Source organism: Bacillus cereus group sp. MYBK195-1 (assembly GCF_051916605.1).
GTDB classification, from domain to species: domain Bacteria; phylum Bacillota; class Bacilli; order Bacillales; family Bacillaceae_G; genus Bacillus_A; species Bacillus_A cereus.
On record NZ_JBQAGZ010000001.1, the window covers coordinates 1 to 114225 of the forward strand.

Here is a 114225-nt window from a genome sequence, read left to right on the forward strand (position 1 = left end):
TCAAATCCTGTCTTCCCGATATTCCCAAAAAACATGGGGCCTTAGCTCAGCTGGGAGAGCGCCTGCCTTGCACGCAGGAGGTCAGCGGTTCGATCCCGCTAGGCTCCACTTATATTAATATCATTTATGGCGGTGTAGCTCAGCTGGCTAGAGCGTACGGTTCATACCCGTGAGGTCGGGGGTTCGATCCCCTCCGCCGCTACCATAAAGGACCTTTAGCTCAGCTGGTTAGAGCAGACGGCTCATAACCGTCCGGTCGTAGGTTCGAGTCCTACAAGGTCCACCATTAGACGTATATATCTCGGAGGTATACCCAAGTTCGGCTGAAGGGATCGGTCTTGAAAACCGACAGGCGGCGAGAGTCGCGCGGGGGTTCGAATCCCTCTACCTCCTCCATTTTTTCTAAAGTGAATATTTTATCATCGCGGGGTGGAGCAGCACGGTAGCTCGTCGGGCTCATAACCCGAAGGTCGCAGGTTCAAATCCTGTCCCCGCAACCAAATGGTCCCGTGGTGTAGTGGTTAACATGCCTGCCTGTCACGCAGGAGATCGCCGGTTCGACCCCGGTCGGGACCGCCATTTTTTACATAAAGGCTCGGTAGCTCAGTCGGTAGAGCAGAGGACTGAAAATCCTCGTGTCGGCGGTTCGATTCCGTCCCGAGCCACCATTTTGAAATCACGAGCCGACTTAGCTCAATTGGTAGAGCAACTGACTTGTAATCAGTAGGTTGGGGGTTCAAGTCCTCTAGTCGGCACCACTTTCAAAATGAGCCATTAGCTCAGTTGGTAGAGCATCTGACTTTTAATCAGAGGGTCGAAGGTTCGAGTCCTTCATGGCTCACCATTTACAATTTAATGCGGGTGTAGTTTAGTGGTAAAACAAGAGCCTTCCAAGCTCTGGTCGAGAGTTCGATTCTCTTCACCCGCTTTTCAATTATGGGCCTATAGCTCAGCTGGTTAGAGCGCACGCCTGATAAGCGTGAGGTCGATGGTTCGAGTCCATTTAGGCCCACCATAATTGTTCCGCAGTAGCTCAGTGGTAGAGCTATCGGCTGTTAACCGATCGGTCGTAGGTTCGAGTCCTACCTGCGGAGCCATATTTATAGAGAAGTACCCAAGTGGCTCAAGGGGCTCCCCTGCTAAGGGAGTAGATCGCGAACGCGGTGCGAGGGTTCGAATCCCTTCTTCTCTGCCAGAATTGGCCCGTTGGTCAAGTGGTTAAGACACCGCCCTTTCACGGCGGTAACACGGGTTCGAATCCCGTACGGGTCATACTAAAAGAGATAGCATAATCTGCTATCTCTTTTTTGTTGTATAAAGGTGGACTTTGGATAGTCTGCATCTTTTATGCAATAGAAGAAATATGAAGTATGGGCTGTTGCAGTTGGGTATATAGAGCCGTAAATACAATCATGTTGTTTATTTGGGCCTGTATGAATATGAAGGAACTATCTATCTAATAAATGATACCTCAAGTTGAACTTTTACCCCAGCTGTATGGCTATAGCCTCCTACACTTGGAGAAACCGATGAAAATAAATAATATATAGAAGAAGCTGCTTTCTCTCAACAGGTGTGATCTACTGAAGACAGCTTTTTTATGTTGTCAGTATTGTCGAGTTTTGTCGGTAAGTCGATATATTGCAAAAATCGCTGATATAATTTGAGTTACGATCGATAAATTTTAATAATCGCTGATATATTTGGAGTTACGGTCGATATATTCTAAAAATCGCCGATATAATTTCACTTACCGACGAAAAACACAAGAAAAACCCTTTCACAATCTAAAGAAAACGCCTCCATTGAAATGGATTCCACACCTGTTCCAATAACTTTACACTCTATGTGAAAAAGTTCACAAATAGGTCATAATTTGTGAAGTGATTCACAATAATACGTGCTACAATATGAATGTAAAGAAGTTAAACAACATTAAATTAGTATTTTAATTAATTACTTAAACAATCATAAAAAAATATATGTGAACAATAGAGAGGGGAAATTACCATGAAAAAAGGTATCAATCGTGTAGTATTAGTAGGAACAGGAGCTGTAGGTTGTAGTTACGCTTACTCAATGATCAACCAAGGTGTAGCTGAAGAATTCGTATTAGTAGATGTTAATGAAGCAAAAGCAGAAGGGGAAGCAATGGACTTAAGCCATGCGGTACCATTCTCTCCATCACCAACAAAAGTTTGGAGCGGTAGCTATGCAGATTGTAAAGATGCAGATTTAGTAGTTATCACTGCTGGATTACCACAAAAGCCAGGTGAAACTCGTTTAGACTTAGTTGAGAAAAATACAAAGATCTTTAAACAAATCGTTCGCGGCATTATGGATAGCGGATTCGATGGAATCTTCTTAATCGCAACTAACCCAGTTGATATTTTAACTTACGTAACTTGGAAAGAATCTGGTCTACCAAAAGAGCGCGTAATTGGTTCTGGTACTACTTTAGACTCTGCTCGTTTCCGTTACATGTTAGGTGACTACTTAGATGTAGATCCACGTAACGTTCATGCTTACATCGTTGGTGAACACGGTGACACTGAACTTCCAGTATGGAGCCACGCTACTATCGGTGTACAAAAATTAGAAACAATCTTAGCTAACAACGAACAGTACAAACAAGAAGACTTAGACAAAATCTTCGAAAACGTACGTGATGCAGCTTACCATATCATCGAGCGTAAAGGTGCAACTTACTACGGAATCGGTATGTCACTACTTCGTGTAACTAAAGCAATCTTAAACAACGAGAACAGCGTATTAACTGTATCTGCATACCTTGAAGGTCAATACGGCGAGAAAGATGCTTACGTAGGTGTTCCAGCTGTAATTAACCGCGAAGGTGTACGTGAAATCGTAGAACTTGAGCTAAATGAAGAGGAAAAAGCGAAATTCGCTCATTCTGTAAAAGTATTAAAAGAAACAATGGCACCAGTACTATAATAATTACTAAATAATTCAGAGGTGGGAAACTGCTTCTTACCTCTGAACTTATATAATTTGATATAAATTCCTTTTCCGGTTTCCCTTGTATATCCCCAATATACCCCTTTTGCTGGATAAGGGTCGTTTATAGAAAAGAGCACTCTATTTTACGTAGAGTGCTCTTTATTATTCCGCTATTTGTCGGGCAGTAAAAACCCACTGATTAAAGTTTCATTTTATTATTTTTTAGGTGTTAATCCTAATTTCTTTAAAATATCTGCCAGTGTACCGCTTTGGGATTTTCCTACAGGTGTTTGTGATTTAGATGCATCTGGACCTTTTTTCAAGAAGTTCCTTTCAACGAAGCGAATATCTTTTTCGTCGACAATACCATCTTTATTAAGGTCTCCGTCTTTTACAGTTATTCCTTTTTTACCATAGTTGCTAGCGATAATTTCAGCATCTTTAATATCGATTACTTTATCACCATTTACATCGCCGGCAATGTTTTCTTCAGGTCTTGCATAATAATATTGGCCAAGCAGCTTACCGTCTTTTTCAGTACCAAGTTTCGTTGTTAGGCGGCTTGTTAAATGTCCTGGCACCTCTACATATAAGTTATAGTCGCGTTTATTAACTGGAAGTCCATTTAGTTTGAAGTATCCGTATTTATCTAGTGAGCCTTCAAACTTATGACGGTAAGAATCAGTCGCATATACTTTTACGCCAAGCTTTGTATAATCGAACTTTTCATCTAAATATCCGTGTTCATTTAAGAACGCACCAGGTTTAATATTTCCTTCTACTAGTGAGTTTAAGGACATAACTGAGAATGTTTGATCTTGAAGTACACGCATTCTATTTGGTTCTGATTCACCTTGTTTCCAGTAAACAAAAATTGGTGACTCTAATTGAGCGTTTGCTTCATAAAATTCATCATTTTCTACTTTGAAAGTTACATCAATGAACGGGAAATCACCATCTAATCCAGCAAAGTTTTTGTCATCGATAACGCCGCCAACTGTAACAGAACCTGCCTCTAGTTTCGGTTCATTTACTTTTGCGCTTACTTCTTTTTCTGAAAGTAGCTTTTCAAAAGCAGGATTAAATTTCGCATTTCAATAAAATTGTGACAAAAAATATTGAGAAACATTTTTTTATGACAGATTATTTTGTTTTGATTTTGAGTGGAAAATAGCATGAAAAATAGGATAAACATAATAAAATAAAGGTTGAGAAAAAAATAATAGGTGGAAATATAGAAGTAGAATGAAGCGTTTACAATGAATATTCGTCAAAATTCGATATTTTACACGGAAATGTGAAGAAAAACTAACATTTTTAAGAAAAAAACGAATGTTTTTTATAAATTAACAAGGATATTGCAGTTTTTCGCAGAAATAGTTAAAGTATAAAAAATTCTGTCATCTAAGTGAGGTGAGCATATTGAGTGTAATAAATTGTGAAGAAGTGAAACGAGATGAGTTTCATACAGAAAAGTACTATGAAAGTTATAACATCTTTGGCGCACATGTTGTGACGGAAGATGAGATTCAAGGGGTACGATTTACAGTGTGGGCTCCTCATGCGAAAGCAATGAGTGTTGTTGGAGATTTTAATGAGTGGGATTATGAGCAACATAAGATGCTACAAGTGACAGAAGAAGGCATTTGGTCCTTATTTATACCGCATATTGAAGAAGGAGAAATATATAAATATGCGATTGAAACGTTGGCTGGTGACGTCATTTTAAAGGCAGATCCGTATGCTATATATGCAGAAGTAAGACCGAATACGGCATCTGTAGTTTTTGATATAAAAGGATATGAATGGAATGATAAAAACTGGAATCGTAAGAAAAAGAAAAAACCGATTTATAAAGAAGCGATGACAGTTTATGAATTACATTTTGGTTCTTGGAAAAAGAAAGAAGACGGAACACTGTATTCTTACAGGGAAATGGCGGAAGAACTCATTCCGTATGTGGTGGAACATCAATTTACACATATTGAAATTATGCCGCTTGTTGAGCATCCATATGATCGTTCTTGGGGATACCAAGGGACGGGATATTATGCAGCGACGAGTAGATTTGGTACACCGCATGATTTAATGTATTTTGTCGACGAATGTCATAAATATGGAATCGGTGTCATTTTAGATTGGGTACCGGGGCATTTTTGTAAAGATGCTCACGGTTTATATTTGTTTGATGGCACACCGACCTATGAATATAAAGATAAAGATGTACAAGAAAATCTAGTATGGGGAACTGTCAATTTTGATTTAGGAAAGAGAGAGGTACGTAATTTCTTAATTTCAAATGCGTTATTTTGGATGAGATATTTCCATATTGATGGTTTCAGAGTAGATGCAGTTGCGAACATGTTGTACTGGAATAAAGAAGGACAAGAGCAAAGTAATGAGTACGCTGTGTCATTTTTACGGGAGTTAAATGAAGCGGTATTTGCAGAGGATGAAGATTTTCTTATGACGGCAGAGGATTCAACAGCTTGGCCACTTGTAACAGCACCAACGTATGAAGGTGGGCTTGGATTCAATTACAAATGGAATATGGGTTGGATGAATGACGTGCTGAAATATATGGAGTGTGCGCCAGAGTACAGAAAATATATTCATGAGAAAATGACGTTCTCTTTACTATATGCTTACTCTGAAAACTTCATATTACCCCTTTCTCATGATGAAGTCGTTCATGGAAAAAAGTCATTATTAAATAAAATGCCAGGTGATTACTGGGATAAGTTTGCTCAGCTTCGTTTATTATATGGATATTTCTTTACTCACCCAGGAAAGAAATTACTTTTCATGGGAGGAGAATTCGGGCAGTTTGATGAGTGGAAAGACCTTGAAGATTTAGATTGGAATTTACATGATTTTGAAATGCATCGTTATATGCATGATTACTTTAAAGAGCTCATAGCATTGTATAAGCGCTCAAAACCACTTTGGCAGCTTGATCATTCGCCTGAAGGTTTTCAGTGGATTGATGCTAATAATAACGAGCAAAGTATTTTCTCATTTATCCGCCAAGGGGATAAACAAGAAGATGCATTAGTTATCGTATGTAATTTTACGAAAGCTACATATGAAAACTATAAAGTAGGTGTACCAGATTTCGAGTATTATAACGAGATTTTAAATAGTGATGCTGAGCAATATGGCGGGTCAGGGCAAGTAAATAAGAAACGTCTGAAGGCGATTCAAGAACCGTTTCATAATCAAGCAGCACATGTAGAAATTACAATTCCACCATTTGGCGTATCCATATTACGACCAGTGAAGACGAGAAAGGGGAGCAAAAAACAAGATGGCTCAAAAACAAAAGTGCGTAGCAATGTTACTAGCAGGGGGAAAAGGTAGTCGTTTAAGTGCATTAACAAAGAATTTAGCCAAGCCAGCTGTTCCATTTGGTGGTAAATATCGCATTATTGATTTTACGCTAAGTAACTGTGCGAATTCTGGTATTGAAACGGTTGGGATTTTAACGCAATATCAACCACTCGAACTTCATAATTATATCGGAATCGGAAATGCGTGGGATTTAGACCGAGTAAACGGTGGGGTCACAGTCTTACCTCCTTATGCGGAGTCTTCAGGGGTTAAGTGGTATACAGGTACGGCAAGTGCCATTTATCAAAACTTAAACTATTTAAGTCAGTATGAACCGGAGTATGTTCTCATTTTATCAGGCGACCATATTTATAAAATGGATTACAGTAAGATGCTAGATTACCATATTGAGAAAGAATCGGACGTATCCATTTCTGTTATTGAAGTACCTTGGGATGAAGCAAGTCGCTTTGGCATTATGAATACAAATGAAGAAATGGAGATTGTTGAGTTTGAAGAGAAACCGCAATTTCCAAGAAGTAATCTTGCATCAATGGGAATCTATATTTTTAATTGGTCAATTTTGAAAGAGTATTTAGAGATGGATGCAAGAAACCCTGAATCTAGTAACGATTTCGGAAAAGACGTACTTCCGCTTTTATTGGATGAAGGGAAGAAGCTAATGGCGTATCCGTTTGAAGGATATTGGAAAGATGTTGGAACGGTGAAGAGCTTATGGGAAGCGAATATGGATTTGCTTCGCGATGAAACATCACTGAATTTAAATGATCGTAATTGGCGTATTTACTCTGTCAATCCAAACGAACCGCCTCAATATATTGCTGAAAAGGCGAAAGTAGAAGAATCGCTTATTAACGAAGGGTGCGTCATTGAAGGGGACGTGAAGCATTCTGTGTTATTCCAAGGAGTGACGGTGGAAGAAGGAAGTATGGTGATTGATTCTGTCGTTATGCCAGGGGCTAAGATTGGTAAAAATGTTGTGATTGAAAGAGCGATTGTTGGATCAGAAATGGTTATCGAAGATGGAACAATCATTCGTCCAGAAAAGAATGTTGACGATGTAGTATTAATTGCTGAAGGGAAATAGAAAAGGGGGATGAAATGAATGGGAGAAAAAATGTTAGGAATTATTAATGCAACGGGAAGTTTTCCTTCCTTAAAGAAAGTAACAGGGCATCGTTCACTAGCGGCGTTACCGTTTGGGGGCCGTTATCGACTCATTGATTTCATGCTTTCAAATATGGTGAATTCTAGTATTCATAGTGTGGCAGTTTTTACAAGCCATAAAAATCGTTCGTTAATGGACCATGTTGGTTCAGGAAAACAGTGGGATTTAGATAGAAAACGAGACGGACTATTTTTATTCCCGCCAAACTGCCAATGTGACCAAGATGAATTTGGGTCTTTTGCACACTTTAGAAGACATATTGATTATTTTCTAAGAAGCAGAGAAGAGTACGTTGTTATTACGAATAGCCATCTCGTAACAGCATTAAATTTTCAAGCGGTGTTAGAGCGACATATACATACGGCAGCTGATATTACGGAAGTTTGCCATGAAGGGGTTTCGCTTCAAACATATGTGTTAAAGAAACAATTATTGTTAGACTTATTTGAGTCATATAAAGATGTGGAACAATACAGTTTATTTGATGTAGTGAGAGAAAAGCGCGGGAAATCATTACACATTGCTACATATGAACATACTGGATATGTAGCAATTATTGACTCGATTGAAAGTTACTATAAACATAGCTTAGAAATTTTGCAACCTGCTATTTGGAAGCAATTATTTAAGAAAGAAGCACCGATCTTTACGAAAGTAAAAGATGAGCCACCAACTCGTTATCTAAAGGGTGCAGTCGTGAAAAATACAATGATTGCAAACGGTAGTATTATTGAAGGGGAAGTCGAAAACAGTGTTGTTTCCCGTTCAGTTAAAATTGGAAAAGGTTCAATTATTCGTAACAGTATTATTATGCAAAAGAGCCAAATTGGAGATAACTGTATAATAGACGGTGTTATTATTGATAAAGACGTGAAAATTGGTGACGGTGTTGTACTAAAAGGAAACGCCGATGAGCCATACGTTGTAGAAAAAGGAAGCGTTCAAAACAGTACGATTAATAGTTATTCTTAAAAGAATCAGTGGGGGTCTTCCTCCACTGATTAAAGTTTTAATTCAAATGAAAACTCGAAGGGAGGAAGCTGCAAGAGGAGTAATAAAAACTTTTCGCGCAGTGGGACAACAAGTGAATATTTTATTTGCAGTATCAGAATGTGTACCGTTTGTGAAATCGGGAGGATTAGCTGATGTAGCGGGTGCGCTCCCAAAAGAGCTGAAAAAATTAGGAGTGGACGTTCGTATTATACTTCCGAATTATAGTCTCATTCCGCAAAAGTTAAGAGATGGATGTACGTTACATAAAGTAATTAACGTCCCGCTTGGGTGGAGAAATCAATATTGTGGAATTTTAAAAGGTGAGCAAGACGGGATTACGTATTACTTAATAGATAATGAGTATTATTTTAAGAGGGATTCTCTGTATGGTCATTATGATGATGGAGAGCGTTTTTCTTATTTTTCGAAAGCAGTTTTAGAGTGTATTCCGCATCTTGATTTCGAAGTGGATGTTCTTCATAGCCACGATTGGCATACAGCTATGGTTAATTTTTTACTACGTGAAAAGTATCAAGATAACCCATTATATGAGCATATTAAAACGGTATATACAATTCATAACTTGCAGTTCCAAGGTGTATTTCCTCCTGAAGTGATGTACGACTTGTTAGAACTTGGTGATGAATATTTCCATAGTGAGCAGTTAGAGTTTTATGGAAATGTGAACTTTATGAAGGGCGGTATTATCGCTTCTGATCAAATTACAGCGGTTAGCCCGACATATAAAGAAGAAATTCAATATGAATTTTTCGGTGAGAAGTTAGATGGGTTGTTACGAAAATATAATGATAAGCTTAGCGGCATTGTAAATGGAATTGATACGAGCGTATATAATCCAGAAACGGATTCGTATATTACTGCTCAGTACGATGCAGAGTCATTAGAGGAAAAGAATGAAAATAAACGCGCCTTGCAGCGTTATTTCGGTTTGCCAGAAAAAGAAGATACGCCGATTATTTCAATGGTAACGAGATTAACGAAGCAAAAAGGTCTTGATTTAGTACGTACTGTATTCCGTGAAATAATGGAGGAAGATGTACAATGCATTATTTTAGGATCAGGTGATTCGGAATATGAGCAATTCTTTGAGTGGATGGCATACGAGTATCCTGAGAAGGTAAAAGTGTATATCGGCTTTAATGAAGAATTAGCTCACCAAGTATATGCGGGAAGTGATTTATTTTTAATGCCATCACTGTTTGAACCGTGTGGACTTGGACAACTTATCGCATTAGCTTACGGTACGATTCCAATTGTAAGAGAAACAGGCGGATTAAATGATACGGTACAATCTTATGATGAAGAAACTGGAGAAGGAAATGGTTTCAGTTTCACGAACTTTAATGCACATGACATGTTGCACACAGTTCTTCGTGCAATTGAATTTTATCATGATAAACCGGTATGGGAGCAGCTTGTAAAGCAAGCGATGACGGAAGATTATAGCTGGGAGAAGTCAGCTCTTGCTTATAAGAAATTGTATAAAAGTCTCATGGAATAACATGTAGGTGGTGAAGAAATGTTTACTCATGTTGAAAGTTTCAAATCAGCTTTTCTAGAAAAGTTAGAGACGATGTATGGTAAAAGTTTCAAAGACTCTACAACTCGTGATCAATATAATACACTCGGCCATATGGTACGTGAGTATATGAATGGTCAATGGATTGCAACGAACGAGAGTTATCGATCCGGAGAGCAAAAGCAAATGTATTACTTGTCTATTGAGTTTTTGCTTGGACGTTTGCTTGGAAGTAACATCTTGAATTTAGGTATTCGAGATGTATGCGAGCAGGGGTTATCTGAACTAGGGGTTTCGTTACAAGAGTTAGAAGAAGTGGAAGCAGATGCAGGTCTTGGAAATGGTGGACTTGGACGATTAGCAGCCTGTTTCCTTGACTCACTTGCATCGTTAAACTTACCAGGTCATGGTTGTGGCATTCGTTACAAACACGGCTTATTTGATCAAAAGATCGTTGATGGTTACCAAGTTGAATTTCCAGAACAATGGCTTCTTCATGAAAACGTATGGGAAGTAAGAAGGCATGATCAAGCTGTAGAAGTAAGTTATTTCGGCAATGTTGAACCGCTATACATTGATGGACGTTTAGAGTTTAGGCATACGAATGCAGAAGTGATTATGGCAGTACCATATGACGTTCCGGTAGTAGGTTATGAGACGAGTACTGTAAATACACTTAGACTTTGGAATGCTGAACCAGTTCCTTTCCCGCAAAATTGCAAAGATATTTTGAAATATAAGCGTGAAACAGAGGCGGTATCGGAGTTTTTATATCCAGATGATACGCATGATGAGGGGAAAATACTTCGTTTGAAACAACAGTATTTCCTCGTATCAGCAAGTTTGCAAAATATCGTTCGTATGCATAGAGAAAGATATGGTGATCTTCGTCAATTACATGAGAAAATTGCGATTCATATTAATGATACACATCCAGTTTTGGCGATTCCAGAATTGATGCGTATTTTATTAGATGAAGAAAAACTAGCATGGGAAGAAGCTTGGCACATAACGACGCAAACGATTTCTTATACAAATCATACGACGTTATCAGAAGCGCTTGAGAAGTGGCCAATTCACATTTTTAAACCGTTATTACCGAGAATTTATATGATTATTGAAGAGATTAATGAACGTTTCTGTCATGAGCTTTGGGAACGTTATCCGTATGAATGGCATCGTATTGAAGAGATGGCGATTATTGCACATGATCTTGTGAAAATGGCTCATTTAGCGATTGTCGGTAGCCATAGCGTAAACGGTGTAGCAAAAATTCATACGGAAATTTTAAAGCAACGTGAAATGCGATTGTTTTATGAGTTTTATCCAGATAAGTTTAATAATAAAACGAATGGGATCGCTCATAGACGCTGGTTAATGAAGGCGAATCCACAGCTGACAAACCTTATTTCAGAGGCGATTGGAACAGAGTGGAAGAAAGAACCGATTAAGCTTCAAGAGCTACAATTAGTTCAATACGATGCGAGTTTCCAAGAGAAATTTGCAGAGGTAAAACAAGAGCGTAAAGAAATTTTAGCGGCGCGCATTCATAATAAAATGGGGATTACAATTGATCCTAATTCTATTTTTGATGTGCAAGTAAAAAGACTGCATGCTTACAAACGACAATTACTAAATGTTCTTCATATTTTATATTTGTATAACCGTCTGAAAGAGGATGCTAGTTTTACATTTTATCCGCGTACTTTTATTTTTGGAGCGAAAGCATCACCTGGCTATTATTACGCGAAAAAAATTATTAAATTAATAAATGAACTCGCAAGAAAAGTGAATAATGATTCGTACGTAAGCCAATATATGAAAGTTATCTTTCTAGAAAACTATCGAGTTTCTTTAGCGGAAGATATATTCCCAGCGGCCGATGTAAGTGAACAAATTTCAACTGCGAGTAAAGAAGCATCGGGAACAGGGAATATGAAATTTATGATGAATGGTGCGATTACACTCGGCACGTTAGACGGAGCGAATATTGAAATAAAAGACAGGGTCGGTGATGATAACTGTTTCATTTTCGGTTTAACAGCAGAAGAGGTTCTTCATTACTATCAAAATGGTGGATATCGTGCAAGTGATTATTATCACCACAATGGGCACATTAAAAAGGTAGTAGATCAGTTAACGAATGGTTTCTTTGCACAGTCGGGAGCCGAATTTGAAGCAATTTACGATTCTCTCGTTATTCAAAATGATGAATATTTCGTTCTGCGAGATTTTGGTCCATATGCTGAAAGACAAGAAGCTGTCGGTAGAGCTTATGAGAACCGAACGAAGTGGCTAGAAATGTCGATTTTAAATATTGCACAGTCTGGTCATTTTGCGAGCGATCGAACGATTTTGCAGTACAGTAATGAAATTTGGGGTATTGGTAATGCTGTTAAACAGTTTTAAAGAGGTTGCTATATTGGGAGATATATTATCGATTTACCAACAGAAATGGATATTAATAAATAAAACGGGCTTAATAAAATTAAGCTCGTTTTATTTATTTTGCTTAAGAAAGAAATGGAACAGTGGTATATATGATACCTGCCCCATCATACTCTCCTGTCGCAAAGTATGAAAATGTAAAGAAACCTGTAACCGTAAAAATTACAATAAGGAAAAATGCGAAGATAAATTTTAACATGTAAGGTCCCCTCATCCAAAAATAACTTCATAGATTATTATAGTATACGAATATTTTATTTCCAATTGTTTACTGGTTAAAAATGAGAAGTCAGACATGTTTTGTATGTTGTAATGGAATGATTATTTGTAATGGATTTTGTGTTTTTTGTAAATGTCATGTTGTGATGGACGTGTGCATACTCCCAGTCATGATCATTAAAATTTATGTTTCGGGGAGGGAGAAGTGGAACGACATCGAATAAGTTGACGAAACGAAAGCTACTAGCTACTTGTAGTTTATAATAATTTCGAAAAGCGATATCTCCTACTTTTGGAGAAGCGAATGTATAAAGTCCATACTGTGCGAAGGCAGTATTTATACGTGCATCTAATATGTGTAATGTGGCAAGCGCGCCACCTAGACTATGCCCAGTAGCTAGCAGTTTTTTATGTGCTGGCAATGATACGAGCATATCCATAATAGAATCACGACAAGACTCATAAATAGAGAGAAAACCGTTATGGACATTTCCGCCATTTAAAGCATAAGGATAAGGTTTTTGATTGACGAGAGAATCAATAATCCAATCTGGATCTGTTTGAGTGCCTCTGAAGGCAACGATAATTGTATCCTCAGATTCTAATATAAATCCGAACCATTCTGTTGTTTGAATGGCCTTTCCTTGAAAACCTTGTACATATTGAAAACCATCTGGTATTTCGAAAATACCATTTTGTTTATATTGTTCATACGTTAACTCACAACAAGAAGCTAACAGTATGGCAGTTTCTTTATCAAAGGATAAAGGAGTACGCATTAAGGTAGCCCTCCTTAAGAAAAGGTATAGTTTAATATATGCGGTGAGGAACTTGATTCATTCTTTTGGAGGTGGGGAATAGCTTGTATCGCTTACCTAAATCAGTGGAGGAAATTATAATGTCAAAATAAAACAGTGCCTGATAAGGGCACTGTTTACTCTTTTTCATCTCAAGGAATCGACTTTTTTAGTTATTCTTAATGAACTGACGCATGCGTTAGTTGCATAAGTAAGAGGTTTGAAAAAATAGCCTGTATATATTTGAATGATGAATAACTTACCTATTTTCTTGTGTTTGTTTGCGTTACATACAGAAAAAATTCGGAAAATAAAACATATTATTTATCTGTTTGTTTTTGCTTCTTTTTCAAATACTCCATACGCAATTTTTCAAGTTGCTGCTTTTTATCAAATTTGGCAGGCTTCTGTTTTTCATGGAACTTTGCCACAGCTACCTGACTTTTGGAATCCAATTGATATTTTCCCACTTTGTTCACCTACTTTTCTTGTCTCTAAAGAGAATCTACTCAACAAATATAATATACCTTATTTTCCTGAAGTAAACCTTATTACTTTATTTTAACTGCTTTTTCTCGTTTGTAGACGTAAATTAAAACACCCTTTCACTTTATTACTGCAAGCAAGGGTGTTTTAATTTTATTATTTTATTAGTTGATGGCCATGCCCACATAAGGGCACAGTTTACTCTTTCCCATCTAATAAACGACCAAGGCCACCTAATACACTACCTTCGCCAGTACTTTGCGCTGCTGGGCTTGTAAGGCGTGCTGCTAATCGGCTAAGTGTTAAGGACTGAATCCAAACTGTTCCAGGTCCTTCTAACGTTGCGAAGAATAAACCTTCGCCGCCAAATAGAGCTGTTTTTACTTTTCCAACGAACTCGACATCATAGTTAATGTCTTTTGTCATAGCAACAAGACAACCTGTATCAATGCGAAGTTTCTCACCAGGTTTTAATTCACGTTTATATACAGTTCCACCTGCGTGCATGAAAGCAAGACCGTCACCTTCAAGTTTCTGCATGATGAAACCTTCACCACCGAAGAAACCAGTTCCTATTTTTTTCGTAAATTCAATTCCGATAGAAACACCTTTTGCGGCACAAAGAAAGGCATCTTTTTGACAAACTACTTTTCCTTGATATTCTGTTAAATCTACAGGAATAATTTTACCAGGATAAGGAGCAGCAAATGAGACGTGGCGTTTGCCGTGACCTGTATTTGTAAATACAGTCATAAACATACTTTCGCCTGTAACGAGACGCTTACCAGCGCCCATTAATTTTCCGAATAAACCTCCAGATGGGCCAGAACCATCACCGAAGATTGTTTCCATTTCTATGTAATCTTCCATCATCATCATTGCGCCAGCTTCTGCGATCACGCTTTCTTCTGGATCTAACTCAATTTCAACAAACTGCATATCATCTCCGTATAACTTATACTCGATTTCATGTGCTCTCATTTTTTTCACCTCGTATGTAATAGATACTTATATTGTACAGAATTTAATAGGATTAGAATACTTTAGTTTTGTTAATTTTCAAATAAAATGGGGCCAACCCAAACGGATTAGCAGCTCCCGCCAATCAAATTATCCACAAATACCGGGCTAAAATATGAATATGGAAATTCAACATTATATTAAAATTATAAAAAAATGGTGGAATGAAAGTGTTCTCATTTGACGTTTTGGATATAGCGTGATATAGTGAAATCACTATTGAGCTACATAATGTGGTACGGAAATAAAGCACGTTGAATTAAAGGCTGTAAGCTTGTTATACATTCATGTCCTTTATATCCACCTTTTCATGTGGATTCATAGTTTCATTTTTATTTAGGAGGTACATGACATGCAAACAGGTAAAGTTAAATGGTTCAACAGCGAAAAAGGTTTCGGTTTCATCGAAGTTGAAGGTGGAGACGATGTATTCGTTCACTTCTCAGCTATCCAAGGTGACGGATTCAAAACTTTAGAAGAAGGTCAAGAAGTTTCTTTCGAAATCGTTGAAGGTAACCGTGGACCACAAGCTGCTAACGTTACAAAAAACTAATTAGCTAGCGATAAAAAGCATTCCGATTTTCGGAATGCTTTTTTTTTATTCTTTGGAACTCGACTCATTTGAAGATAGTTCGCCCTTAAACGTACGCTCTTCAAAGTCATCAAGCATTTGTTCATATTCTTCATGCTCTTCTGTAGCGAAAACTTGCGGATTTTTTCCATACATATCTGTACCGATAAAGTTTTCGAAATCCTCTACGTAGCCTACGTTTTCTTCACTATTTACGTACATGCCATTATAGTTTTTCGAATCTTGTCTTTCTAAATCAGATGGTGTTTCAGATGTTCCGTAATTAGCAACATCTTGCCATGCATCTTCTGCATCGTACTCAACAGAGCGATCCTCATCGTGTTTATGGAAAGAGGGAGACAATACTTCTTCTTCGACTGGTCGTGTATTCATATTTAGCTTATTTGTCGCGTGCTGGATGCATGTTGTAGCAGTCGGCATTGCCTCTAATCTTTCAAACGGAATTTCTTCACTAGACACTTCGCAAATGCCGTACGTACCCGCTTCTATTTTTTGCAGGGCATGTTTCGTATCCTCTAGCTGTTTATGCCAAAGTTCAATAAGTCCGAAGTCTTTTTCGCGTTCATATAGCTCTGTAGCCATATCAGCTGGATGGTTATCATAGCTAGATAATTCTCCAACAGACTCACGTTCAGATGCACGATCTTCATTTTCATGTGTTTGTATCGTTTGCTCTAGTTCTTGTTTTTGTTTTTCTAAAACGGATTTAAATTGATTTATTTGTTGTGGAGTTAACATAGTCGTCCACCTTCCTACAATTCAGTTTCTTTACATAGTATGAGCGTTGCGAGTAGGAATTATGAGCTGAAATTGGTATATGAAAAAGGAGCCGCATTAGCAGCTCCTTTTAAAGGAAATATCCAAGTAATAATCCCATTCCCATTAGGAAACCGAAGATTGTATTTGTTTTTGCTGTTGCAATCATCGCAGGTACCATTTCCATTGGAATGCTTTTGCCGATAAAGCCTTTCGTCGCTTTAAATGCTTTCGGTGCACTTAAAAATACGATAAGCATCCATGGTGATACGATGCCCACGATAATTAAAGCAATTGTCCAAATGTAGGAAACGATGAACATCGAAGCAAGTACACCAACCGCTCTTTCACGTCCAACGAGAATTGCTAACGTTTTACGACCGTTTTCTTTATCGCCATCTAAGTCACGAATATTATTAGCTAGTAAAATGGCACCAATTAAAATGGAGCTTGGAATAGATAGTAAAATGACTTCTGATGTTACAGTTCCAGTTTGAATAAAGAATGAAATTCCAATAATGATAACACCCATAAATAATCCGGCTGTTAACTCTCCAAATGGTGTATAGGCAATGGGAAGTGGGCCACCCGTGTAAAGGTAAGCAACGGCCATACAAACAAGACCGATTGCAGCAAGCCACCAGCTAGAATTCATACAAATATAAACACCTAATAGTATTGCGATGCCGAAAAATCCAAATGCTAAGTTAAGCACTGTTTTTGGCTGAATGCCATCGCGAACGATAGCGCCGCCGATACCAACTGAACCTTCGTGATCGAGTCCTCTTTTATAATCAAAGTATTCATTAAACATGTTTGTTGCTGCCTGAATGAGAAGACAAGCAAGAAGCATTATAAGGAAAAGAGGGAGATGTATTTGATTTATACCTCCGACCTGCATTGCATAGGCTGTTCCGATGAAAACAGGAACGAAAGCTGCTGTTAATGTATGGGGACGTAGTAAACTCCACCAAATGCGCCAGCCTGTTTGCTTGCTTGGTTTTGGCGCCGTAGGAGAGGAATTCGTTTCGACGTTCATTTCCATGTTGAATCCTCCTTTGGTCACATATTGTACACAACTAAGTGTAGAAAAAGCATCATTTAGTGTCAACGTTTATTTTCTAGGAAGAGAAGGTGAATTTCTCAGAAATGCTAAACGTTGACAGGCCTTTCGTTTGAGGTGTATCTTAAAATCAAGCGTAATTATGACTATTTTTCGCCCATAGGGGGGAGACAATTGTGATTCAAACGAAACAAAAAGGCTTGCAAGAAGTTCTTAGTGCAGCCATTAAGCATGCAACTGATGAAAAAATATTGGTTAGTTTTGTAAAACAAATAGACTGGATGGATCCGCTTCTGTTTTATGCAGCAGGAAAAAGGATTGCATTGGAAAATAGATGTTATTTTGCAGATCCAGCTCAGCATGTAATATTTGCTGGAATTGGCTCTGTTTTCACTATAGCAAATTCTTCTCACAAACGCTTTCAAGCGGCTCGTGACGAGTGGGATAAAGTAAAAGAGAAAGCATTTGTACAAAGAGAAAAATATGAATTTGGAACAGGTCCTCTTTTATTTGGTGGATTTTCATTTGACCAAGAAAAAGAGAAAACGGACTTATGGAAAGAATTCGATGATACGACATTTTCACTACCAGCATTTTTATTAACTGTAAAAAATGAAAAAGCATGGTTAACAATGAATACATTCGTTTCAGCAACAGATTGTGCAGAAACTCTTTATAACGAAATTGTTTCTTTAGAAGAGAAAATTTTTGGGGAGAGTAAATGTGCATTAGAAGGATCGAAATTAACAGTTACTTCTAAAGTGGAAGTAGATCCAAAAAGCTGGATGAATGCCATTGAGAAAGTGCAAGATGAGATGAAGCAGGGGAACGTGCAGAAGGTTGTATTAGCGAGGGAGCTAAAAGTAGAAATGGATCATCATATTGATTCTGCTCTCGTTTTAGAAGCACTTCGCATTGGGCAACCGGATTGTTACGTATTTTCTTTTGATTATAAAGGAGCATGCTTCTTAGGAGCGACGCCAGAGAGGTTAATTCGCAAAGAAGATGAGAAGTTTACTTCGATGTGTCTTGCTGGTTCAACTGGTCATGGTCAATCTATAGAAGAAAGTAAGCGAAATAGTAATGCGCTTCTTCATGATGAAAAGAATTTAGCTGAACACGGTTATGTTGTAAACATGATTCGAGGAGTATTAAATGAGCACTGCGAATCTGTTAATATTCCGGAAAGTCCGGGCTTATTAACAACGAAAAACTTAATTCATTTATATACGCCTGTAGAGGCAAAGGGCGATGCGAGTCTTTTAACAATGGTAGAAGAATTACATCCAACACCAGCTCTTGGCGGGACACCTCGTTTGGAAGCGATGAAACTGATTCGTGATGTTGAATTGTTAGACAGAGGATTATATGGCGCACCGATTGGCTGGATAGATGATGAAGGAAATGGTGAGTTTGCGGTTGCACTCCGCTGCGGGTTATTAAATGGCGAGAAAGCATCATTATTTGCTGGTTGCGGGATTGTAATTGATTCTGTACCGCAACTTGAATATGAAGAAACAAGTTTGAAGTTTAGACCGATGCTTGGTGCTTTGGAGGAATTAATGAAATGAACAATCATATAGAAGCATTATCATATTATTTAGGCGCGTTCGTGGATGAACTGACGCGTCTAAATGTATGTGATGTTGTCATTAGTCCAGGCTCACGGTCAACGCCGATTGCTCTACTAATGGAACAACATGAAGGAATGAACACTTATTTACATGTAGATGAAAGATCTGCAGGATTTTTTGCGCTCGGTATTGCGAAAGCAAAAAAACGCCCAGTAGCATTATTATGTACGTCAGGAACAGCAGCAGCGAACTATTATCCAGCTGTATGTGAAGCTTTTCATTCAAGGGTCCCGCTTATCGTCTTAACAGCGGATAGACCGCATGAATTAAGAGATGTGGGTGCACCACAAGCAATGAATCAATTTAATTTATACGGTACTTTTGTGAAACAATTTACAGAGATGGCACTGCCAGAAGCAAGTGAGGCGATGTATCATTACGCTCGTATGACGACGCAGCGTATAGTAGCAAATGCTTGTTTAGCGCCGCAGGGTCCTGTTCATCTTAATTTTCCAGTTCGCGAGCCGCTTATCCCTGATTTCTCACTAGAAAGCTTATGGGATAAAGGACGTAGTGAATATACAGGAGTAGTTCAGCAAGGAAACGCGGTGATGCCGAGTGAATATGTAGATTCTCTTGTAGGGCGCCTTTCACATATGGAAAAGGGGCTTATTATTTGTGGAGATGATAGTCATGCAGAAATTGCAATGTTTGCAACGCAATTAGCTGAGAAAACTGGCTATCCTATATTAGCAGACCCACTTTCTAATATTCGTAGCGGACACCACGATAAAACGATGGTAATTGACTGTTACGATACATTTTTACGAAATGAACAGTTAAAAGAAACATGGAAACCGGACGTTTTAATTCGCTTTGGTGGTATGCCTATTTCTAAATCATTAACGCAGTTCATAAAAAAACAAACAAAAGCAGTTCATATCGTTGTCGATGAATCAGGACAATGGAGAGATCCAGCTCTTGTTGCGACAGAAGTTGTGCAAGCAAGTGACATTGAATTCTGCAAGGCATTAATAGAAAAAATGCCAGTTATGAAAAAGAATGATTGGTTCAGTATGTGGCAACATATAAACGAAAAAACGAAGGAAACGCTTCGTGAAATGGAAACATATGAAACTGCATTTGAAGGAAAGGTTATTACAGATATTGTGCGCGTATTACCAGAAGACGCAACGTTATTTGCGAGCAATAGTATGCCAATTCGTGATACAGACTCATTCTTCTTCACATCGGATAAAAATATCCATGTGATGGCAAATCGTGGTGTAAATGGTATTGATGGAATCATTTCGACAGCTCTAGGAGCGAGCGTTATTTGCGACCCACTTGTATTAGTGATTGGTGATTTATCATTTTATCACGATTTAAATGGACTGTTAGCAGCGAAATTACATGAATTAAACATAACAATTGTCGTTGTAAATAATGATGGCGGGGGTATTTTCTCATTCTTACCACAGTATGAGAAAAAGGAACATTTTGAATCATTATTTGGAACACCAATTGGACTTGATTATGAGCACGTTGTCAAAATGTACGGTGGTTCATTTAGCCGTGTAAACGGTTGGGAGCAATTCCGAGAAGAGGTACAAAAGGGAACAAGGGCGGAAGGTTTAAACGTTGTGGAAATTTGTACGAATCGTGATGAGAACTTAACATTGCACCGTACATTATGGACAAAAACGATGGACGTAATTACTACATCTTTACAAGGTGAATCAAAATGAAAGTAACGCTGCAAGGTGTATCGTATGAATATGAAGTAGTCGGAAGCGGGGAACCACTTCTACTTCTTCATGGTTTTACGGGAAGCATGGAAACGTGGCGTTCTTTTATCTCTTCATGGAGTGAGCAGTTTCAAGTTATTGGAGTGGATCTTGTTGGACATGGAAAGACCGAGAGTCCTGAAGATGTTGCGCATTATGACATTCGAAATGTGGCATTGCAAATGAAAGAACTATTAGATTATCTTCATATTGAAAAAGCACATATACTTGGCTATTCAATGGGCGGTAGATTGGCGATTACGATGGCATGTCTATATCCAGATTATGTACATTCTCTTTTATTAGAAAATTGTACAGCTGGGCTCGAAAACGAAGCAGATAGAAAAGAACGTCGTGAAAAAGATGATCGACTTGCCGATAAAATTGAGCGAGAAGGCATAGAAAGTTTTGTATCGATGTGGGAAAATATTCCGCTTTTTGAAACGCAAAGACGTTTAGCAAAAAACGTACAAGAAGCGGTGCGAAAAGAACGACTTGCTAACAACCCAAAAGGGCTCGCAAATAGCTTGCGAGGCATGGGAACTGGGGCTCAGCCTTCATGGTGGGATGAGCTGAAAAACTTAAAAATACCTGTTCTTTTAATGAACGGAGAGCATGATGAAAAGTTCTTTCGCATATTAAAAAACATCGAAAAATGCGTCTCTGACGCGAAATTTGTCAAAATTGATGGTGCTGGCCATGCAATTCATGTGGAACAACCGGAAAAGTTTGATACAATAGTAAAGGGATTTCTAAAAACTATGCAGTGATGCTTTTTTCAGTTAAGAATGAAGTTACACTTATAGAGGAAATCAGAAATATACAAGGAGGTAGTTGTAATGGCTATTGAATGGATAAAAGAAGGCAATTACGAAGATATTATTTATTCAACATACAATGGTATCGCAAAAATTTCGATTAACCGTCCTGAAGTACATAACGCATTCCGTCCAAAAACGGTAATGGAGTTAATCGACGCTTTTGCACAAGCTCGTGATGATGCAAATGTTGGCGTTATCATTTTAACAGGTGAAGGTGGACGTGCATTCTGTTCGGGCGGCGACCAAAAAGTTCGTGGTCATGGTGGATATGTAGGTGACGACCAAATCCCACGTCTAAACGTATTAGACTTACAACGTCTAATTCGCGCAATTCCTAAACCAGTTATCGCAATGGTAGCAGGTTATGCAATCGGTGGAGGACACGTGCTTCATATCGTATGTGACTTAACAATCGCTGCAGACAACGCTGTATTCGGACAAACAGGTCCTAAAGTAGGAAGCTTTGACGGTGGATACGGAGCTGGTTACTTAGCTCGTATGGTAGGCCACAAGAAAGCTCGCGAAATTTGGTACCTATGCCGTCAATACAGTGCTGGGGAAGCGCTTGATATGGGCTTAGTAAACACAGTAGTACCATTAGAACAACTTGAAGCAGAAACAGTACAATGGGCACAAGAGATCTTAGCAAACAGCCCAATGGCACTTCGTTTCCTAAAAGCTGCATTCAACGCAGACACAGACGGTCTAGCTGGTATTCAACAATTAGCTGGAGATGCAACGTTATTGTACTACACAACTGACGAAGCAAAAGAAGGTCGCGACGCGTTCAAAGAAAAACGCAGTCCGGACTTCGGTCAATTCCCTCGTTTCCCTTGATCAAATCAAAAGCGGAAGCGGCTCGCTTAGAATGTGAGGGGGATGGAGCTTCTGACGTAGAGGCGTTTTTTGCCTCGTAGGAAGAAGTGAAGCCACCGAACATTCTAGCTGCTGTAGCTGGATGAAACCAAAAGCGGAGCCGACTGTTTAGCCTCGTTGGCAAAGGTTCTGAGACGGAAGCGGCTCGCCCACAAAGTGAGTCGCAACCAAATGATCAAACCGGAAACAAAACAACTAAGAGACTTGATGTCATATCAAGTCTCTTTCTTTCATGAAAGGAGAATGTATGATGGAAACTATGCCAAATTGGTTAATGCAACGTGCGTTTTTAACACCAGATCGAACTGCAATTGAAATAGAGGAAGAGAAAGTTACTTTTATGCAGCTGCATGAAACAGTAGTATCTGTTTGTGAACGTCTCACGCATGTTGGAGTGAAGCGAGGGCAAAAGGTGGCTGTTCTGATGAAAAATGGTATGGAGATGATTACAGTTATTCACGCCCTATCGTACGTAGGGGCAGTAGCTGTGCTTTTAAATACGCGTCTTTCAAGAGAAGAGCTACTTTGGCAAATGGATGATGCTGAAGTTATTTGTTTAGTGACCGATCAAGAATTTGATGCTAAAGATGTTCCTGTCTATTCATTCGCCGAAGTGATGAATGGACCAAAAGAGGAAGCCTCTATACAAGAAGAATTCTCTTTAGAAGAAGCGATGACGATTATTTATACGTCAGGGACGACAGGAAAACCGAAAGGTGTTATTTTAACGTACGGCAATCACTGGGCAAGCGCGGTTGGCTCTTCGCTTAATTTAGGACTTCGTGATGATGATTGCTGGTTAGCGTGTATGCCGATGTTCCATGTTGGCGGGTTATCTCTTCTAATGAAAAATATTATGTACGGCATGCGCATTTTACTCGTTCCGAAATATGATGCTGATTTTATTCATACAGCACTTCAAACGAGAGGCGTAACGATTATTTCAGTCGTATCAAAAATGTTAACTGATTTATTAGAGAGACTTGGAGAAGAAACATATCCATCTTCTTTACGATGTATGTTACTTGGCGGAGGACCAGCGCCGAAGCCGTTATTAGAAACGTGTGTAGATAAAGGAATTCCTGTGTATCAAACGTACGGTATGACAGAAACGTCTTCGCAAATTTGTACGTTGTCCGCAGATTACATGTTAACGAAAGTAGGATCAGCTGGAAAGCCACTATTTCAGTGCCAACTTCGTATTGAAAAAGATGGCGTAGTAGTGCCGCCACATGCGGAAGGTGAAATCGTAGTAAAAGGACCGAACGTAACAGGTGGTTACTTTAACCGTGAAGATGCGACGCGTGAGACTATTCAAAACGGATGGCTTCATACTGGCGACCTCGGTTATTTAGATGAAGAAGGATTTTTATACGTATTAGATCGCCGCAGTGATTTAATTATTTCTGGCGGAGAGAATATATATCCGGCTCAAATTGAAGAAGTGTTGCTGTCCCATCCAGCGATAGCGGAAGCTGGTGTTGTAGGTATGACTGATGATAAATGGGGACAAGTACCCGCTGCTTTTGTTGTGAAAAGCGGGGCGGTAACAGAAGAAGAAATTCTTCACTTTTGCGAGGAGAAATTAGCGAAATATAAAGTGCCGAAGAAAGCATGTTTCTTAGAGGAATTACCACGTAACGCTTCGAAAAAATTGTTAAGACGAGAGTTAAGAGAATTAGTGGAGGAGAAAGAAACAGTAAACAAAAACATAGACAAAAGTAGGCATATATAATAAAAAGTAATTATGAAACAATATAAACCAAAAGAATTTTCAGAAATGCTTAATGTCTCTGTTAAGACATTGCAAAGGTGGGACAATCAAGGTGTTTTAACTGCTTACCGAAACCAAAAAGGAAGATGATACTATACAGAAGAACAGTATAAGGAATATATGGGTATTCAAGAAGAAAATAAAGTAGGCAAAGTAGTTATTTACACAAGAGTATCAAATCCAGGTCAGAAAGATGATTTAGAAAATCAGGTTGAGTTTTTTAAAACATTCGCAAATGCACGAGGGATGATTGTAGATGAAGTTATCAAAGATATTGGTAGCGGATTAAACTACAAAAGAAAACAGTGGAATAACCTGATTGACAGTTGTATGGAAAGAAATATTTCGACTATCATCATTGCACACAAAGATAGATTTGTACGTTTTGGATATGAGTGGTTTGAAAAGTTTCTTCGTAAAATGGGAGTGGAAATTATGATTGTTAACAATGAAAAACTATCTCCTCAAGAAGAACTTGTGCAGGATTTAACATCTATCATTCATGTATTTAGCGGTAGAATATATGGGTTGAGAAAATACAAAAAGAAAATGTCGGAGGATGAAGATTTATGAAAAGAGCATATTTAATAGAAATCAAACCGACAACTGAACAAGTTAGTAAAATCCGTCAAACTATTGGGGTGTGTCGATATGTATATAACCTGTATATCTCTAAAAATAAAGAGGCATATGAGTCGGATGGGAAATTTCTTAGTGGCTATGACTTTTCTAAATGGTTAAACAACATTCATACAAAAGAGTGTGACCAGTGGATTAAAGAAGTGTCGAGCAAAGCGGTAAAACAAGCGATTATGAATGGAGATAAAGCTTTTAAGCGATTTTTTAAAGGTTTATCTAAGTTTCCACGATATAAAAAAAAGAAGAAGCAAGATGTGAAGTGCTACTTTCCGAAAAACAACAAAACAGATTGGACAGTAGAAAGACATAGAGTAAAAGTCCCTACAATTGGTTGGATAAGGTTAAAAGAGTATGGATATATTTCAAAAAATACAACTGTAAAAAGTGGTACAGTATATCAAAGAGCAGGAAGATACTATGTGTCTATACTCTGTGAAGTGAAAGAGGTAAAACCAAATTCAATTCTCAATGCAGTAGGTATAGGAATTGATTTGGGAATTAAAGACTTCGCTGTACGTAGCGATGGAAAAACTCACAAAAATATAAATAAAACAGTACAAGTAAAAAAGATAGAAAAACGGTTAAAACGTGAACAACGCTCTTTATCACGCAAATTTGAAAATATAAGAAAGAGAGGTGAACAACCTGTTACTAATAAAAGAGCGAATATAAACAAAAATATTCTTAGGGTGCAACAGCTACATGCTAGGCTAGCAAATATTCGATTAGCGTATGTAAAGTCTATTGTAAATGATGTGGTGAAAACCAAGCCAATGTTTATTACAGTAGAAGATTTGAATGTGAAAGGTATGATGAAGAACAAACATCTATCTAAAGCTGTAGCGCAACAATGTTTTTATGCTTTTAAAACATGGTTATCAACGAAATGTAGGGAATATGGAATTGAACTACGGCAAGTGGACAGATTCTATCCATCTTCTAAAATATGTTCATGTTGCGGTCAAAAAAAGTCGGATTTAAAGCTGTCTGACCGAGTATATACATGTGATTGTGGAAATGTAATGGATAGAGATTTAAATGCATCTATCAACCTTTTACAAGCAAAAAAATATACAATACTAACGTAAATAGATTGTATATATGTACGGTGGGCTACATCGGAATTTACGCCTGTGGAGTGTCACAGCAAACTGTAGTAGCAAGTGATTAGCGAGGCAGGGCACGTAGAAGCAGGAATACTCTAAGAATATACATTTGTCTATATTTTTAGTAGCAGATGTAGGTGGAAATAAAAAAAGCGACACTTCATATAACAGAAATGCCACTCGTAATCCCGTTTGCTGCAAGCTACGGAACGTATGAGAAGCGTGAGAGCATCGTTATTAAATTAGAGGATACGGACGGATACATTGGATTTGGCGAAGTCGTCGCCTTCTCTGAACCGTGGTATACGGAAGAAACAGTGAAGACAGCATTGCATGTACTGCAAGATTTTTTATTACCTGATTTATTAAAGGCTGAAATTTCTCATCCGAATGAAGTGCCAAGTTTGTTCCAGCATATAAAAAGAAACCGAATGGCAAAAGCAGGAATAGAAGGAGCTGTTTGGGATTTATATGCGAAGCGACAAAAGAAGTCATTAGCGACATTACTAGGCGGGACTAGACCTGAAATTGAGGTCGGTGTTGTAATTGGTATCAATACAATTCCGGTTATGTTAAAACAAATCGAAAAGTACGCAGAAGAAGGGTACGAGCGTTTTAAAGTGAAAATAAAGCCAGAGCATGATTACGAATTATTGAAAGAGATTCGAAAAGAGTTTCCGCATATCCCGCTAATGGCAGATGCAAATTCAGCATATACATTAGGGGATACGGAGAGGCTGAAACGACTAGATGAATTCCAATTAATGATGATTGAACAACCGTTAGCCGATTATGATTTTCTTGATCACGCGGAGTTGCAAAAGAAAATTGAAACGCCGATTTGTTTAGATGAAAGTATTCATAGTTTAGAAGATGCACGCGTTGCGATTACCCTTGGTAGCTGCCAAATTGTGAACATTAAACCAGGGCGAGTGGGCGGATTAACAGAATCGGTTCAAATCCATAATTATTGCATGGAGCACAACATACCCGTTTGGTGCGGCGGTATGGTGGAGATGGGGATTTCAAGAGCACAAAATGTTGCGCTTGCCTCATTGCCGAACTTTACGATTCCAGGCGATATATCTGCTTCTAGCAGACATTGGGAGCAGGATATTATTTCGCCGGAAGTGACGCTTAAGGGCGGAAAAGTTATGGTGCCGCAAAGTGTTGAAGCTGAGTATGAAGTAGACCGCGGAAGGTTGGCGGAGATCACGAAACAGCGAATTGTTTTGGAGCGGTAGGTTGAGTCTTTCAAATAGCGGGCGAATTTCGTCGGTAATTGTCGGTAAGTCGATATAACTGAAAAATCGCTGATATAATTCGAGTTACGGTTGATATAATTGGAAAATCGCCGATATAATTCAAGTTGTGGTCGATATATTTGAAAAATCGCCGATATAAATTTCATTTACTAAGGTTACTCCCGCGAGTAACCTTTTCGTATTGTACAAATTGGATAGACTAGTTTACAATCGAGCGTATAAAGGGGGAGTAATATGAAGCGCATTTCAATTTTAATAGCGGATGATGAGGCAGAAATTGCCGATTTAATTGAGATACATTTAGAAAAAGAAGGTTACCACGTCGTGAAGGCAGCGGACGGGGAAGAGGCTGTTCATATTATTGAAACGCAGCCAATCGACTTAGTGGTTTTAGATATTATGATGCCGAAAATGGATGGGTATGAAGTGACGCGTCAAATTCGCGCGAAGCACCATATGCCAATCATTTTCTTAAGTGCGAAAACTTCGGACTTTGATAAGGTGACAGGTCTTGTATTAGGCGCAGATGATTATATGACGAAACCTTTTACACCGATTGAATTAGTTGCACGTGTAAATGCACAATTACGTAGGTTTCTTACATTAAATCAGCCGAAAGTAGCGGAGAATAAATCTGCTTTAGAGATAGGCGGAGTTATTATTGATCCTGAGCGAAGAACAGTGAACGTCTATGGAGAGCAAATTGAGTTAACACCGAAAGAGTTTGATATTTTATATTTATTAGCGAGCCATCCGAAGAAAGTGTATAATGTGGAAAATATTTTTCAGCAAGTATGGGCAGATGATTATTATGAAGGCGGAAATACAGTTATGGTACATATTCGTACGTTGCGGAAAAAGCTTGGGGAAGATAAAAGAAAGGATAAATTAATAAAAACAGTGTGGGGAGTAGGTTATACTTTCAATGGCTAATATGATGAAAAGTTTTCGATTTAAAATGATTGCCTTATTTGCGTTAAGTATGGTGCTTGCAGCAACTGTAACTTATATAATTTATAAAGGATTGCAGCTGTATTATAAAACGATGGTTCGCTACGAAGAGCCTTTAGCGCAATTTAGGTCAGTGGTAAGGGAATTTGGAGACATTAACTTCTTTTTAATTTTCTTTATTCCGTTATCTATTATCTTTTTCTTCTTTTTGACAAAACCATATTTAAAGTATTTTAGTGAGATTTCTAACGGGATTCATCATCTTGCGAACGGTAACTTTACGAATAAAGTTCAAGTTTCATCAAACGATGAGTTTGGAGATATCGCACGTGAAATAAATGTTGCGAGTGAAAAGTTAAAAGAAGCGGTGGAAAGAGGAGACTTTGCTGAAAGTAGTAAAGATCAGCTCGTTGTAAACTTAGCTCATGATTTAAGAACTCCATTAACATCCGTGTTAGGGTATTTAGATTTAATTCTTAAAGATGAGAATTTAACAAAAGAACAAATTAAACATTTCTCCACAATTGCATATACGAAATCGCAAAGGCTCGAAAGTTTAATTGATGAGTTATTTGAAATTACACGTATGAATTATGGCATGCTAAAGCTGGATAAAAAGCCGATTGATATAAGTGAACTACTTATACAGTTAGATGAGGAATTGTATCCTTTATTAGAGAAACATCATTTACAAGCTAGGTTGAATATTGATCCTCATTTGCCAATTAACGGTGATGGAAAATTGTTAGCTAGAGTATTTGAAAACTTGTTAACAAATGCCGTTCGATACGGATATGATGGGCAATTTGTTGATCTGAATGGGTATATCGATAATGAAGAAGTTGTCGTACAAGTTATAAATTATGGAGATAGTATTCCAGAAGAAGATTTACCGTATCTTTTTGATATGTTTTATACAGGTGATAAATCGAGAACTGAGAACCGTGGCGGGACAGGCCTTGGACTGTTTATTGCGAAAAATATTGTTGAGCAGCATAACGGTACAATTTCTGCTGAAAGTAATGTAGTTAGAACAATGTTTGAAGTGCGATTGCCAAAAGACGAGAACTTAACAATTTAATAAAAATTTAAACTTTACCCCACTTTTTATTTTAATAGTTTTTTCTATTCTATACGTAAGTTACGTTAAGGAGGAACTAGAAATGAAAAAGTGGGTATTTATTTCTTTTTTTATAGCATGCACAGTATGTGTAGGCTTTTATATATCACCGTTATTTCAAAAGGAAATCGATGTTAAAATTGTCGGAAAAGATGAGCTAGTAAAGGCGGCAAATACCGAGAGGAAAGAGATTACGAAGGAACAAATTTATAAGGGTGATTTATTATTAGTTAATAGGGATTATCCAGTAAAAAAAGATAGTATTAGGTCTGATATTATAAATGTAAATCATAATAGTGAATTAGTGAGAGGCTACGTAATATTTGATAGAAATCTTCGTTTATCAAAGTATGTTGTAAAAAAGTTTTTGAACGTTGTCGATGCGGCTGGAAAAGATGGCGTACAGCATTTCTTAATGAGTAGTGGGTATCGAGATTTTAAAGAACAAAGTAAATTATATAAAGAAATGGGATCTGATTACGCGCTTCCAGCAGGATATAGTGAACATAATTTAGGATTATCACTAGACGTTGGATCAACGCAAAAGAAGATGGAGAAAGCGCCTGAAGGAAAATGGATCGAAGAGAACGTATGGAAGCATGGCTTTGTATTACGTTATCCGAAAAATAAAAGTAACATTACTGGAATTCAATATGAGCCATGGCATATCCGTTATGTTGGCCTACCTCATAGCGCAATTATGCAAAAAAAGAATTTCACACTAGAGGAATATTTAGAGTTTTTAAAAGAGGAAAAAGAGATTTCAACTGAAGTAGAAGGTAAGAAATATACTGTTTCTTATTATAAAGTTTCTGAGAATATGAAAGTGAACGTTCCAGCAAACAAGCAGTATGAAATTTCCGGGAACAATATGGATGGGGTTATTGTGACGGTTCAGGAATAAAGAAAAAGGCTGTGCCATTTGGGACAGCTTTTTTTATATAAGAAAGGAATTGACGTTTCTTGTCGGTAAATCGATATTCCTTGTCGAATCGTTGATATATTATAAGTTATGATAGATATAATTGAAAAATCGTTGATATATTGTAAGTTATGATAGATATATTCAAAAAATCGTTGATATAATTTCCTATACTATTACCATTTTGGAGGAGCATCTTTTTATTCACTTTCAAACATTATAACGTTATATTTACTTCTCCCTTTTTTTGTGTTACGCTAAACGTGTGAAAGACATATAAAATGAAACTTTAATGTAAGCGTATTCTTATGGCTTCTTATAGAAAAGGGTGGAAGTACAATGACAGAACGATTCGTACTACGTAATGTAAAACGTGTGAACGGGGAAGAGATTGACATTGTAATTGAAAATAATAAAATCGCACAGGTGACGAAAGCTGGTGCTGGCGAAGGTGGAAAGGTTCTTGATTACTCAGGTACTTACGTATCGAGCGGCTGGATTGATTTACATGTTCATGCTTTTCCGGAGTTTGATCCGTATGGCGATGAGGTGGATGAAATTGGCGTTAAGCAAGGGGTAACGACAATTGTTGATGCGGGCAGCTGCGGAGCTGATCGTATTGCAGATTTAGTAAAAAGTAGGGAGCAGGCAAAAACGAATTTATTTGCCTTTTTAAATATTTCTCGCATCGGTTTGAAACGAATTGATGAATTATCCAATATGGAATGGATCGATAAAGAGAAAGTAATAGAAGCAGTAGAAAAGTATAAAGATGTAATCGTTGGGTTAAAGGCGAGAATGAGTAAAAGTGTCGTTTGTGACAGTGGAATTGAACCGCTTCATGTTGCACGCTCGTTATCTCGTGAAACATCATTGCCGATTATGGTACATATCGGTTCAGCACCTCCTCGCATAGAGGAAGTTGTACCTCTTTTAGAAAAAGATGATGTCATTACACATTACTTAAACGGGAAAGAAAATAATTTATTTGATGAAAAAGGAAAACCGCTACCTGTATTACTAGATGCAGTGAAGCGCGGTGTTCATTTAGATGTTGGTCACGGTAATGCTAGTTTTTCTTTTAAAGTAGCAGAAGCGGCGAAGCGTCACGATATCACCTTTAATACGATTAGTACAGATATTTACCGGAAGAATCGTATACACGGTCCCGTGTATAGTATGGCTCACGTTCTTTCGAAATTCCTTTACTTAGGTTATCCGCTAGAAGAAGTAATTGATGCGGTTACGAAACATGCGGCAGAGTGGCTGAAAAAACCAGAGCTTGGTCGTATTCAAGAAGGCGATATTGCAAACTTAACTTTATTTACGGTGAAAGATGAGAAGGTTACGTTAATTGATTCAGAAGGGGATCAGCGCATTGCTGAAAGAAGAATTGATACGAAAGGGGTTGTCATCAATGGGTCATTCATTGAATGCTAAGTACGGATTAAAAAGAGTAATTAATGCGAGCGGTAGAATGAGTATTTTAGGTGTATCCGCTCCGACAGATACAGTGATGGATGCGATGAAACATGGTGGACAAAATTATGTGGAAATTGCTGATTTAGTAGATAAAGCGGGAGACCATATTGCGAGAATTCTAGATTCAGAGGCAGCGGTCGTTGTGAATTCAGCATCGAGCGGAATTGCACTTTCTATCGCTGGTATCGTGACAGAAGGAAATCGCCGTAAAAGTGAAAGACTTCATCAAGAGGTCATCGCGAAAAACGAAGTGATTATGTTAAAAGGGCATAACGTTCAATACGGTGCTCCAGTCGAAACGATGATTTATTTAGGCGGCGGTAAACTTGTAGAAGTTGGCTACGCAAATGAAGGGAAAGCAGAGCATATTGAAGATGCAATTGGTGAGAATACAGCAGCGATTCTTTATGTGAAATCCCATCACGCCGTGCAAAAAAATATGATTTCTGTTGAAGAAGCATGGGAAGTTGCGCAGCGAAATAACGTACCACTTATCGTTGATGCGGCAGCTGAAGAAGATATTCAAAAATATGTGAAGTATGCAGACCTTGCCATTTATAGTGGTTCAAAGGCAATTGAAGGACCTACTTCTGGTATTGTTGGCGGGAAACGAAAATATATTGAGTGGCTGAAAGTGCAATTACATTGCATCGGAAGAAGTATGAAAGTTGGGAAAGAAACAACTTTCGGCTTACTTCAAGCGCTTGATGAGTACGGCGTAAAAGAAGATAAAAGTGAGCAAGAAAAAGAATTGCTACAAGTACTTATGCCGCTAAAAGAATTAAAAGGTGTAAATGTAACGATCGTTCAAGATGAAGCTGGAAGAGCAATCTTTAGAGCACGTATTCATATTAGCGAAAAAGAGTTAAATAAATCGGCAAAAGACGTTGTGACAGCATTACGCGAAGGGGAAATCGCAATCTATACACGTGATTACGGAGTAAGACAAGGATTCTTTGATATTGATCCACGTCCACTTCAAGGTGATGACATACATGTAATTGAAGAAAAATTGAGAGAAATTGTAGGGGGAAACTAAAATGACAAATATTCAAAAACGTTTTTATAAAGGCCGCGTAGCATTAAATGTATTAGCGAACAATACCCGAAATGCGAAAGATATTTTTGAAGCAGCAGAAGGTTATGTAGTAGTGGGAGTGTTATCAAAAGACTACCCAACAGTAGAAGAAGCTGTTACAGCGATGAAAGCATACGGAAAAGAAATTGATGACGCTGTATCAATCGGACTAGGCGCAGGAGATAATCGCCAAGCGGCAGTTGTCGCTGAAATTGCGAAGCATTATCCTGGTAGTCATATTAACCAAGTGTTCCCTTCAGTTGGAGCGACACGTGCAAATCTTGGCGAAAAAGATAGCTGGATTAATAGTTTAGTATCGCCAACAGGAAAAGTAGGTTACGTAAATATTTCTACTGGCCCAATTAGCGCAGCTGGAGAAGAAAAAGCAATCGTTCCAATTAAAACAGCGATCGCACTTGTACGTGATATGGGCGGAAATTCATTGAAGTACTTCCCGATGAAAGGGCTAGCTCATGAAGAAGAATATCGTGCAGTTGCGAAAGCTTGTGCGGAAGAAGGATTCGCATTAGAGCCAACAGGCGGAATCGATAAAGAAAACTTCGAAACAATTGTACGTATTGCGCTTGAGGCAAATGTAGAGCAAGTTATCCCGCACGTGTACTCTTCTATTATTGATAAAGAAACTGGCAATACGAAAGTAGAAGATGTTCGTGAATTATTAGCAGTCGTGAAAAAGTTAGTTGATCAATATGCGTAAGAAAATTGCAGCATTTGGTGAAGTAATGATGCGCCTGCAAGTACCAGGATATGAATTGTTGTCGCAAGCTAACACATTAAATTACTCATTTTCTGGTACGGGTGTGAACGTTGCAGCAGCACTTTCTCATCTCGGTCATGAAGGCTTTCTTATTTCAACTTTACCGGAAAATTCTGTTGGGGATGCTGCAGTATCACATATTCAAAAGTTAGGCATTCAGGCACCGTTTATTTCAAGAAGCGGTAAATATGTCGGCATGTACTTTTTAGAAAATGGATTTGGCGCACGGGCAAGTCGCGTTACATATTCGAATCGATTAGAAAGTAGTTTCAATACGGCATGTGAAGACATGTATCAATTTGAAGAAATCGCAAAGGAAATTGATATCGTTCATTTTTGCGGAATTACACTTGCGATGAATGATACGGTGCGCCATCATATGAAATCTTTAGCGAAAGCAGTGAAAGAAAGCGGAGGCACTGTCGTCTTTGATTGCAACTATCGTCCATCTCTTTGGGGAGAAGATGGGTATGAGCAGGCGAAACCACATTATGAAGAAATGCTGGCTCTTGCTGATATCGTTATGATGAATGAAAAAGATGCAATGTTCGTTCTTGGAATGAAAACAGAGGAGACGGAGCGAGAAGCACAACTTATTGATCTTATTCCAAAGGTGGCTGAAACATATCATATCGCTACAATCGCTGGTACACATCGCTCTATTAATAGTGATAATACACACTCGCTTCGCGGATTTATATGTAAAGATGGTGCGTTCACTTTTGCAAAAACACTTACGTTTTCTGTATATGATAGAATAGGTGCTGGAGATGCTTATACGAGCGGGATTATTCATGGCGAGATAAAAGAGTTTGCACCAGAGAAAGCTGTTTCATTTGCGTCAGCAGCTGGAATGCTTGCACATACAATCGTCGGTGATACGCCAATGTCATCAGAGAAGGATATACTTCGGGCAATGACGGCATCAGTAGGTGATGTAGAAAGGTAGTGGGTGTAACGGTGAACGTAACGAGGAAAAAAGGACCATTATATTTACAAATAAAAAATATTATTCGTGATCGAATATTGCATGGTGTATATGCGATTCATACGAATATTCCTTCCGAACCGCAGTTAGAAGAAGAGTTCAAAGTGAGCAAAATTACAGTGCGTAATGCAATTAAAGAACTCGCTCAAGAAGGATATTTAGAAAAGAAAAGCGGTAAAGGAACGAAAGTTATCCGTAATACTTCTGCGACAAAGTTGTCAAAAGGTAAGAAATTTACAGAAGTGTTAGTGGAAGAAGGATATAAAGTACAAAAGAAATTGCTAAAAGCAGAAATCGTTCATAATGAAGAAGGAACGGTGCCATTTCGATTATTCGGCAAGGAGAGTTTTCGTATTGAACGTTTATATACGTTAAATGATGCACCTTACATTCATTATACGCACTATTTCTCAGCAGGAATGGCAAGTACAGATTTATCGGACTTTGACTTGCAATCGCTTTATGATTTAGTTGAAGACCGAGGCATTCACTTAGAAAACTTCAGAGATGAATTCGCTGTTGGACTCGCGCCTAGTTTCGTTTCAGAAGCGCTAGGTGAAAAAGAGGGGACAGCGTTATTAAAACGTATGCGCTATTCTTATGATGAAGTTGGCGAAGTAATTGAATATAGCGAAGGCTACTACAATACAGAAATGCAGCATTATGTAGTGAATTATGACGTATAAAAGAGGGGATGTTCCCTCTTTTTTTATAAAGTAAAACTTTAATTAGTGGAGGAGGGCATCACCCACTAATTATTAGCCCACACCAATCGGGATAAAAGTAAGGAGAATGAGAGATGGATATATACTTATTAATCGTCACATTACTTGCAATTGCGATTGTTATTTTAGGGGTATCATGGTGGAAATGGCATGCATTTATTAGTTTAACAGTGGCGAGTTTATTTTTAGCTATTATGTCTGGACTGAATTTGACGAAAATAGTGACTGCCTATGAAACTGGTGTTGGTAGTGTACTAGGGCATCTAGTTGGTATTTTAGCCCTCGGAACAATTTTAGGAAAAATGATGTCCGATTCAGGGGCGGGCATGCAAGTGGCAGACTTCTTTATTCGATTTTTCGGTGTGAAGAAACTACCTTGGGCTATGTTATTTGCAGGTTTTGTTATAGGGATTCCAGTGTTTTTTGAAGTGGGGATCGTCATATTATTACCACTTGTTATTTCGATTCGAAAAACGACGAAGCAAAATATATTATTAATTGCGTTACCTGTTATTGCTGGATTATCTATTGTGCACGGGCTTGTGCCACCACATCCAGGGGCGATGACAGCAATCGGTATTTATAACGCGAACTTAGGAAAGGTACTTTTATATTCATTACTTATCGCGTTACCAGCAGCCATTATCGCAGGACCGATATTTGCAAAGTGGGTACATAAAAGGGTTATACCCGAAAATGAACCAGAGCTTGTTCGAGTTACGACTGTATCAACAGATTTACCAAGTCGTAAAGTTTCATTTTTCATTATTTTATTACCAGTTGTATTGATGATTTTATCAGTAGTGGCACCATATATTTCATTACCGAAAAAGATAACTGAATTTTTAGTATTTATAGGAAGCCCAGTAATTGCTTTACTTATTTCATGTTTCGCAGCATTTTATTTACTTGGAATAAGACAAGGAATTAATAAAAAGATGATTAAAAAATTAACGGATGAAAGTTTATTACCAGTCGGTTCCATTATTTTAATTATCGGTGCAGGCGGTGGATTTAAACAAATATTAATTGAAAGCGGCGTTGGAACAGCGATTGCGCAAATGGCAGAGCATATATCGCTATCACCAATTGTGTTAGCTTTCATGGTAGCTGGATTAATTCGAATCGCAACAGGTTCAGCTACGGTAGCATTAACGACGGCAGCAGGAATTGTTTCACCAGTTATTCAGCACATGTCAGGTGTAAATTTAGAATTGCTCGTTATAGCAACAGGTGCGGGATCATTAATGTTTTCTCACGTAAATGATGCAGGATTCTGGCTTGTAAAAGAGTATTTAGGATTAACGGTGAAGGAAACGTTTAAAACGTGGACGGTACTTGAGACATTGTTATCATTTATTGCATTTGGTTTTGCACTTTTATTAAATATGTTTATTTAGAAGATACCTTAATTGGTATCTTTTTTTGATGAAGCCCATTTCCGAAAACAAGCCCGTTTTTAAGAAAGCCAAGCTTCCTATTCGCCCTGAAAACATACTATAAATGGAATCCCCTCATTTAGAGCAAGGTGAACTTGTTATGAATGATACTAAAGGAGGAATAGAGTAATGAGCGAAAAGTGTGAACACAGACATGATGATTGTAACCGCAGACATGGGTGCGGAGGCGGTTTTGCGCTTCTAATCGTATTGTTTATTTTATTAATTATCATCGGTGCTAGTTGCTTCGGCGGAGGCGGCGGTTGTGGTTATGGTGGTTACGGCGGTTATGCTGGTGGCTACGGCGGATATTGCTGCTAATTATTAAAAACTATTGAAAATGGCCTTGTGCAATATGCACAAGGCCATTTTATTCATATTTTGATATGCTGTGATAATTTATTAATGTACAGAGAGCGGATTAAGAAGAAGAAAATAATCTCGATAATCCCGAAAAAGGTGAGTACGATACATGTCTCTTTTAGTAATGAGAAAGAAAACATGCTTTGTAAAAACTTAACCGCAAATAACGTGTGAACACCAGCAATGATGTAAGGAACGAAAAATAAAATTCCTAATTGAATGGTAGCAGAGCGAAACATTTCTGATTCAGTTAAGCCAAGCTTTGTAATCGTAATATACTTTTGTCTTTCAGTTGTTAAGTCATTATACATACGGAAGTATAGAACACTAGCCGCACCGATAAAGAAAATAAAGCCGAGAAATGCCCAAATAAAGAATTGAGCAACTGCATTTCCTTTACCGTAAATAAGTTCATCCGTAGCCGTATGTATGAAGAAAGGAACTTGAGCTTTCTCTTCAGTATGCTTTTCGTAGAACTCACGTGCATCACCACTAATAACACGTAACATATTTTTTGTTGGAACGATTGCATTTTCCCAGTTTTCTACGAAATAGTTATAGATTACAGTTGTTTCAATATGAGGAATCATATTATCAAATACATAATCTTGTACGACAGCTAAATGAGGGAATGCAAATGATGGTTCGATTCCTTTATTAATAAACCCTTTAATATGAAATTCTTTTTTATTAGATCCAAGTGTAATCGTATTTTGCTTTGCAAATGGATTAGATACGAGATCGAGAAGTTCTGGTGAGTGGCGAGAAATAATATACACTTCTGTAGAATCAATTGTTATTTCCGGTCTTTTCAATTGTTTAGCAATTGCGTTATAATCACTCATCTTCATAAGCATAATATCTTCTTTGGAAGCTGTATCTTTTAATACTGTAAACTTATATTTTTTGTAAAGAAAATTATTAGTTGTAAGCTCCGTTTCAATTGTAGAAATATGCTTTTGTTCAAGGGAATTGTCACCTTCTGATGTATACGTGAAGGGAACGGGATATCGCTCTAGTACTGATGCCTTCGTATTGTTATTAGCGGCGAATAATCCAATAATAATCGTAAATGCAAGTGCAGATAGCATAGAAACAATAAAGAGTACATTAATATTACTGCGTGTACGAGAAACTAAATCTGAAATCCATAACATATTTATTTGTTTCAAATAAAACTTTCTGCGCTTCTTTAAAATATAGATGAAAAGAAGGAATGTTTGTGAAAAGAATAAATATGTCCCGACTATTACGAGCGGTAAAATAGATAACATAATAAAAAAGACAGATCCATTTTGCACATTTTTTTCCGTTACGTAGCCTTGCGGATAACCAGCGATATAATAGCATAGCCCTAAACAAATTAAAGCGAATAAAGAGATGAGTATAGATGGTCTTTTTTCAGCTGGCATTTTCTTGTTCCCTTTAATGAGGTGGGCTGTTTTTCGAGTACGAATAAACATTGGTGTAAACGTAGAAACGATTAAAAATAAAATGATAAACGTTACGGTTGTAACGATAATCGCTTCTGTTGGCCAATATAAATAGAGACCTTTCGCACTTGTTAATTTCGAAGTGACTAATAAGAAAAAGTTAGAAAATACAAGTCCACCTTGAATGCCGATAAAGATAGACAATATCCCGATTATCATATTTTCAGTAAATAACAGTCTCTTTAATTGTCTCTGTGAGATACCGAGAATGGTGAGTATCCCGAATTGCTGCTTCCGAACATTTAAAAATGTTCCAATTGAATATAAGAGAAAGAAGAACGAGAACATAACGATCACAAGCTGTGCTGTACTAGCTAAGTTCATTAGAGGATCACGTTCTTGGAAACTTTGTACACTTTGTAACCGCGGGTGATACGCGTATACAGTAAATGAAAAGAAAACCATGATAGAAAACGCACTACTTACAAAGTAGGCGAAATATGCTTTCGAATTACGTGAGACATTTTTAAATGCGAATTGCCAAAATGTCATCCACGTCTTCCTCCTAATAATGCTAAAACATCTAATATTTCTTGATAAAATTTCTCGCGATATAATCCGCGGTGCAGTTCATTGTAAAGTTCGCCATCTTTAATAAAAATAACACGGTTACAATAACTTGCTGCAAACGGATCGTGCGTAACCATTAAAATCGTTGCATCTTCTTCTTTATTTAATTTCGTAAATAACTCCATTACGTCAATTGCCGCTTTTGAATCTAAGTTTCCTGTCGGTTCGTCGGCTAGTAGAAGTGAAGGATGATGAATAACAGCACGTGCTACTGCGGTACGCTGTGCTTGTCCTCCAGAAACTTCAAAAATACGTTTGTCCAAAATATGATCAATTCCAAGCTTTTTTGAAATGTTATCAAGCTTTTCATCCATTTCTTTTAATGGAACATTATCTAATGTTAAAGGTAGTACGATATTTTCACCGATTGTTAGTGTATCTAGTAAGTTAAAGTTTTGGAAAACAAATCCTAACTCTTGTCTTCGGAAAATAGCTAACTTCTCTCTACGAAATGTGTGCGGTTTTTTTCCGTTAATCACGACATCACCAGAAGTCGGAGAATCGATTGTAGAGATAACGTTTAAAAATGTAGATTTTCCGCTACCAGATGGTCCCATAATGGCAACGAATTCCCCTTTATCCACGTGTAAATTTATATTTTTTAAAGCAGTATGAGGGACTTTTCCCTCATATACTTTTGAGACGTTTTTTATGTGTAATACTTCTTCCATAGTAATCACCTTTCTACTTTTTAAAACTTAATGTGTTGTGATAATTTTTGCATATAAAAGGAACGAATTAAAAGGAAAAATAAAATTTCAACTGTTCCAAAAATCAACAGTACGACAGTAATTTCAGCGAAGAACGAGAGATGTAATATTTCTTGTAGCATCTTTGTCGCAAACATCGTATGGATTGATGCCATAATGTAAGGTACGAAGAAAAGAATCGCAAGCTGAATTGTCGCTGAACGTTTCATTTCAGTCTCAGTTAAGCCGATTTTCGTAATCGTTATATATTTTTCTTGCTCATTTGTTAAATCTGTATACATCCGGAAGTAAAGAACACTGCCAGCACCGATAAAGAAAATAACTCCTAGGAAAGTACCAATTAAGAAGAACGAAGCGACATTTAGTTTTGTCTTATATAGAGAATCGCTCGCTTCACTTGCATGGAAAGGTGGATGCTCTGCTTGAATTGCTGCATTATCGTTATGGATTTTTGTTATAAACGATGAACCGATATTATGTGCTTTTTCCCAATCTGTAACTTTGAAGTTATATACACTCATTTGTTTGGAAACGGTGGATAAGGCTTCTACATTTTCATCAGATAGTATGAGTAATTGGTATATTAAGCTGTTTGGGAATGGGCTATAACTTTTATATTCTTTCACTTGTAGTTGTAAATTGTTTTGAGTAAGTGTAAGAGTATTTTTCTGTTCTTTATTATGGAGCGTTCCAATAACTTGATCATCTAAGTCTTTCATAAGAATATAAGATTCATTCTTATTGACCGTGAGCGTTTCCCAATTTAAAGCCTTAGCAAGTACATTATAGTCACTTTGTTTAATGGCATAATAGAGCTGCGTGCTATCTTCAGCCGAAGATACTTCATATATATCCGTTTTAAATTTTGTATAAGTAAAGTGCTCTTCATTAAATTTCTGCTCTAACCAGTTTAAATGTTCATCAGCTAACGTATTTTCAGTATGCGATAAATAAGTAAACGGGAAAGGATTTTGTCTAATCGCATCAAACTTTGTAAATTTCCCGAATCCATATAAGAATGTAATCATTGTAAAAGCGAGCGTCGATAGCATCGCCACAATAAAGAGCATATTAATATTCGTCCGAATACGTGATGCTAGATCAGAAATCCAAAGCATATTAATTCGTTTCATATAAAACGTTCTTCGTGTTTTTAAAATACGAATAAGTAAAAAACTAATTTGTGAAAAGAAAAAGTATGTTCCAGCTGCAATAAGCGATGGGATGACAAATATACTAGAGACGGCATATAAAAGTCCAATTATGTCACCTAGCGACATAAAATACAGCGGATTTGCGGCTAACGCATATCCACATATTAAACAGATCGCACCAAATAGAGAGATGAGCACGGATGCTTTTCTTTCTTTTTGTTGTTTTCCTTCTTTTAAAAGACGTACGGCTTTTCTCGTGCGAATGAGCATCGGTGTAAAAGATGATACGAGAATGAAGAGCCCGAGAAAGATGATGATAGTTAAAACGATAGCACTTGTAGGCGGATATAAATATAAACCAGGTACGTGTGTAATTTTAGCGGTAACTAACAAAAAGAACTGTGAAAAGACAAGTCCAAGTTGAATGCCAAAAAATATAGAAAGAGCACCAATTAACATATTTTCTATAAATATGAGTCGCTTTAATTGTTTTTGAGATATGCCAAGCACTGTTAAAATCCCGAACTGTTTTTTTCGTACTTTTAAAAACGTCCCGATTGAATACAGTAAAAAGAAAAATGAAAAGAACACAATGACAACTTCTGAAATTGTCATTAATATGTTCAGAGAAAAATTCACGTCTGTCATATGCAATTTAGGATGAAATAAATAAACTGCAAATGAGAAAAAGATTGCGATGGAGAACGCACTGCTTACAAAATAGGCGAAATAAGCTCTGGCGTTTCTTGTGACGTTTTTAAATGCAAACTGCCAAAATGTCATTCACCTAAACCTCCTAATAGGGTGAAGATGAAAAGAGTATGAGAGACACTCTTTTCATCAAGTTTGTTTTAAATATTTTGTCCACTCGTGTAATGTGATAATTTTTGCATATAAAGTGAACGAATGAATAAGAAAAATACGATTTCAACGAATCCAAAAATAATAAGAACGGCTGAAACTTCTTTGAACAGAGATAAACCAATTACATCTTGTAGCATTTTTGTTGCGAACATTGTATGAATGGATGCCATAATGTACGGAATGAAAAATAAAATACTAAGTTGAATGGTTGCAGATCGTTTCATCTCTGTATCTGTTACACCGATTTTAGAAACCGTTATATATTTCTCTTGTTCGTTCGTCAAATCCGTATACATTCTAAAGTAAAGAACGCTACCAGCTCCAATGAAGAAAATAACTCCTAAAAATGTCCCGATTAGGAAGTACGCGGCACTACCTGATGTTATTTTGTATAACGATCCTGCTGATTCAAAGGATCGAATAAGAGGCCCTTCATACTGGTATTTATTTCGATCTTTTTGCACTTTTTCTATAAAATTATCAGCAATTTCATATGTCTGTTCCCAGTTTTGAATTTTGTAATTGTATGCTGATATATGTTTTACGGTGTTAGGTAAGTTATTTACGATAACATCAGGCAACACTATCGTTTGATATGAAAAGTCAGATGGGATTGCGTTTACATGCTCATAGCCTTTAACTCTTAATTTCGTATTTGTACTAGAGAGTGTAATGTAATCTCTATTGTAGCTTTGCTCAAATTCGTTGAATATGGTGATATAAGATGTCCCTGTTAACACATATGCTTCGTTATCATCCATAAATAGTTGTTTCATTCGTAAAGAATTCGCAAGTTTGTTATAGTCACTTTGCTTAATTGCGTATACGTCATTATAAATAGCTATATCTTTATCTTCTTTTAGTGGTGTTTCATATATATCAGCTTTTATTTTTTGATAAGGGAAATGCTCTTTTTGTAATTGTTGCTCAAGCCAATTTAAATGCTCTGTAACAAAAGGGTTCGCATCATAAGAGAAATAAGAAATTGGGAAAGGGGAAGTTCTATTCACCTCTAGCTTAATAAATTTCCCGAATCCATATAGGAACGTGATCATTGTGAAAGCAATTGTAGAGAGCATCGCTACAATAAAAAGCATATTAATATTCGTTCGAATACGGTTTGCTAAATCTGAAATCCAAAGCATATTAATCCGTTTCATATAAAATCTTCTTCTTTTCTTTAAAATATAAATAAGTAAGAAACTAATTTGAGAAAAGAAAAAATATGTTCCTATTGTAACTAGCATTGGGATAACGAAAATACTCGAAACCATATATATAACACCGATTTGCGGGCTTACTGATACGAAATATTTAGGATTTCCAGCTAACGCATAACCACCAAATAAACAAATCGCACCAAATAATGAAACAAGTATGGATGGTTTTCTTTCTTTTTGTTTTCCACCATTTGTTTTTAAAAGGTGTACCGCTTTTTTTGTACGAATAAGCATTGGTGTGAATGCAGATACAATGATAAAAAGACTAAGGAAAACAATGGTTGTTAAAATAAACGCGTTAGTAGGACCGTATAAATATATTCCTGGAACATGCGTAAGTTTGGCTGTTACTAATAAGAAAAATTGAGAAAAAACAACTCCAAACTGCATGCCGAAAAAGATAGATAAAATCCCGATTAACATATTCTCCATAAAAACAAGACGATGTAATTGTTTTCTCGATATTCCTAAAATGGTCAAAACACCAAATTGTTTTTTTCTAACTTTTAAAAAAGTACCAATGGAATATAGTAAAAAGAAGAAAGAGAAAAATACAATTACTACTTCTGAAAATATCATTAACCCTGAAATTTCAGAGGTCATGTCAAAGTTTTGTAATTTCGGATGGAATAGGTAAACAGCAAACGAAAAGAACACAGCAATGGAAAAGGAACTACTTACAAAGTAAGCAAAATAAGCTCTCGAGTTGCGCGTGACGTTTTTAAATGCAAATTGCCAAAATGTCATAGATTATACCTCCGGCTAGAAGATATAGAAGTAGTTGTATTGCAAAAAATGTATGAGAGTGAGTTCTCATACATTTTGCTTGCATATGTTACGATCATGCTTCGGTCACCTTCTCCGTATGTTCTGCTTGATTATTTGCAGCGTTGTGGAAGATGATTTTAATCGTCGTTCCTTTACCAACTTCAGAATCTAGTTTGACAGAGTGACCTAAATAATCACAAATTTTACTTACAATATAAAGCCCCATACCAGTAGATTCTCCGAATGCGCGACCGTTTTTCCCAGTGTAAAATGGTTCAAATACTCTTCGAATATCTTCTTGCGGAATACCAACACCTTCATCACGAACTTCTAAAATAATATCCTTTCCGTTTCGGTAAGCAGATAAGAAAACTTTCTTTCCGCGCTCACCAGAGTAACGAACAGCATTTGTCATTAACTGATAGATGATAAATTTTAGCCATTTCGCATCAGAAGCAACTTTTAAATCAGAATGGACTTCTAAAACAGGGAAGACACCATTACGAATGAATAGTTCTTTTAATCCGTTAATATTTTTTGTTACCGTATCTTTTAATGAAATCGTCTCAACATGGAAATCTTCATGGAAGTTATTTAACCTAGCCATGTATAAAGCCATATCAAGCCCTTGGTTTAGACGCTCTAATTCTTTTTTAAACTTTGGAATTAAATGCTCGTCTTCCATTTCGAGCACCATAAGCTGCATAACGGAAACAGGTGTCTTCATTTGATGCACCCAGTGGTTAATGAATAATTGATGTTCTTGTTGTTTTACTTCATACGATTGTAGTTCTTTTTGGAAGAGACGGTATTGCGTGCGCACGAGTTCATTTACACCGTGAGGCATCGGAGCAGTTGCTCTTTCAATAAACGCATCTTCCATTTTCTCTGGTTGCTCGCTTAATCTATGGTACATTCTACGATTGCGAACGTAACGGTAAGCGAGGAAACAAATAAATAAATATAAACTTAAAACGACGAAATAAAATTTATTGTTTTGAAATCCATCTACTGCATCATAAAGAACGAAAATGATACCGAAGTTTAAAACGTACAGTAGGAAAAATGCAAAATGATCACGTAAAAATAGCTTCATGCTTATTCACTCCAAGTTGCGTTAAAGCGATATCCAAGTCCACGTACTGTTTCAATAGAGTTCTCAATACCAAGCTCATTAAACTTTTTACGAAGACGCGTAATGTTTACGTTTAATGTATTTTCTTCAACGAAGCTTTCGTCATCCCAAAGCGCAGCTAATAAATCTTCACGGCTTGCTGTACGAGGGAATTTAGATAATAACATTTCAGCTAAAATAGCTTCTTTTTTCGTTAAAAGAACTTGTTCAGATCCGAAGTGAATTTCAGGACGTTCTGGGAATAGTTTTAAACCTTCTACTTCAACGATACGTTCAGAAATATTTGGTGCATAATCACCGTAAATACGGCGTAATTGTCCTTTAATTTTTGCCATTACAACGTCGTAGTGGAATGGTTTTGTAATGTAATCATCCGCACCGCTTTCAATTGCCATAATTTGTTCCATCTCACCAGCACGCGCTGAAATGAAAATAATTGGACAAGTAGATTCATGACGAATTTGACGGCACCAATAGAAACCATCGAATTTCGGTAAGTTTACATCAAGTAAAACAAGATGTGGTTTCACAGCGTTAAACGATTCCATAATATCATCGAAATTCTCTGCAACAACAGCTTCATAACCGTACTTCTGAATGTGAGATTGCAGTAATGATGAAATATTTGGATCGTCTTCAACGATTAAAATTTTATACATATGTATATTCCTCCTCAGAAAAACAATTGTAGCTATAGTGTATCATGTGTTTCAAGTCTTTTCATTATGTTGAAAGATAAGCTAGTAAACAGTATAGGTTAAAAGTGAGAAAAGTAAAAAGGGCACTGGATACAATTGACAAATAACAGTAATCGGTTTAATATTTAGATAAATATCTAAATGTCTAATTATCGAAAGGAAGAAAGACATTGAATCAAGCATTCAAAGCATTAGCAGATCCAACAAGGCGAAAAATTTTAGACTTATTAAAAGAAGGTGATTTAACCGCTGGTGAAATCGCTGAACATTTCAATATGACAAAACCAAGTATTTCACACCACTTAAGCGCACTTAAAAATGCTGAACTTATTCAAGATGAAAAGAAAGGGCAATTTGTTGTGTACTCTTTAAACACAACTGTCTTTCAAGATTTATTAACTTGGGTGTTTACATTTACGAATAAGGGGGAAGAGGGGAAATGAAAAAACATCTTTTTGCAATCTTATTAATTGTTATAACTTGTTTAGCTTGGGCGTTTGCTTGGCCACATTTGCCGGATACAATTGCAACGCATTGGAGCGGCGGTAAGGTAGATGGATATTCTTCTAAATTTTACGGAATGATTTCTATGGTCGGAATTATGATTGCATTATATATATTTCTAAATGTGATACCAAAGATTGATCCAAGAAAAGCAAATTACGAGAAATTTTCTAAAGCCTTTATGATGATGAATAATGGTGTACTATTGCTACTATTTGTAGGAAATATAGATATTATTACAAGTGGATTAGGATATAACTTATTCATTAATCGGGTGCCTGAATTATTAGTTGGTGTTTTATTTTTAGTAATGGGTAATTATTTACCACAGTGTAAGCCAAACTTTTTTGTTGGGATGCGTAATCCATGGACGTTAAGTAATGAAGAAGTATGGCGGAAAACACATCGGTTTAGCGGAAAAGTATTTGTGGCGTTAGGAATTATTATGATTATAAGTGTTTTCGCTCCGGCTGATTGGAGAACTTATATGATGCTTGGGATTATAGTAGTTGCTGTCATTATAACGAATTTATATTCTTACGTTTTGTATAAAAAAGAAATACAAATGTGAGCTATATTAGTCAAATTTTATATTTATAGTTTCTATGTTTTAAGAGATTTTAATACTCAGTGGGAATAATGAAAAGCTCACTGAGTAAATTTTTCGTTTTAAGGTCTGAAAATTCAATCGAAAAGGTGATTTGGGGGGATTTACATGTTAGAAATTATAAATTTTAGCAAGACATATAAAGACGGTAAGAAAGCAGTTGATCATTTGAATATTACTGTTAAAGCAGGGGATATCTTTGGATTTATTGGACATAACGGTGCGGGGAAAAGTACAACAATTAAGTCGTTAGTAGGAGTTATAGATTTTGAAGAGGGTGAAATTTTTGTTGATGGACATTCAGTAAAAAAGGATCCGATTGCATGTAAGAGAGTAATGGCGTATATTCCTGATAATCCAGATTTATATGAGCAATTAACAGGAATTCAATATTTGAACTTTGTTGCGGATGTGTTTAAAGTGCCTGCGAGGGATCGGGAAGAACAGATACAGAAGTATGGGGATGCTTTTGAGATTACACCGTACTTAGGGGACTTAATATCTTCTTATTCACACGGTATGAAACAAAAAGTAGCGATTATATCGGCGGTTTTACATAAACCGAAATTATTAGTTTTAGATGAACCTTTCGTTGGTCTTGATCCAAAGGCAGCCGTAGTATTGAAAGGTATTATGAAAGAGCTTTGTGAAAAAGGAAGTGCGATTTTCTTTTCTACGCACGTTTTAGATGTAGCTGAGAAGTTATGTAATAAAGTAGCGATGATTAATAGAGGGAAATTAGCACTTTCAGGAGAAGTAAATTCTTTAATAAAGGAAGGCTCATTGGAAGAGCTCTTTATGAAGGAGCTTGCTAATGAATACTAATAGTTTAGGTCTTTTGAAAATTCGGTTGATAACGCAGCTCGGTTTAAACACCTTTAAATACGAAAAAGATAAGAGAAAGAAGCAGAATAAGATTTTGCTGACAGTATCTATTGCTCTAGTTGGTGTCATGTTAATGTTATATTGCGGAGCTTCGGCATATGGATTGATAAAAATAGGAATTAGTGAAATTATTCCCGTCTATGCACTAGTTATTAGCAGTGTATTAACGTTGTTTTTCACTATATTTAAGGCAAATGGAGAAATTTTTGCTTTTAAGGATTACGACTTTTTAATGTCATTGCCGATTCGCATAAGTACTGTTATTGCAAGTAGGTTTTTGTATTTATACTTGCTGAATACAATCTTTTCAATCATAATCATGCTACCAATGGGAGTTGTGTATTGCATACATGAAAATCCATCAGTTTCTTTTTACTTTATGTGGTTCATCAGTATGTTTATAGCATCTTTAATCCCAACAACAATCGCAGCAATCTTTGGAGCTTCGATTACGGCAATCGCTTCTAAATTTAAAAATACGAATAAAATAACTACGATTTTAAGTTTTATAGTAATTATTACATTCGGTTCCTTTATGCTAAAAAACGGAAATGCTCAATATAGCCTTAATGATATGAACGGAATTGGTGCAATTGTTTCGGAGCAATTAACTAAAGTGTATCCATTAGCTAACATGTTTCAAAAAGCAATTGTTAATGCTGATATGGTAGCTTTCATCTTATTCGTGGGGATATCAGTGATTTGGTATTATCTTTTTGTAAAAATACTTTCGTTAAAATATAAGCAAATAAACACAGGGATCACCACTTATCATATGCTTTCAAATTATGAGATTAATAGCATGAAAAAAGAGAGTGTATTGGTCGCATTGTATAAAAAAGAGCTGAAACGTTTCTTCTCTTCTACAGTGTATGTCATAAATAGTGGAATGGGAGTCGTGATGGCGCTAGCTTTCTCGCTAGCTATAGTTGTAGTAGGACCAAGCCAATTAATAGCGTATCCTGGAATTGAGCCCCTGTTGCAAAAGATTGCTCCATTTGCTATTGCAGCAGCGATTTCGATGACATGTACAACATGTGTGTCATTGTCTTTAGAAGGAAAAAATGTATGGATTATTAAATCATTGCCTATAGCGCCAAAGATGATTTATGATAGTAAAATTCTTATGAATCTTTCATTGAGTATACCTGCATCACTTATTAGTGCTGTATTACTGATAATCGGGTTAAAGCTAGATGTTTGGAGCTCTCTTTTCATCGTAATAACACCGATAACATATTCATTATTTTCAGCAGTATGGGGGATTTTCATTAATAATCGATTTGGTTATTATGATTGGGTATCAGAAACTCAAGTAGTAAAACAAAGTATAGGATCGTTTGTTGGTATGTTTGGTGGCTTAATTGTGGCGGTTATACCTGCCTTGTTAATTGGTACTGCTACTATCTCGAACTACAGAGTATTTACTTTTGCAGTTATTATAGTGCTTACGATTATTACTATTTTCTTGTATAAGAACGAGTCGAGAAGAAGTATAAAATAAAGGAGCTGCTTTTCCTTTAAAAAGGAAGAGTAGCTTCTTTATTTTGAAAAGGTTAGACTCTTATATTACTTTTTTAAAACAGGTACCCATATTTCGCTTCTGAAATTCGGAGAGGATACGTCTTTGCTTTCATTCCACAATATCTCCGGTCCTTCCGCTAGTTCATAGTTCGAAGAAGGGAACCATTCAGAATAAATACGTCCCCATACATTTTGTAGTGCATCAGGAAATGGACCGACAGCTTCGAATATAGCCCATGTTGAAGCAGCAACTTCAAGCTGTTTAAACTCCTCTGGACAATCCTTTGTTGTGGCTACTCCAATATAGTGATCGAGTTCGCCTTTTTCCTCCATTCTTCCTTCAGAAAAATTAGTAGAAGCACTAATAATTCCAGTAGGTTCAATGTTTGAAAGGGACTTTAATGTTTGAATAGACTCTGGGTTTAAACTTTTCCACATAGAAGCAATTTCTTCATTTACACCGTTAAAAACAATTGGTACTCGTTTTGTAATACCTATAATTCGAAATGGCTCTTTTTCTTCAATTCGATAGTTCATTTCATTTCCTCCTTGAATGGATAACTGGAAGGTCATTGGTGAATAAGCTTTCAAAGAACGGCTACTATTTCGGGCTTCAGAAGGTGTTATACCGTGCAAGTTTTGAAATGCACGAGCGAATGAATCTGGTGAGTTGTAGCCATATTTTATAGCGACATCAATGACTTTTGCATTGCTATCTTTTAGTTCAAAGGCAGCAAGAGTAAGACGTCTACAGCGAATATAATCAGATAGTGATATACCTGCTAAAAACGAAAACATTCTTTTAAAGTGATACTCAGAACAGAGAGCTAGCCTCGCAACTTCTTTAAAATCAATTTCATTCGTAAGGTTATCTTCAATATAGCGCATTGCAGTATTCATATTTTTAAGTGAATCCATATTATGACCTCCTCTGTACATAGAATAGCAGGAACGAAATAGCTCCATCCGACATTTCGTGCACAACTTTGTAGGGGACATTTTTAACCTTACAAAATTGTAATGTTCCTGTAAGGAGAATGAATGGATGGTATGATATCCCAATGTTATAGTAACAAAGTACTTTTGTTCAGTAGGTTAAATTTTTATATCTTTACTTATGCGTCTTACATAACTGTCATGTTTGTGTAAGAAACATCGATAGTGGCAAGAGTAGAGAGTGTATATAGTTGAAAATAGAGAATAGAAGAAATGAGGGATGTCGAGATGAAAACAGTGTTAGAAGCAAAAAATATTGAAAAAGTGTACGACACGGGTGGGAATAAATTTGCAGCGTTAAAAGGTATTAACTTACAAGTAAAAGAAGGTGAGTTCGTTGGAATTATGGGACCTTCTGGTTCTGGTAAGACGACTTTACTAAATGTTCTTTCTACAATTGATAATGCGACGAACGGTGAAATTTTAATTGATGGAAAAGATATTGTAAAGATGAATGATGATAAGTTAGCGTTATTCCGCCGTGATCATTTAGGTTTCATTTTCCAAGATTATAACTTATTAGATACGTTAACGGTGAAAGAGAATATCGCTTTACCACTTGCGTTATCAAAGGTGAAAGCGAGTGAGATTGATCGCCGCGTTCTTGAAATCTCAAAGAAATTCGGTATTGATCATATTTTAAGTCAGTTCCCATATCAAGTATCTGGTGGGCAGAAGCAGCGCTGTGCAGCATCGCGTGCAATTGTTACGAATCCAAGTATGATTTTCGGAGACGAGCCAACTGGAGCACTTGATTCTAAATCTGCAACAGATTTACTTGAAAGTATGAAGTCGTTAAATGAATATGATAACTCAACAATTTTAATGGTAACGCACGATGCATTTGCAGCAAGTTATTGTAAACGAGTTATTTTCATTAAAGATGGTGAACTCTATAAAGAATTACACCGCGGTGAATCGACGCGTAAACAGTTCTTCCAAAAAATTGTTGACGTAATGTCTTCTATTTCTGGAGGTATGGCTGATGACCTTATCTAGCATTGCCCTCCGCAACATACAGCGGAACTTTAAAGACTACTTTGTATATTTTGCATCTATGATTTTTAGTATCGTTATTTATTTCACATTTAAAGCACTGCAATATAATTCACAAATGGAAAAAGCAGCAGAAGCTTCTAAAAAGATTAGCGGTGCGTTTCAAGTTTCCAGTGTGATGCTTATCATTTTCGTAGCAGTGTTTATTATATATTCGAACGGATTCTTTACACGTAAACGTAAAAAAGAAGTTGGATTATATTCTTTACTAGGTATTCGGAAAAGACAAATTGGTAAAATGCTCTTTTATGAAAATATGTTAATGGGATTAATGTCATTAGTAATTGGGATTGCGATCGGTAGTGTCCTTTCAAAATTATTCCTTGAGTTATTAGTAAATATGATGGGATTAAATTTAAACGTTCATTTTGAAGTACCGGTGGCTGCCATTATTGATACAGCAATTATTTTCTTTGTGATTATTTTATATACATCACTTCAAGGATATCGTTTAATTTATCGCTTTAAGTTAATTGAACTTTTCCGTGCAGAACGTGAAGGAGAAGCAATGCCAAAAGGATCTGTCATCATGGCATTAATTTCAGTTTTCTTAATCGGTTCAGGTTATTTTTTAGCATTAATGTACATGAAAGCAGTTATGTATGCAGACTTTATGGTCGTTGCATTATATATTTTATTAGCGACAGTAGCAGGGACTTATTTACTGTTCATGTTCTTCACAGTATTTGTATTGAAACGTGCAAGAAATAATAAGTCAGCATTTTATAATGGTATGAATATGGTAACGACATCGCAGTTACTATATCGTATTAAAGGAAATGCGAAATCACTGGCGACAATCGCTATTTTAAGTGCGGTAACATTAACAGCGGTTGGTACGTCAGTTACGATGTATTACAACACATTTACGCAATCAAAAGTTGCTGCGCCGTATAGTTATTCCTATGAGAAAAAAGATGCAGCATTAGATAAAAAAGTAAATGAAATACTTGCTGGAGAGAAGAATAATCACCCAGTCACATATGAATCAGAAGTTGAAATGATTCCTGTGAAGGGAACATTTAAAGGTGAAAGAGCTGATCAAGTTCTGAACACACACTATAATGTTACGAATCAGTACCAGCTTATTTCTCAATCAAGCTTTAATACACTTGTGAAACATTTAGATGTAGAGCCTGTAAATTTAAGTGCGAATGAAGCTTTCGTATATGATAGCCTATATATTGAGAAACTTGATTTTGGTCCTCTTTATACAGGAAATACAGCTGTATTCCCTGTTGGAAACGAGTCAAAAGAATTAAAAATTAAAGGTGTAAATAATAGAAGCCTTACAAATTTAAATGAACTATTTGTAATCGTTCCTGATAAAACATATGAGCAAGTGAAACAAGTAAACGAAACGCGTACTGTAAAAAATATTGATGTAAAAGGTGAGCGAAATAGTAAAGAGTTAACAGCAAAATTAGCAAGCATTATGCCAGCTGGAGAATCAGAAGTTTTAAAACCATTTAACGATTTCTATACAGGATTCCAAATGGGGCTTGAAACAACAGGCTTAATGATGTTTATTGGGTTATTCTTAGGATTAGTATTCCTATTAGCAACAGGCTCAATCATTTACTTTAAACAATTAACAGAAGCAAGTGCTGACCGTGATCGCTACGTTGTTCTTCATAAAATTGGTGTAACGAAGCAAGAGATGAAGAGAGCTATCGCAAAACAAGTGAGCTTTATCTTTGCTATTCCATTAATTATTGGTATTTTACACAGTTTATTTGCACTAAAAGGTTTGTCAAATATATTACCATTTGAAATTATGATTCCGCTTCTCATTAGTATTGGAGTATACGGCGCGATTTATATTGGATATTACTTCTTAACGGTTCGTTCTTATTATAAGATCGTGAGTGCGAAGTAATAAGGGACAGCTATCGCTAGAGACGATAGCTGTTTTTTTATTCTTCATAAAATCTTAAGAAATCTCCTCAATTTTTGTTAAGAAATAATAGTTATACTTAGAAACAAGTTAAAAACTATTGAACGAATGAGGAGAGGTTTATATGCAACTCATAACATTCTTACATGAATTTATTAAACATCCGAAACATACTGGTGCAATTGCGCCAAGTTCAAAAATATTAGCAAAGAAAATGGTAGATGTAATTGATTTTAATAAAGCGAAATGCATTGTAGAGTTAGGTCCTGGTACAGGAGTCTTTACGAAAGAAATTATGAAGAGAAAGAAGAAGGAAACAATATTTCTTCTTATTGAAATTAATGAAGTGTTTTGCAAGGAGCTAAAGAGAAAATTTAAAGATGAGCAGAACGTCATTGTTGTACACGGTTCAGCCGAAAATATAAAAAAGTATATAGAAGATCTCAATATAGAATGCGTGGATTACGTTTTATCGGGATTACCTTTTACCTCTTTACCAGAAGAAGTTTCAAAGCGTATTTTAAACAATGTAATGGAAGGGATACATGAGAATGGTGAATTTATTACATTTCAATATTCACTTGTGAAAAAAGGATTTATACAGCACTTCTTTCCAGAAATTACGCTAGAGAAAGTGTGGCTCAATTTCCCACCAGCGTACATCTTTAGCTGTAAAAAAGAGCTAAGGAGAGCATATGCATAATGGAATTACATGAATTATTATCTTATATTGAACAATACGGTTATTGGGCATTATTTTTCTGTTTATGGTTAGGTATTATCGGTATGCCAATTCCAGACGAAATGATCGTAATGAGTGGTGGCTTTGTATCTTCACTAGGGATATTAAGTGTCATTCCTGCATTTTTATTAACATATTTAGGTGTTGTATCTGGGCTTTCTTTAGGTTATATATTAGGGAAAATATTTGGTACGAAAGTACTTGATAAGCTAATGAAAAAGAAAAAGGCGAAATATCTTTTGAAATCTCAACAAATGGTAGAGAAGTATGGTCATTATGCGTTAGTCACAAGTTACTTCATACCAGTTGTAAGACATATCGTACCGTATTTAGTTGGAATGAATAACATGTCATTTAAGACGTATGCTTTGTATTCTTATACGACAGGATTTGTTTGGACACTCGTTTACTTTGTGCTCGGTGCTTTATTTGGAAAACATATTGAAAGTATTGTAGCGATCGCGATAGAATATGGCGTGTATTTTGGCGTGATTGTTTTTATAGTTACAGGTATTCTTTATTTATATAGACAAAAAAGAATCACGCTGATGAGTAAATAGAAGTAAAGAAAGTTTCTTCCAGTATGAAGGACAAGATAGGATTATAAGTATAAAATTATCTTTATTTAATGGTAAAATATAGGTAAGTAGTTAAGGAAGGAAGAGCGTTGTGCTACTCATTTTTAGCCTTATCTTAATTGGAATTATGTGCAGTATGAAAATAGTATCCTTACACATGATAGAACGACAAAAGGTAGAGGAACGATATGTATATTGTCCAAAATGTGATACGAAAATTAGAAGAGGAAATTCAGCTCCTTTTTGTTCGAAATGTAATTTAATATTTTAAAAATAAAAAGTCCGAAATCACTTTATATAGTTTCGGACTTTTTATTTTTAAGTAAACATTAATCCACCTAGTTCTCTTTCGTTTGTTTATTAGCTAAAATGGATTATGAATAACAATAGTATGTAAACGAAAATAAATATAAATGTACACATGGAGTGTTATATTTGGAGATTTTAATCATAGTAGGATGCCTAAACTGTACGGATGTTAACCTTCTTAGAGAAAGATATCCCAGCTAATTTAGTTTGGAAGATTGAAAGAATAGATTGAAAATAGATGAGAAGTGGAGTGCATATGATGGAGACACAAATCGTTATTGGAGTACCTGGTTTATGGAAAGATAGAACAGAATTAATACAAGAAGTTGTGAGTAAAAGTAACTATATGTTAGCAGGAAATGTTATGCACCATAAGGAGAAAGGGATTGGCTTTGAATTTGATATATATGAACAAGACCCTTCTTTGAGAGAGGCTTTCTTCTATGCAAGTGGTGAGCGTTTTGATGAAGAATTGCTTCAGGAGTTGGAGAAGCATACTTATACAGTGTATGTTATTGCAAAAGTTGACGATACAGAGAGAGTACAAGAAGTAATTGATGTAGGAATGGAACTTTTAAATGCAGGTGGACTTGCTTTAAAAGTTGAAACAGCAGGTGTGGCTTATTCGAAAGAAGAATGGCAAGAGCTTACAGAGAATAAGGAAATATTCCCGATGTATTCGCACCTTGTAACTTTAGTTGGAGATGAAGAGGACGGCTACTATTCATGTGGAATGCAAGCATTTAATCTACCAGACGTTGTTTTAGACGGAGGAATAGATCCGGAAGTAGCTGTAAATTTATTAAATGATTTTAACCTACATAATATATTGGAAAAACCTAATTTGAAAGATGGGGATACAATTAGTTTCACAGAAGATGCTCCAGTGTATCTTTTATCTCATTATATAGATAATCGTTATGAACAAGAGGATCCATTTTATAATTCGTGTGGGGTATGGAAGTTAGAGAGTGCTTCGGCAAAGAAATCTATCTTTCAAAAATTGGGGAGTGTGCTAAAAGGATGGAAAAATACATAAAAGAACAGAGGAGTATATGTGATAAATATAAAGCGGAGTATGTAGAATCTACGAATGAATTGAAATTAGGAATAGCGCAAAATGTGAAAGATGGTATCGCACCGATTAATGGGTTACGAATGTCTGTAGAAAATGGAACGACAGGTTGGTACATTTGGGCTGGTGAAGAAATGGGGACAGAAGAAGATTTCTTTCTTCCGTTACACGTTCAACATATTGATGAATGGGCACCTGAAATAAAGAAGTATTTAGGGTTACCACCTGGTTGGAGATTTTTAATTGCTGGAGATTACGAGGACGTGTGGTATGATCCGAATTTGTTTGATGAAGATTTAGAAGAGGATGCAGATGAATGGGAAGGAAATATGCTACAAGAGTATGGATGGTACATGCATAGCATATTAGCAGAAGATATTGATGGCATCCATGCTAATTATCATACGCATGGTCTAAGAGATAAATTTAATCATCAAGATTTACAAATAGCATTAAATATGGATCCTGAATTCGCGCATAGTGTTTTTTGTACCATAATAGAAGAAATAAAGAGCGGAAAAAAGTTTGAACAAGGGATTGAGTATACGAATATTATTGAAGGATATCCCATTATTATGAAGTCTTTCGTAGAGATGGATCGAGAAGTTTTCAGGGTTTTATTACCTGATGACAGAGGGATTCTTCCTACTAGGCCAGAGTGTGATGAATGTTATAAGACTCAATTGGATGATATTGAGGAGAGTTGATAAAAAAAGAGCTTGAAACTATTCAAGCTCTTTTTTTATTACTATTTATGTCCTAAAATATGCTCAATCTCATGCAAACTTAATTTACTTGCCTTAGCAATCGTTTCAAGTGGTATACCAAGATCATACATATTTTTAATCATTTGAATTTTTCCCTGCTGAACTCCTTCTTTTCGACCTTGTTCAATGCCCTGTTCAATGCCTTTTTCAATGCCTTTTTTAATTCCTTGTTTCATCCCTTGTTCCATTCCTCTTTTTATTCCTTCTGTCTCTGCATGGGCGAATTTTGCTGCTTCATCCATTAAAACTTTCTCCCTTGCGTCATAGGCTTGTCGGAAAGATGAATCTTGACTCATACGTTCCCATTTATTTATCGCTTTTTGTAAAATAGGGTCTTGGTTCATAGCAATATCCTCCAATAGTTTAGTTAAGTGCTCATCCTCATTTGCTGAAAGCAATAAAAGCCAACGAACAAATGGATCTTTCCACGGATTTACTTTTTCTTCATGCCATTGTTCAGTTAACTTTGGAATTTCTATAATGTGGATTTCAATGTCGTCACTCAGGAGTTTTTGTTGTTGTGTATTCCATAATATGCTTGTTGTTTGGAAGGCTGGGTGTTCCGAAAACATTACGAAGTTTAGTAAGTTTATGGTGATGGTTTTGTGAAGTGCACTGTAGGGCATCCCTTTTTGTAGTTGAGATGTGTATAGTCTTCCCCAATAATATAAACTGCGTTTAACCATATCGTGATTATTATTGAGTTGTATTTCTACATTGACTTTTGTTCCTGTGTCTAATGTTGCTGAAATGTCTAAAATAGATAACTTATCCTCTTCATATTCCCTGTGTAAATGTGGATCTTCTAGTTGTAGAGAAGCAATGGGCGACTCTAAAGACTCTTGTAACATAGCATTTAAAAATGCAATTAGAATATCTTCGCTACCATTCGTACCAAACAATTGTTTAAATGCAAAATCAATGCGTAAATTAACTAACTGTTGGTTGAACAAAGTTTGTCCTCTCCCTTATATGAAGGTGCTTCTTTCCTTCATTGTACATAAAAAGAACTAGAGTATGCAAACAAGCCATTCTTCTATTTTTTAGTAGTTTTATTAGAACGTCACAGGTAAGTATGGTTATGTTATACTCTAGTGAAATTAAAAAAATATTTTTGTTTATATCGGGGTGAAGATGATACATATGCAAAAAGATATTTTAAAACTATTAGATAAAAAGCAAAGTAACTATGAATTTCCTGCCTTTGATAATGAATATATGGATATTTCACAAGTGAAATTCTCTCTTTTCTTTAAAGATGCTAAGGATTGGCTAATGGTGTTTCAAATTGTTGGTGTAGGTTCATTAGGTGTATGTAATGATATTCAAGTATATGGCGATAGAATTACTCATTCAATGGGTGATGATTGCATTTTACAATTAAATAATGGTGATTATGAGTTGTTTGATGATGAAGGTGAATTTATACCGAATATTTATAACGGCAGTTTAAAAATTCGCGAGCATCATTTTGAATATGAATTTACAAAAGAGGATTATATAAATAATGGAATAGAAGTACAAACGAAAGAGCATTATCCAACATACTTTATGCGTATGCTTGCTACTAATGAAGAAGCTCAAAAATTATTGTGGTGGGATAAAGAAGAAATTTTAGAAGAGTTCGGTTTAGAAGGCGACTGGGAAGTAGCGTATGAAACGGAAGAATGGAAACATGTTGAAGACGAAAAAGTAAGTGAAAATGAATTCTTCCAATCAGTAGCCGCTGCAATAGAGAAGAAAGATCCAAGTGTTATTGTGACTGAAAATGCTAATACGCATTGGAAAAATTGGGTGGAGTTTGATTGTGACTGAAAAAGATAGGAGAAAGAATAATAAATGAAAAGAAGAAGAAAATCTGGAGAAAAAGTACAAATGAGTCATTTTACACTTCCTTTATGCTACGGAAGTGAAGCACCATATTATTATTACGAGGTAGCGCCCCATGAAAGAGAGGGACGCTTCCATTTAACATCAGATCTTTGTGTAATGGATGATGAGCATTATTTTATTAGAGGATGTTTAGAGATTCCTATCATTGATTACCACGAAAATTTTATTTGGACTGTGTGGGTATCACTTAGTAAAGAAAGTTATGATGAAGTATTAGAAAAGTGGGATGAGAGAGGCCGAGAAAATAGTGATCCTTATTTTGGTTGGTTATCTGTAGAAATACCAGTTTATCCAGAAACATTAAATTTAAAAACAAATGTACATATAAGAGAAGTTGGAATGGCACCGTATGTTGAATTAGAGCCAACCGAGCATCCTTTAGCGATCGAACAAAGAAATGGAATTACTTTAGAGAGAGTTAAAGAAATAGAGGAAATGATCCAACAATATAACTAGATTAGAAGAGAAAAAACGAGTGCTAGCACTCGTTTTTTTATTACACAACCGCAGGATTATAAATCATTGTAAAGTGTCCTGGTAATAATTCAATGTGACAAGGTGTATGAAGCGAACTTTCTCCATCTGTATCTACTTCTTTTTCTTCTTTCGTTTCAATATGAATGGATTTCGCTTTTACGTGGAAGATGTCATTTTCATTTGAGTCTTCAAATAGTTTCTTTCCGATGTAATCTTTAAATGCTTGAATACCTGTTGATTTGACTACAAAAATATCAAGTGTTCCGTCATCACATTTTACGTTTGGAATAAAGGATGGAATACCGCCAAGATATTCACCATTTCCAACCATGACAAGGACAGCTTCGTCTTCATATACTTGTCCATCGTAAGTGATTTTTACTGGGAATGTTTCAGCATTTTTGACAGTTCGAATTGTGCTTAAGTAGTAACCGATTTTACCAAGCTTTGCTTTTTCTTCTGCATCAATATTGTTTGATACTTCAGATACGAGTCCAATGCCCCAGAAGTTTAAGAAATGTTGTCCGTTTGCTTTTGCAACGTCAACTGGTTTTATGTGTTCTTTTGTAATAAGTTTTGCCGCTTCTGCAATGTTTTGCGGAACACCAAGTGTGCGAGAGAAGTCGTTGCAAGTTCCGCCTGGAATGATTGCAAGTGTAGGTCTAGTTTCGAGAGGTGCTAAGCCATTTGTGCATTCAAATACTGTTCCATCACCACCAAAGACGATAATTAAATCTACTTTACTAGCAAACTCTTGGCAATATTTTGTTGCATCACCTTGTTTTTTCGTATGAAGGATATGTAGATCAGGAAAAGCTGCGGCAAGAGGTGGTACGATTTTCGTTAAATTTGTATGTAAGTCACCTTGACCAGCTTTCGGATTTACGATGAGGAGTACTTTTTCAAATTTTGTCTTTGTCATATTTCATCTCTCCCTGTAGTTTGTAAATGGAAAGAAAGGAGCTGTTCCCATGTATTTTAGAACAGCTTCTCCCTATTAATTGGGTGCTAAGATTGTCAGTTATTGTCGGTAAATCGATATATTAAAAAAATCGCCGATATAATTTGAGTTACGGTCGATATATTTTGAAAATCGCCGATATACATTTTATGTACTATCGATTTTTTAAGTTATACGATTATTTCGTTACAACTGAAGCAATGAATGGTAAGTTACGATATTTTTCCGCACAGTCGATACCGTATCCAACGATGAATTCGTCTGGAATTTGGAAGCCAACATATTCAGCTGTTAAGTCTACTTTACGACGTTCTGGCTTATCAAGTAATGTACAGAACTTGAGTGCTTTTGGTTTATGCATAAAGAAGTGGTCTTTTAGGAAATGAAGTGTTAAACCAGAATCGATAATATCTTCTACAACAATTACGTTTTTCCCAGTAATGTTTACGTCGATATCTTTTAGTAGTTTCACTTTTCCTGTTGTTTCTGTTTGATTTCCGTAGCTAGATGCAGAAATAAAGTCAATTGTTACATCATTTTTGATGTGACGAATTAAATCAGCAGCAAATACGAATGAACCTTTTAATACTGCGATAACTACGATTTCTTCTCCTTCAAAGTCACGTTCGATTTGAAGTGCTAATTCTTTAACTTTTGCTTGTAATTGTTCTTCAGAAATTAAAGTGTCTTTTATTTCAATATTCATTGTAATCCTCCTACAGTGTAAAACTTATGAACATTTCGACTGTAAAGGATAGAATAGAAAAAGTCAAAGGAGATAGTAATTTTTTACAAAGGTAACGACAAAATCATCTGATGATATGATATACTAAGTATATTAAGAAAACGCTTCCATAAAGGGTGAATATGATGAAGAAGAAACAGTACACAAGTGTAACATTTATAAAAGCATTACTTTTAACAATTGTTCTTGGCCTGTTGGCTTACGTAATTGATGTACCTGCGATTCGTATTTCATTAATTGGAATGACTTTAGTGTTAGGAGCAATTTCGCACGGTATGATGTCGCAGCTAAAAGAAGCTGGACTTGATGATATGAGAGATCATATAGATAAAAAGTAAGAAACCTTCATTATATAGAGTGAAGGTTTTTTTGTTTCTTACAAAAATGTAAGGTAGTTGTAAGGCAAATCGATAGTTGCATAAGAGCATTTTGGATAAACTATGGGTGTAAGGTAAAAGGCAAGCATATTTTAGGTAAATTAAGTTTTAGGCACTCTATATGTGAAAAAGGAGTAGGAGGGCATGGAGAAACGTTGGACGACCTTTTCTTTTTTAGCGACTAGTAACACCGTAATGCTAGATGGAAAAATGGATTTTTTGCACTTGTTTGATCGTGAAGATGATCATTCTTCTTCTAAATTTACAATGAAATGGAATAAATGGAGCGAGAGTTGTAGGTTTGAAGAAGAGGCCCCTAACGAAGAGCAAAAGATTATTTTAACAAACCCTATTAAAGCGTGGGTTGTTCAACGTCGTAAGTGTAACGTCAAAAATCACTTCAAGAAAACTGAGCCGAGACAATTAGTTATCGCTCCGGCCCGTTCTACTTCCAAATCACGCGAAAGTAACATGTAAATAATTGAGACACACACCCGAAAAAAACATCGTACATATTGCGATGTTTTTTTCTTTTTCTACAATGAAATCTTTAAATGAAATATATTTCATCTGCATCTTATATTTATATCTCTTGCTTATTCTAGTAATACATCCGATGCGAGTTGATGTGAATAAAATATAAGGAGAGAGTGAAAATGAAAAAGAAACTATTACCAATTTGTGCAATGGCACTTTTAACAGTAGGATATTCTTCAGTAGCGAGTGCGGATACTGGAACAGTAACAAAGGAAGAAGAAGCGCAAGTACAACAGGATAAAGCTAAAAAAGAAGAAGCAATTAAGGAACAGCAAAAAAGTGAAGTAGAGAAAAAGCAAGCGGCACAAGTACAAGAAAAAAATGATATGGCTAAAAAAGAGGAAGCAATAAAAGCTGAGAAAAAAAGTGAAGAAGAGAAAAAGAGAATAGCGCAAGAACAGTTAAAAAACAATATGGCTAAAAAAGAAGCAGCGATAAAAGCCGAGCAAAAGAATGAAGTAGCTAAAAAAGAAGAAGCAAAGCCAGTTGTACAAGGTGAAAAATTACCAAATACAGCATCAAATAATGTAGTAATGATGGGATTAAGTGCATGTCTTGTAGCGGTAGGTACATTATTTGGTTTGAATCGTCGCAATAAGATTAAAGCATAAATAAAATATTTTCCTATAAAGAATGGGATAATTTCATATATTAAAAATGGTAGGTTACTCCTACCATTTTTGGCATGGAGGGATGAAGAATGAAGTTACTTAATTATATCGGTATCATATTGATGGCTATAGGCCTATTCATGGGGTCCTATTACGCTGTGGAATGGTATAAAGGAAAAAGCTCTGCCGGGCAATTAACGGCAGAAGAAATAAAGAGCCTTAAAAATATACAAGATACTCAACTTTCTCATGAAACACCTGTAACTTCTCAAGTGCCTTCTTCTCAAACAGAACATAAAGAAGGAGAAAAGGTAGCGATGTTAAACATACCGAAAATAAAGAAGAAGTTTTCTATATATTGGGGAGCAGATGATACGACTTTGAAAAAAGGAGTGGGTATGTTCGTTAGTGATTTAACGACAACTCCATCTGGAGGGGGACATACTGTACTGAGTGGACATCGAGATACTGTATTTACAGATTTAGAAGAGTTGAAAGAAAAGGATACCCTTGTTTTAGAGTATGATAATAAAACGTACACATATGAAATTCAAAAGACATGGATTACTCATGCGGATGATCGTACTGTTATTATAAAAAAAGAAGAACCGATATTAACACTGACAACTTGTTACCCATTTGATTATATAGGGGATGCACCAGATAGATATATTATCGAGGCGAAGTTAACTGGCAGTTATTCAAAGTGAAATTATAGTTTCTGAAAGCGAGAGGGGGATATATAAGTTATGTCAAAAAACATTTTAATTGTTGAAGATGAAGACATATTACGTGAAATATTAAAAGATTATTTTTTAAGTGAACAATATGTAGTGTTTGAAGCGAGGGACGGGAAAGAGGCTTTAGTTGTATTTGAAGAAGAAGAGGTTGATTTAGTTATTTTAGATATTATGTTGCCAGAACTCGATGGATGGTCTGTTTGCCGAAGGATTAGGAAGACGTCCGAGGTGCCTATTATTATGCTGACGGCGCGCGTAGATGAAGACGATACGTTACTTGGTTTTGAACTTGGAGCAGATGACTATGTGACGAAGCCGTATAGTCCTCCAATTTTATTAGCAAGAGCGAAACGATTATTAGAAAGTAGAAAAGCATCGAAGAAACCTTTAGAGAACGAAGATGATACGTTATCGATTCATGGCATCCATGTCCATTTTCCGTCGCGTACTGTTACTGTTGATGAGGCAGATGTTAGTTTAACGCATACGGAGTTTGAAATATTGGTGTATTTCATGAAAAATCAAGGAATCGTTTTAACGCGAGAGCAACTCATTTCAAGAATTTGGGGATATGAATTTGCTGGCGATGATCGAACGGTGAATAGCCATATTCGTAATTTAAGAAATAAATTAGGAGAGAAAGCAAAGTATATTACAACTGTAGTACGAACTGGTTATAAATTTGAGGGGAATGTATGAAGAAAGGAATTGTACTAAAATTATTTACTCTTACAACAGCATTATGTATGTTGATTTTAGCGACGATATTTATTGGACAAACGATATTTTTTAAACAATATTATGCGAATCGAAAAGTGGAAGATATTAAAGTAAATTTAAATTCCTTTGAGAAGAATTATTTAAATTATGCAGGAAATGCAGAAGAAATTCAGAAACTAGAGCAAGACTTTTTAAGAGAAAATAATACGTGGATTACGACATTAGATAAGAACGGGAATTTAAAACATGCAGATGATTTTTATTTTGAAGTAACGATAGATCGTAGGCAACAAAAGAGCTTTGGACAACAAATATTTAAAATTCCCTTAGGTAATCTCGTCAATATAGAGGAAATTGATAATAAATTATCAGAGCAGTTTTTAGGGCAAGAAATTTATTTTTCTGGAGTGAGAAAAGAAGATAGTTTTATTCCATTCTCTTTTTCTTTATCTAAGCAGAATTTAAGTGGATCTAATAAACCGTTAGAAAAAGCATTTAATGAGAAAATGAGTAAATTAAATGAGGAGAAAAAGAGAGCAGCTGAGGAACAACTTGTTAAGGAAAAGAAACCAGCTGTTCAGGAGCAAGCTGCTCAAGAATCAAATGTTTACATAGGTGGACGTGTTACAAAAGTACAGTTACCAGATGTAAAAGGTCCTGTGAATCCAATTTATAAAAATGGCATCTTCTTAGATAACATAAAAGAATTTCAAACTGATTTATTATTAAAAGAGAACAAACACATACAATATACAACACAAACAATGGACTATGAAAAGAATGATATAAAATATAAATTATTAATGAAACCAATAAAAGAAAAAGACGGATCAGTAACATATATTTATGCGATGGCTTCTTTACAGCCCGTAGATGAAGCTGTACAAATGGTGCAAGATTACTATATCTACATCATTGCATTTGTAGTCGTTCTTATTTTTTTAGCTTCGTTCTATTACTCAAAACAAATTGCCAAACCGTTATTAAAAATAAATGATACGACGAAGAAAATAGCACAATTAGATTTTACAGAAAAAATACCAATTACTTCAAAAGATGAAATTGGGGATTTATCGAAAAATATTAATGTGCTATCAAATAAACTCCATTCCCATATTGGACAGTTAGAAGAAGATATTGAAAAGGAAAGAAAGTTAGAAAGGACGCGAAAAGAATTCATTTCTGGTGTTTCACATGAATTAAAAACACCGCTAAGTATTATGAAAAGCTGTATTTCTATTTTAAAAGATGGAGTAGCTGAACATAAAAAAGAGTATTATTTTCAGGCAATGGAAAGAGAAGTAGACAAAATGGATACTTTAATTTTGGATATGCTTGAGTTAGCTAAATTTGAATCTGGTACATATAAAATGAAAAAGGATTCGTTTTATATTGATACAGTAATTGAAGATATATGTGAACATCTATCTGTGGAAATAGAGAAAAAAGAACTTCATGTTCATAAAAATATATGTTCATTTGAAGTGATTGCAAATCAAGGCCGGATTGAACAAGTCATCGTGAACTTCATTACGAATGCCATACGTTATACACCAAATAAAGAAGATATTATTATTTCTACAATAGATGAGAAGAATCGTATAAAAGTTTGTATTGAAAATAAAGGTACTCACATTGAAGAAGAACAATTAGATAAAATTTGGGATCGTTTTTATCGCGTGGATACAGCTCGTCAGCGTTCACAAGGTGGGACGGGACTGGGGCTTGCTATTTCTAAAAATATTTTAGAATTACACGATGCTGAATATGGAGTGAAAAATACAGAAGACGGTGTATTATTTTACTTTTACTTACCGAAAAAAGCGTAGATAATGCATGCTACGCTTTTTTAATTTATTTTCATATTATCTTTACCTAATCTTTATTTTTAATCAGTATAATTTGTTTAGAATATGAGGTTATGTAAGGAGTCGATGAACCGTGCATAGCAATTGGCTAAGTATAATGGTATTTATTTTCTTTTGCGCATTTATTGTATTTTTAATTAATATTACGATATGAAAAAAGAGCGCTCATTAAGCGCCCTTTTTTTGTGTATTCATTTGATAAGCACTGATGCTTTTGAATAAGCGTGGTGAAGTGATAAATAAAAATATAAGTAAAACGGTACATAGAATATAGGAACCAATCATTGTACTACCGTTAAATATTAAAGAATATAGGAAAGCCGATTGGCCTTTTGGTGCATATTGTCCCCAGAAAATGATACCAGCGATAAAGTGACAGAAGTAACGAGCTAGACTACCGATAAAAGTAGCGACGATAATGTATCCAATTACTTTCTTTCCTTGGTTTGGTTTTGATGAAGGTTTGTCTTTACGGTTACCTAAATTTGATTGCTCTTCGCTATTATCATTGGAAGTTAAAAGTGCTTTTTGAATTGGACGATAGAATAAACCAGCAAATCCAATGAATGCGAAAGCAACAAAGTATTCAATTAGTACTTGAATTGGTGTGACGATAATGGCATCGCCTACGACAATTTGTAATAATCCCCAAATTAGGCCCCCTAAGAAAGCCATTTTGAAGCCCCAGCGGTATGCGATAATAAAAATAGGAATCATAGCAAATGAAATGGAACCGCCTGTTGCTGATATTTTTATTGAAAGTGGTAAAATGTCGATGACCAAGGCGAAGGCTGCAAGAATAGCAGATTCGATCATCGCTTGTAAATTAGTGTTACGCATGTTGTCTCCCCCTAAATCCAAGTTGTACAAAAAAGAATAGATATCATAGGAGGATACGAAATACGTAAATAAAAATGAGGTATGTATTTCGGACGTTTGCACAATCCCTGCGTTAGCATTAACTAACAGGTTCGAAGGGTCGGAACGAAGTGTTCCCTCTCAGCGACATGGCTCCCCCAGTGATAACGAGATTCTTTATTTGCTATTGTTTATTGTAAGCGAAATGGATGAGAATGGCAAACGAATACAGTATGACAATAATTGAAATAGAATTGTAGCGAAATGTTAATAAATATGAAGCAAAAGGGTATAGTACAAGAGAAATTGGGTGTGGTATAATTTTTTTGAAAATAATTATCATTCTCTTCTGAGGGGGAAGGTTATGAGCTTAGTAGATATTAAAATTGGAGAGAAAGTGTTAGTAAAAAGTATTCAGTCTTTAGATCAGCTATTAAAGCGTAGACTAGCTGCTTTCGGTCTTGCTGAAGGAAGCGAACTTCGCCTGAAACAGAAAGCGATGTTTAAAGGTCCTTGTACATTGGAGTGTCGTGGACAGTTAATTAGTATTCGTCATTGTGACGCGAAAATGATAAAGGTGGAATTAGCGTGAATAAGGTAGCTTTGCTAGGGAATCCGAATACAGGGAAGACATCATTATTTAATGCACTTACTGGTTCTTATGAGTATGTAGGAAACTGGAGCGGTGTAACAGTAGAAAAGAAGGTTGGTAAATTAAAAGATAGACAAGGAACATTAATTGATTTACCAGGTGTTTATGATTTAAATCCAGTTTCACGTGATGAAGGTGTTGTAACAAACTTTCTATTAACAGAAGAATTTAATCATATGTTAAATATCGTAGATTCCTCGCAGTTTGAAAGAAATATGCATTTAACGTTGCAGTTACTTGAATTTGGTAAGCCAGTCTCAATTGGTTTAAACATGGTTGATGTGGCGAAGCAAAGAGGAATTGTCATTGATGTAAAACGATTATCAGAACTATTAGGTGTAACAGTCGTTCCTGTTGTTGCAAGGAGTGGAAAAGGCTGTGAAGAACTGCTTACGACTCTTAAAGAAAATGACAAAAAAGAGAAAAAGCCATTCCTTATTTCATATGGTGTACAAATGGATGAAGGAATTGGAGAAGTAATTGCTCTTTTAGAGACAGTGAATTACGAGCATCCGAGATGGTTAGCACTTCAATTTTTAAGCAATAACGAAGTAGTAGAAAAAGAAATGAAAGCATTACCAATTTATAAGGAACTCATAGCCATTCGATCTCGCTTAGAAGGAAAACTTGATTGTACGTTAGAAGAGCACATTTACAAAACTCGTGAAGCGTATATTGAAAAGTTAAAAACAAATGTTATGAAGCATGAGAAAGAAGGAAAAATTCCTTTTTCAGAAAAAATTGATAGATTAATTACACATAAAATTTTAGGACTTCCAATCTTTTTAGCAGTTATGTTTTTTATTTTTCAGGTTACGTTTACGTGGATTGGTACACCTTTATCTGATATGTTAGATGAGTTTTTTGGTGGCCAGCTTACGGATTGGGTGACGGCTGGACTTACAAGTATTGGAGCTTCTCAGTTTATTCAAGCACTCGTTACAGAAGGTATTATTGCCGGTGTTGGTGCTGTATTAGTATTCGTACCACAAATCTTTGCACTATTCTTTTTCATTTCATTATTAGAAGACTCAGGGTATATGGCGCGAATTGCGGTTGTTATGGATAGAATTATGGAGTTTTTCGGCTTAAACGGAAAAGCTTTTATTCCGATGATTATCGGTTTTGGATGTAACGTTCCAGGTATTATGGCTGCGAGAACGATTGAACAGGAGAAAGAACGTTTACTTACCATTTTAGTAACACCATTTATGTCTTGTTCAGCACGATTACCTGTATATGCATTATTTGCGGGCGTATTCTTCCCGCATAGTCAGGCGACTGTTGTATTTTCTTTATATGTTGCAGGGATTGTTCTTGCGTTATTAGTTACAAAAATTATGTCTCTTACGATTTTGAAAGCGGAAAAGTCTATTTTCGTAATTGAATTACCTCCTTATCGTGTGCCACAAGCAAAAACGTTATGGCTGAGCACATGGGAGAAAGGAAAAGGATTTGTTCGTAAAGCTGGTACATTCATCTTCGGTGGTTCAGTTATCATTTGGTTATTAAACTATGCAGGTCCATCAGGATTTGGTGTTGATATGGGAGACAGTTACTTAGCGATGATTGGTGGATTTATCGCACCGCTATTTGCACCGCTCGGCTTTGGAACGTGGCAAGCTGCAGCATCCCTTTTAACAGGATTTTTAGCGAAGGAAGTTGTCGTTTCAACAATGGCAATTATTTATGCAGTTAAAGAAGATGTGCTTGGAAACGTAATGGGAGCACATTATACAGCATTATCAGCTTATGCATTTATGTTCTTTATTTTATTATACGTTCCATGTTTAGCGACGGTGGCTGTTATTAAACGTGAAACAGGATCAGCGAAATGGACGATTTTCTCAGTCGTTTATCCGCTTGTTGTTGCTTATGTATTAACGCTTATTATATACCAAGTTGGATCTTTACTAGGATTCTAAAAGGAGATGTATAATGATGGTCAATATTATAATTGGAGCTATCATTTTTGGTTATGCAGCATACACGTTAGTTAATTTTGTAAAGAGAAGTAAAAAAGGAAAATGCGCAGCATGTTCTTTAAATAAGTCATGTCAGTCGAAAACTTGTAGTCTAGATATGGAACAAGTTGCTCATAATAAATAGAAAAAAGCTTTGCGAATTTCGCAAAGCTTTTTTGTTTTACTTTTTAATTTTTACAAGTTGAGAAGCTTCGACGCCGTTGTAACCAGGGAATTCTTTACTTGGGTCTTTATCAAATTTTAATACACCTACAGATTTTTCATCACCTTTTACATTGTTGTAAGTTGCGTCATCGACAATCGCATACATATCTGTATATGCACGGCCACTTCCGATAATTGTGTTGCCTTCATATTTTAATTTGGCTCCATCAAGTGTAGCATTTTCTACTTTTTCTTTTGCAAATAATACACCTTGTTCTGTTGTTACAGCTGGTAATTTATCAAGTGGTTTCGTGTTGTCTTTTTCATCAACTTTGCTAAGTAACTCTTTTTTCACTAGTTCCTCACCAGTTTTTTTATCCATTACAAGAACTTTTTTACCATCTAATGTTGTCATTTTCATTTTATAGAAGTCTTTTTCTTTCACTTCTTTTTTGTTTTTATCTGTAATTTGCTGAACTTGTTCTTCTGAGCCGTACAGTACAAAACCGTTCGCTTTCTCTCCTAATAGAGAACAACCTGATAATGCTCCAAGTGAAATTGCTGCTGCTAATCCGATTCCTACTAATTTTTTCATGATGATTTCTCCTTTTATATGTTTTATATTAAATACAATTTTTGTATTATTGCTTACAAGTGAAGAAGCTTGTTTGTTGCTTCTGGTATTAGTGTATAAGAAATATCAGAATGCAACTATCGAGTTAGCTTACAGTAACATTACACTTATGTAATTTAGTGAAATTGCACAAAAGTAAGTTAATTTAAAAGAGGGGTAATGAGAATATATTAGAAATACAATATTGTATATAGAATGTCATATTATAATGGATGTATTTTGGAAATAACATGTAAGGACATATTAGTTTTGTTATAATAAACACATAGGCTGTAAAAATGAATATTCTTTACTGTAAAGGGAGATTTTTCAGTTTTCCAAGTAGTGAATTTGAAATATGAGGTATATCATAGGAGGAATTTAGATGTCTGTATTTAAACGATTAAGAGATTTAACAATGTCGAATGTATATTCATTAATTGAAAAAGCGGAAGATCCAGTTAAGATGACTGATCAATATTTACGCGATATGCAAGCGGATGTACAAGAAGCTGAGAAAAGTGTAGCAGCTCAAATCGCGCTTGAGAAGAAATTCAAAATATTATTTGAAGAGCAAGAAGCACTTGTGAAAAAACGTGAAGAGCAGGCTCATATGGCTGTTCAAGCTAATAACTTAGATCTTGCGCGTCGTGCATTAGAAGAAAAACAAAATGCAGAACAAAAAATGAATGAGTATAAAGCAAGCTACGAGCAAAATAAAGCTGCTGCTGATAACCTGCGCCTAAAGCTAGAAGAAATGCGCAAGCAATTAAATGAGCTGAAAAATAAACGTGAAACACTTGTAGCACGTGTAAATGCGGCGAAAGCACAAAAGAATATTAATCAGGCGATGTCTGGATTTGATTCAAACTCAGCAAAAGCTGGTTTAAGCCGTATGGAAGAGAAAGCTCTTCAATTAGAGGCTGAAGCAGAAGCAAGCGGTGAAGTTTATAAGAAAGAAAAATCATTAGATGATGAATTCGCAAGCTTAAACAAAAATTCTGCTGTTGACGATGAATTAGCTCGTATTATGAAGCAGTATGAGAAATAATATAGAATAGAGACAAATGAACCGACATGTCTAAATATATTCATGTCGGTTTTCTATTATATTTAGAGGAGGTTTTGCAATGACATGGATGAATGTAGTTGCCATGCTTGTATGGACTGGAGCGAGTGCAGTACTTTTATTTGCAATTATGTGGGTTGATTCAATTTTTACAAAATACAATGATTTAAAAGAAATTAAAAATGGAAATACAGCTGTAACAACTCGTTTTATTATGAAGTTATTTGCACAAGGGTACATTTTATCCCAATCAATTACGAAAGCAAATGACTTATGGCAGGCACTTCTTGCTTCAGCAGTTTCTTTCGTTATTTTATTAGTGGTAGAAATGTTTATCGAATTTGTATTAAAGAAAATGTCTGGTCTTGATTTAGAAGAAGGTACGAAAGAAGGTAGCGTTGCACATGCGATGTTAGCCGGATCATTACATATTGTTGGTGCACTAATTTTAGGTGCGTGTTTATAAAGAGAAAAGGAGGTGTAGATCATGAGTTTATTTAAACGAATTAAAAATATAATGAAAAGCCCAGAGCCACCGAAGCCGGAAAAGAGTCTTTTAACGTTAGCTCCTGGCGATATGATTGAAGTGTCATTAGTTATGTATGAATTAATTGGGAAAACGAGTATGCATTCGCGTAAGGAAATTGTTTTGACATTGCAAGATGGAAAAGACATTCGTTATTTAAAAATTGAAGATCGTGAAAATACGTATTACAAATTATATACACCAATTGATGGTCGCTTAGATTCAATTGATGAAATTCCGACGACAATTGAAATGGATGATACCGAGTACCATATGGAAGAACAATATAACGGACGTGTTGTTGTTATGGGAAAAACTCCATTCTCAGCTTCAGAAGAACAGTACGTATGGGAATTCCAATCAGATAATCGAAAATTATTGCGTATTGAATGGCAAAATGGTCGCACAATGATGTATGAGGGAGAAGCAATCATTCCTGCTGATGTACAAATTATAAGAGCAACGTAAGGGGGCGTAATCATGTCAAACCGATTGTTTACCATGATTAAATCGTTTGTAATCCCTATACTTGCTATCGTTATATTACTTGTTGTTGCTGGTTATGCCTTATCAGGTTGTCAAGGCGGGCAGACAAAGTCGATTCAAGACCGTTATCCACTTGAATCTGTTGCCAAGGAAGGTAAACAAGAATCTTACGTGTATAGGGCCGCCAATCGGTCAGTTCCTGAAGTAGCGAAGGAACTCATTAACGAAAGAGAACCGAAGCAAGCATCTAAAGAAGACGAAAATCAAATGTTCCTCGTTTATTCTGATAAGATTTATAACCTGCAAAAGGATAAAGAGAAACCATCTGATACGTTAATTGAAATAAGTAACAAAGAATTTGTCCGTCAAAATTACCAACCGTCCTTCTTGCAAGGATATATTATGGGTAGCATATTAAACGATATATTCGGTTCACGAAAATCATCATACGGTGATTATCGAGGATATAACGATAGACAAAATCATAAACCAGTTATTCCAGAAAGACCACCTACAAAAGAAGAAAAGAAAACCCCACCTCCAATTACGAAGGAAGGGAAAGGGTCTATCATTAAGCGAGGCGATAATGTAGATTCGAAACCATCAGTAGGTGATAAGGGAAGTATTACTGAAAAAGGAAGTAATACGACGCCCCCACCTTCTACTGGAAGCAAGGGGAAAATTACGAAAACACCAGGTGGTTCAAGCGGATCAGATGTGAAGCCAAAATCATCTATTAAAACGCCGCCAAGGAATACATCTCCTCCGAAAACAAGGGTCGGTGGTTCAGGGAAAATTACAAAGAGAAGATAGTATAGAGACCGAAAAGTTGAATTTGCTTTTTGGTCTTTTTTCGTGTTGTGGGAATTAATTCCTTTTAGTTGGTGCAATTTAGGCATAAGGGGGCGAGTAAAAACATATCAGCAATTATTAGAATATATCGACCGCAATTTAAAATATATCAGGGATTATTGGAATATATCGACCACAACTTAAAATATATCAGCGATTATTGAAATATATCGACTTACCGACAAAAACTAACAACGATAGCAACTTAATAATAAAAAGAGGGTGTGCCAAAATTTTGGCATACCCTCTTTTATATAACGATTAATGAATATCACGTTTCTTGAAATTACCGCCTTTTACTTCTGCTACGTCATAAACTGTAATAAAGGCGTGTGGATCGATTTCATTAATAAGTTCTTTCATTTTACTTTCTTCTAAACGGTTAATTACGCAAGAAATTTCTTTGAATTTCTCTCTTGAATAACCACCGTATACTTCGTTATATGTTGCACTTCGGCCTAAACGATCGCGAATTGTTTCTACCATTAATTCAGGCTCTTTTGTAATAATTTTAAATGCTTTTGAACCACTTAAACCAACTTCAACGATATGAATCACTTTCGAAGCGATAAAGTAAGCAATTGCCGAAAGGATAGCTCCTTGAAGACCGAATACCGTTGATACGAAAATAAATACGAACATGTTTAAGAATAAAATAAGGTCACTCGTTCCAAATGGTAACTTACGAGAAAGCAATACAGCAAGCATATCGATTCCATCTAATGCCCCACCGTTACGTAATGCTAGTCCCATACCAAAACCGATGATAATACCACCAACAACTGTAACTAATAATGTATCGCCTTCAATAATAGCTGGTATTCCGTGCATGACAACGGTACCTACTGCTAATGAAGCAATTCCGATAATAGAATAAATCGCAAAGCTTTTACCGATTTGCTTATACCCTAACCAAACGAAAGGAATGTTAATAACTGCGATTAGAGCTCCTAATGGCAATCCAAATAATCTTGAACTAACGATACTTAAACCAGTCACACCACCGTCCGATACGTTATTTGGAATTAATACTGCTTCTAATCCGTACGCTGTGATAAATGCCCCAATAATAATCATCAAAGCTTTTGAAGCAATTTTTAGCTTATTGGGCTTGTTTTTGATAATTTTCTCCATATAATTTCCTCGTTTCAAACTAGTTTCTTATTTGTTACGTCATTCACACCTAAATTTTATTTTAACATTTAATTTGAAAAAATTCTCCTTTAATGGGTGTATGCAGGGAATATTATCACCATATTATCTTTAAAATATTTTTGAAATCAGTATAAGAAATCCCATCCTTTCAAAGGATGGGATGCTATTAAGAAAATATAAAACTAAGTATTGATACGAATAAAGCGAAACCTAAAATAGTTCCACATATTTTCATATGGCGCTTACGTCCCATTACGACAATCGCAACATATTCGCGAATCATTGCGTTAGGCCAGTAATAAAATGCAGTTTTTGACCCGATTCCTTGGCTATTAAGACCAGCTTGTCTAGCGTATATGCCAGCGCGGAAAAGGTGGAAATTATTTGTGGTAAAAATACTTTTATATTTACCTTCAGGTTTTAAAGAATCCATAATTTCTTTAGAGAACAACATATTTTGATATGTGTTTACAGAGCGATTTTCTTGCACTGTATGTTCAAGAGGAATTCCTTTTTCAACAGCATAATTTTGCATTGCTTCTGCCTCTGGAAGACCTTCATCTGGACCTTGACCACCAGAGAAAATAATTGTTGGTGGTGTATTTACAGCTGCTTGTTTCCAATAGAAGTCGATAGCTTTATTAATGCGGCTTGCAAGTAATGGTGGTACTTTATCATTAATTAAGCCGCTACCAAGAACGATAATGAAATCTTGATTACGTCTTGGTCTGTTGAATTGGTATAAAAAATATGCGCTTAAGAAGTTAGATAAGTGTATAAAGAAATAGAAGCTTATAAGAGAAATAGCTGCAAAAATAGGCTCTAAATGCGATGAGACCAAACTTGCTGGGTTTATGATAGGGAGTAACATAAAGAATAACATCCCTAAAGCAGCAAGGAGTGTTAAACAGTTAGTGAACCGTCTTCCTTCTCGCTTCATTAAAATTCTAGCATTAAGAAATAGCCCAAACATTAAAGCAACAATACCGAAAGGAAGCATAATAAGAAGTGCTAAAATAGGTAAAATTATAATATAGCGTAGGACATCACTACTTGAATTTACAGATATAATCACACAAAAAAGAAGGAAAAAACAGACAAAGGAATTAAATAAAAAGCCGTTTATTATTTTTCGCGGATCTTTTAAATATGAGATAAGAAAAATAATAAATAATATAAGAGGAATAATTCCGAAATACATCATAAATATAGTACACCTCAATTTGTATAAGAATTTGACATACCTTTTATATTACATGATTTTATAAGTGAAAATGAAAGAAAAAGGATTTTGAATTTTCTCAATAAAATATATGGATACATATGTTACAATATATTCAAAGCGATATATTAAAAGTAAAATGGTTGAAAAGGCACTCAATAGAGTGCTTTTTCTTTTTGTATGCAATTGTGCATATTATATTTTTTTTCAAATGAAGAGGATTACAATATAATTTGTAGACAGACTTTATAAAGCAGAATTTAATACAAACATTTCCCTCTACTTTTTGTATCTAACAATCGTATAACAATAAATAATTCTGTTTTATAGTGTCTGTTTTTGAAAGGTGTCTTTTTTGAAAGCACCTTTTTTTATTAGTATAGATAGTTTTCACTGTTAGCATAGTGTAAACTATCTATACTAAACATTAGCAATCTTCCGTATAAATATTATCAATTTACTATATATTCCAGTGGTGTTAACCTACATATGAAAGGCTTTCTTTTTCAAAATATTACCCCTAATAAAATTTTGAAGAAGTCAACTGTCTCCAAACTTGTCTTTATGCTTAAAGAAAAAGCACTCAAATTGAGTGCTTTTTCTTATTGAAACATGCTATTTTTCTAGGCGATTTTCATAAAATAAAAGTAAAGAAATGAAAGTGGGTGACAAAATGCCGGCAGTTGTGGAAGGTGTTATTATTGAAAACTGCAATGGAACAATTAATGTAGGTGACAAATATAACGTACAGCCGATTGAAAAGACGAAGGCTTATAATGGATCGGGATCATCAAATACAGGAATGAAAGTACAAACGTTTAGCGGGATTAGTACAGCTGATGTATGGGATAATGATGCGAATGATCAGGGGATACAGTTTACTTTATAGTACAGTATGTAAAATTGCATAAAATGATGAACTTGTCCTGTGCTACAATCTAGCTGTGAGCTGTTAATGATTCTTCTGTAGTATAGTTGTTAGATTAGAAATATAACATCTTATCGAAAATCATACGTATAAAAAAGACACTTCAAACGAAGTGTCTTTTTTTACCTTAGTGATACCCTTTAGCAGAGTCTTTATGAATTTTATTTTTAAAAATACTGTAGCTCCAAAGCTGATATCCAATAACGATTGGTACCATGACCATTGCAACGAAGAACATAATTTTTAAGTTTAATTGACTACCAGCTGCGTTGTATAACGTTGTACTGTATGCATCGTTAATACGAGATGGTAACATTCTTGGGAACATACCTGCAAAGCCAGTTGTCATAAACATTGCGATTGTTAGGCAAATGAATGTGAATGCAAGGCCAATTTTATGTTTGTACACCATAATAAGTGCGAGTACACTCATTAGCATTGCAAGTACTGGAAGAATGAATAGTACCGGATATTCCGTAAAGTTTTGGAATAAGTTTGTCCGATTAGCAGTTGCTACATAGAAGATAGCTAAAATGATAGCAGCTGCCATTGAAAATGGTCTTGCGATTTTATAAGCACGATCAGATACTTCACCAGTCGTTTTAATCATGACCCAAAGGGCACCGGATACGACAAATATAGCAGTGAAGAAAAGACCACCTAATATACCGTAATGGTTTAGTAAGCTAAGTAAATTTCCTTCATAGCCATTTTTTCCGATTTGTAGTCCGTAATAAAGATTAGCGAATGTAACACCGAATAAGAAGGCGATTAGGAAACTGCCAATTGCAAATGCCCATTTACAAGTTTTTTGCCAAATTGGTGAATCATCTTTATGCATGAATTCCAGTCCAGCGGCACGAGCAAATAGTGCAAGTAATACTAAGAATAACGGTGTATATAAATAACTAAACATATTAGCATATGTGACTGGGAAGGCAGCAAATGTTGCGCCACCAGCTGTAATTAACCATACTTCATTACCGCCCCAGAACGGGCCAATTGCTTCTTGTAATTGATTTCGTTCTTGTCGGTCTTTCGTAACGAAAGGAAAAATCATTCCGTTACCAAGTGCATACCCGTCAAGAATGAAGTAAACTGTCCAAATCACGCCCCATAAACCGAACCAGATGATTGCAAGCATATCATGAGACATGAGCCACACCTCCCTCAGTAGCAGGTTTTTCTAATGCGGCAGGTCCTTTTTTCGCGAACTTTAGCATTAAGTATACGTCTGCAATTAAAAGTAAAGTGTAGAATAAAATTAAACTAATTAATGAGAACCAAATTTGCGGGACAGATATAGGTGATACAGATTCTGCTGTACGCATTAGTTTATATACTGTCCATGGTTGACGACCTACTTCAGCGACAATCCATCCTGCGTTAATTGCGATATAAGGAAGTAAGACAGACCATATTGTAATTTTTAAATAACGTTTTGAGTTTTCTAGTTTTCCTTTTCGGTTTAAATAGAAGCCATACCAAGTTAATGCCATAAAGAACATACCGAGTGCAACCATTAAGCGGAAGCTATAATACACAAGGTTAACATTTGGACGTTCATCTTTCGGAATATCTTTTAAACCAACAATTTCGCCATCAAATGAATTTGTGTAGAAGAAGCTTCCGAGTTTTGGAATCGTAAGGAATTCAAAGTTCTTCTCATTTTTTACATCAGGAATTTGAACAATTGAGAAGCCTTGTCCTTTTCCAGTTTCCCAAACTGCTTCCATCGCAGCTCCTTTTGCGGGTTGATATTTAGCTGCTGATACACCAGATTGATGTCCCATAAACGGTGTAATTGTTGCGGCGAATAAGCCTAACATTAAACCAAACTTAAATGATTTTTTGAAGAATTCTACTTCATTTTTACGTAATAAGTGATAGGCACTAATTGCCATAACGAAGAAAGCACCTACGATATAACAACCAACTACAGTATGGAAGAACATATTCCAAGCGTATGGATTTGTAACGAGTGCCCAGAAATCATTTAATTCAGCGCGGCCGTTACGTACTACGTAGCCAACAGGGTTTTGCATAAAGCCGTTTGCTGTAATAATCCAAAGGGCGGAAATGTTTGTTCCAAGTGCAACCATCCACATACAGAAGGCACGAAACTTTGGTGAAATTTTGTCTTTACCGAATAACCATATTCCCATGAAAGTAGATTCTAAGAAGAAGGCAACAAGTGCTTCGATTGCGAGAGGGGATCCGAAAATGTCTCCCATATATTTGGAGTACTCAGACCAGTTTGTTCCAAATTGGAATTCCATCGTAATCCCGGTTATAATCCCCATTACGAAGTTAATTGTAAATAATTTACCCCAAAAATTTGCCATTTTACGGTATGTTGGATTCAATGTGCGGGCGTATTGAGTTTCCATACATGCTACTAAAATGACAAGTCCGATTGTCAAAGGTACAAATAAAAAGTGATAAAAAATAGTAATTGCAAATTGAAAACGACTCAGTAACAGAACGTCGGACATAATAAATATTCACTCCTTTTTTACATTATCTACAATCAGTTTATAGTGAAAATACGTTTAAAGTATGTGAAACTTGTTACAAAGCTGTGTGTATATTTTGAAAGAATTATGTCGATTATCTGAAAATATCTTATTTTTACTATAAAGCGATATCCTTTTTGAGTTTTTCATATTTTGGTACACTATTTATGTAGTGTAAATGAGAGAAAAGAGGGTCCTTTACTATGAAGTCATTAGAAGAGATTTTGCAGTACAATGAGAAATTTGTTGAAGAGAAAAAATATGAAGAGTTTGTAGCGGGGAAATTTCCAAACAAAAAGATGGTAATTATTTCTTGTATGGATACACGACTTGTTGAACTATTACCGAAAGCGATGAATATGCGTAACGGTGATGTGAAAATCATTAAAGTAGCAGGCGCTGTTATTTCACATCCATTTGGAAGTATTATGCGTAGTATTTTAGTCGCTGTATACGAACTTGGTGCTGATGAAGTATGTGTAGTTGGTCACCATGATTGTGGTATGGCAAAAATTCAAGCAAGGAGTACGATTGAGAAAATGAAAGAACGCGGTATAACAGAAGAGAAATTAGATATGCTTCGTTATTCTGGAATCGATTTAGAACAATTCTTGCGCGGTTTCTCTAGTGTGGAAGAAAGTGTAGAACATAGCGTATCGGTACTTCGCAACCACCCATTACTTCCGGAAGAAGTACCTGTTCACGGTCTTGTTATAGATCCTGATACAGGAAAATTAGATTTAGTTGTGAATGGTTACGACAATTAAGAATTTACTTTGTCATCCTTTTTATCTGGGACAGGATCAAATCCTCCCGGGTGGAAAGGGTGACATTTTAATATACGCTTACAAGTAAGCCAAAAGCCTTTGAGTGCACCATGTTTTTGAAACGCCTCTAATCCATAATGAGAACAAGTTGGATAAAAGCGGCATGTTGGTGGTGTCATCGGAGAAATGAACTTTTGATAAAAGCGTATAATCCCAATAAAAATCTGTTTCATAACGGTCTCCTTTTCAGCATACTCTTAAAGTATTATAGCACGACTGTACATAATACTTTACTAATGTGCATTTCCGTTATATCATATTGGATATAACGGAATTAAATTAAAAGCGGGAGAGATGTTGTATGCCATCAGTAGAAAGCTTTGAATTAGATCATACGATTGTAAAGGCACCTTATGTAAGACATTGCGGAGTTCACAATGTAGGTAGTGACGGTATTGTAAATAAATTTGATATTCGTTTCTGTCAACCGAATAAACAAGCAATGAAACCAGATGTTATTCATACGTTAGAGCATTTATTAGCATTTAATTTACGTAAATATATTGATCGTTATCCGCATTTTGATATTATCGATATTTCACCGATGGGCTGCCAAACAGGATATTATCTTGTAGTGAGCGGAACGCCGACAGTTCGAGAAATCATTGATTTATTAGAACTAACATTAAAAGATGCGGTTCAAATTACAGAAATTCCGGCTGCAAATGAAACGCAATGTGGTCAAGCGAAGCTTCACGACTTAGAAGGAGCACAACGCTTAATGAACTTCTGGTTAAGCCAAGATAAAGATGAACTTGAGAAAGTTTTTGGATAAAAAGAAAAACTGCCTGTGAAAGGGCAGTTTTTTTATTGTGCTAAGAGCGGCCATACTCTTCTTTTTTATGAAAATATATTAGATACTCCAACATATAAAACAAAGGCAGAACAGAGAAAATAAATAAATGCTTTCGTTTTTTGCTGCTGCTTTATTTCATCGATTCCAAAAAGGATACACATAATACTTAAAAGGATGAACACGTAAGGTAAAAGAATAGTGAAGTTTGCAAAGAAGCTAAATAGGGCGAGAGAAAGAGCGATAGTGGCGATTATAATTCGAATGTTTTTTAACATGGAATCCCCCTTAGTAGAAAGACATAGTTACTGAGAGAAAATAATTATAAATGCTAAATTGGTCAAAATTTCATTCTACATGTAGTGAAAGTAGTTCGATATTAAGAAGAAGAATATAAGACCAGAAACGAAAAAATACGGGATACTCATTGATTTTCGTCCGGATTTTAATTCATTAATTCCTAGAAGAATAAAGGAACAACTGAGAATAAATTGTAAGTATGGAAGAAGTGAAAAATTATCGGTAACATGGACATAAGTGCTTAAAGTGAGTAAGAGAAGCATGAGAAATGCTAAAAAAATCCGTAATATAGTTAGAGTTAGCATTGTATGGCCTCCTTTAGACCATTTACTAGAATATTTCTGTGAAACCAATAAATAAAGCAGCGGCTCCTGCTAGTAGAGCGAGCAGACTACCTCCTGTTTGTCGTTTTAATATTTCCTCTAAACGTATGGTGAGGGCCATACCTCCTAAAAAGATGAACATATAAGGCATTATTTCTCTACTACCAGTAAAAAATCCATAGGTTGCTATACATAAGGCAATAAGTGATAAAGTAATCCGGACTCCTTTTAGCATAAAAGACCTCCTCTATTTTATGTAGGTAATAATGAGAACAATCCAAATGAAGGCACCAGCAATAATACAAATAAGTCCAGTTGCTAATTCCTTTTTCTTTATTTGTTCAAATGCGATGAGAAACATTAAAACCCCTAATAGAAATTATGAAAGAGGTACAAATTTATTTTGACCTGTATATAATCCAATTGCCGACATAACGATCACAGTGAGGGCGATTGTGATGCGGAGTATACGAAGCATATTATGAATCCTCCTTATTCTTTTTTGTATAAGGATTATCTTCTAGTTTATCGACGGAATGTTTATAAGCATAGCCTTTATTAATTGTCATGATGGAGAGTACGAGGATGATTAGGACGATGATAATACCGATAATTAATATTTTGAACATAAAACCCCTCCTTTTCTTTATTTTACATAATTTTGTAATTGATGAAAACAATAGAAATTAAAAGGATGAAAGAAGGGTGTTACATGGATACGAAAAAAACATATTATATATCAATAGGAAACGGTCAAATTTCACAAGTGAAGACGGCGGATACTTATAATTTTGAGATTTCCGCAAATGATGAAGAAATTACGGAATTAAGAGAGCACTTCGATCAAGCATATGTAGAAGATTTAGGGTCATTTGTACGCTCCCACGTTCCATTTGTTGAGTATCATCACGATTCAAATAATGACCGATATGATGAACAACTACAAAAAGCATATAAAATGATTTATGATTTAGGAAATCATGAGACGAAAGAATTAGTCGCGCAAATGGGAATAATCAATGGATTGTAATTGGATAATATTATGCAGAAAAGCGAGAATATGCTACAATTTGTGGTAGGAAAAACTTGTAACCATCAATAGGGGAGTAATGGCATGTACAAATTTAAAGATTATTACCACAACACTGTACAATTATCGTTTGAACGTTATCCATTTTCTCCTGAGCCAAAGCATGTTTGGGTTGTATGCCGGTACGGGGATCAATGGTTATTAACGCATCATTTACGTCGCGGTCTTGAATTTCCAGGTGGTAAAGTAGAACTAGGGGAAACACCGGAAGAAGCGGCAGTTCGAGAGGTTCATGAAGAAACCGGCGGCATAGTTTCTGATTTAACTTACTTAGGACAATACAAAGTATCTGGAAAAGACAAAATAATCATTAAAAACATTTATTTTGCAACAATTAGTGCGGTAGAAGAACATACGCATTACGAAGAAACGAAAGGGTCTGTTTTATTAAAAGACATTCCTGACAACATTAAAACGAATAGAAAATTTAGCTTTATAATGCGCGATGACGTATTAGCGCGTACGATGAAACATATAGAAGAAATCGGCTGTTTTACGAAGTAAAGTAGCCGGTTTCTTTTTTTGTATGTAAGAATAAATGTAAATATATCTTTATATTATTTTGGGTATATTATACAATTTTGTAAAGATATATTTACATTTTAGGAGGGGAAAGATGGATAAAAGAAACGACTGTTACTGTTTCGATGGTTAAATTAAACTTTTCTTTATTTTTTATAATAATTGCTTTGTCGTTTGGAATTGGTTATTTGCATATATTTCTTTCAGGTGGGGGCGGATTAAAGTTTCACTTTATCTCCACCTCTAAAAACGAAAGCACCTCCAACAAATCATCTACGATACGTGAATGCTTAAAATTCCCCCAAAACGAATCTTTTTTCCAAACACCAAGAATCCCTACTTGTTCAGAACCAAGCACATCGTTTTCTGGATGATCTCCAACATAAAGACATTCTTCTGCCTTCACATCTAGTCTTTGCAAAGCACGTTCGAAAATTTCAGGATGAGGTTTTTTAATTCCTTCAGCTTCCGAAACGAGAATGGCGTTTGTATACGTATGTATATGTAGTGCTCGAAGGTTGCTCATCTGAAATTCAGTAAAACCATTTGTAATAATACCAATTTTAATGTTTCGCTGTTTTAACTGTTGAAGTAGTTCATGCGTGTTTTTGAAAGGAATACAATGATGTTGGAAGTTTGTAATATAGTCGTGTAGTAGTTGCTCTTGCGTTAAAGTAGTAATGTTGTATTCGGAAAGGAGAGTAGCATATACTTTATCCTTCCACGTATAGCCATTATTATCGAGTTCAAGAAATCGAGAACAATACTCTGATTTCTCTATGCTCTTCAAATGTGAGGCGAAGCGATTATATTGCTCACAAATAAATTGTTCTAAAGATTGGCGCCGATCTAATAGTGTTCCATCTAAGTCGAATAAGATTGCACGAATCATGGGAAGCCTCCTTGCAGTTTTTATAATTAATTATCGCATATTCGCAAAAAAATGATTATGATATTTTGTAGAATGGAATAATGGGGGATTGTATGAAGAAACTGTATGGCAAGTTAGTGTGTTGTATTATAGCAAGCAGTTTAGTTGCAGGATGCGAGAGTGCTATCGAGGTTACGAAAGAAAAAGAAATTTGTAAAACAGAAGAAGAGTGCACGCAAATAGGAGATAAAACATTACAAAAAGTATATAAAAAGATAGAGGGACTTTCAGAACTTGAAAAAGTAGAGGATTATGACATAGAAGAGTATGAAAGTATGAATATGAAAGAGGCGGAACAGAAAAAAGAAGAGGATGACAATTACTTCTTTTTAGCTTCTTATTATATCGATGATGATGAAATTGTAGATCCTTATTTTGAAAAATTGGATCGTAAGAGATTGAATAAAGTTTTTGCAGATGACGAAGTAGCAAAAGATGATTTGTTAAGCCAGCGACAAGATAGAGAGTATCATGAAACGTTATGGGACATGTATCGCACTCTCATTCCAGTGAAATATCGTGAGAATATAACGGGGGTGGATTTAATAACGGATGGTTATGACGGCGTTGTTGCCCATGTCATGCCAAGTATGGATGACCCGAGAGATTGGTTGCTTAGTTTAGACGTGCTCGATTCTGGGGTGAATATAGATGAAGTGATGAAAACATTAATTCATGAAACGGCTCACGTATTAACGATTGGGCATAAACAAGTACCAGTGGATAGGAAATATTTAGAGGCGTTTGATGAAGAGAAAGACATTTCATCATATCGAAATAAATGTAACACGGTGTTCTTGAAAAATGGATGTGCGAGAAAAACTTCGTATATTAACCAATTTTATAATGAATTTTGGAAACCAATTGAGCAAGAGTGGACAGAAAAGAAAGTAGAAGAAAGTGAAGAGGCACAAATTAAATTTTATAAAGAAAAGCATGATGAGTTTGTATCGCTGTATGGAACAACAAATGTAACGGAAGATATCGCAGATACATTTACAGCGTTCATTTTACAAGATTCAAAAAAGGTGAAAGAAGGAACAGAGTTAAAATATAAGAAAATTGCTTTCTTCTATCAGTTTCCTGAGCTTGTAAAAATGAGAGCGGAAGTGCTGTCGGGATTATATGGTGTTTCAAAAACGATAGAACAACAAAGTGGAGACTAATGTGAGTTATGCATTCGATATAGTTTCGTTAAAGAAAAGCGTGAAGAATTTTTAATTCTTTGCGTTTTTTTATGTTTATAAAATTGAAAATTCTGTATTTTATTAAAAAGAAGAAGGAACTTGCGGTATAAAATAGAATTAGTATAAAAATGTCACAATTTAGACACAATTATAATGCGCGTGTTGTAGGGACTATAAGTTTACTCTCGAGGAGGTAATGAAACGTATGAAAACGATTCTTGCTGTTGCTGGTCTCATTTGGGTAATGTCTCACGGTTTTCCGATTTTTGAAGGGGAGCAAATTCGTAGTGCTTTGAATGAAAAGTTTAATGATTATCATGTGATAGATCGAAAAGATAATGTCGTTACAGTACGTGTGAAAGACTGTTTCCATACAGTTACGGTTGCGGATGGAAACATTACAAATGAAACGAAAATGTGTGATAAAAGGTAAAAGAAAGAAGCTGACTATAGCGCACTGTTTTGAGTCAGCTTCTTTTTCTTTTTCCAATTAGAATTTTTTCAAATGCCTCAACAAATACATACATAAGAGTTGCAAGAACACATGTGAGTAGTACGCTAAGTAAGACGAGTGTGAAGTTAAAGACTTGGAATCCGTAGCTAATTAAGTAGCCAAGTCCTTGTTTGGAAACGAGAAGTTCTCCGAAAATAACACCGACCCAGGATAAACCAACATTTACTTTTAACGTTGAGATAATTGCTGGAAAGGATGCAGGGAGAACGACTTGCTTATAACATTGCCATTTATTTGCGCCAAATGTGTCCATCACTTTTATATAGTTAGAATCGACTTCTTGAAATGCACTGTAAATAACGAGAATGGTAATGATGATGGAAATGATTACTCCCATTGCGATAGAAGATGAAATGTTTGGACCGAAAATAACGATGATGATTGGACCGAGTGCAACTTTTGGCATTGCATTTAGAACGACGAGGTAAGGATCAAGTATGCGGGCTAGAAGTGGCATCCACCAAAGAAACGTGGCAATAATAGCACCGAGTACCGTTCCGAGAATGAAGCCTACTCCTGTTTCCAGCAATGTCGTCCATATGTGGGCCCAAAGTGAACCGTCGATCCATTTCGTTAAGAAGAGGTCCCAAATACTCGAAGGAGAACTAAAGAGTAAAGGATCGATCCATTCTTTTTTGCTAGCTATTTCCCATAGTGCAAAGAAAAGAATAAGTAGTAAAAGCTGTAATGAGCGAGCAATCCAAGCACGCCTGCGTTCTTTCTTTCGAAATTGTTCATGTAGTTGTTTTATATTATCCAAGTCGTTCCAGCTCCTTCCATATATCTTGAAAGAGGGCTGGGAAATCGTAGTGATGGCGTGCTTCTAACGGTGATAAAGAACGGATACTTTCCGGGACGATAAAGGTTTTTGCGATTTTTCCAGGATTCGCTTGAAGTAAATAAATACGATCACTCATCGCAATCGCCTCTTCAATATCGTGAGTAACAAGTAGTGATGTTTTCTTATATTTATTTAGTAAGTTGAAAACGAGTTCTTCTAGTTTTAATTTCGTTTGATAATCGAGTGCGGAGAATGGTTCATCTAGTAATAAAATTTTCGGATCAGTTGCTAACGTTCGAACGAGAGCAGCACGTTGACGCATACCGCCGGATAGTTCACTAGGATATTGTCCTTCTATCCCATGTAGACCGACTTGTTTTAAAAGATTTAAAGTATGTTCTTTCATCTGTTCATCATAAATCTTTCGAATATGAAGTCCAAGCATAATATTTTCTTCAATCGTTTTCCACGGGAATAAGTAATCTTGCTGCAACATATATCCCATAGATGAAGTTTTCGTTGTAATTGGTTCACCATCTAAAAAGACGATACCATCAATTGGATCAAGTAGTCCAGCAATGATTGAGAGGAGCGTTGTTTTACCGCAACCACTTGGGCCGAGTATAGAAATAAATTCGCCTTCTTCCACTTGTAAGCTCATATCTTCAAGAACAAGTTTGGCATTCTCTTTTGCGAAAAAACAGTGAGAAACGTTACGTATTTGTAAAAAACTCATACACTTCGCCTCTATTTCTTAATAACGCTTTCGGCAATTTTTGTATTGACGAGCGCTTCATGTGGGACTTCTTTTTGTAATTCACCAGCGTCTTTCATAATCGTTTGGAGCTGTTTCCATTCTTCCGCATCTAGTAGTGGATTTGTCGCATAAGAATGTTGTTTTTTATACCGTTCAATTACTTTTACTGTAATGTCTTTCGAAGTGTCTTTAAATAGCGGAGAAACAGCAGCAGCAATCTCTTCTGGACTATGTGTATCAACCCATTGCTGTGCTTTATAGAGCGCACGTGTGAACTTTTCAGCAGCAGCTTTATCTTTCTTTAAGAAACTTTCTTTTGCCATGAACGTTGTATAAGGAACAGTACCAGATTCATTTCCGAATGAAGCGACGATATAACCTTTACCTTCTTTTTCGAATATGCTTGCAGTCGGTTCAAAGAGCTGCACAAACTCTCCTGTACCAGATGCAAAGGCATTTGCAATATTAGCAAATTCGATATTTTGAATTAAGTTTGTATCTTTCCGAGGATCGATGCCATTTTTCTTTAAAACGTATTCCCCAACCATTTGCGGCATGCCGCCTTTACGCTGTCCTAAAAATGTAACACCTTTTACGTCATTCCAATTAAAAGAGTCTAGTTTTTTACGTGAAACTAAAAATGTCCCATCTGTTTGTGTAAGCTGTGCAAAGTTAATGACAGGATCTTTCGCTCCTTGTTGATGAACGTAAATAGACGTTTCAGAACCGACGAGAGCAATATCAATTCCGCCAGATAATAGGGCGGTCATCGTTTTATCGCCACCAGCTGTTGTTTGTAGGTCAATATTTAGTCCTTCATCTTTAAAAAATCCTTTTTCAATCCCGACATATAATGGGGCATAGAAGAGAGAATGGGTAACTTCGCCGACGCGAATGTTTTGAGTTTGTTCTTTCGTACTTTCTTTTTTACTACTACAAGCAGCAAAAGTAAAAACAGCTAGTAACATGATGCAAAAAATCGCGATTAATTTTTTCACTATATAACACCTCCTAGAAGTCACTCTACAAGCATGATATGTAGGTAAGTGCCCATATGTGAGTGTAGATAGCAGGAATTTTTTGGGTGGTAAAGAAGTACAAATATAAGGGGTGATAAAATGGAGTACGAATACGATGATAGCGTACATTTACATCTTGATTATTTCGGGACAGAATGTGATATGGAATCGATTGCTTATAAGAGGAAGAATGAAGACGTATGGGATGTGTATTTTAATTTTGGAGTATACGGTATTCAGAAAGACGATGTAGAGTTAGGTAGGTTTATGGACGAATATGCCGGTTATTACGTTTTTTCTGTACATGCTCGCGATCTTAGTTGGGAATTTGGAAGTGCCCAGTTTGAAGAGTGGGTTTTGAAAAATCGGATAGTAGAAAAAACGCTACAAAAATAGGAGGAATTTTGTGATTGGATTTCTCATCTTATTATTTATTTTTGTGGCCGGATTTTTTATTATGCAAATGCTTATTTACCGATTTACAAAGAAAAACATCTATAAATATACAAAAATAAAATGGTTTCATATGTGGCTACATATGAATATGAAAAAAGGACCGAGATTAGATTTTTTTGATTTTGTAGTTATAGTGCTCGTATGTATCGTATGGAAAATATGGCTGCTTCCTTTTATATAATACACATACTAATCATTTTCTCTTTTCGTTATAGTAATAGTTGTAAAAAACTTGCATTTATACGTAAAACAGTGAGTGGTGTTGTGAAAGATATTTTGACAAATACAGACACACATACATACGGAATTAAAGTGTGATTACAGAATGGACAAATTGGCCGTGTGTAAAGTGTGGGGGAATAAGAAAGAGGTCGTCCAACGGTGGACGACCTCTTTCTTATTATGCTTGATTAGTGCGGAAGAATGGAAGCTTCTGCACAATGTGAATTAATCCGTATGCAAGAATTAAGCACATAAGAGGATTAATGAAAAATCCATAGCGATTAATTGCTAAGAATAAGTTTGAGAAGATAATGTAAATAATTGAACTTGCTACTAGCATCATAACGCGTTTATGTTTAAATGAATTTAGCATGAAGCAGAAGCTGCTCAAGAATGTACCGATGATAAACACTCTATGACATAGTTGCATAAAGTTGTGAATACGATATTGGTCTACAGCAGGAGCTGTTTTGAATAATTCAATTGTTTTACCGACAGTGAACCAAGAGAACCAATAAGTGAAGTCCGTCTTAAATCCGTTCTTAATTAATTCTTTTGCGTATGCACCTTTGTCATCTAAGCCTTTAGCTCTCATTTCATTTACTATATTTTCATATCCAATTTTATTAAATGGATCTGCACCGGCAATTAGTGGATCTGCACCTTGGGTTGAGAATAAAATAAATTGGTTGAGTGCTAAGTAGTTACGAACAACCCATGCGCCAATAATAAAGAAAGGTCCGATAAACCATAACAATCCGATTCGAATGGATTCTTTAAATCCATATGTAAATAACACAACAAGAACAGGAATAAGCATCATTGGAGCTGGATTTGGACGGAACATAAGTAAAATTGAAACGACAATTCCAAACCATATATGGAATTTCACTTTATTGTATTTCCATGCGAGAACAAATACATATACACATAACGCCAATAAGAATATGGATGGAACTTCTGTTAGCAATGTACGGAAGTATGTATAGTTACTTGGATAAATAGCATATAAAATACTTGCAACAATTCCATAAATGTTTTTTTCGAACAATTCTTTTCCTATTAAGAATACTAATAGCACTGTGCAAAGGTTCATGATCATGTTAATAACAGTTGCTACGTAATAGTAAGGAATTGATGTAATATCAGAAATAATCATAGCGCCAGCTAATAGTAATGGCTGACCTGGTGTAATATATGCATTTTTCCCTGGAACTTCACTAGGTTCTAAATACACATAACCAAATACACCATGTTTTAATAGTTGTTCAGCTGTTAACGAATAGTTAAAGGCATCATTTGCACCATATGTTACTTTGACTAACTCTCCATCTAATCCTGGCTGTTTTACTAAACAAAAAACGTGCAACAGGAAAGAAAGCGCCAAAATTGCATATACCGCTTTAGGCAAACTCTTAAACTTAGTAAGCAAAAATGAGCAACTCCTTTTTTATTAATTCTTTCGTATTTTTATGTGAAATCTTTAATAGTATTAAGGATTTCCAAAACATAGTTATTATATCATAAAGTGGAATGCTGAAATTAAGTTTTTCAAGAATGAGTAATTTGTATACCACAATTTAACTGTTGATTAAGGGAATATTAAGACAATACATTTATGGTAGAAGCAAGTATGCAGACGAAATATGTAATATATGTTATTTTAATAGAAATAGTTCTTTCGATGTGGGGGAAATTAAGACATAGAAACGAGGGAATGAATTGAAGTATGGTTCTACACTTTTTCATCTTCCAAAAAGAAATATATTAATTTCTAGCATTATAAGTAGTATGGTGACTTTATTAGTAATAACTATGCTGTTTATGATTTTAAAGGTTTTTAATTTAGACATGATGAAAGATCATTTAAATCAAAAGCTTGTTTTAAGTGTTATGATGATTTTCATATGGGGCATAACGTTTTATATTACGCATTTCAATAAAAAAGAGATGTCTATACTTAGAGCATCCCTGCGAGTGCATTTTATATTACTTTTATTAGCTCATACAGTAGCGTTATTTTATATTGTCATGCAAGTTAATATGAGTTTCATAGAGGCAATGAATTGGATTTACTTTTATAATATGCAGTTTATATTAAGTTTTGTAGTAATTTATGCAATATATATTCTTGTATATAATTTAATAGGTAAGGTTTTTCTAAGTATGGTTTTAACGAGCTGTACGTTAGTCATTTTATGTATTGTGAATTATTTGAAGCTTATTTTCAGAGGTGATCCGTTATATCCTTCTGATTTCACACAAATTACGCATATGCAATCTGTTATACCGATGGTGATGGACTATTTTAGTTGGAGTTATATTTTTGTCATTATCGTAAGTATCGTAGCTTGTATTGTAGCAGGGATATATATGAGAAGGTATATTCAAAATGTAAAGATTCATCTAGGAATAAGAGCCTTATTAGTAGTAGGATCTATTTTTGTTCTATATGCGTATGGTAATTTTGCGAATACATTTATGAATAAAGTATTTCAAAAATCAGGTGTAGATTTTGTTTTGTGGAATCAAAATGAGAACTATGCTTCAAATGGTTTTGTACTTGGGTTTATTAGCAATTTAGATACAACAGTTATGGAAAAACCAAAAAATTATTCTAAAGAAAATATGCTTCAAATAGCAAACGATATAAAAAAACAATATAGTGGAAATATAGGGAATCAAAAGAAAAAAGAGAAACCGAATATTATTTTTGTAATGAGTGAATCGTTTTGGGATCCGACGAAAGTAACAAACCTTTCTTTTAGTGAAGATCCTGTACCAAATTTGCATCATTATATAGAAAACTTTCCTGGGGGACAAACTATTTCTCCTACATTTGGGGGAAATACAGCGAACGTTGAATTTGAAGCATTAACAAGTTATTCAATGAGTTTGTTAAAGCCAGGTTCTATACCATATCAGCAGGTTATTACAAATAAGAAAGAAATTCCATCAATCCCTACGGCGTTGAAAAAAGAAGGGTATTACACAAGTGCAATTCATTCATTTGGTCGCACATTCTTTAAACGTGATGATGTATATAAGGTGTTAGGATTTGATAAATTTAATGCAGATGACACGATGGAAAATGTGGATATTGATGGAGATTATATTAGTGATTTAGCGATGAGTAAAGAGATAATTGCTGAGTTAGAGAAACAAAAACAACCTACATTTATTCATGCAGTTACGATGCAAAATCATTTTCCATTTACAGAGGACCGATTTGGTGAAAACCTAATAGAAATTAGCGGGCTAGAAAATGAAGAATCAAAAGGAGAATTAGAGACGTATACAGAAGGATTAAGACGTTCAGATGAGGCACTTCAATATTTAATAGAGCAACTAGATAATTTAGATAGACCTACATTATTAGTATTCTTTGGAGATCATCTTCCATCATTAGGAACAAATAAATCTTTTTATAAAGAAAACGGGTATATAACGAATGAAAAAACACCGAGTGAACGTTTAGCGATGGCGCAAACGCCGCTATTAATGTATGCAAACTTTGATATGCCAAATGATAATTTAGGTTTAGTAAGCCCAATTCATTTTTCTAATCTTATTTTTGATTATGCAGGATTAAATAAATCCTTATTTTATCAATTTTTATCGGAACTTTACAAGGAAATACCAGTGCTTAGAGATGAATTAAAAGTTGATAAAAATGGAGAAGTAATCAATGATTTAACAAAGAAACAAAAAGAAATGTTAGAGCAATATAAAATGCTCCAATATGATTTACTCGTTGGAAATCAATATAGTACAGATATCCTCTTTAAATAAAAGAAACAAAAAGAACTTGTATAACGATACAAGTTCTTTTTTCATAGTATTTAACGGGGTAACCAGACAAGCTGGGTTTAGGGAGTATTACCTGTACATTTAGTATATATGAAAATGTAATCGTTTTATTTGTGTATTTGTGAGAAATATGTGAATTTTATGTTTTGTGAAAAAATCGATTATATTAACTTTCGTTCTTGTATTGCAGTTGTTATGTATGTAAAAATTTTATCAGTTCTTTATTTAATTCATCCGCTTGATCGATTGGTGAACCATGACCACTATTTGTAAGAGCATGTAACTGAGAATTTTTAATTCGTTGTTGCGTAAGCTCAGCACTTTTGTAAGGAATTAGTTGGTCGTGAACGCCGTGGAAGATTTTTGTTGGGACGTTAATTTTATTTAAATCTTTCGTTACATCTTCATTTGCAGCTGCTTGTAAAATTTTGATAAGGGCATAAGAAGCGGACTGCATACCGAGATAAGAAAACCATTCAAGGGTTGCAGCCCCTAAGTTTCTATTGAAAAAGGATAAAGATACGTCATTTAAAAATTTTGGTAAATTAGCATACATTTGATTAATGAGAGCATCTGCTTGTTCTTTCGGTACACCGTAAGGGGACTCTTGATTTTTAACGAAAGAGGGGGAGACAGCGTCAATTAATGCGAGCTTAGAAATGCGGCGCCCATTATAGCGAGACATATAGCGAATAGAAAGAGCACCACCAACTGAGAAACCGACTAATGTAGCGTTCTCTACTTGAAGTGCTTCCAGAACAATTGCGATATCATCGGCTAATCGATCATATGTGTAACCAGTCCATGGCTTATCAGATTGCCCATTCCCTCGTATATCCATGGCGATACAGCGAAAGCCATGCTCTGGTAAAACATTGAGTTGATATTGATACATTTGATGATTTAAAGGCCATCCGTGAACGAAGAAAACAGTCTTACTACCTGGACCAGGATTAACGTCTTGCACAAAAATATGCACATCTTTCTCGACAGTAACAAACATAAATGTCCCCCTATTCTATGAATATGTTCTATCCCAAAAGCGTTGTTTTGTTATAGCTTTAATAAATTCATTTGCTAGTCGCGTAGGGTCTTATTCTATTAAAAAACCAGGTTTTCCTTCGATATTTAAAGATTGAATAATAGAAGAGCAGTTTTGGAAGGAGCCAATCGGCTTAAAGCGATTATATGATTCTACGACAAATGAACTTGCTTTGTTAAGAGAATGATCCTCCATCTTTCCGCCGATAATAAGTAATCCATCATAAAGGAGTGGTGAGCCTGTTAAGAAAGTATCATTTCCCTGCACTATGCCTAATCGTTCGGAAACGATCACTGGCAGTTAAAGAGTTTTCATCTCTTTTCCTTCATTTTCACGCATGAAAGATTGGAGTTGTTCGGTCTTTTTATTTTTTTGCCATCCATAAAAAACACCTCCCATAATATACGTATTATTGTTTACATTTTTTATGCTTGTATATAGCATGAAGGTATTGCATCGTTGGGATGATTTTCCTCAAATGTTCGATTTATCTTTGTTTGTCTATGAAAATCATTTATTATAATAAATGGTATTCTTTGAGATGTTATTTTGAAGGGGTGTTGAAGTGAAAGAAAGTTTTCTATCATATAAAGAAGAAGAAAGGAATGCAAAAATCCTTTTATGGGTGTTATATGTCATTGTTATTGTATATCAAATTTTCTATGCAATCGTATTAGAAGATAAATCAATAATGGATAAGGGATACAACATAATATGGCAAGTTATTTGCGGAGTAGCAATACTATGCGTGAATATATATTTACTGAAAAAAGAGAAGGCAAACCTTGTTAAATATGCATGGATATTTGCATACATAGGGATAGAAATCGCTAATATAGTTTCGTATATTTTTTATAATAAGGCGGCGTTTGATGCGACAAATATAATAGAAATTATTCTCATTTTCTTTGTACCCATATTTTTAAATAAAAAATTTTATGTGTTTTTGCTTTCCTCTATTTTAGGAAAATATTTAATTTATTTATTTGTATTAGAGGAAATAAAAGCATTTATGTTCCTTATTATGTGTACGCTTATGTTAATAGCTGCATATATCATTTTAAATCGATTTTTACAATATCTTTCAGCTGTAAAGGAAAGTATTGCGATTGCTAGTGAATCACAAAAATTAGCAGTAATCGGAAAAATGGCAGCGACTGTTGGACATGAAATTAAAAATCCACTGGCTTCATTAAAAGGATTTACGCAATTACAACGAGAGAAGCATGAAGAGGATCCTATTTATAAACGTATGATTTTTGAAATAGAAAATATGAATAATATGATAAGCGAGTTGATGGAAGTTGCTACATGCAAACCTTCTATTTATAAGAAACATGATGTAGGAAAAATTGTATTACAAGTAATAACAAGTCTTCGCGGAAAAATGAATGAATTAAACGTGCAGTTTATTTCTAATGTGGAAGAAAAAACAATAGAAGTTGAATGTGATGAACGAAAAATAAGAGGAGTCTTTTTATATACGATAAAAAATGCTTTAGAGGCAATGGAACAAGGTGGCATATTACATTTGCAATTAGAGAATAAAGGGAAAGAATATGTAATGATCAGCGTAATCGATAATGGTCATGGTATTAAGCAAGAAAACTTAACTCGTGTTACAGAGGCCTTTTATACAACGAAACAAGATAAAATTGGTCTGGGACTTACGGTAGCGAATCGAATTGTCGCCGAGCACCTTGGTGAGCTGCATATTTCAAGTGAAAGAGATACTGGAACGAGAATAGACATCATTCTCCCAAGGAAGTGTGGAAATACTGAAATCCAAGTGGAAGAAAAGCTAGGAGTTACCATATGAATAAAGGCTATATATTTAAAAATGAAGAAATAAAGGCGTTGAAAGTATTTTTAAGTTTATTTTTTATTATATTTTTTGTGTATGATCTTGCCTATGAATTTATCGTACCTTTAATCGCGGGAGAGCAAGAAGGCGTAGGAAAGTTTGAAGATGGTTTAGGTTTATGGCTTTACTTTTTGACGGTAGTATTGTTTTGCATTGGAATATACTTTATGAAATGGAAGAATGTTTTTGTGGTAAAGTATATTATTCTAATTGGCTATAATGTATTAGATTGTATCCATAACATTATGATTTATTATGGTAGCGATGCGGAATTTGACGGTGGAAATATAGTAGAAGTATTTTTTATTTTGTTCGCACCAATCTTTGTGAACAAAAGATATTTCTGGTTAGTTCCAGCGATACTTGTCGGGAAGTACGCTCTTACAGGAATCATTATTCAATCTTCTCTCGTTTTAATCCCAATGGCATTATATAGTGTATTTACTATCATATGTTGGATTATATTTTTGAGGGTTCAGTCTTACGTTCGTACGCTTGAGATGATGGACAAAGAAATAAAACAGACAGAAAAACTAGCAGCTGTTGGAAAAATGGCAACGGTTATTGGTTATAAGATTAGAAGACCTTTAGCAAACTTAAAAAAACTTGTGAATAAACAGGCAGACAAGCATCCAGAGGATAAAATTTATAGTGATATTATGAAACAAGAAGTAGATCGGATTCATATAATTGCTACAGAACTTAGTGGATTTGAGAAATCTAAATCACTAGAATCAGAAACTCATAACATACAAGAAATTATCTCTTATGTTATTCGAGTTATGGAAAAGCCTGCTTTAAAACAAGGAGTCCACATACAAGGTATTTACAGTAAAGACTTACCGTCCATTACATGTGATGAAAAACGATTAAAACAGGTCTTTTTTAATTTAATCAAAAATGCAATTGAAGCAATGTCAGTTGGGGGAACAATTACGATTAAAGTTACTGTAAAAGATGGAATCATCGTTCAAGTGAAAGATGAGGGATGTGGTATTCCGAAAGATAAAATTCCAAAGTTAAATGAAGCCTTTTATACAACGAAAGAAACAGGAACTGGTCTAGGTTTAGTAGTTACAGAAAAAATTATTAAAGACCACAGTGGTAAAATGAGTTTTGAAAGTGAAGTTGGGGTTGGAACAACGGTTGAGGTTATGTTACCACTGCATTAAATAGAAAAAACATCACTTATTTGGAAGTAATGTTTTTGTGTTCTTCTTAGGTAGACGTTCTAAAAAAGAGGACTATAACGAAAAATAATATATTGATAGTGTAAAAAGAAAATAATGGATGTTTTACTATGAAAAATATATAATGGCTTTGTCTGTTATTTGTTGTAGTTCATTTATATTTCTATTTGTTGACCCGAATCTCGGGTCTTTTTTTATGAAATGAATTGCTATATGTCAGTGATTAGAAAAATAGAATATATATTCATGCTGTAATACTGGTAGCACCAGTAAACTCGGTGCTACCAGTAGGTTCGTTTTCCGGCACAACGAAAGCATTTACGTTGGTACAGGTGGTGCTTTCACATTTATCTATTTTTCTGTGGTCGATTGTATTGTGTATATAAATTTAAAAAATGATAGCGTTAGAGCCACCATTTCTCCTGCGGAAGCAAAATAACATCCACATCAAAATTCTCTTTAAACCAATCATACATCAATGTCTCTTTCACTAAATATTCAGAGGCAGAGTGTGACACACCAATTAGAGACATATTCGTTTCTTTTACATACTCCATAATGAGCGAGTATTTATGTCGGCCGTAATCATTGTCGATATGGCAATGGATTTCTCCTGTAATATATGCTTCAGCACCTTTTTCTTCTGCTTCCTTCATTAAAGATACAACATCGCCACATCCAGCGATAATTGCGATTTTTTTGATAGAATCATGTCGTTTACCTTCGAAGTCTGTGTAAGGAATCTGGAAGAGTTTTTTTAGATGTTTTTGGAGTGCTTCTGTTGATGTTTCATCTATTTCACAAATAAGGCCAATTGGTTCTTGTTCTGGACCTCCATATGCAAAGTCGTCCACTACAGTAGCGTTTAATGCTTTTGCAATTGAAATACTCGTTCCATGCGTTTGATGAAAATCCATTGGTACGTGACATGTATATATAGAAAGTTGTTTTTCTTTTATTCCTTGCAAATATTTTTCAGGAATTGGTATGAAACCGCGACCTGATCTTCCAAGCGGATCACCACACTCCATTACAAGGGGATGGTGCATAAAGAGTAAATCACCAGGTGTGGATTGTGAAATGAATGTTTCAAGAACGTCATCTGTAGGGAATACAGCTAAAAATACTTTGTTTACATTTTCAGATCCGTGCATCATAAGGCCGTTAAATAAATCTACAAAATTTGCGTCGAAAAATTGTTGCCAAGGAAATTTGATAGGATCATATACGGCTGGGATAAATCGACTAAAGGCACTATCTTTTCCGTATTTTTCAATTTGGAATAAGTGATTGAGTGATTGCTCTATTTTTTTTAAGGCTGGCATGTTTGATAATCCTCCTTAAGATGATTCTTGCTTTATGAGTTGTTTGTATTCTTCGTAGTAAAATAAGAAGCGGATAGGTAACAAATAAAACCTAGAATCCAGCCGATAGAATGAGAATAGGGAAGTACATGCTGTAACAGTATTCCGCTAGAAATGAAGAAACTACCCAAGAGACCCTAATAACATAGGATATCGTTGTAGTTTGAACACGGATAGTAAACCTCCTTTCTTCTGCATGAACTATTCATAAAAGCTCGATTGCTGAAACTTTATCACATACATTGTATATTAGTCTTAATTTTCTGTATATAACTTTTAAGAAAAATGGTGATACAATATATGAATGATAAGAGAAGAGAGGATGAAGATTAACGTATGTACGTTACTGTAACAGAAGCAGCATATAAAAAGATTATGGATACGATTCCAAGTGAAGCGAAATATATAAAGTTATTTTACGATAATGAAGGTTGCGGTTGTGTTATGAGCGGAATTATCGATTTAGTAGCTGTAGCAGAGAAAGATGAGCGCGATGTGGATATTGAATCAAGCACAATGAACTTTATCGCTGATCGTACAAAGCTTGTATTTATGGATGATAAGTTAACTGTTGATTGGCATGAAGGTGGAGGAACTTTTCAGTTAAAGAGCCCAAGCCAGTTTTATAATCCAAATATGAAGTTACACGTTCGAATATAGTAAAGGAAAGGTGATTCCAAAATGTATTTTGGAATCACCTTTTTTATTTTATAAGTCGCTATTATTGTCGATTTTTGTCGATAAGTCGATATATTTGGGAAATTGCCGATATAAATGGAGTTGCGCTGATATATTCAGAAAATCGCCGATATAAATGGAGTTGCGCCGATATATTCAGAAAATCGTCGATATAATTTCATTTACCAAAACGTTTCATATAATAAAAAGATTTTTTCACATAATGAAATGTACATATGATTGAATTTTCTGTATAATCTTCTTTGCGGAGGGGATACGCATGAGAAGATGGGGAATTGAGTTGTTAATTTTGAGTGTTGTTATTATTTGGGGGATTAACTATACAATTGCGAAGTATGGACTTTTAGAATTTACAGCAATTGAGTTTACTGCACTTCGCATGATGGCGGCGGCACCGCTTCTGTTACTCCTTACCTTTTTTATTGAAAAGTCGGTTTATATGGAGCGAAAGGATCTACCTAGATTAATTATCGTTAGCATTGTAGGTATTGTACTGTATCAAACGTTATTTATGGAAACTGTCAAATATACATCTGCTACAAATGCCTCTTTACTCATTTCTATTTCACCTATTTTTACAACTGCATTTGCGATTTTCTTGAAACAAGAAAAGTTTTCTTCTCGAAAGTTAATCGGTTCTATGACTGCCTTTGTTGGTGCAGCATTAGTTTTAGTAGCAGGACATTCGCTTACTAGTTCTTTTTATGGCAATGGAATTGGACTTATTACATCAATATGCTGGGGACTTTATCCTGTTTTAGCAGGACCATTAATTAAAAAATATTCAGCATTACGTGTTACAGCATGGTCTGCATTAGTCGGTGCGATTCCGCTATTATTGTTAAGTGGTCCACATGTGTTTGTCATGCCATTTCATATTACTCACGAAATGACACTATTTGCTTTACTATATTCTATTTTCTTTGTAACAGTATTTGGTCTAGTAATGTGGTATGTTGGTGTTCAAAAAATTGGGGCGTCACATACGATGGTATATATGTATATAACGCCGCTTGTAGCGGTTCTATTTGCAGCTGTCTGGGCAAATGAATATGTATCGTTTCAACAAATCATCGGTGGAATTATCATTTTTGTTGGTCTATGGTTTGTGAAATCGGAGAAAGTAAAAGTTCATTCTATTGCAGGGGAACCTATATCAAAATAGGAAAACAGATCACCTATGATCTGCTTTCCTATTTTTTTATTTTTGGTAAGAAGATGAGAAATAAGATAGCAGTAATAAGTGGAATTAAGTTTAAAAATGGAATACGGAAGAGTGTAATAAGAATAATACCTGGAAGAAGAACACCGAGGACAGCGTAAAAAATGCTATGGTTTTTCGTGTACCAATACAATGAAAGTCCAATAAGTGCAGGGATAATGATGTGAATGAGAGCCATTAAAAAATAAATCATTAGACGCCCCCTTTATTTGTGTGCTTATTACATCATATCCGTATGTTCATAGATTGATATCATTTTTTTCATAAATGGACGAAAAAAGTTTGAAAAACCGTCACAAAATATGAGGATATGATGTTTGAAATCTTGTATAATATTATTTCCTAAAAATATTTAAACAACATAAACATACTGTTTATGTTGTTTTTAATTTGAGTGAAATAGATGTAAGGAATATGAATTTGAAAGAAATTTTTTGTTGGATAGATAAGAACGAATGAAGAGAGGTACAGCATGATTAGTATGTCACTAAGATCATTTAAAATCCAATCGTATTATATACTAGGTATTTTGTTACTAGGATGGATGTTAACACCGTTTTCAGCACACTTTTTAGGTGCTGGAATTGGGCTTATTGTAAGTATGTATTGCGTTTGGCTTTTAGGGAGAAGAATTGAGAAGCTTGGAGATAGTATTGTAAAGAAGACGAAAGCACCGACACTCGGTATGTTTAACCGTTTTGCAGCTGCCATTTTGGGTGCTATTATTATGTACGAAATTGAGCACCACATGGTTATGTGGGCATTTGCAGTAGGGATTATGGGTGGTTATTTCTTAATCGTTGTTAATTTAGGATACTATAGCATGAAAGATGAGAAAGAATTAAAAAGATAAAAAGCTAAAAGACTTCTTTTTAGATGGGATAGATGATCCAGCCACGGATAGAAGCGGTCGGGGACTTTTTTGGCCCCATGTGGTGTGAAAACAGAGAGATGTAGCGAGTAGGGATATAATTTATATATCCGAATCCATAATTTGGCTATGTGAAAATCGGTTTATTCTGGGATAAGTGATGATATTACAACAGGAAGTGTAACTTTGCATAAAATGCAGGTTTCCGCTTCCATTAAGTTAACATGAAATTACGTATTAGTATGACTTTGAGGTTCTTTAAAAAAGTTGGATATAATACAACAAATTATTCCGGTAATTAGAATAATATATTTTATCGTTTCACTTGTATGTTGAAATAAATTAACGTTAAGCATCACAAGTCCCCAAAATAGTTGGATCGCTCCGTAACCGAATAAAACTTTTCCTGTACGAGAAAAATTTTTCATAAGTCTCACCCTTTCCTGTATATGTAAATTGTATCATAAAAAAAATGAAAACGAATGATTATAAAATGAATTTTCTGTAATTTATCGAGGTAAGTCATAGATGAAGAGAGAAGATATAGAAAGAAGCTTACGTTTTCACGTAAGCTTCTTTTTTATGTAAGTGTGTGTAACCGTTAAGCCGCATTGGGTTTTGTCGGTGAGTACGCGAAACTTTACGGTTACACGACACTTATTCATATGAGTAAAGGGTTATTTCAACAGAAAGTTTTAATTTAAGCGATTGGACCGCCTAAGTTAATAATGTCTTCAGATACGCTGTCGAACTTTTTGAAGTTAGCTTTGAATTCATTTGCAAGTTCGATTGCTTTTGCTTTGTAAGCAGCTTTATCAGCCCAAGTTTGTTCAGGCATTAACACTTCGTCAGGTACACCTGGTACGTGAAGTGGAACTTCAAGACCGAAGATGTCATGTTTAGCTGTTTCAGTTTTCGCAAGTTCACCGTTTAATGCAGCTTGAATCATTGCACGAGTGTAACCTAAGTTCATACGTTTACCAACGCCGTATTCGCCACCAGTCCAGCCAGTGTTTACTAAGAATACTTTCGCATCGTGTTTCTCAATTTTTTCACCAAGCATTTCAGCATAGCGAGATGCATCAAGTGGTAAGAATGGTGAACCGAAGCAAGTTGAGAATGTTGCTTGCGGAGATGTAACACCGCGCTCTGTTCCTGCTAGTTTACTAGTGTAACCACTTAAGAAATGATACATAGCTTGTTCTTTTGATAACTTACTGATTGGAGGCAATACGCCAGATGCATCAGCAGTTAAGAAAATGATTGTATTTGGGTGTCCAGCAACACTTGGCAGTACGATATTGTCGATCGCATGCATAGGGTATGCAGCACGAGTATTTTCTGTTAAAGTAGTATCGTTATAGTCTGCGATACGCGTTTGGTCATTAATGATAACGTTTTCTAAAACAGATCCAAATGTGATTGCATCGAAAATTTGTGGTTCTTTCTCGTGAGAAAGGTTTACACATTTCGCGTAGCAACCGCCTTCAATATTGAATACACCGTTATCAGACCAACCGTGCTCATCATCACCAATTAATTTACGGTTTGGATCAGCAGATAATGTTGTTTTACCTGTTCCAGATAAACCGAAGAATAATGCTACATCGCCTTCTTCACCTACGTTTGCAGAACAATGCATAGAAAGAATATCTTGTTCAGGTAATAAGAAGTTCATAATAGAGAAGATTGATTTTTTCATTTCTCCAGCGTATTCTGTACCACCAATTAATACGATGCGTTTTTCGAATGAAACCATAATGAATGCTTCGGAGTTTGTACCGTCAACAGCTGGATCAGCTTTGAAATTCGGTGCAGAAACAATTGTGAACTCTGATTCATGAGTCGTTAATTCTTCTTCAGTTGGACGAATGAATAATTGATGTACAAATAAATTGTGCCATGCATATTCGTTAATAACTTGAATTGGTAGGCGGTAATTGCGGTCAGCGCCTGCAAATCCTTTGAAGACGAATAACTCTTCTTTTTCTTTTAAGTATTCTAAAACTTTAGTATATAATTTATTAAAATGTTCTTCAGAAATCGGTTGGTTCACAGCTCCCCAAGCAATTTTGTCAGCAACCGATGCTTCTTTCACAATAAATTTATCTTTAGGAGAACGTCCTGTATATTTTCCTGTTGAAGCAGAAACGGCACCAGTAGAAGTTAATTTCCCTTCATTTCGCATTAATACTTTTTCCACTAATTGCGGAACACTTAGTTGAATCTGTGCATTGCTTCCGTTCAATAATTCGTGTAAACCAATTTGGACATTCACAGTACTCATATTTATATACCATCCTTTTCATTTAATGAAATATTTCTCGTAATCCCCAACAAGAGTATAACACAATTATATAAATAATGTATACTATTTATTTCTTTTTGTTTGTGTGAATGCATTATTTCCCTATTAATATTTCATTTCAGGCGTATTGAGAAAAACTTTCAGGAAAATGTGAATATTAATTGACAAATGAATATCATTTCTTTAGTATAGGTTGGGACGGATACTCTCTTATCCCGAGCTGGCGGAGGGACAGGCCCGATGAAGCCCAGCAACCTCACTTGTATTGATAAATGCAGGTGAATAGGTGCTAAAACCTGTGCGAGGCTACAGGTCTCGAACGATAAGAGCGAAGGGCAAAAAGCAGTATGCAAGTAGCAAATTAAACCTTTCCTCTATGTAAAGTAGGAAAGGTTTTTCTGTATGCTTGTGTGGGAGAATAAATGTATGTCGCAGTTTGTGGCAAATTAAGGATGAGTTCCGTACAATATATACAATTACTGTAGGGAGGTTTACCACATGACAAAAAAACGTCATCTGTTCACATCTGAGTCTGTAACTGAAGGACATCCAGATAAAATTTGTGACCAAATTTCTGATTCAATTTTAGATGCGATCTTATCAAAAGACGCAAATGCACGTGTAGCTTGTGAAACAACTGTAACAACTGGTTTAGTATTGGTAGCGGGGGAAATTACGACTTCTACTTACGTAGATATTCCGAAAATCGTTCGTGAAACAATTCAAGGCATTGGTTACACACGCGCAAAATACGGATTCGATGCAGAAACTTGTGCTGTTTTAACATCTATCGATGAGCAGTCCGCTGACATCGCTATGGGTGTTGACCAAGCGCTAGAAGCACGCGAAGGTCAAATGACTGACGCTGAGATTGAGGCGATTGGTGCAGGAGACCAAGGTTTAATGTTTGGTTTTGCATGTAATGAAACACAAGAATTAATGCCACTTCCAATCTCGCTTGCTCACAAATTAGCTCGCCGTTTAACTGAAGTACGTAAAGATGATACATTATCATACTTACGTCCAGATGGAAAAACGCAAGTTACAGTTGAGTATGATGAAAATGGTAAACCAGTACGTGTTGATACTATCGTAATTTCTACACAACATCACCCAGATGTTACATGGGAAGAAATCGATCGCGATTTAAAAGAGCACGTAATTAAAGCTGTAGTACCAGCAGTATTAATGGATGGAGAAACGAAATTCTTCATTAATCCAACTGGCCGCTTCGTAATTGGTGGACCACAAGGTGATGCTGGTTTAACAGGACGTAAAATCATCGTTGATACTTATGGTGGATACGCTCGCCACGGTGGCGGTGCATTCTCTGGTAAAGATGCAACGAAAGTTGACCGTTCTGCAGCATATGCAGCTCGTTATGTTGCGAAAAACATCGTAGCAGCTGGTCTTGCTGAAAAAGCAGAAGTACAACTTGCATACGCAATCGGTGTAGCACAACCAGTATCAATTTCAGTTGATACATTCGGCACTGGTAAAGTATCTGAAGACGTACTAGTAGAACTAGTTCGTAACAACTTCGATCTTCGCCCAGCTGGTATTATTAAAATGCTAGACTTACGTCGCCCAATTTACAAACAAACAGCAGCTTACGGCCACTTCGGACGTACTGATGTAGATCTATCATGGGAACGTACAGACAAAGCTGCAGCTTTAAAAGAGCAAGCTGGTCTATAATATATGAAAAAAAGCTTTGCGCGGTGAGCGCAAAGCTTTTTTTATTTATAATTACGTTGGAATAAAGCGAAGAGTTCAATGTCATGCCAAGTGCCGTTGCGGAATATAGCTTCTTTACAAGTTCCTTCATGTTGAAAACCAAGTGATTTATATAATTTAACTGCTCTATCGTTAAAAGAAAATACTCGTAAAGAAAGGCGATGTAAATTTAATTCTAAAAATGCATAATCCAATAATAGGGTTAAAGCTTCCTGCCCATAACCTTGCCCCCAGTAATCCTTTTTACCAATATCAATAATGCATTCAGCGTTTCGATTATACGAATCAATATGAATTAAAGAAGTAATACCAATTGGAAGATGCGTAGCTTTTTCTTCAATGATATAGCTCTTAGAGTTCGAAGAATGAATAAATTGCTGGCAAAGTTTTTCTGTGTCTTGAAAGGAATATTTATCAAGAGTGAGTGTAGTTGAACTCATAACGTCTACATCATTATGCCATTTATAATATGTTAGAATATCATCTTCGGAAAACTTTCGTAACTGGATACGGTTTGATTCAAACAATGTAAACACCCCTTTTGTATTTATTGGTTTTTGTTCATTATCTCAACACACGAACTACAATAAATTTGTCCTTCTAATTCCATATACTTTTTCATATTCGTCATGCCATTCGCCGGAATGGGCATATGAATCCACGCTTTTTCATACGTTTGTATTTCTGTTTTACATGATTTACAAAAGATTGATTTCTTTTTGAACATATGTAATCAACCTTTCATTTGACGTGCTTTACTTGCGCAAAAGGCACTACTTAGTAAAAATAGTGTCGCGAATATAATACTTACTAATGTAGCGTATGGAATTGCACCTTTTAAGGAAAAGCCGACAGTGATTGAAGCGATGAATAAGAGGATAAATGTTGTTGTTAATTTTTTATAAAGTTCCATACTATGTAGACCTCCAATTTATTTTTTAGTACAAGTTTTAAAATTGAATTCTATTATGTAGAAAATATAAAGAGTAGCTAAAGATGTGTAGTCTAGGAGTATAAGAAAGTGCACTTTCCTTTTTGTGGGTTAGCATACTTATATTGTATCATGGCGCATGATTGGTTTCATGCATAATTGTGTAAAGGTATGTATGATAAAATGAAGAAAAGTCTTTAAGAAAGGAAAGATAAAAAATGAGTGTAACTGAACATAAAAAACAAGCTCCAAAAGAAGTGCGTTGCAAGATTGTTACGATTTCCGATACACGTACGGAAGAAACAGATAAGAGCGGACAACTATTACATGAATTGTTAAAAGAAGCAGGACATAAAGTAACTTCTTATGAAATTGTAAAAGATGATAAAGAAAGTATTCAGCAAGCAGTGTTAGCTGGTTATCATAAGGAAGATGTAGATGTTGTATTAACAAATGGCGGTACTGGTATTACGAAACGCGATGTCACAATTGAAGCAGTATCAGCGTTATTAGATAAAGAAATTGTTGGATTTGGTGAGCTGTTCCGTATGATTAGTTATTTAGAAGATATCGGAAGCAGCGCAATGTTAAGTAGAGCGATTGGTGGTACAATTGGGCGCAAAGTAGTCTTCTCGATGCCAGGGGCTAGCGGAGCGGTTCGACTTGCGATGAATAAATTAATTTTACCGGAATTAGGCCATATTACATTTGAGCTGCATCGCCAATGAGTAAGTGTGCTGGGATTGTATTAGCGGGTGGTATGTCGAGTAGGTTTGGTGAGCCGAAAGCGTTAGCAATTTGGAAGGGAACTACTTTTGTTGAGCATATTGTGAAAGTGATGGGAAATACTTTGCAAGACATTGTAGTAATTAGCCGTACTGATATAAAAGAGCGAGTAGAGCAATTCGTACAAGTTCCTGTTATAGAGGATATCCCGCACTATAAAGGGAATGGACCGCTGGCCGGCATTGTATCAGGTATGGAATACATAGAAGCAGATTGGTACGCTATTATGCCTTGCGATGCGCCAAATGTTTCGCATGAATGGTTTACCATTTTATTAGAGCAAACGAGCAATGAATATGATGCGGTTGTACCTATTATTAATGGAAGAAAACAACCGTTACTTGCAGCGTATCACAACCGCGTGAAAGAAAAGATTTATGCTTTACTTCAGGAAGAAAAAAGAAGTGTGGGCCAGCTTTTATCACAATGTAATGTGAAATATGTTTCTGGAGAAGATGTACAAGCGAATGCGGATTGGTTTATAAATGTAAATACGAAAGAAGAATATGTGCAGGCTCAAAAAGACCTTTCAAATGAATGAAAGGTTTTTTGATATACAGAATTGGGGAACAATTGCTGTATAAAGGTATGTGAGTAAGTTGATTTTAAAGGGAATTTTTAAAATCATTATACAGTTAAAATACTGTATAACCATATATTAATTTTTATGGGTTTTTATTACAAGTCTGTTTAGTTATGTTTATTTTTGGTATAATTAATATAGAAATAAAACAATGCTTAACCTTATGTATCATTTATTAAACTAAAATTTATGACCATGTAATAAACTCCCTTCGTTTTTTGAAGGGAGTTTTTCTATTTAAGCAAGCAACTCTGATGCGTTATGCTGAAGGACTTCTTCATATTGGTTAAGCAAGCCACGAAAGATCTCATCCCAGCTCTTTGATTTCGCAAAAGATGAAGCTGCTATTCCCATCTGCTCAAGTTTTTCTGCATTTTGTAATAAAAAATAAATGGATGATAGAAATGCATCTTCATTTTTAGGCGGACAAAGAACTCCCGTTTTTCCATCTGTAATAATATTTTTAACCCCGCCACTATTTGCACCAATGACAGGTGTACCGCATGCGAGTGATTCAAGTACGACATTTCCGAATGTTTCAGTAGCTGATGGAAACACCATTATGTTAGAACAAGCATATGCTTCAGCTAAATCTGCACTTTGTAAATAGCCAGTAAAAGTGATATTTGTTTTCGGAACAGCTTCACGTAAACTTGTTGCTAGAGGACCATCTCCTGCAATGAGCCAATGAATATCGTTTCGAGTATGTGCTGTTTTAACGATAAGGTGTTGCAGCGTATCAATATCTTTTTCAGGAGCAATTCGTCCAACATAGGAAAGGACATACTTCGCTGTAATATTATATTTTTTTCGGAATAGGTCTGTATTGTAAGCAGGATGAAAGAGTGTGCAATCTACACCACGTCCCCATATAGAGAGGGTCTGAAAGCCTTTGTTTTTTAATTGATGTAATGTTTCAAAGGAAGGTACAAAATTTTTTTGCATATGACTATGAAACCATTTTAAATAGTTCCACAGCATATTGGAGAGGAATTCGATTTTGTAATAACGTAAATAGGCATCGAAATCAGTATGATAAGAACCGACAACTGGGATGTTTAACTTTTTTGCATAATACAATCCACAAAGTCCCATGTTGAAAGGTGTGGCAATGTGAATAATGTCAGGTTTAAAGGAAAGTAGTTCCCGTTTAATGCGCGGAGTAGGAAAAGAAAAACGACATTCTGGATATAATATTGTTAACGGGATACTTCTCATCTTATTCACATTCGCTACAAAATTATCTTCAGCTGTATGCTGAGGGGCGAAAACAGAATAGGCGATCTGTTCTTTCTGAAAATATTGTGTTAATCGCTCTAACGTTTTCGCAACCCCGTTAACTTGTGGCGTAAAAGTATCGGTAAAAATGGCGACTCTCATCATATCACTCCTTTATGTGAAAAGTGGGATGAATTGATAAAAAGAGATGATGCCAGAGCAAGTGCCAAGGCACATACCGACGAATACATCTGACGGATAGTGAAGTCCTAAATAAATACGTGAAATACCGACGCATAATGCTAACGGTAATAGGAAAGCAAGTAAGCTTGGATTATAGCAAATAAATGGAATGAAGACAGAGAAAACGGCTGTTGTATGACCAGACGGGAAAGAGTGGTCTTTTAATGGATGGACTGGATATTTTGCATCCTGAATTGTTAAATAAGGACGTTTTCGCGGATACCACCTTTTTAATATTTGCACAGGAATATGGCTAATTGCTAACGAAATAGCAGTTGCAATTGCAGCTTGATGCAAAGTTCCCTTTGCGAAAATTAAAAAGAAAAGTGTGAGTGCGATGGAGAAAGTCGCGCCACCGATATGAGTAATATTGCTGAAAAAGATATTTAATGTTTTTTGATCAAAGTAGCGGTTAATTCCTCTGAAAATGTAACATTCTATTTTATATAATCCACTGACCTTCATGAAAATTCTCCTCCCTCATCTACATATATATGGAGATATTAGCTTTTATTTTAATAAGATTTTGTTGAGGGAGTAATAATGTTTTGTAAAGAAAAAGTTAGATTTTATATAAAAAAAGCTGCCAATCTTATGGCAGCGGAAATTTACTTCTGTAATGATTTATAATATTGACCTTTTTCAACGTATTGCGTGCGAATACGCTCCATATCTTTACGGTCTTCTTCTGTTAATTCACGAATGACTTTCGCGGGACGACCGAAAGCTAACGTGTTTGGTGGAATTTTCTTTCCTTGTGAAACGAGGCTTCCAGCGCCGATAAAAGCTCCTTCGCCAATTTCAGCACCATCTAATATAATAGATCCCATTCCAATTAAAGCATCTTTCTTAATATGGCAACTATGTAAAATGACTTGATGCCCAATTGTTACGTCGTCTTCTAAAATAAGAGGATACTGCGGGCTTTGGTGAAGTGTACATTGGTCTTGTACATTTACTCGGTCTCCAATGATTGTCGGTGACACATCACCACGGATGACTGTATTAAACCAAATACTTGATTCCTCGCCAACGGAAACATCGCCTGTAATCGTAACATAGTCAGCGATAAAAGCACTACTCGAAATTTTCGGATTTTTTTCTTTGTAAGGATATATCATGTAAAGTCTTCCTTTCCTAGAGACTAGTTTTAGTGTATCAAATTATGAGAAAGAGTGAAATGGAGGAGAGCCGTATGTGGAATTATGAAGCGGAGGAAGCAAAGGCTGTCATTGTTATTGTGCACGGCGCAATGGAATATCACGGACGTTACGAAGCCGTTGCGGAAATGTGGAATCATATCGGCTACCACGTCGTGATGGGGGATCTTCCGTCACATGGAACGACTTCAAGAAATAGAGGACATATTGATTCATTTGATGAATACATAGAGGAAGTTAAATTATGGGTGAAAGAAGCAAGAAAGTATAGGTTACCTATTTTTCTATTCGGTCATAGTATGGGTGGTCTTATTGTCATTCGTATGATGCAAGAAACGAAGAGAGAAGATGTAGAGGGTATTATTTTGAGTTCGCCTTGTTTAGGGGTAGTGACTGGACCCTCTGCTCCGCTTCAATTTGCTTCAAAAATATTAAATGTTGTGGCTCCAAAATTGCAATTTGCAACGAATCTTACGGTGGAAATGTCAACACGTAACCATGAAGTGAGAGATGCAATGGAGAATGATTCTTTGTTCTTGCGCAAAGTATCAGTACGTTGGTATAGTGAATTGATTAAGTCTATCGAAATTGCTCATAAAAAAATAGATGATTTTCCAGATGTTCCGCTCTTGCTAATGCAAGCTTGTGAGGATAAACTTGTAGATAAAACACGTGTCCGCACTTGGTTTGATAATGTTAAAATAAGTGATAAGGCTTTTAAAGAATGGCCGAATTGTTATCACGAGCTATTAAATGAGTATGAGCGTGATGAAATTTTGAGTTATATTCAGTCATTTACTGAAATGCATGTCAATAATATAGTAAAAACAAACAAATAAATCATTATTTGTACATTTAATAGAGGAGATGAAGGAAGAAGTGAACGTACCGAGTAATCCCATAACGCTCATGGCGAAAGTATACCGTGATGTGTTTCCGGTTGTACACCATGAGCTAGCGATGTGGAAAGAGCGTGCCTACCATATTCCGAACGATGAGCTTCATAGTCAGGCAATCGCAAGTATTGAGCATAAAACGTTTCATTGTGAGGGCGGTGGCATTTTAGCTCTGCTAGCAAATGAACACCGAGAAGAATGTATTCGTTTTATCGTAGCGTATCAAACGATCAGCGACTATTTAGATAATTTATGTGATCGCAGTACATCACTTGATCCAAATGATTTTGCCGCACTGCATGAATCGATGTTAATGGCATTATCACCTGAAGTAGAAGGCGGCGGTAATTATTATCGTTATCGTGATGATCAAGATGATGGTGGTTATTTAGATGAACTTGTTGAAACATGCCAAGATGTTTTAAAGAAAACGAAGCACTATGACAAAATTGCTCCTGTTCTTCATGAACTTGCTTGTTATTATTGTGATTTACAAATTCATAAACATGTAAAATTAGAAGAAAGAGAACCACGATTACAAAAGTGGTTTGAAGCGCATAAAGAAAACTTACCAGAGATGAGTTGGTTTGAATTTTCAGCATGTGCCGGTTCTACGCTTGGAATCTTCTGTCTTGTCGCATATGCCTTTCATGATGAATTACATGATGAAGATATTGCGAAAATTAGACAAGGATACTTCCCTTACGTACAAGGGCTTCATATCTTACTTGATTATTTCATTGATCAAGAAGAAGACCGTATAGGCGGAGATTTGAATTTCTGTAGTTATTACGAAAACGAGCAAGCGATATTAGATCGTATGAAACATTTTGTAGAAGAAGCGGAGAAGAGCATTGGTGATTTGCCTCATGCGAAGTTTCATCGCCTTATAAGCCGAGGGTTACTTGGTATTTATTTATCAGATCAAAAAGTATCAGCACAAAAGAATATGCATAAAATGGCACGGCGCATTGTAAAGTACGGAGGCCTTACTTCACGATTCTTCTATTGGAACGGGAAGATGTACCGAAAGAAAACAGCGCAGTGATGAAGAAAACCACTCATGTAGAGTGGTTTTCTTTTCATTATGATTGTATTTTTGAAAATACATATATAAGAAGTTCAATCGCAAAAATCACTAATACAGATAATCCAAATAAAGGCATGACAGCGCCCAGTATAACCATCATGATAAAGAAAACGAATATACTGTTCTTATCTCTTTGTTTTGGAGGTGCTGCTAATTTTCCTTTCGGCTTTCTTGCTAACCACATTTTTACTCCGTAATAAATAAGAAGTAGTAGAGATAATGTTGTTAGTAAGCATAATATTTTATTTGGCCATCCAAATAAATGTCCTTCATGAAGCGGGATGCCGTAAGTGAACCATTGTGCAAGTAATCCATAATCACGATAGTCCGTTTTGGAAATAAGCTTTCCGCTATATTGATCAAAGTAAGCTGTTATCTCTTCATTTGGTGCAACATGCATACCTGTAATACCAGAACCGCTCGATTTCGAAACAGTGAATACACCTTTCGGATCAGCTGGTAGTGAGATAACGTATGGCTTCTTTATTTCAATTCCTTTTTGTAATTCATCGACAGAAATAGCTTTCGGTTCATTTGAATCCGATTCAGGAGGAGCTTCTTTTCTTGTTGCCCATGGCAATTCTTTTACCTTTGATTCAGGCGGCGCCATATACAATTTCGGATATCCGAGCGATTCATTCGACGACGCAATTTTATAAATTTGGTTACCCATAAATCCTGACCATGGCAATCCAGATGCGACTAGCAGAACGAGTGGAATTGTAAATATAATACCGATAATAGAATGACGTCGTTTTGCTTTTTCTCGCTTATTGGATACTGGTGTGTTTTTGAACTGTCGTATACTCATATACAAACCAGTTACAATTAAAAAGATTGTCCAGCACGCCGCAAGTTCTACAGTATAGTTGATGACAGTGCCACCAACTAAAAGAGAACTATGTAATTCCCGCATTATATTGGCAAACGTTTCACTTGCGTTTTGATCTCCGACAATTTGATTATTGCTATCTAAATACACATACTTTTGTTGCCCTGTATATTCATTTGTAATCGTAAGTCTCGTATTATAATCCCCATTAAACTCACTAATTTTCGCCACGCTATAATGTGGATATTTTTTTTCTGTTAAGGAAATAGAATCAGCCATCGAAATAGATTCTGTTTGGGCGCTCTTCCCAAAATATAAATCTTTATAGATGAAATCTTCAACTTCCTCCCGAAATAAATACCCAATTCCGCTTAGTGACAACGTAATAAGAAGCGGCGTAATAAAAAGCCCAGCATAAAAATGCCAACGCCAAAAAATGTAATGAAGCGAACGATTTACTTTCATACTTTCAGTTCCCCTAACCTTCCCTATATGAATAACTACTTATTTAATATAGCGAGATTAAGTGTGATTACTTTGAAAGAATTGTGAAGAAAGTTAAAAGTTTGTGGGATTTTTATTAAACAGAAAACACATTTTAGAAGGAGTGTTTTTTATGTTTATGAAGATCTCTTTATATTTGATAAGTACATCCTAACAACCGCTTTCGCAAGACATTGAGAGGAATCAACAAAATCCTCACTCGCCACCACATTCAAATCAGTACATGCGATAATTGCGGTATCTACTTCATCCTTCAATTGCACAACGAGTGCGCTCCATAATTTGCGAGCTTCTTCAACTTCTCCGCTTTTAATATACGTAATAATTTGATTAATCATCGTTTGCCATTTTTCATAATGAATGTATTCTATATTCCGTTTTGCAATCCCGTCTTGATAAATACCAGCTTGAACTGTCGCTTCCGTTGCAAGAAGAGCGACTCTTTTTGCAGTTTCAGGAATTGCTTTTAACGTTTCGTCAACTATATTTAAAATCGGGATAGAAAGAGAACGCTGTAATTCTTTAAAATAAAGATGCGCCGTATTGCACGGCATAGCGATAAAGCTTGCGCCAGTACTTTCAAGTTTTTGTGCTCCTTCAATAATCGCTTTTTTCATCGCTTCGTGATCAATAGGGCGATCCATGTAAAACGGTGTTGGGCATGAATAAATCATCATATGAGGAAAGTCCATATCATGCTTTGCTCCGTATATTGTTTGGCATTCTGCTACAACTGTATCGACGAATGGTCCGGTTGATTTTGGCCCCATTCCTGCTAGTATTCCGATCATTGTCTCGTCTCCTTTAATATGTAATTAAAAACGTTTTTTGCGAACGATAAAAAGAAATAAGGTAAATAATAAAAATGAATATACGATAGCCCAAGCTGTGAGCCATAGTGTGTGAGTCAGTATATTATATTTGTATTGGCCAAGCATTAGAAAGCTTTCGACAGGTGGTAAAAACCATAATAACTCTTTTTTAAACCGGATAGATGCGATCGTTATAAGCAATATAAAGGTAAGGCTAAGCCAAGCAGTGCCTGCTTTTTGAATCATATTTCTAGTAAATAATGTTGCGATTGAAATTCCTAGTATAGAGAAAGACATGTGAGAGAGAAATCCGACTAGAAATAAAGAAACTGTCATTTTTTCATTAAACATTTGCAAAATAATTGGATAGATTACGGATATAAAAGATAATACAGTACAAATGAGAAGAGCCGTAATATATTTACCCACATATAGTGCGGAAATATTATTTGTGTGAGAAATAGTAATTTGTTCTTGTACAGGGTCTTCAGTATGAAAAATTGTGACCGTAATCCAGGCAGATAATAAATAAAGTGCGAGTGCTGTTTCTAAATATGTCGGTACAATAGGAGTCGGTTTATATGTATATACAAAAAGCAAGCTCACAAAGTACATCGCAATAGGAGGGATGTACTTATACGATTTTGTATAGTCGAGAAAATGGTAACGAATAAGCGCGAACATAATAAACCTTCTTTCGATTTAAAAGTTAGGTTGTAGCAGTGTGATAGATGCTTTTTTATGTAATAAAAACTGAAGCATTTCGTTTGTA

General features: G+C 35.7%; 116 protein-coding genes, 14 tRNA genes, 7 pseudogenes and 2 riboswitches (1 of these 139 only partly in view). Of the genes and pseudogenes, 87 read left to right on the forward strand and 50 right to left on the reverse strand.

Annotation, left to right across the window (positions count from 1 at the left end):
- Positions 1-35 precede the first annotated feature (35 nt).
- The 14 genes from ACTFRY_RS00005 (at position 36) to ACTFRY_RS00070 (ending at position 1272) form a co-directional block, all read left to right on the forward strand.
- Positions 36-108, forward strand: a tRNA-Ala gene (locus tag ACTFRY_RS00005).
- 20 nt (positions 109-128) lie between these two features.
- A tRNA-Met gene (locus tag ACTFRY_RS00010) sits at positions 129-205 on the forward strand.
- Between the two features lie 4 nt (positions 206-209).
- Positions 210-286, forward strand: a tRNA-Ile gene (locus ACTFRY_RS00015).
- Between the two features lie 17 nt (positions 287-303).
- A tRNA-Ser gene (locus ACTFRY_RS00020) sits at positions 304-396 on the forward strand.
- Positions 397-423: 27 nt separating this feature from the next.
- Positions 424-500, forward strand: a tRNA-Met gene (locus ACTFRY_RS00025).
- 3 nt (positions 501-503) lie between these two features.
- A tRNA-Asp gene (locus ACTFRY_RS00030) sits at positions 504-579 on the forward strand.
- A gap of 13 nt (positions 580-592) precedes the next feature.
- A tRNA-Phe gene (locus tag ACTFRY_RS00035) sits at positions 593-668 on the forward strand.
- Between the two features lie 14 nt (positions 669-682).
- Positions 683-758, forward strand: a tRNA-Thr gene (locus ACTFRY_RS00040).
- A 10-nt stretch (positions 759-768) separates the two neighbouring features.
- Positions 769-844 (forward strand) — tRNA-Lys (locus ACTFRY_RS00045).
- Positions 845-857: 13 nt separating this feature from the next.
- A tRNA-Gly gene (locus tag ACTFRY_RS00050) sits at positions 858-928 on the forward strand.
- Positions 929-938: 10 nt separating this feature from the next.
- Positions 939-1015, forward strand: a tRNA-Ile gene (locus ACTFRY_RS00055).
- 7 nt (positions 1016-1022) lie between these two features.
- Positions 1023-1097 (forward strand) — tRNA-Asn (locus ACTFRY_RS00060).
- Positions 1098-1104: 7 nt separating this feature from the next.
- Positions 1105-1195: transfer RNA gene (locus ACTFRY_RS00065), tRNA-Ser, on the forward strand.
- Positions 1196-1200: 5 nt separating this feature from the next.
- Positions 1201-1272: transfer RNA gene (locus ACTFRY_RS00070), tRNA-Glu, on the forward strand.
- Between the two features lie 100 nt (positions 1273-1372).
- On the opposite strand, the pseudogene ACTFRY_RS00075 reads toward ACTFRY_RS00070, so the two are convergent.
- Positions 1373-1539, reverse strand: a pseudogene (locus ACTFRY_RS00075) (IS4 family transposase); the annotation flags it as partial.
- A gap of 471 nt (positions 1540-2010) precedes the next feature.
- Here ACTFRY_RS00075 and ACTFRY_RS00080 point away from each other — a divergent pair.
- Positions 2011-2955, forward strand: coding sequence for an L-lactate dehydrogenase (locus tag ACTFRY_RS00080; protein WP_000715339.1), 945 nt, complete (start codon positions 2011-2013; stop codon positions 2953-2955).
- 221 nt (positions 2956-3176) lie between these two features.
- Here the strand turns inward: ACTFRY_RS00080 and ACTFRY_RS00085 are convergent.
- Positions 3177-4055: pseudogene (locus ACTFRY_RS00085) on the reverse strand (dockerin type I domain-containing protein); the annotation flags it as partial.
- Between the two features lie 328 nt (positions 4056-4383).
- Between ACTFRY_RS00085 and glgB the strand changes: the two are divergent.
- The 5 genes from glgB (at position 4384) to glgP (ending at position 12422) form a co-directional block, all read left to right on the forward strand.
- Positions 4384-6321 (forward strand): 1,4-alpha-glucan branching protein GlgB, encoded by a 1938-nt coding sequence (gene glgB / locus ACTFRY_RS00090; RefSeq protein ID WP_000111397.1) that lies wholly within the window; start codon positions 4384-4386, stop codon positions 6319-6321.
- Entirely contained in the window at positions 6269-7399 is a 1131-nt protein-coding gene (gene glgC, locus ACTFRY_RS00095) for a glucose-1-phosphate adenylyltransferase (RefSeq protein WP_000057604.1), read from the forward strand. The genes glgB and glgC overlap by 53 nt, the downstream gene beginning before the upstream one ends.
- Before the next feature lie 18 nt (positions 7400-7417).
- Entirely contained in the window at positions 7418-8452 is a 1035-nt protein-coding gene (gene glgD, locus ACTFRY_RS00100) for a glucose-1-phosphate adenylyltransferase subunit GlgD (RefSeq protein ID WP_000504163.1), read from the forward strand.
- Positions 8453-8564: 112 nt separating this feature from the next.
- Positions 8565-9995: a glycogen synthase GlgA gene (glgA, locus tag ACTFRY_RS00105; protein ID WP_033683981.1), complete on the forward strand. Its 1431-nt coding sequence runs from the start codon at positions 8565-8567 to the stop codon at positions 9993-9995.
- Between the two features lie 18 nt (positions 9996-10013).
- Positions 10014-12422: a glycogen phosphorylase gene (gene glgP / locus ACTFRY_RS00110; RefSeq protein WP_098616316.1), complete on the forward strand. Its 2409-nt coding sequence runs from the start codon at positions 10014-10016 to the stop codon at positions 12420-12422.
- Positions 12423-12525: 103 nt separating this feature from the next.
- Here glgP and ACTFRY_RS00115 read toward each other — a convergent pair whose 3' ends face one another.
- The 4 genes from ACTFRY_RS00115 to ACTFRY_RS00130 all read right to left on the reverse strand — a co-directional run bounded on the left by ACTFRY_RS00115 (position 12526) and on the right by ACTFRY_RS00130 (position 14944).
- A complete protein-coding gene (locus tag ACTFRY_RS00115) occupies positions 12526-12660 on the reverse strand; it encodes a hypothetical protein (protein ID WP_000911065.1) in 135 nt (44 codons plus the stop codon).
- A 76-nt stretch (positions 12661-12736) separates the two neighbouring features.
- Positions 12737-13459: a lipase family protein gene (locus tag ACTFRY_RS00120; protein ID WP_001260134.1), complete on the reverse strand. Its 723-nt coding sequence runs from the start codon at positions 13457-13459 to the stop codon at positions 12737-12739.
- Between the two features lie 338 nt (positions 13460-13797).
- Positions 13798-13947, reverse strand: a complete 150-nt coding sequence (locus tag ACTFRY_RS00125) for a hypothetical protein (RefSeq protein ID WP_000521638.1) — start codon at positions 13945-13947, stop codon at positions 13798-13800.
- 214 nt (positions 13948-14161) lie between these two features.
- Positions 14162-14944 (reverse strand): TIGR00266 family protein, encoded by a 783-nt coding sequence (locus tag ACTFRY_RS00130; RefSeq protein ID WP_001201257.1) that lies wholly within the window; start codon positions 14942-14944, stop codon positions 14162-14164.
- A 391-nt stretch (positions 14945-15335) separates the two neighbouring features.
- Here ACTFRY_RS00130 and cspD point away from each other — a divergent pair, with 391 nt between their 5' ends.
- A complete protein-coding gene (gene cspD, locus ACTFRY_RS00135) occupies positions 15336-15536 on the forward strand; it encodes a cold-shock protein CspD (protein ID WP_001193054.1) in 201 nt (66 codons plus the stop codon).
- A gap of 45 nt (positions 15537-15581) precedes the next feature.
- Here cspD and ACTFRY_RS00140 read toward each other — a convergent pair whose 3' ends face one another.
- Together ACTFRY_RS00140 and ACTFRY_RS00145 are read right to left on the reverse strand one after the other, a co-directional pair.
- Positions 15582-16313: a yteA family sporulation protein gene (locus tag ACTFRY_RS00140; RefSeq protein ID WP_098616315.1), complete on the reverse strand. Its 732-nt coding sequence runs from the start codon at positions 16311-16313 to the stop codon at positions 15582-15584.
- Between the two features lie 109 nt (positions 16314-16422).
- Positions 16423-17376, reverse strand: a complete 954-nt coding sequence (locus ACTFRY_RS00145) for a 1,4-dihydroxy-2-naphthoate polyprenyltransferase (protein WP_098616314.1) — start codon at positions 17374-17376, stop codon at positions 16423-16425.
- A gap of 194 nt (positions 17377-17570) precedes the next feature.
- Here ACTFRY_RS00145 and ACTFRY_RS00150 point away from each other — a divergent pair, with 194 nt between their 5' ends.
- The 18 genes and pseudogenes from ACTFRY_RS00150 to ACTFRY_RS00235 all read left to right on the forward strand — a co-directional run bounded on the left by ACTFRY_RS00150 (position 17571) and on the right by ACTFRY_RS00235 (position 37040).
- On the forward strand, positions 17571-18965 hold the full coding sequence (locus ACTFRY_RS00150) for an isochorismate synthase (RefSeq protein ID WP_000616751.1): 1395 nt from the start codon (positions 17571-17573) through the stop codon (positions 18963-18965).
- A complete protein-coding gene (gene menD, locus ACTFRY_RS00155; RefSeq protein WP_016118797.1) occupies positions 18962-20716 on the forward strand; it encodes a 2-succinyl-5-enolpyruvyl-6-hydroxy-3-cyclohexene-1-carboxylic-acid synthase in 1755 nt (584 codons plus the stop codon). The genes ACTFRY_RS00150 and menD overlap by 4 nt, the downstream gene beginning before the upstream one ends.
- Positions 20713-21525 carry a 2-succinyl-6-hydroxy-2,4-cyclohexadiene-1-carboxylate synthase gene (gene menH, locus ACTFRY_RS00160; RefSeq protein WP_098616313.1) on the forward strand — a complete coding sequence of 271 codons (813 nt, stop codon included), beginning with the start codon at positions 20713-20715 and terminating at the stop codon, positions 21523-21525. Before menD ends, menH begins: the two co-directional genes overlap by 4 nt.
- Before the next feature lie 69 nt (positions 21526-21594).
- Positions 21595-22413: a 1,4-dihydroxy-2-naphthoyl-CoA synthase gene (gene menB, locus ACTFRY_RS00165; protein WP_000963870.1), complete on the forward strand. Its 819-nt coding sequence runs from the start codon at positions 21595-21597 to the stop codon at positions 22411-22413.
- 289 nt (positions 22414-22702) lie between these two features.
- The gene (locus ACTFRY_RS00170) at positions 22703-24187 is read left to right on the forward strand and encodes an o-succinylbenzoate--CoA ligase (protein WP_000449593.1); all 1485 of its coding nucleotides are present in this window, start codon (positions 22703-22705) and stop codon (positions 24185-24187) included.
- A 12-nt stretch (positions 24188-24199) separates the two neighbouring features.
- Positions 24200-24799: pseudogene (locus ACTFRY_RS00175) on the forward strand (IS607 family transposase).
- Positions 24796-25953, forward strand: coding sequence for an RNA-guided endonuclease InsQ/TnpB family protein (locus ACTFRY_RS00180; protein ID WP_000817282.1), 1158 nt, complete (start codon positions 24796-24798; stop codon positions 25951-25953). The pseudogene ACTFRY_RS00175 and the gene ACTFRY_RS00180 overlap by 4 nt, the downstream one beginning before the upstream one ends.
- Before the next feature lie 155 nt (positions 25954-26108).
- Positions 26109-27215 carry an o-succinylbenzoate synthase gene (gene menC / locus ACTFRY_RS00185; RefSeq protein ID WP_044796388.1) on the forward strand — a complete coding sequence of 369 codons (1107 nt, stop codon included), beginning with the start codon at positions 26109-26111 and terminating at the stop codon, positions 27213-27215.
- A 255-nt stretch (positions 27216-27470) separates the two neighbouring features.
- Positions 27471-28169, forward strand: a complete 699-nt coding sequence (locus tag ACTFRY_RS00190) for a response regulator transcription factor (RefSeq protein WP_000822512.1) — start codon at positions 27471-27473, stop codon at positions 28167-28169.
- Positions 28162-29268, forward strand: coding sequence for a HAMP domain-containing sensor histidine kinase (locus ACTFRY_RS00195; protein WP_000002609.1), 1107 nt, complete (start codon positions 28162-28164; stop codon positions 29266-29268). Before ACTFRY_RS00190 ends, ACTFRY_RS00195 begins: the two co-directional genes overlap by 8 nt.
- An 82-nt stretch (positions 29269-29350) precedes the next feature.
- On the forward strand, positions 29351-30211 hold the full coding sequence (locus ACTFRY_RS00200) for a D-Ala-D-Ala carboxypeptidase VanY (protein ID WP_000759394.1): 861 nt from the start codon (positions 29351-29353) through the stop codon (positions 30209-30211).
- Positions 30212-30568: 357 nt separating this feature from the next.
- On the forward strand, positions 30569-31669 hold the full coding sequence (locus ACTFRY_RS00205; protein ID WP_086392315.1) for an amidohydrolase/deacetylase family metallohydrolase: 1101 nt from the start codon (positions 30569-30571) through the stop codon (positions 31667-31669).
- Positions 31647-32750: a DgaE family pyridoxal phosphate-dependent ammonia lyase gene (locus ACTFRY_RS00210; RefSeq protein WP_061664539.1), complete on the forward strand. Its 1104-nt coding sequence runs from the start codon at positions 31647-31649 to the stop codon at positions 32748-32750. The genes ACTFRY_RS00205 and ACTFRY_RS00210 overlap by 23 nt, the downstream gene beginning before the upstream one ends.
- Position 32751: 1 nt before the next feature.
- Positions 32752-33507, forward strand: coding sequence for a 2-dehydro-3-deoxy-phosphogluconate aldolase (gene dagF, locus ACTFRY_RS00215; protein WP_000181937.1), 756 nt, complete (start codon positions 32752-32754; stop codon positions 33505-33507).
- Positions 33500-34516 carry a sugar kinase gene (locus ACTFRY_RS00220; RefSeq protein ID WP_061664541.1) on the forward strand — a complete coding sequence of 339 codons (1017 nt, stop codon included), beginning with the start codon at positions 33500-33502 and terminating at the stop codon, positions 34514-34516. The genes dagF and ACTFRY_RS00220 overlap by 8 nt, the downstream gene beginning before the upstream one ends.
- Positions 34516-35241: a GntR family transcriptional regulator gene (locus tag ACTFRY_RS00225; protein WP_000539263.1), complete on the forward strand. Its 726-nt coding sequence runs from the start codon at positions 34516-34518 to the stop codon at positions 35239-35241. Before ACTFRY_RS00220 ends, ACTFRY_RS00225 begins: the two co-directional genes overlap by 1 nt.
- Positions 35242-35354: 113 nt before the next feature.
- Complete coding sequence (gntP, locus tag ACTFRY_RS00230; protein WP_061664543.1) at positions 35355-36680, forward strand: gluconate permease GntP; 1326 nt, start codon at positions 35355-35357, stop codon at positions 36678-36680.
- A gap of 168 nt (positions 36681-36848) precedes the next feature.
- A complete protein-coding gene (locus ACTFRY_RS00235) occupies positions 36849-37040 on the forward strand; it encodes a YjcZ family sporulation protein (RefSeq protein WP_001290392.1) in 192 nt (63 codons plus the stop codon).
- Between the two features lie 53 nt (positions 37041-37093).
- Here the strand turns inward: ACTFRY_RS00235 and ACTFRY_RS00240 are convergent, their stop codons facing one another.
- The 6 genes from ACTFRY_RS00240 to ACTFRY_RS00265 all read right to left on the reverse strand — a co-directional run bounded on the left by ACTFRY_RS00240 (position 37094) and on the right by ACTFRY_RS00265 (position 45655).
- Positions 37094-39067 (reverse strand): FtsX-like permease family protein, encoded by a 1974-nt coding sequence (locus tag ACTFRY_RS00240; RefSeq protein WP_098616312.1) that lies wholly within the window; start codon positions 39065-39067, stop codon positions 37094-37096.
- Entirely contained in the window at positions 39064-39816 is a 753-nt protein-coding gene (locus tag ACTFRY_RS00245; protein WP_000393250.1) for an ABC transporter ATP-binding protein, read from the reverse strand. Before ACTFRY_RS00245 ends, ACTFRY_RS00240 begins: the two co-directional genes overlap by 4 nt.
- Before the next feature lie 20 nt (positions 39817-39836).
- The gene (locus ACTFRY_RS00250) at positions 39837-41792 is read right to left on the reverse strand and encodes an ABC transporter permease (protein ID WP_000144972.1); all 1956 of its coding nucleotides are present in this window, start codon (positions 41790-41792) and stop codon (positions 39837-39839) included.
- Positions 41793-41860: 68 nt separating this feature from the next.
- Positions 41861-43840 (reverse strand): ABC transporter permease, encoded by a 1980-nt coding sequence (locus tag ACTFRY_RS00255; RefSeq protein WP_098616311.1) that lies wholly within the window; start codon positions 43838-43840, stop codon positions 41861-41863.
- A gap of 94 nt (positions 43841-43934) precedes the next feature.
- Positions 43935-44957 carry a sensor histidine kinase gene (locus ACTFRY_RS00260; protein WP_000765341.1) on the reverse strand — a complete coding sequence of 341 codons (1023 nt, stop codon included), beginning with the start codon at positions 44955-44957 and terminating at the stop codon, positions 43935-43937.
- Positions 44958-44959: 2 nt separating this feature from the next.
- Positions 44960-45655 carry a response regulator transcription factor gene (locus ACTFRY_RS00265; protein ID WP_000276738.1) on the reverse strand — a complete coding sequence of 232 codons (696 nt, stop codon included), beginning with the start codon at positions 45653-45655 and terminating at the stop codon, positions 44960-44962.
- Positions 45656-45864: 209 nt separating this feature from the next.
- Between ACTFRY_RS00265 and ACTFRY_RS00270 the strand changes: the two genes are divergently transcribed.
- The 4 genes from ACTFRY_RS00270 to ACTFRY_RS00285 all read left to right on the forward strand — a co-directional run bounded on the left by ACTFRY_RS00270 (position 45865) and on the right by ACTFRY_RS00285 (position 49194).
- Positions 45865-46137 carry an autorepressor SdpR family transcription factor gene (locus ACTFRY_RS00270; RefSeq protein WP_001070531.1) on the forward strand — a complete coding sequence of 91 codons (273 nt, stop codon included), beginning with the start codon at positions 45865-45867 and terminating at the stop codon, positions 46135-46137.
- Positions 46134-46769 (forward strand): SdpI family protein, encoded by a 636-nt coding sequence (locus ACTFRY_RS00275; RefSeq protein ID WP_000716347.1) that lies wholly within the window; start codon positions 46134-46136, stop codon positions 46767-46769. The genes ACTFRY_RS00270 and ACTFRY_RS00275 overlap by 4 nt, the downstream gene beginning before the upstream one ends.
- A 144-nt stretch (positions 46770-46913) precedes the next feature.
- Positions 46914-47630, forward strand: coding sequence for an ABC transporter ATP-binding protein (locus ACTFRY_RS00280; protein WP_000889756.1), 717 nt, complete (start codon positions 46914-46916; stop codon positions 47628-47630).
- Entirely contained in the window at positions 47620-49194 is a 1575-nt protein-coding gene (locus ACTFRY_RS00285) for a hypothetical protein (protein ID WP_044796399.1), read from the forward strand. Before ACTFRY_RS00280 ends, ACTFRY_RS00285 begins: the two co-directional genes overlap by 11 nt.
- A 65-nt stretch (positions 49195-49259) precedes the next feature.
- On the opposite strand, the gene ACTFRY_RS00290 is transcribed toward ACTFRY_RS00285, so the two are convergent.
- Positions 49260-50132: an AraC family transcriptional regulator gene (locus tag ACTFRY_RS00290; protein ID WP_000377726.1), complete on the reverse strand. Its 873-nt coding sequence runs from the start codon at positions 50130-50132 to the stop codon at positions 49260-49262.
- A gap of 306 nt (positions 50133-50438) precedes the next feature.
- Between ACTFRY_RS00290 and ACTFRY_RS00295 the strand changes: the two genes are divergently transcribed.
- The 7 genes from ACTFRY_RS00295 to ACTFRY_RS00325 all read left to right on the forward strand — a co-directional run bounded on the left by ACTFRY_RS00295 (position 50439) and on the right by ACTFRY_RS00325 (position 56574).
- Positions 50439-51209 (forward strand): ABC transporter ATP-binding protein, encoded by a 771-nt coding sequence (locus tag ACTFRY_RS00295; RefSeq protein ID WP_000859655.1) that lies wholly within the window; start codon positions 50439-50441, stop codon positions 51207-51209.
- Positions 51196-53145 carry an ABC transporter permease gene (locus tag ACTFRY_RS00300; RefSeq protein WP_044796400.1) on the forward strand — a complete coding sequence of 650 codons (1950 nt, stop codon included), beginning with the start codon at positions 51196-51198 and terminating at the stop codon, positions 53143-53145. The genes ACTFRY_RS00295 and ACTFRY_RS00300 overlap by 14 nt, the downstream gene beginning before the upstream one ends.
- 142 nt (positions 53146-53287) lie before the next feature.
- Positions 53288-53866, forward strand: a complete 579-nt coding sequence (locus ACTFRY_RS00305; RefSeq protein WP_001176052.1) for a class I SAM-dependent methyltransferase — start codon at positions 53288-53290, stop codon at positions 53864-53866.
- Entirely contained in the window at positions 53866-54465 is a 600-nt protein-coding gene (locus tag ACTFRY_RS00310) for a DedA family protein (protein WP_000418924.1), read from the forward strand. Before ACTFRY_RS00305 ends, ACTFRY_RS00310 begins: the two co-directional genes overlap by 1 nt.
- A gap of 109 nt (positions 54466-54574) precedes the next feature.
- A complete protein-coding gene (locus ACTFRY_RS00315) occupies positions 54575-54754 on the forward strand; it encodes a hypothetical protein (RefSeq protein WP_001986677.1) in 180 nt (59 codons plus the stop codon).
- 297 nt (positions 54755-55051) lie between these two features.
- Entirely contained in the window at positions 55052-55831 is a 780-nt protein-coding gene (locus ACTFRY_RS00320; RefSeq protein WP_136986279.1) for a DUF4261 domain-containing protein, read from the forward strand.
- Positions 55816-56574: a DUF4262 domain-containing protein gene (locus ACTFRY_RS00325; protein WP_044796405.1), complete on the forward strand. Its 759-nt coding sequence runs from the start codon at positions 55816-55818 to the stop codon at positions 56572-56574. The genes ACTFRY_RS00320 and ACTFRY_RS00325 overlap by 16 nt, the downstream gene beginning before the upstream one ends.
- Positions 56575-56615: 41 nt before the next feature.
- Here the strand turns inward: ACTFRY_RS00325 and ACTFRY_RS00330 are convergent, their stop codons facing one another.
- Positions 56616-57587: an Rpn family recombination-promoting nuclease/putative transposase gene (locus ACTFRY_RS00330; RefSeq protein WP_074596441.1), complete on the reverse strand. Its 972-nt coding sequence runs from the start codon at positions 57585-57587 to the stop codon at positions 56616-56618.
- A 190-nt stretch (positions 57588-57777) separates the two neighbouring features.
- Between ACTFRY_RS00330 and ACTFRY_RS00335 the strand changes: the two genes are divergently transcribed.
- Positions 57778-58449 carry a DUF7003 family protein gene (locus ACTFRY_RS00335; protein WP_044796446.1) on the forward strand — a complete coding sequence of 224 codons (672 nt, stop codon included), beginning with the start codon at positions 57778-57780 and terminating at the stop codon, positions 58447-58449.
- 24 nt (positions 58450-58473) lie between these two features.
- Entirely contained in the window at positions 58474-58983 is a 510-nt protein-coding gene (locus ACTFRY_RS00340; protein ID WP_044796407.1) for a DUF2199 domain-containing protein, read from the forward strand.
- A 40-nt stretch (positions 58984-59023) separates the two neighbouring features.
- Here the strand turns inward: ACTFRY_RS00340 and ACTFRY_RS00345 are convergent, their stop codons facing one another.
- Together ACTFRY_RS00345 and hpt are read right to left on the reverse strand one after the other, a co-directional pair.
- Positions 59024-59926, reverse strand: a complete 903-nt coding sequence (locus ACTFRY_RS00345) for a diacylglycerol/lipid kinase family protein (protein ID WP_000167901.1) — start codon at positions 59924-59926, stop codon at positions 59024-59026.
- Between the two features lie 217 nt (positions 59927-60143).
- Positions 60144-60671 carry a hypoxanthine phosphoribosyltransferase gene (gene hpt, locus ACTFRY_RS00350; RefSeq protein WP_001019296.1) on the reverse strand — a complete coding sequence of 176 codons (528 nt, stop codon included), beginning with the start codon at positions 60669-60671 and terminating at the stop codon, positions 60144-60146.
- A 161-nt stretch (positions 60672-60832) separates the two neighbouring features.
- On the opposite strand from hpt, the gene ACTFRY_RS00355 reads away from it, so the two are divergent.
- The 6 genes from ACTFRY_RS00355 to ACTFRY_RS00380 all read left to right on the forward strand — a co-directional run bounded on the left by ACTFRY_RS00355 (position 60833) and on the right by ACTFRY_RS00380 (position 65524).
- On the forward strand, positions 60833-61048 hold the full coding sequence (locus ACTFRY_RS00355) for a hypothetical protein (protein WP_002001286.1): 216 nt from the start codon (positions 60833-60835) through the stop codon (positions 61046-61048).
- A 183-nt stretch (positions 61049-61231) separates the two neighbouring features.
- Complete coding sequence (locus ACTFRY_RS00360; RefSeq protein ID WP_000415613.1) at positions 61232-61564, forward strand: hypothetical protein; 333 nt, start codon at positions 61232-61234, stop codon at positions 61562-61564.
- Positions 61565-61743: 179 nt separating this feature from the next.
- Positions 61744-62235, forward strand: coding sequence for an LPXTG cell wall anchor domain-containing protein (locus tag ACTFRY_RS00365; RefSeq protein WP_016118782.1), 492 nt, complete (start codon positions 61744-61746; stop codon positions 62233-62235).
- 89 nt (positions 62236-62324) lie between these two features.
- Entirely contained in the window at positions 62325-62945 is a 621-nt protein-coding gene (locus ACTFRY_RS00370; protein ID WP_000771572.1) for a class D sortase, read from the forward strand.
- A 39-nt stretch (positions 62946-62984) separates the two neighbouring features.
- Entirely contained in the window at positions 62985-63674 is a 690-nt protein-coding gene (locus tag ACTFRY_RS00375) for a response regulator transcription factor (protein WP_000041848.1), read from the forward strand.
- Positions 63671-65524: a sensor histidine kinase gene (locus tag ACTFRY_RS00380; protein ID WP_098616309.1), complete on the forward strand. Its 1854-nt coding sequence runs from the start codon at positions 63671-63673 to the stop codon at positions 65522-65524. Before ACTFRY_RS00375 ends, ACTFRY_RS00380 begins: the two co-directional genes overlap by 4 nt.
- 207 nt (positions 65525-65731) lie before the next feature.
- Here the strand turns inward: ACTFRY_RS00380 and ACTFRY_RS00385 are convergent, their stop codons facing one another.
- Positions 65732-66403, reverse strand: coding sequence for an energy-coupled thiamine transporter ThiT (locus tag ACTFRY_RS00385; RefSeq protein ID WP_001246570.1), 672 nt, complete (start codon positions 66401-66403; stop codon positions 65732-65734).
- An 86-nt stretch (positions 66404-66489) separates the two neighbouring features.
- A riboswitch (TPP riboswitch) is annotated at positions 66490-66591 on the reverse strand.
- Between the two features lie 194 nt (positions 66592-66785).
- Here ACTFRY_RS00385 and ACTFRY_RS00390 point away from each other — a divergent pair.
- From ACTFRY_RS00390 to ACTFRY_RS00400, 3 genes are read left to right on the forward strand one after another with little or no spacing between them, the layout of a single operon-like run.
- Positions 66786-67013: a FeoA family protein gene (locus tag ACTFRY_RS00390; protein WP_000060512.1), complete on the forward strand. Its 228-nt coding sequence runs from the start codon at positions 66786-66788 to the stop codon at positions 67011-67013.
- Entirely contained in the window at positions 67010-68998 is a 1989-nt protein-coding gene (gene feoB, locus ACTFRY_RS00395) for a ferrous iron transport protein B (protein ID WP_001044845.1), read from the forward strand. Before ACTFRY_RS00390 ends, feoB begins: the two co-directional genes overlap by 4 nt.
- A gap of 13 nt (positions 68999-69011) precedes the next feature.
- On the forward strand, positions 69012-69182 hold the full coding sequence (locus tag ACTFRY_RS00400; RefSeq protein WP_016118780.1) for a FeoB-associated Cys-rich membrane protein: 171 nt from the start codon (positions 69012-69014) through the stop codon (positions 69180-69182).
- A 36-nt stretch (positions 69183-69218) separates the two neighbouring features.
- Here ACTFRY_RS00400 and ACTFRY_RS00405 read toward each other — a convergent pair whose 3' ends face one another.
- Entirely contained in the window at positions 69219-69797 is a 579-nt protein-coding gene (locus ACTFRY_RS00405) for a lipoprotein BA_5634 family protein (protein WP_000737502.1), read from the reverse strand.
- Between the two features lie 403 nt (positions 69798-70200).
- On the opposite strand from ACTFRY_RS00405, the gene ACTFRY_RS00410 reads away from it, so the two are divergent.
- The 4 genes from ACTFRY_RS00410 (at position 70201) to ACTFRY_RS00425 (ending at position 72709) form a co-directional block, all read left to right on the forward strand.
- On the forward strand, positions 70201-70866 hold the full coding sequence (locus ACTFRY_RS00410; RefSeq protein ID WP_000110280.1) for a PspA/IM30 family protein: 666 nt from the start codon (positions 70201-70203) through the stop codon (positions 70864-70866).
- 79 nt (positions 70867-70945) lie between these two features.
- Positions 70946-71350, forward strand: a complete 405-nt coding sequence (locus tag ACTFRY_RS00415; protein ID WP_000220087.1) for a DUF350 domain-containing protein — start codon at positions 70946-70948, stop codon at positions 71348-71350.
- Between the two features lie 21 nt (positions 71351-71371).
- Positions 71372-71878: a DUF4178 domain-containing protein gene (locus ACTFRY_RS00420; protein ID WP_000051746.1), complete on the forward strand. Its 507-nt coding sequence runs from the start codon at positions 71372-71374 to the stop codon at positions 71876-71878.
- A 12-nt stretch (positions 71879-71890) separates the two neighbouring features.
- Positions 71891-72709, forward strand: coding sequence for a DUF4247 domain-containing protein (locus ACTFRY_RS00425; RefSeq protein ID WP_000071190.1), 819 nt, complete (start codon positions 71891-71893; stop codon positions 72707-72709).
- Between the two features lie 300 nt (positions 72710-73009).
- On the opposite strand, the gene ACTFRY_RS00430 is transcribed toward ACTFRY_RS00425, so the two are convergent.
- Positions 73010-73882, reverse strand: coding sequence for a YitT family protein (locus ACTFRY_RS00430; RefSeq protein ID WP_000411244.1), 873 nt, complete (start codon positions 73880-73882; stop codon positions 73010-73012).
- A gap of 187 nt (positions 73883-74069) precedes the next feature.
- A complete protein-coding gene (locus ACTFRY_RS00435) occupies positions 74070-75107 on the reverse strand; it encodes a YdcF family protein (RefSeq protein ID WP_000990101.1) in 1038 nt (345 codons plus the stop codon).
- A 673-nt stretch (positions 75108-75780) separates the two neighbouring features.
- Between ACTFRY_RS00435 and ACTFRY_RS00440 the strand changes: the two genes are divergently transcribed.
- A complete protein-coding gene (locus ACTFRY_RS00440; protein WP_002001299.1) occupies positions 75781-76014 on the forward strand; it encodes a spore germination protein in 234 nt (77 codons plus the stop codon).
- A gap of 166 nt (positions 76015-76180) precedes the next feature.
- Here ACTFRY_RS00440 and cydB read toward each other — a convergent pair whose 3' ends face one another.
- Together cydB and cydA are read right to left on the reverse strand one after the other, a co-directional pair.
- On the reverse strand, positions 76181-77209 hold the full coding sequence (gene cydB / locus ACTFRY_RS00445) for a cytochrome d ubiquinol oxidase subunit II (protein WP_000017660.1): 1029 nt from the start codon (positions 77207-77209) through the stop codon (positions 76181-76183).
- Positions 77199-78548, reverse strand: a complete 1350-nt coding sequence (gene cydA, locus ACTFRY_RS00450) for a cytochrome ubiquinol oxidase subunit I (RefSeq protein WP_001286189.1) — start codon at positions 78546-78548, stop codon at positions 77199-77201. Before cydA ends, cydB begins: the two co-directional genes overlap by 11 nt.
- Before the next feature lie 224 nt (positions 78549-78772).
- On the opposite strand from cydA, the gene ACTFRY_RS00455 reads away from it, so the two are divergent.
- The gene (locus ACTFRY_RS00455; protein WP_000838158.1) at positions 78773-79336 is read left to right on the forward strand and encodes a beta-class carbonic anhydrase; all 564 of its coding nucleotides are present in this window, start codon (positions 78773-78775) and stop codon (positions 79334-79336) included.
- Here ACTFRY_RS00455 and yidD read toward each other — a convergent pair.
- Positions 79333-79569, reverse strand: coding sequence for a membrane protein insertion efficiency factor YidD (yidD, locus tag ACTFRY_RS00460; RefSeq protein ID WP_000809334.1), 237 nt, complete (start codon positions 79567-79569; stop codon positions 79333-79335). The genes ACTFRY_RS00455 and yidD overlap by 4 nt on opposite strands.
- Before the next feature lie 128 nt (positions 79570-79697).
- On the opposite strand from yidD, the gene luxS reads away from it, so the two are divergent.
- Positions 79698-80171 carry an S-ribosylhomocysteine lyase LuxS gene (luxS, locus tag ACTFRY_RS00465; RefSeq protein ID WP_001141371.1) on the forward strand — a complete coding sequence of 158 codons (474 nt, stop codon included), beginning with the start codon at positions 79698-79700 and terminating at the stop codon, positions 80169-80171.
- A gap of 65 nt (positions 80172-80236) precedes the next feature.
- Here the strand turns inward: luxS and ACTFRY_RS00470 are convergent, their stop codons facing one another.
- From ACTFRY_RS00470 to ytzI, 4 genes and pseudogenes are all read right to left on the reverse strand, one after another.
- The gene (locus tag ACTFRY_RS00470) at positions 80237-80467 is read right to left on the reverse strand and encodes a YczI family protein (protein ID WP_000916676.1); all 231 of its coding nucleotides are present in this window, start codon (positions 80465-80467) and stop codon (positions 80237-80239) included.
- 352 nt (positions 80468-80819) lie between these two features.
- On the reverse strand, positions 80820-81047 hold the full coding sequence (locus tag ACTFRY_RS00475) for a DUF3953 domain-containing protein (protein WP_098616308.1): 228 nt from the start codon (positions 81045-81047) through the stop codon (positions 80820-80822).
- A 12-nt stretch (positions 81048-81059) separates the two neighbouring features.
- Positions 81060-81290: pseudogene (locus ACTFRY_RS00480) on the reverse strand (DUF3953 domain-containing protein).
- Between the two features lies 1 nt (position 81291).
- Positions 81292-81441 carry a YtzI protein gene (gene ytzI, locus ACTFRY_RS00485; RefSeq protein ID WP_000472790.1) on the reverse strand — a complete coding sequence of 50 codons (150 nt, stop codon included), beginning with the start codon at positions 81439-81441 and terminating at the stop codon, positions 81292-81294.
- An 83-nt stretch (positions 81442-81524) separates the two neighbouring features.
- On the opposite strand from ytzI, the gene ACTFRY_RS00490 reads away from it, so the two are divergent.
- The 3 genes and pseudogenes from ACTFRY_RS00490 to ACTFRY_RS00500 all read left to right on the forward strand — a co-directional run.
- A complete protein-coding gene (locus ACTFRY_RS00490; RefSeq protein WP_000379942.1) occupies positions 81525-81842 on the forward strand; it encodes a hypothetical protein in 318 nt (105 codons plus the stop codon).
- Positions 81843-81926: 84 nt separating this feature from the next.
- Positions 81927-82406 carry an antimutator 8-oxo-(dGTP/GTP)ase gene (gene mutTA / locus ACTFRY_RS00495; protein ID WP_000276385.1) on the forward strand — a complete coding sequence of 160 codons (480 nt, stop codon included), beginning with the start codon at positions 81927-81929 and terminating at the stop codon, positions 82404-82406.
- Positions 82407-82549: 143 nt separating this feature from the next.
- Positions 82550-82636 (forward strand): annotated as a pseudogene (locus tag ACTFRY_RS00500) (DUF3267 domain-containing protein); the annotation flags it as partial.
- A gap of 14 nt (positions 82637-82650) precedes the next feature.
- Here ACTFRY_RS00500 and ACTFRY_RS00505 read toward each other — a convergent pair.
- Positions 82651-83316 carry an HAD family hydrolase gene (locus tag ACTFRY_RS00505; RefSeq protein ID WP_000617248.1) on the reverse strand — a complete coding sequence of 222 codons (666 nt, stop codon included), beginning with the start codon at positions 83314-83316 and terminating at the stop codon, positions 82651-82653.
- Between the two features lie 92 nt (positions 83317-83408).
- On the opposite strand from ACTFRY_RS00505, the gene ACTFRY_RS00510 reads away from it, so the two are divergent.
- Positions 83409-84521, forward strand: coding sequence for a hypothetical protein (locus ACTFRY_RS00510; RefSeq protein WP_061664563.1), 1113 nt, complete (start codon positions 83409-83411; stop codon positions 84519-84521).
- A 226-nt stretch (positions 84522-84747) separates the two neighbouring features.
- Positions 84748-84975 (forward strand): hypothetical protein, encoded by a 228-nt coding sequence (locus tag ACTFRY_RS00515; protein ID WP_000849112.1) that lies wholly within the window; start codon positions 84748-84750, stop codon positions 84973-84975.
- A 34-nt stretch (positions 84976-85009) separates the two neighbouring features.
- On the opposite strand, the gene ACTFRY_RS00520 is transcribed toward ACTFRY_RS00515, so the two are convergent.
- Genes ACTFRY_RS00520 through ACTFRY_RS00530 form a run of 3 tightly spaced genes read right to left on the reverse strand, consistent with a single transcriptional unit; the run spans position 85010 to position 87592 of the window.
- A complete protein-coding gene (locus tag ACTFRY_RS00520) occupies positions 85010-85816 on the reverse strand; it encodes an ABC transporter permease (RefSeq protein ID WP_000368768.1) in 807 nt (268 codons plus the stop codon).
- Positions 85809-86573, reverse strand: a complete 765-nt coding sequence (locus tag ACTFRY_RS00525) for an ABC transporter ATP-binding protein (RefSeq protein WP_000009060.1) — start codon at positions 86571-86573, stop codon at positions 85809-85811. Before ACTFRY_RS00525 ends, ACTFRY_RS00520 begins: the two co-directional genes overlap by 8 nt.
- An 11-nt stretch (positions 86574-86584) precedes the next feature.
- A complete protein-coding gene (locus tag ACTFRY_RS00530) occupies positions 86585-87592 on the reverse strand; it encodes an ABC transporter substrate-binding protein (RefSeq protein WP_000733149.1) in 1008 nt (335 codons plus the stop codon).
- 120 nt (positions 87593-87712) lie between these two features.
- Here ACTFRY_RS00530 and ACTFRY_RS00535 point away from each other — a divergent pair, with 120 nt between their 5' ends.
- The 3 genes and pseudogenes from ACTFRY_RS00535 to ACTFRY_RS00545 form a co-directional block, all read left to right on the forward strand.
- Positions 87713-88009: a DUF3986 family protein gene (locus ACTFRY_RS00535; RefSeq protein ID WP_000455580.1), complete on the forward strand. Its 297-nt coding sequence runs from the start codon at positions 87713-87715 to the stop codon at positions 88007-88009.
- Between the two features lie 10 nt (positions 88010-88019).
- A complete protein-coding gene (locus tag ACTFRY_RS00540) occupies positions 88020-88250 on the forward strand; it encodes a hypothetical protein (protein ID WP_000578984.1) in 231 nt (76 codons plus the stop codon).
- A gap of 65 nt (positions 88251-88315) precedes the next feature.
- A pseudogene (locus ACTFRY_RS00545) lies at positions 88316-88387 on the forward strand (DUF2196 domain-containing protein); the annotation flags it as partial.
- 82 nt (positions 88388-88469) lie between these two features.
- Here ACTFRY_RS00545 and ACTFRY_RS00550 read toward each other — a convergent pair.
- Positions 88470-89723, reverse strand: a complete 1254-nt coding sequence (locus tag ACTFRY_RS00550) for a glycosyltransferase family 39 protein (RefSeq protein WP_000956220.1) — start codon at positions 89721-89723, stop codon at positions 88470-88472.
- Positions 89724-90013: 290 nt separating this feature from the next.
- On the opposite strand from ACTFRY_RS00550, the gene ACTFRY_RS00555 reads away from it, so the two are divergent.
- On the forward strand, positions 90014-92083 hold the full coding sequence (locus ACTFRY_RS00555) for an LTA synthase family protein (RefSeq protein ID WP_098616307.1): 2070 nt from the start codon (positions 90014-90016) through the stop codon (positions 92081-92083).
- Between the two features lie 211 nt (positions 92084-92294).
- Here ACTFRY_RS00555 and ACTFRY_RS00560 read toward each other — a convergent pair whose 3' ends face one another.
- Together ACTFRY_RS00560 and ACTFRY_RS00565 are read right to left on the reverse strand one after the other, a co-directional pair.
- A complete protein-coding gene (locus tag ACTFRY_RS00560) occupies positions 92295-93104 on the reverse strand; it encodes an alpha/beta fold hydrolase (RefSeq protein WP_098616306.1) in 810 nt (269 codons plus the stop codon).
- A gap of 15 nt (positions 93105-93119) precedes the next feature.
- A pseudogene (locus tag ACTFRY_RS00565) lies at positions 93120-93440 on the reverse strand (catalase); the annotation flags it as partial.
- A gap of 268 nt (positions 93441-93708) precedes the next feature.
- On the opposite strand from ACTFRY_RS00565, the gene ACTFRY_RS00570 reads away from it, so the two are divergent.
- Positions 93709-94962: an ATP-binding protein gene (locus ACTFRY_RS00570; RefSeq protein WP_098616305.1), complete on the forward strand. Its 1254-nt coding sequence runs from the start codon at positions 93709-93711 to the stop codon at positions 94960-94962.
- A complete protein-coding gene (locus ACTFRY_RS00575; protein WP_440032065.1) occupies positions 94959-96179 on the forward strand; it encodes an ATP-binding protein in 1221 nt (406 codons plus the stop codon). The genes ACTFRY_RS00570 and ACTFRY_RS00575 overlap by 4 nt, the downstream gene beginning before the upstream one ends.
- A gap of 422 nt (positions 96180-96601) precedes the next feature.
- On the opposite strand, the gene ACTFRY_RS00580 is transcribed toward ACTFRY_RS00575, so the two are convergent.
- The gene (locus ACTFRY_RS00580; protein WP_098616304.1) at positions 96602-97522 is read right to left on the reverse strand and encodes a Nif3-like dinuclear metal center hexameric protein; all 921 of its coding nucleotides are present in this window, start codon (positions 97520-97522) and stop codon (positions 96602-96604) included.
- A gap of 375 nt (positions 97523-97897) precedes the next feature.
- On the opposite strand from ACTFRY_RS00580, the gene ACTFRY_RS00585 reads away from it, so the two are divergent.
- A complete protein-coding gene (locus tag ACTFRY_RS00585; protein ID WP_000289569.1) occupies positions 97898-98221 on the forward strand; it encodes an iron-sulfur cluster biosynthesis family protein in 324 nt (107 codons plus the stop codon).
- Between the two features lie 298 nt (positions 98222-98519).
- Entirely contained in the window at positions 98520-99425 is a 906-nt protein-coding gene (locus ACTFRY_RS00590) for a DMT family transporter (protein WP_136986129.1), read from the forward strand.
- A gap of 28 nt (positions 99426-99453) precedes the next feature.
- On the opposite strand, the gene ACTFRY_RS00595 is transcribed toward ACTFRY_RS00590, so the two are convergent.
- Complete coding sequence (locus ACTFRY_RS00595; RefSeq protein ID WP_000639041.1) at positions 99454-99675, reverse strand: hypothetical protein; 222 nt, start codon at positions 99673-99675, stop codon at positions 99454-99456.
- A 279-nt stretch (positions 99676-99954) separates the two neighbouring features.
- On the opposite strand from ACTFRY_RS00595, the gene ACTFRY_RS00600 reads away from it, so the two are divergent.
- On the forward strand, positions 99955-100335 hold the full coding sequence (locus tag ACTFRY_RS00600) for an ATP synthase subunit I (protein WP_016118766.1): 381 nt from the start codon (positions 99955-99957) through the stop codon (positions 100333-100335).
- 248 nt (positions 100336-100583) lie between these two features.
- On the opposite strand, the gene ACTFRY_RS00605 is transcribed toward ACTFRY_RS00600, so the two are convergent.
- Together ACTFRY_RS00605 and pckA are read right to left on the reverse strand one after the other, a co-directional pair.
- Positions 100584-100781 (reverse strand): hypothetical protein, encoded by a 198-nt coding sequence (locus ACTFRY_RS00605; protein ID WP_000788126.1) that lies wholly within the window; start codon positions 100779-100781, stop codon positions 100584-100586.
- A 272-nt stretch (positions 100782-101053) separates the two neighbouring features.
- Positions 101054-102640 carry a phosphoenolpyruvate carboxykinase (ATP) gene (gene pckA, locus ACTFRY_RS00610; RefSeq protein ID WP_000108802.1) on the reverse strand — a complete coding sequence of 529 codons (1587 nt, stop codon included), beginning with the start codon at positions 102638-102640 and terminating at the stop codon, positions 101054-101056.
- Between the two features lie 228 nt (positions 102641-102868).
- Positions 102869-102990, forward strand: a riboswitch (SAM riboswitch).
- 169 nt (positions 102991-103159) lie between these two features.
- Here pckA and metK point away from each other — a divergent pair.
- Entirely contained in the window at positions 103160-104359 is a 1200-nt protein-coding gene (gene metK / locus ACTFRY_RS00615; RefSeq protein ID WP_098616302.1) for a methionine adenosyltransferase, read from the forward strand.
- 41 nt (positions 104360-104400) lie between these two features.
- On the opposite strand, the gene ACTFRY_RS00620 is transcribed toward metK, so the two are convergent.
- The 3 genes from ACTFRY_RS00620 to ACTFRY_RS00630 are packed head-to-tail and all read right to left on the reverse strand — an operon-like array spanning position 104401 to position 105311.
- On the reverse strand, positions 104401-104925 hold the full coding sequence (locus ACTFRY_RS00620; protein WP_000464130.1) for a GNAT family N-acetyltransferase: 525 nt from the start codon (positions 104923-104925) through the stop codon (positions 104401-104403).
- Positions 104926-104945: 20 nt separating this feature from the next.
- Positions 104946-105125: a hypothetical protein gene (locus ACTFRY_RS00625; RefSeq protein WP_086392302.1), complete on the reverse strand. Its 180-nt coding sequence runs from the start codon at positions 105123-105125 to the stop codon at positions 104946-104948.
- 6 nt (positions 105126-105131) lie between these two features.
- A complete protein-coding gene (locus ACTFRY_RS00630; protein WP_000424800.1) occupies positions 105132-105311 on the reverse strand; it encodes a hypothetical protein in 180 nt (59 codons plus the stop codon).
- A 236-nt stretch (positions 105312-105547) separates the two neighbouring features.
- Between ACTFRY_RS00630 and ACTFRY_RS00635 the strand changes: the two genes are divergently transcribed.
- Positions 105548-106057, forward strand: a complete 510-nt coding sequence (locus ACTFRY_RS00635) for a MogA/MoaB family molybdenum cofactor biosynthesis protein (RefSeq protein WP_098616301.1) — start codon at positions 105548-105550, stop codon at positions 106055-106057.
- Positions 106054-106656, forward strand: coding sequence for a molybdenum cofactor guanylyltransferase (locus tag ACTFRY_RS00640; RefSeq protein WP_000030832.1), 603 nt, complete (start codon positions 106054-106056; stop codon positions 106654-106656). Before ACTFRY_RS00635 ends, ACTFRY_RS00640 begins: the two co-directional genes overlap by 4 nt.
- Before the next feature lie 279 nt (positions 106657-106935).
- On the opposite strand, the gene ACTFRY_RS00645 is transcribed toward ACTFRY_RS00640, so the two are convergent.
- The 3 genes from ACTFRY_RS00645 to ACTFRY_RS00655 all read right to left on the reverse strand — a co-directional run bounded on the left by ACTFRY_RS00645 (position 106936) and on the right by ACTFRY_RS00655 (position 109280).
- Positions 106936-108078: a glycosyltransferase family 4 protein gene (locus tag ACTFRY_RS00645; RefSeq protein ID WP_001261603.1), complete on the reverse strand. Its 1143-nt coding sequence runs from the start codon at positions 108076-108078 to the stop codon at positions 106936-106938.
- Positions 108079-108090: 12 nt separating this feature from the next.
- Positions 108091-108624 carry a phosphatase PAP2 family protein gene (locus tag ACTFRY_RS00650; RefSeq protein WP_000868592.1) on the reverse strand — a complete coding sequence of 178 codons (534 nt, stop codon included), beginning with the start codon at positions 108622-108624 and terminating at the stop codon, positions 108091-108093.
- A gap of 143 nt (positions 108625-108767) precedes the next feature.
- Positions 108768-109280 (reverse strand): gamma carbonic anhydrase, encoded by a 513-nt coding sequence (locus ACTFRY_RS00655; RefSeq protein ID WP_098616300.1) that lies wholly within the window; start codon positions 109278-109280, stop codon positions 108768-108770.
- A gap of 74 nt (positions 109281-109354) precedes the next feature.
- Here ACTFRY_RS00655 and ACTFRY_RS00660 point away from each other — a divergent pair, with 74 nt between their 5' ends.
- The gene (locus ACTFRY_RS00660; RefSeq protein ID WP_000267421.1) at positions 109355-110158 is read left to right on the forward strand and encodes an alpha/beta hydrolase; all 804 of its coding nucleotides are present in this window, start codon (positions 109355-109357) and stop codon (positions 110156-110158) included.
- A gap of 40 nt (positions 110159-110198) precedes the next feature.
- Positions 110199-111263, forward strand: coding sequence for a tetraprenyl-beta-curcumene synthase family protein (locus ACTFRY_RS00665; RefSeq protein WP_001102467.1), 1065 nt, complete (start codon positions 110199-110201; stop codon positions 111261-111263).
- Between the two features lie 37 nt (positions 111264-111300).
- Here ACTFRY_RS00665 and ACTFRY_RS00670 read toward each other — a convergent pair whose 3' ends face one another.
- From ACTFRY_RS00670 to ACTFRY_RS00685, 4 genes are all read right to left on the reverse strand, one after another.
- The gene (locus ACTFRY_RS00670) at positions 111301-112602 is read right to left on the reverse strand and encodes a PepSY-associated TM helix domain-containing protein (protein ID WP_000867812.1); all 1302 of its coding nucleotides are present in this window, start codon (positions 112600-112602) and stop codon (positions 111301-111303) included.
- Between the two features lie 155 nt (positions 112603-112757).
- Positions 112758-113432 (reverse strand): aspartate/glutamate racemase family protein, encoded by a 675-nt coding sequence (locus ACTFRY_RS00675; RefSeq protein WP_000579317.1) that lies wholly within the window; start codon positions 113430-113432, stop codon positions 112758-112760.
- Positions 113433-113456: 24 nt separating this feature from the next.
- Positions 113457-114137, reverse strand: a complete 681-nt coding sequence (locus ACTFRY_RS00680) for a hypothetical protein (RefSeq protein ID WP_000457744.1) — start codon at positions 114135-114137, stop codon at positions 113457-113459.
- A gap of 18 nt (positions 114138-114155) precedes the next feature.
- On the reverse strand, positions 114156-114225 hold the 3' end of the coding sequence (locus ACTFRY_RS00685; protein ID WP_000959736.1) for an ABC transporter ATP-binding protein. 764 nt of this gene lie beyond the right edge of the window; 70 of the gene's 834 nt are visible here — the last part of the coding sequence; its start codon lies off the right edge, out of view — the gene reads right to left on this strand; it ends in the stop codon at positions 114156-114158.

Excerpts from the sequence above, each read along its gene's own strand:
- ACTFRY_RS00080 (WP_000715339.1), top strand. The coding sequence starts at position 2,011 with ATGAAAAAAGGTATCAATCGTGTAGTATTAGTAGGAACAGGAGCTGTA.
- glgC (WP_000057604.1), top strand. The coding sequence starts at position 6,269 with ATGGCTCAAAAACAAAAGTGCGTAGCAATGTTACTAGCAGGGGGAAAA.
- glgD (WP_000504163.1), top strand. The coding sequence starts at position 7,418 with ATGGGAGAAAAAATGTTAGGAATTATTAATGCAACGGGAAGTTTTCCT.
- glgP (WP_098616316.1), top strand. The coding sequence starts at position 10,014 with ATGTTTACTCATGTTGAAAGTTTCAAATCAGCTTTTCTAGAAAAGTTA.
- ACTFRY_RS00115 (WP_000911065.1), bottom strand. The coding sequence starts at position 12,660 with ATGTTAAAATTTATCTTCGCATTTTTCCTTATTGTAATTTTTACGGTT.
- ACTFRY_RS00120 (WP_001260134.1), bottom strand. The coding sequence starts at position 13,459 with ATGCGTACTCCTTTATCCTTTGATAAAGAAACTGCCATACTGTTAGCT.
- ACTFRY_RS00130 (WP_001201257.1), bottom strand. The coding sequence starts at position 14,944 with ATGAGAGCACATGAAATCGAGTATAAGTTATACGGAGATGATATGCAG.
- cspD (WP_001193054.1), top strand. The coding sequence starts at position 15,336 with ATGCAAACAGGTAAAGTTAAATGGTTCAACAGCGAAAAAGGTTTCGGT.
- ACTFRY_RS00140 (WP_098616315.1), bottom strand. The coding sequence starts at position 16,313 with ATGTTAACTCCACAACAAATAAATCAATTTAAATCCGTTTTAGAAAAA.
- ACTFRY_RS00145 (WP_098616314.1), bottom strand. The coding sequence starts at position 17,376 with ATGGAAATGAACGTCGAAACGAATTCCTCTCCTACGGCGCCAAAACCA.
- menD (WP_016118797.1), top strand. The coding sequence starts at position 18,962 with ATGAACAATCATATAGAAGCATTATCATATTATTTAGGCGCGTTCGTG.
- menH (WP_098616313.1), top strand. The coding sequence starts at position 20,713 with ATGAAAGTAACGCTGCAAGGTGTATCGTATGAATATGAAGTAGTCGGA.
- menB (WP_000963870.1), top strand. The coding sequence starts at position 21,595 with ATGGCTATTGAATGGATAAAAGAAGGCAATTACGAAGATATTATTTAT.
- ACTFRY_RS00170 (WP_000449593.1), top strand. The coding sequence starts at position 22,703 with ATGGAAACTATGCCAAATTGGTTAATGCAACGTGCGTTTTTAACACCA.
- ACTFRY_RS00180 (WP_000817282.1), top strand. The coding sequence starts at position 24,796 with ATGAAAAGAGCATATTTAATAGAAATCAAACCGACAACTGAACAAGTT.
- ACTFRY_RS00190 (WP_000822512.1), top strand. The coding sequence starts at position 27,471 with ATGAAGCGCATTTCAATTTTAATAGCGGATGATGAGGCAGAAATTGCC.
- ACTFRY_RS00195 (WP_000002609.1), top strand. The coding sequence starts at position 28,162 with ATGGCTAATATGATGAAAAGTTTTCGATTTAAAATGATTGCCTTATTT.
- ACTFRY_RS00200 (WP_000759394.1), top strand. The coding sequence starts at position 29,351 with ATGAAAAAGTGGGTATTTATTTCTTTTTTTATAGCATGCACAGTATGT.
- ACTFRY_RS00205 (WP_086392315.1), top strand. The coding sequence starts at position 30,569 with ATGACAGAACGATTCGTACTACGTAATGTAAAACGTGTGAACGGGGAA.
- ACTFRY_RS00210 (WP_061664539.1), top strand. The coding sequence starts at position 31,647 with ATGGGTCATTCATTGAATGCTAAGTACGGATTAAAAAGAGTAATTAAT.
- dagF (WP_000181937.1), top strand. The coding sequence starts at position 32,752 with ATGACAAATATTCAAAAACGTTTTTATAAAGGCCGCGTAGCATTAAAT.
- ACTFRY_RS00220 (WP_061664541.1), top strand. The coding sequence starts at position 33,500 with ATGCGTAAGAAAATTGCAGCATTTGGTGAAGTAATGATGCGCCTGCAA.
- gntP (WP_061664543.1), top strand. The coding sequence starts at position 35,355 with ATGGATATATACTTATTAATCGTCACATTACTTGCAATTGCGATTGTT.
- ACTFRY_RS00235 (WP_001290392.1), top strand. The coding sequence starts at position 36,849 with ATGAGCGAAAAGTGTGAACACAGACATGATGATTGTAACCGCAGACAT.
- ACTFRY_RS00240 (WP_098616312.1), bottom strand. The coding sequence starts at position 39,067 with ATGACATTTTGGCAATTCGCATTTAAAAATGTCTCACGTAATTCGAAA.
- ACTFRY_RS00245 (WP_000393250.1), bottom strand. The coding sequence starts at position 39,816 with ATGGAAGAAGTATTACACATAAAAAACGTCTCAAAAGTATATGAGGGA.
- ACTFRY_RS00250 (WP_000144972.1), bottom strand. The coding sequence starts at position 41,792 with ATGACATTTTGGCAGTTTGCATTTAAAAACGTCACAAGAAACGCCAGA.
- ACTFRY_RS00255 (WP_098616311.1), bottom strand. The coding sequence starts at position 43,840 with ATGACATTTTGGCAATTTGCATTTAAAAACGTCACGCGCAACTCGAGA.
- ACTFRY_RS00260 (WP_000765341.1), bottom strand. The coding sequence starts at position 44,957 with ATGAAGCTATTTTTACGTGATCATTTTGCATTTTTCCTACTGTACGTT.
- ACTFRY_RS00265 (WP_000276738.1), bottom strand. The coding sequence starts at position 45,655 with ATGTATAAAATTTTAATCGTTGAAGACGATCCAAATATTTCATCATTA.
- ACTFRY_RS00275 (WP_000716347.1), top strand. The coding sequence starts at position 46,134 with ATGAAAAAACATCTTTTTGCAATCTTATTAATTGTTATAACTTGTTTA.
- ACTFRY_RS00280 (WP_000889756.1), top strand. The coding sequence starts at position 46,914 with ATGTTAGAAATTATAAATTTTAGCAAGACATATAAAGACGGTAAGAAA.
- ACTFRY_RS00285 (WP_044796399.1), top strand. The coding sequence starts at position 47,620 with ATGAATACTAATAGTTTAGGTCTTTTGAAAATTCGGTTGATAACGCAG.
- ACTFRY_RS00290 (WP_000377726.1), bottom strand. The coding sequence starts at position 50,132 with ATGGATTCACTTAAAAATATGAATACTGCAATGCGCTATATTGAAGAT.
- ACTFRY_RS00295 (WP_000859655.1), top strand. The coding sequence starts at position 50,439 with ATGAAAACAGTGTTAGAAGCAAAAAATATTGAAAAAGTGTACGACACG.
- ACTFRY_RS00300 (WP_044796400.1), top strand. The coding sequence starts at position 51,196 with ATGACCTTATCTAGCATTGCCCTCCGCAACATACAGCGGAACTTTAAA.
- ACTFRY_RS00305 (WP_001176052.1), top strand. The coding sequence starts at position 53,288 with ATGCAACTCATAACATTCTTACATGAATTTATTAAACATCCGAAACAT.
- ACTFRY_RS00310 (WP_000418924.1), top strand. The coding sequence starts at position 53,866 with ATGGAATTACATGAATTATTATCTTATATTGAACAATACGGTTATTGG.
- ACTFRY_RS00320 (WP_136986279.1), top strand. The coding sequence starts at position 55,052 with ATGGAGACACAAATCGTTATTGGAGTACCTGGTTTATGGAAAGATAGA.
- ACTFRY_RS00325 (WP_044796405.1), top strand. The coding sequence starts at position 55,816 with ATGGAAAAATACATAAAAGAACAGAGGAGTATATGTGATAAATATAAA.
- ACTFRY_RS00335 (WP_044796446.1), top strand. The coding sequence starts at position 57,778 with ATGCAAAAAGATATTTTAAAACTATTAGATAAAAAGCAAAGTAACTAT.
- ACTFRY_RS00340 (WP_044796407.1), top strand. The coding sequence starts at position 58,474 with ATGAAAAGAAGAAGAAAATCTGGAGAAAAAGTACAAATGAGTCATTTT.
- ACTFRY_RS00345 (WP_000167901.1), bottom strand. The coding sequence starts at position 59,926 with ATGACAAAGACAAAATTTGAAAAAGTACTCCTCATCGTAAATCCGAAA.
- hpt (WP_001019296.1), bottom strand. The coding sequence starts at position 60,671 with ATGAATATTGAAATAAAAGACACTTTAATTTCTGAAGAACAATTACAA.
- ACTFRY_RS00355 (WP_002001286.1), top strand. The coding sequence starts at position 60,833 with ATGATGAAGAAGAAACAGTACACAAGTGTAACATTTATAAAAGCATTA.
- ACTFRY_RS00360 (WP_000415613.1), top strand. The coding sequence starts at position 61,232 with ATGGAGAAACGTTGGACGACCTTTTCTTTTTTAGCGACTAGTAACACC.
- ACTFRY_RS00365 (WP_016118782.1), top strand. The coding sequence starts at position 61,744 with ATGAAAAAGAAACTATTACCAATTTGTGCAATGGCACTTTTAACAGTA.
- ACTFRY_RS00370 (WP_000771572.1), top strand. The coding sequence starts at position 62,325 with ATGAAGTTACTTAATTATATCGGTATCATATTGATGGCTATAGGCCTA.
- ACTFRY_RS00375 (WP_000041848.1), top strand. The coding sequence starts at position 62,985 with ATGTCAAAAAACATTTTAATTGTTGAAGATGAAGACATATTACGTGAA.
- ACTFRY_RS00380 (WP_098616309.1), top strand. The coding sequence starts at position 63,671 with ATGAAGAAAGGAATTGTACTAAAATTATTTACTCTTACAACAGCATTA.
- ACTFRY_RS00385 (WP_001246570.1), bottom strand. The coding sequence starts at position 66,403 with ATGCGTAACACTAATTTACAAGCGATGATCGAATCTGCTATTCTTGCA.
- ACTFRY_RS00390 (WP_000060512.1), top strand. The coding sequence starts at position 66,786 with ATGAGCTTAGTAGATATTAAAATTGGAGAGAAAGTGTTAGTAAAAAGT.
- ACTFRY_RS00400 (WP_016118780.1), top strand. The coding sequence starts at position 69,012 with ATGATGGTCAATATTATAATTGGAGCTATCATTTTTGGTTATGCAGCA.
- ACTFRY_RS00405 (WP_000737502.1), bottom strand. The coding sequence starts at position 69,797 with ATGAAAAAATTAGTAGGAATCGGATTAGCAGCAGCAATTTCACTTGGA.
- ACTFRY_RS00410 (WP_000110280.1), top strand. The coding sequence starts at position 70,201 with ATGTCTGTATTTAAACGATTAAGAGATTTAACAATGTCGAATGTATAT.
- ACTFRY_RS00415 (WP_000220087.1), top strand. The coding sequence starts at position 70,946 with ATGACATGGATGAATGTAGTTGCCATGCTTGTATGGACTGGAGCGAGT.
- ACTFRY_RS00420 (WP_000051746.1), top strand. The coding sequence starts at position 71,372 with ATGAGTTTATTTAAACGAATTAAAAATATAATGAAAAGCCCAGAGCCA.
- ACTFRY_RS00425 (WP_000071190.1), top strand. The coding sequence starts at position 71,891 with ATGTCAAACCGATTGTTTACCATGATTAAATCGTTTGTAATCCCTATA.
- ACTFRY_RS00430 (WP_000411244.1), bottom strand. The coding sequence starts at position 73,882 with ATGGAGAAAATTATCAAAAACAAGCCCAATAAGCTAAAAATTGCTTCA.
- ACTFRY_RS00435 (WP_000990101.1), bottom strand. The coding sequence starts at position 75,107 with ATGATGTATTTCGGAATTATTCCTCTTATATTATTTATTATTTTTCTT.
- ACTFRY_RS00440 (WP_002001299.1), top strand. The coding sequence starts at position 75,781 with ATGAAAGTGGGTGACAAAATGCCGGCAGTTGTGGAAGGTGTTATTATT.
- cydB (WP_000017660.1), bottom strand. The coding sequence starts at position 77,209 with ATGTCTCATGATATGCTTGCAATCATCTGGTTCGGTTTATGGGGCGTG.
- cydA (WP_001286189.1), bottom strand. The coding sequence starts at position 78,548 with ATGTCCGACGTTCTGTTACTGAGTCGTTTTCAATTTGCAATTACTATT.
- ACTFRY_RS00455 (WP_000838158.1), top strand. The coding sequence starts at position 78,773 with ATGAAGTCATTAGAAGAGATTTTGCAGTACAATGAGAAATTTGTTGAA.
- yidD (WP_000809334.1), bottom strand. The coding sequence starts at position 79,569 with ATGAAACAGATTTTTATTGGGATTATACGCTTTTATCAAAAGTTCATT.
- luxS (WP_001141371.1), top strand. The coding sequence starts at position 79,698 with ATGCCATCAGTAGAAAGCTTTGAATTAGATCATACGATTGTAAAGGCA.
- ACTFRY_RS00470 (WP_000916676.1), bottom strand. The coding sequence starts at position 80,467 with ATGTTAAAAAACATTCGAATTATAATCGCCACTATCGCTCTTTCTCTC.
- ACTFRY_RS00475 (WP_098616308.1), bottom strand. The coding sequence starts at position 81,047 with ATGCTAAAAGGAGTCCGGATTACTTTATCACTTATTGCCTTATGTATA.
- ytzI (WP_000472790.1), bottom strand. The coding sequence starts at position 81,441 with ATGTTCAAAATATTAATTATCGGTATTATCATCGTCCTAATCATCCTC.
- ACTFRY_RS00490 (WP_000379942.1), top strand. The coding sequence starts at position 81,525 with ATGGATACGAAAAAAACATATTATATATCAATAGGAAACGGTCAAATT.
- mutTA (WP_000276385.1), top strand. The coding sequence starts at position 81,927 with ATGTACAAATTTAAAGATTATTACCACAACACTGTACAATTATCGTTT.
- ACTFRY_RS00505 (WP_000617248.1), bottom strand. The coding sequence starts at position 83,316 with ATGATTCGTGCAATCTTATTCGACTTAGATGGAACACTATTAGATCGG.
- ACTFRY_RS00510 (WP_061664563.1), top strand. The coding sequence starts at position 83,409 with ATGAAGAAACTGTATGGCAAGTTAGTGTGTTGTATTATAGCAAGCAGT.
- ACTFRY_RS00515 (WP_000849112.1), top strand. The coding sequence starts at position 84,748 with ATGAAAACGATTCTTGCTGTTGCTGGTCTCATTTGGGTAATGTCTCAC.
- ACTFRY_RS00525 (WP_000009060.1), bottom strand. The coding sequence starts at position 86,573 with ATGAGTTTTTTACAAATACGTAACGTTTCTCACTGTTTTTTCGCAAAA.
- ACTFRY_RS00535 (WP_000455580.1), top strand. The coding sequence starts at position 87,713 with ATGGAGTACGAATACGATGATAGCGTACATTTACATCTTGATTATTTC.
- ACTFRY_RS00560 (WP_098616306.1), bottom strand. The coding sequence starts at position 93,104 with ATGTTTGTTACTGTCGAGAAAGATGTGCATATTTTTGTGCAAGACGTT.
- ACTFRY_RS00575 (WP_440032065.1), top strand. The coding sequence starts at position 94,959 with ATGAATAAAGGCTATATATTTAAAAATGAAGAAATAAAGGCGTTGAAA.
- ACTFRY_RS00580 (WP_098616304.1), bottom strand. The coding sequence starts at position 97,522 with ATGCCAGCCTTAAAAAAAATAGAGCAATCACTCAATCACTTATTCCAA.
- ACTFRY_RS00585 (WP_000289569.1), top strand. The coding sequence starts at position 97,898 with ATGTACGTTACTGTAACAGAAGCAGCATATAAAAAGATTATGGATACG.
- ACTFRY_RS00590 (WP_136986129.1), top strand. The coding sequence starts at position 98,520 with ATGAGAAGATGGGGAATTGAGTTGTTAATTTTGAGTGTTGTTATTATT.
- ACTFRY_RS00595 (WP_000639041.1), bottom strand. The coding sequence starts at position 99,675 with ATGATTTATTTTTTAATGGCTCTCATTCACATCATTATCCCTGCACTT.
- ACTFRY_RS00600 (WP_016118766.1), top strand. The coding sequence starts at position 99,955 with ATGATTAGTATGTCACTAAGATCATTTAAAATCCAATCGTATTATATA.
- ACTFRY_RS00605 (WP_000788126.1), bottom strand. The coding sequence starts at position 100,781 with ATGAAAAATTTTTCTCGTACAGGAAAAGTTTTATTCGGTTACGGAGCG.
- pckA (WP_000108802.1), bottom strand. The coding sequence starts at position 102,640 with ATGAGTACTGTGAATGTCCAAATTGGTTTACACGAATTATTGAACGGA.
- metK (WP_098616302.1), top strand. The coding sequence starts at position 103,160 with ATGACAAAAAAACGTCATCTGTTCACATCTGAGTCTGTAACTGAAGGA.
- ACTFRY_RS00625 (WP_086392302.1), bottom strand. The coding sequence starts at position 105,125 with ATGTTCAAAAAGAAATCAATCTTTTGTAAATCATGTAAAACAGAAATA.
- ACTFRY_RS00630 (WP_000424800.1), bottom strand. The coding sequence starts at position 105,311 with ATGGAACTTTATAAAAAATTAACAACAACATTTATCCTCTTATTCATC.
- ACTFRY_RS00635 (WP_098616301.1), top strand. The coding sequence starts at position 105,548 with ATGAGTGTAACTGAACATAAAAAACAAGCTCCAAAAGAAGTGCGTTGC.
- ACTFRY_RS00640 (WP_000030832.1), top strand. The coding sequence starts at position 106,054 with ATGAGTAAGTGTGCTGGGATTGTATTAGCGGGTGGTATGTCGAGTAGG.
- ACTFRY_RS00645 (WP_001261603.1), bottom strand. The coding sequence starts at position 108,078 with ATGAGAGTCGCCATTTTTACCGATACTTTTACGCCACAAGTTAACGGG.
- ACTFRY_RS00650 (WP_000868592.1), bottom strand. The coding sequence starts at position 108,624 with ATGAAGGTCAGTGGATTATATAAAATAGAATGTTACATTTTCAGAGGA.
- ACTFRY_RS00655 (WP_098616300.1), bottom strand. The coding sequence starts at position 109,280 with ATGATATATCCTTACAAAGAAAAAAATCCGAAAATTTCGAGTAGTGCT.
- ACTFRY_RS00660 (WP_000267421.1), top strand. The coding sequence starts at position 109,355 with ATGTGGAATTATGAAGCGGAGGAAGCAAAGGCTGTCATTGTTATTGTG.
- ACTFRY_RS00670 (WP_000867812.1), bottom strand. The coding sequence starts at position 112,602 with ATGAAAGTAAATCGTTCGCTTCATTACATTTTTTGGCGTTGGCATTTT.
- ACTFRY_RS00675 (WP_000579317.1), bottom strand. The coding sequence starts at position 113,432 with ATGATCGGAATACTAGCAGGAATGGGGCCAAAATCAACCGGACCATTC.
- ACTFRY_RS00680 (WP_000457744.1), bottom strand. The coding sequence starts at position 114,137 with ATGTTCGCGCTTATTCGTTACCATTTTCTCGACTATACAAAATCGTAT.